Genomic DNA, 113,057 nt, shown 5'->3' with positions numbered 1-113,057 from the left:
GCCCAAGAACCCGGAGGATCTCACCGAACGGCAGGACACGGATCCCAGGGGCCAGCCCTACCGGTCATGGCAACTCAAGGAACTCCCCAGGACGCTCCCGCACCAACCCGTCGGACAAGCCGGGGCCGGGCTGGAACGATGGATCTTCCGGGCCTCCCACAGCCGCATCCCCGAGATCGTCGAACTATGCAGGGAGACCCGCAGACGCAAGGACGACATCCCCAAAACCATCAGACCCGGCCACTCCAACGCCAGGCCCGAGGCATTCAACAACAAGATCAAGGCCACCATCCGCATGGCCTACGGCTTCCGACACGTCGACGACCTCATCGCCATGATCAAACTCCGATGCAGCGGCCCACCCATCCACCTACCAACACCCATCCTCCAACCCACGAAAACAGCAGAAGGCTCATATTTTTGAATGGTTCTTGCGAAGATGTAGATCCGAAATCGTGGCTACAGCGGAAAGTGGCGTATCACGGAATTTGGGAGAGCGGGAAAATATGGCAGATAATGCTAACTGATTAACAGGTCAGATTGCCATGCCACGTCAAATATTACAGGTGCGGTGCAAACACCGACCTAGGGAACCCGCTTCCAATCATCCTTTCACGTAGCTTCCATAGCGAATCGACCTCCTCATCGGAAAGAGGGGCTCCTCGATTAAGTTTCGCGAACTTCGCCATCATGTCATCGTATATCAGATAGTGGCTTCTACCCCAGTCAATTATGGTGCCCCAGTTTTTTTATCCGGGATCGACAGAAGGAATTCCCTGTACGATGGTTCATGGACATCGGCCGATGAAGGCACGGATTCATCAGTAGGGACTTCACTGCTCCTAGAGGACAGGGAGCTCAAGGGGAATCCGGTCTTGACGCACAAGGAAACGAGATGGTTGAGTGAATTCACATTGATGGAATCATCACGTCCGTTGATCAAAGCCGTGAGTGAGGTTTCCGATTTGGGGCTTAGGAATGCCTTTCCGAGAGCGAAGTCGTAAAGGCGGCGGTAGGATTCGGTTGTGAGATTCCTCCAATCATGAATAAGATTCTCATCAGCGGCCGGCTGCTTTTCGCTTATGGCTTCATGCCGTGGCGTGGATGTGCTGGAGGATGTGGACGTTCTTCTGCGACTTGCATGTTTCGGTTTTTCCACGGCAAGTTCGACCGGATCGGCATCCAAACATGACGGATATCGCTTTAGTCCAGTCCAGCATTGATCCTTCTTCGCCCATTCGGACACGTTCTGGACTGGGCGTCGCGGATCATTGAGCACTTGGCTTGCCTGTTGTCCCGCTTTCAGCAAATCAAGCAACGATGCTGTCCTCACTTTGCAAAAGCGCCAACCATAAGGCGCGAATTGATGCATCGTGTTCAATGGCGGACAGCCGATACCGCACCTCGCCATCAGCCGCCCGCCATCGTTCGCCACCGCCGCAGCCACTCACCGCTCACCCGAGCAGGCCAAGCTCCTTGAGCTTGTTCTGGATGTCCACGACGGACGGCTCGACCTGGAACGACCCGTCGCCATAGAGCACGACTGGGATGTGCTTTTGGCCGCTGATCTCAACGGCACGGTCGGCCGCGCCCTCCTCCTGCTCGATGTCGTGCCACGTGTAGGCGGCGCCGAACCGGTCGAGCGCGTTCTTGGCACGGTGGCAGTCGCCGCACCATGTTGCACCATATACATCAATCGCCATGGGAACTCCCCTCTCGTCATATGCTCTACGGCACATCTCATGAAAGACATGCACCTTGCGACCTGCGATGAAGCTCGCAGCCGTCTCATACGATATCGTATCCGGCAATGCTTGGTGCCAGTTACCCTGTCAGCTGACAGCGGCTGTAGCTAGCTCCGGCTCTCCCCGCCCCCCCCCCGCCGGCACTCGGCGATGAACGCCGCGCAGATCATGATCACCTGCGCCACCAAGTTGAACCAGATGAGCACGCCGATGATGGCTGCGAACGGCGCCAGCATCGGGTTGCGCGACGCACCCGTCAACAGACGAGCGCCCAGCAGCTGCATCACCGCGACCGCCAGAGCCCCAAGCGCCGCCCCCACCAGCGTGAATTTGCCCGCGCGTATGTGCGCGACCACGCGCAGCAGCAGCATGAACAACGCGAAATTCAGCAACACGCCGGTAGCGAAACCGGTCGATTCCAGCAACAGCGCGCCCGGCAGCGAATCGTCGGCGATGCCAAGCGCCCGCAACACCAGTCTCATCAGGCCGCCAGAGACGACGCCCGCCGCGGTCGACAATATGAACAGTATCGCCACCATGATCGCAGCGGCCGTATCGCGCAATCGCGCCTTGACCACGTTCAGCTCCTGCGTGCAATCGTCGAACATGGTCGTCACTGCATTGCGCAGGGAATTCATCCAACCGGTGACCGTCCACCAGAACACCGCCAGCGTCACCAGACCGGTCCATGTCAGCGTATGCGAGATTCCACTCAGCATCGACGCGGAGAACAGCGAATCTGAAACGCTCGGAATCACCGTGCGCAGCATCGCGAGCAGCGTCTTCTGCATCTCCTCGCTCCCGGTCACCACCAGTCCGAGCGCGCTGACCACGATCCACACGCCGGCGAAGAACGCGAACAGTAGCCCATATGCCAGCCCGTTCGCCAGCAGCGGCCCGCGCCGCGACACATACCGGTCAATCACCCGCCCGGTCAGCGAGCGCCGCCACCATGCAACCAGCGAATCAATCGCCTCGCCTATCCTGTGCAGCCATTGCATGATTCGACTATACGCGGTCGCGCGACTGTCCACCACGACGGCGATAGTGGTGGCACACATGGGCATCGAGGTATAAGGGGGCACGCATCATGACAGAAAATCACGCAAACGACCAATCACCGCAGCCCGGCCAATCCAGCCAGCCCGCCCTTCCCACGCGACTCACCCCCGGCCAGCCCGCTCCTGATTTCACCCTGCCTGCGGTCAACCCGGACGGCAGTGAGACCTCCGTCACGCTGTCGCGGCTGCTGGCGCAGGGCAAGCGCGTGGTGCTGTACTTCTATCCGGCCGCGATGACGCCGGGCTGCACCACCGAGGCATGCGACTTCCGCGACAACATTGCCCGGCTCACCGCACTCGGTTTCACTGTGCTGGGCGTCTCCAAGGACCCAATCGACAAGCTGCAGCGTTTCCGCGAGCGCGACCACCTGTCGTTCCCGCTGCTGTCGGACGCGGACCTGACCGTGCATCGGCTTTACGGCGCGTACGGCGAAAAGAAGCTCTACGGGCGCACGCACATAGGCGTGATCCGCTCGACATTCGTCATCAGCGTGCCTGTTACAGGCGCAGCCGGCACGATAGAAATCGCCCGTTACAACGTCCGGGCAAAGGGTCATGTGGCTTCTTTGATGAAGGCTCTGCAATAGGCGCTCTCAGAACTCGCAGGTATAACGATTGACGCTCGAAAAAAGCCTTGTATCTGCGAGTTTTGAGAGCGCGATTATACGCGCATGGCCTCTTTGGCGGCCTCAACCTGTGCAGGACCGCCTTCGCCGGTGGCGATGAAGCGCCCGGAGGCCGGCACATAGTAGCGATCCGCCCGTTCGACGGCGAATTCCTTGAGCACCGGGAACATCGTCACGGCCTCGTCGTACCGCGTTTTCGCCTCGGACCCGTACCGGTCGGCGACCACATGCAGGTTCTCGTCGACGGTCATCGTGCCGAACGACTGCTGCCCCTGCGGCACGAACGCCATGCCTTTGCGGATGCGCTGGTTCGGCGCGGCCTTGGTGATGTCGTCGCCGTCGAAACCGCCTTCGGCTCCTGCAGTCCGACCTCACTGCACATCTTGACCACTACGTCACATAAGCAACACGCTGCGTCCATCCAGAATGTGAGATAACCGGGTACGCTGGTACTCATGGAACTTCACGTACTCGACCACCCGCTGGTGGAACACAAGCTCACCGTCCTGCGCGACAAAAACACCTCATCCGCCACTTTCCGCGAGCTCGTCACCGAACTCGTCATGCTCGAAGCCTACGAGGCGACCCGCAACCTCGACATCGTCGACAAGCCCGTCGAAACCCCCGTCGCCCCCATGGTCGGCAAGCACATCGCCAGTCCCGCCCCCATCATCGTTCCCGTCCTTCGCGCCGGACTCGGCATGCTCGACGGCATGACCAAAATGATCCCCACCGCCGAAGTCGGCTTCCTCGGCATGAAGCGTGACGAAGAGCACCCCACCCAGCAGATCACTTACGCCAACCGTCTCCCCGAAGACCTCACCGGCCGTCAGTGCTTCCTCATCGACCCCATGCTCGCCACCGGCGGCACCCTCGTCACCGCCACCCACTACCTCGCCGAGCGCGGTGCCAAAGACGTCACCGCCATCAACATCATCGCCGCCCCCGAAGGCATCCAATACGTCCAAGACCACATCGACCCCTCCATCGCCTTCAAGGTCGTCGTCTGCGCCGTCGATGAAAAACTCAACGAAAAGGCGTACATTGTGCCGGGGCTTGGCGACGCCGGCGACCGCCTCTACGGCGTCATTGATTGATGGAGCGTATACGGCCTTTCCTCAGCGCTCGACGTACGAAATACGCCTTCGGCTTCGAACGGCCGTATCCGCACACATCAACCAATGCCCTCGGTGGGGGATTGACTGGCGGAGCGTCAGCCAATCCCCCACCGAGGGACTCTGAGAGTCGCGGTATCGTCGTGCCGTGACTCTCGGAGCAGTACGACGGCGTATCTTCCGTAATCCTCCGGGCAGATAGAAAGCAGGATAATGCGTATTAGCGTCATTTGCGTCGGCAGGGTCAAAGAGCAGTATCTGCGCGACGCCATCGCCGAATACAGCAAACGGCTCGGCCGCTACTGCAAGCTCGACATCATCGAGGTTGCCGACGAGAAGACCCCCGAACATGCCAGCGAAGGCGTGGAACGGCAGATTCGTGCCAAGGAAGGCGGGCGCATCGCCAAGCACATCCGTCCCGACGCCTATGTGATCGCGCTGGCGATCGACGGCACGATGCTCTCCTCCGAAGGGCTCGCCGCGCACATCAACCAGCTCGGATTGCACGGCGAAAGCCACATACAGCTCATCATCGGCGGCTCGATCGGCCTGGACGACGCGATCCTGCGCCGCGCCGACTACAGGCTCAGCTTCTCGAAGATGACGTTCCCGCATCAGCTGATGCGCGTGATCCTACTGGAGCAGCTGTACCGCGCCTACAAAATCAACGCCGGCGAGCCATACCACAAGTAGGGCGGTGGCGGGCGGCTCACTCCACGGACTTGAGCGAGCTGACCGGATCGATGCGGTCGAGCACCGGATTGGTGAGCAGCTGCACGAGCAGCGCGAACGCCATCGTCGCCGCGGCGGCGATCACATAGCTGTACCAGTGCACGCTCACCTCGAAATACAACGCGGGCATGTTGAGCGCCGCCGTAAGCAGCCCGCCGACCGCGCGCCCGAGCGGCAGACCGACGACGATGCCCATGCCGGCCAGTATCAGCATCTCCTTGTTGACATACCGGTGCACCTCGCGGTCGTAGAAGCCCAGTACCTTCAGCGTGGCCATTTCCCGCACGCGCTCAGACACGTTCGTGTTCGCCAGCGTGAACAGCACGACGAGCGCCAGCCCGCCCGCGAGCGCGATGATGAGCGCCACGACGGCGCTCATCAGGTCGAACGAGAAGCTGCGCTCGAGATCGTCGGTGCTGGTGGCGCTCACGACCGACGGATCGCGTGCGAGCCGATCCGCGTACGCGATGTTCTGGTCGGCGGTTCCGTCCAGTGTGGCGATCACGGCGTTGCGCGTCACCGCCGTCGACACGCCGAATGTTTTCTTGTACAGACTTTCGCTGACATACACGTTCGAGCCGATGAGGTTTCGCGTCACCGCGGAGACCTTCACTTCGCCGTGACGCATACTGCCGTCGCGTAGCGTGACGGTGTCGCCGGCCTTGACGCCGAGCGAGTTCGCCGCGGATTGCGCGACGATTATGCCATCGCCCCCAAGCTGCAGCTTGCCGTGCCCGCCGCTCGCGGACCGCAGCGTAATCATGTCTCCGAGCGCCCCTGCTGAATCATCCGGCACGATCATGAGCTGAATCGTCTCGCCTGCGTCGCCCGCGTCCATCTCGCCGCTGTCGAGCCGCAGATCGAGCGAACGTTCCACGCGCCCGTCCTTGTCGAGCCGAGCGCGCATCGCATCGACGCTGTCGTCGCCGCTGACGACGAGCAGGTCGTAATGGTAGATGTCCTCGTACTGCTTGGGTCCGAGCGTGGCGACGGTGTCGTTGATGGCGAAGCCGCACACAATCAGCGCCGTGCAGCCCGCCACCCCGCCGACGGTCATCAACAGGCGGCTTTTGAAGCGGAATATGTTGCGCGCGGTGACCTTGTTGAGGAAGCTGAGCCGCCGCCACAGCGGGCGGATGCGTTCGAGCAAGATGCGTGCGCCGGCCTTCGGCGCTTTCGGCTGCATGAGTTGAGCCGGGCTTTGCCGCAGAGCCCCGGCGCAGGCGACGACCGTTGCGACGACCACGCCGACGACGAACAGCGCGATGCCTGCCGACCCGTACAGCCAATCGTATTCGAGCTGTATGCCGGGCACCGTGTACAGTCCCTCGATCACCAGCAGCAGGAACGACGGAATGCCGAGGAAGCCGACCATCAGTCCCAGTCCGCCGCCGATTAGGCAGGCGAGCGCGGCGAACAGCACGTATCGCATCGCGATGGCCGCGTTCCCGTAACCGAGCCCGGTGTAGGTGCCAATCAGACCGCGTTCCTCCTCGACCATGCGGGTCATCGCGGTCAGGCTCATCAGCACCGCAACAATCAGGAATACGACCGGGAAGGCGTAGCCGATTGATTCGATTGAGCTGATGTCGGATTTGAGCGAGCTGAAGCCGCCGATTGACGAGCGCGTCTGCACGTACCAGCGGGCTGCGGCGATGTCGTCGACGCGTTGCTGCTGCTTGGCGAACTGACTGTCGGCATCCTTGCGCTTGGCGTCAAGCTGGTCTTGCGCGTCCTTGAGCTGCCGTTCGCCGGTGTCCATCTGCTCTTCGCCGGCGGCTATCTGCTTGAGTCCGTCGCGGATCTGCTGGCGACCGCCGCGCAGCTGCTCGGTTTGCCGCTGCAAGGTGGCCGATTGCGCTTCGAGTTGGGCTATGGTGGCGTTGACCTGGCTCAGCTGGGATTGCAGTTGCGTGAGCTGTGCCGCGGATTCATCGGCTTTGGACCGTGCCTGTGTGGCGAGGTCGCGCGCGGCTTTCGCTGCCTTGCGCAATGGTTCGAGTACCGTCTCGGGCAGACCTTGCGCGCCGGCGACTGCCTGGTCTGCCGCGTCCGCGGCCTGCTCTGCGGCCCGCGCGCCCTGCGCGGCCAGGTCGTTCATCGTCTGCGCGGTGGCGATGCCCTGCTGCAGCTGCGATTGGCCCTGGCGGGCTTGGAGCAGTCCCACGTTGACCTGGTCTTTGCCGTCCTGCAGCTGCTCCGATTGGTCTTCGAGCTGTGTGAGCTGGTCTTCGAGGCTCTGCTTGGTGGTTTTCGCCTGCTCGCGCCGGGTTTTCAGCTCCTCCGTCTGCTCGGCGATCTGCATCTGCGCGTCGTCGAGCTGCCGGTAGGCGTCGGTCTTCGCCTGGTCGAGCTTCTTCTGCGCGGCGTCCACGAGAGTCTGCCGGCGTTCGTTCTGCTGCTTGGTCTGCACCGTGGCTTCGATGCGGTCGGCGACATCGCGGACCAGCGTGTCATAGTCGTCGCTGAACGCGTCCTCGTCGGTCGAGCCGCTCACGGTCAGGCTGATAGCGGTGTAGATGTCTCCTGTCACGCCGTCGCTCGGCGCGAAGAACGTGTAGTCGGACGCGAGCGAGTTGCGGAATGCCGTGGCGCCGCTGTATCCGTCCGGATTGCTCAGGTCCTTGGGGTCTATCACCGTGCCGGTGATGGTCAGTTCGGTCGGGAAGCTCGGCGCCGATTGCGATGCATCGGCTTGCTCGTCCGCCGGTTCCATGCCGTTCGCGCCGCTGTCGGCGGAGTCCGTATCCGAAACGGTCGATGTCGCAGTGCCGGTGTCAACCGGGGTGACGGTCAGCGAGTCGCCGACTGCCATGCCACTGTCGGCGAGGAACTTTTTGGTGACCGCGACCTCGCCAGCCTTGCTCGGAATGCGGCCGTCCTGTAGGTACGGCTGGTCGAGGCCATTCACGCCGATCTCGTTGATGGTGACGGTTTTGTCGGTGCCCTTGACGTCGGCTTCGACGCTCTGGCTGCGTTCCGGCTGCACGACATCGACTCCGCGGACCTGCTTCAAGGCCGCAACGTCATCATCGGTCAGGCCGTAAGTCGACAGCACTTGGATATCGTGCAACCGTTGCGCGTCGTAGAACCGGTTCGCGGCGCGGAACGTGTCACGACAACCGGCGTAGATGCCGGTCATCACCGCCACCCCAAGCAGCGAAATCACGGCGATGGACAGAAACCGTTTCCACCCGTGCAGCCACGAGCGCATCGTATCCTTGACGAACGCCCCCGACAGCGAGCGCCCACGAGACGGCCTGCCGCCCGTATCGGTGTCGGCCGCCAAGTCGTAGATTCCGGGAATCATCTCGGTGGGCACATCGGACGCGGGCGACCACCCGGCAGAATCACCGTCCACCTTCCGACCTTTGTTCCTATGCGCATGCCGTCCCATCACAGCACCTACCATTCGATGTCGGCGATCGGTGTCGGCGCGGGATTCACATCCTCGCCCACCACCTTGCCGGAGCGGAAGCGGACGACCTTGTGCGCCATCGGAGCGAGCGCGGAGTTGTGGGTGATGATGAGCACCGTCATGTTCTCGTCACGGCAGATGTCCTGCAGCAGTTGCAGGACCTCCTTGCCGGTCTCATAGTCGAGCGCGCCGGTCGGCTCGTCGCACAGCAGCAGCTTCGGCTTCTTGGCGATTGCGCGCGCAATGGACACGCGCTGCTGTTCGCCGCCGGACAGTTGCGCCGGGAAATTGCCCAGCCGGTCGCCCAGGCCGACCTTGTGCAGGGTGTCGGCCGGGTCGAAATGGTCGGGGCAGATCTGCGACGCGAGTTCGACGTTCTCCAATGCGGTCAGATTCGGCACGAGATTGTAGAACTGGAAGACGAATCCGATGTCCATCCGCCGGTAGGCTATGAGGTCGCGTTTGCGCAGTCCGGTGATGTCGCGGCCGCCGACGACCACGCGCCCGGAGGTGGCGGTGTCCATGCCGCCAAGGATGTTCAGCGCCGTGGTCTTGCCCGCGCCCGACTGCCCGAGGATCACCGTCAGTTCGCCTCGGTCGGCGGTGAAACTGGCCTCGTCCAGTGCGCGGATCGTGGTGCGCCCGGACGGGTATTCCTTGACCACGCGGTCGAACTCGATATACGCCATCATGCACCTCCCCGCACACGCAACAGATGTTATACTCAAGTAAAACAACACTATGTCGGTTTCGCAACCAACAGTCGGATTGCCGAATGTCGGGCAGGAATCCGCCGGCGCGAGGCCATACGAGGCAAGGACCAGCCATGGCCAAGGAACTGACCGAAAGCCGCCGCACCCGTTACACGCGGAGGGCGATGCAGGACGCGCTCATCGACCTGATGCGCGAACGGCCGCTCGGCAGCATCACCATCAAGGCGCTGTGCGAGCAGGCGGACGTCAACCGCTCCACGTTCTACGCGCACTACGACAGCATCGAGGAGCTGCTACACGACATCGAGGACGAAACGATGGCATGGGTCACGACCGCGCTCGACCAGCTGCTCATGCAGCCTGACGCGGCCGGCGTCGAGCACGTCATCGAGCACATCTGCCGCTATATCGCCGACAACCGCAACCATCTGCAGGTGCTGATGAGCCCTACCGCCGACCTGGATTTCCAGCAACAGCTGCTCGGCCTGATCTACAGCCGCCGTTCCGTCGCCGAACAGATGCAGCCCGCCTCCAGCGACCCGGCCGAAGCGCAGATGCGCATGCGGTTCGCCGTATCCGGCAGCATCGGACTGCTGCAGTACTGGCTCGCTACAGACCTCGCCGCCCCACCAGAAACCGTCGCCCACATCATCTTCACCATGGGCATGCCCGGCGCCCGGTGAGACAGACGATTCCGGCCTCGGCCCACCCGGAATCATACGGCCAGAGTGCTGCAGCGGCACTAGACGAATCGGAGATGCTGGTCACAAGGAATCGACGGGGCATGACATATTCTTCACACCGGCACAGATCCTTTGCATAATCGCGATTTAGTAAATCACGATTATGCAAACGTGATGCTAGGCGCTCAATCGCAGACATGTTGCGGCAAAATTGGGCTATCTGCATCTCAAGGGGTTGATGGCGCTCTTCCGGAACATCTATCTGCGTTTCGAGGGGTTGGTAGCCGAGTATAAACGCCCTCAAGACCGCATGATTCCAATGGCAATTGGTGCTCAATACTCCGGGTATCATGTTTTGGCAACCCCCTGAAACTCAGATAGATGTTCGGCGAACACGAAATCACCCCCTTGAAACGCAGATAGCCACGAAAAGTCGACGCCGCGACGATGAGGAAGGCTCAGACCGTGACCGTGGTGCCCACCGCGGCATGACGCACCCCGATGAGCCGATGCGGGAGACAAAACGGCGCACGGTGACGTCGACTCGTCAGCGGATGGCATAGAATGGCGGTCGTGCCGATATCGGCCTGCGTTGCGGCGGGTGCGGCGATCACGGCATCACGGCCCGGTCCCACCGGCGATGACGGCAATGTCGAAGACGGGCGCGAGCGGGTCAACGACGGGCAGACGGCCAATGCCGCGAGCAGTCGCCGGCGTGCGGCAACGATGGAGAGGAACCGATGAGCAAGAACACCATGCACGACGGCACGGCGACGGCCTCCCGCCCCGGCACCGGCAACACGCCGGCACCAGCGGCGTTGCGCAAATCGTTGAAGAACCGGCATGTCCAGCTGATCGCGCTGGGAGGGGCGATCGGCACCGGACTCTTCTATGGCTCCAGCGAGTCGATCGCGTTGGCAGGCCCGTCAATCCTGCTTGCCTATCTTGTGGGCGGGTTGGCTATCTTCATGATCGTGCGGGCGCTGGGCGAGATGTCGGTCGAAGACCCGAGGGCCGGTGCGTTCAGCTACTACGCGACCCGCTACTGGTCGAAGCGCACCGGCTTCGTGAGCGGCTGGAACTACTGGTTCAATTACATTCTGGTGTCGATGGTGGAGCTGAGCGTGGTCGGCTCGTTCGTCAACTACTGGTTTCCCGCGATTCCGCAATGGGTGTCGGCCGCGGTGTTTCTCGTCGTGATTGCGGCGATGAACCTGCTGGGGGTGAGCAAGTTCGGCGAGTTCGAATTCTGGTTCGCGATCATCAAGATCGTCGCGGTGATAGCGATGATCGTCGGCGGGCTCGCGGTACTGATTGCCGGACTGCCAACGGATTCCGGCGTCAAGGCGGGCTTCTCGAACTGGTTCGCGCTCGATGGCGGCGTACTCCCCCACGGCCTGCTGCAGCAAAGTGCCGACGGCCAATGGACCGGACTGTTGATGGCGTTGGTCGTGGTGATGTTCAGTTTCGGCGGCACCGAGCTCATCGGCATCACGGCCGGCGAGACCGAAGATCCGCGCAGAACCATTCCCCGCGCGACGAATGGCATCATCTGGCGCATCCTGGTGTTTTACATCGGCGCACTCGGCGTGATCATGGCCGTGGTGCCGTGGAACACGATCGACGGCACGACCAGCCCGTTCGTGCAGATCTTCGACTCGGTGGGCGTGCACGCGGCCGCCGGCATCCTCAACTTCGTGTGTCTGACCGCGGTGATGAGCGTGTACAACTCCGGCCTGTACGCCAACTCCCGCATGTTGTACTCGCTGGCCAGGCAGGGCAACGCGCCCGAAATCCTCGGCAAGCTCAACTTCCACGGCGTACCGGTTGTCGGGGTGCTCGCTTCCGCGGCCATCACCGCGCTGGCCGTGGTGGTCGTGTTCCTGTGGCCCGATTTCGCGTTCAATTATCTGATGTCGATCGCCACGATTGCTGGCGTTATCAACTGGTCGATGATCATGGTCACCGAGATTCATTTCCGTCGCCGTGTGGCGGCCGGAGACGGGCCCGGCGAGCTGGCCGGGCTCACCGGAGACGAGGCTCTGGGACGCATCCATTTCAAGCTGCCGTTCGCCCGCGTGATGCCGTATGTAGTGCTTGCATTCCTAGCATTCGTCGTGGTGCTCATGTGCTTCTCGTCCAGCTATCGCGTCGCCGTCATCGCCGGTGTGGTGTGGCTTGCGATTCTGCTGACCGCATACCAGGTCACGCAGACGCGCAAGACCGTCCGCCCTTAGTCGCGCACATCCCGCGGATGGAGCCATGGCCGCCGCACGCGCGAACAGAGCCGGAACGGCTCACGAGCGCACAGAGCCAGCCCACCATAATCCGACACGCCGAACACAAGTCACAACGAAGTCCCCGCAAACCTTGCGAGCCGCCATTTTCCTTGGTTTAGCGCGAGACCACCTTTCCAGGACCCGCGAATATCGCCGGAAGCCAGGCAAAGGCCTTACTTCTCGACCATGCTGACGCCGATAATGGTGTGCAGTGTCATCGCACTGGCACATGCACAACCAAGGAGGGCTCCATCATGTTCATTCCCCGGTACTACGAGAGTCTCGGCCATCTACATGTCGGCACGCAGCCGAACCGCGCGTATTACGTGCCCGCGTCCACGTCGATGGACACGGTCGGCGAGAATCGCGTGAATTCCGACCGTTTCATGCTGCTGAACGGCGACTGGGATTTCAAGTATTATGCGAGCATCTACGACTTGGACGCCGAGGTCTCCCGACTGCGCGCCGCCGGCCGCCCGGTGTTCTATGACGTGGATTTCGGCGGGGATGACGCACCGGAGAACGCCGATCCGCGCACTGCCGCCACGGGTGCGTTGGCGGCGGACGGCTTCACGACGACGCCGGTGCCGAGCGTGTGGCAGAACCATGGTTTCGACCGCCACCAGTACACGAATTTCGACTATCCGTTCCCGTTCGACCCGCCGTTCGTGCCGCAGGACAACCCGTGCGGCGTGTACCTGTGCGATTTCATGCATACGTCCGATCCTGACGCGCCCTGCACGTACCTGAATTTCGAGGGCGTGGATTCGGCGTTCTATGTGTGGGTGAACGGCGAGTTCGTCGGGTATTCGCAGGTGTCGCATTCGACCAGCGAGTTCGATGTGACCGACGTGCTGGAGGACGGCGTGAACACGCTGGCCGTGCTGGTGCTGAAGTGGTGCGACGGCAGCTATCAGGAGGATCAGGACAAGTTCCGCATGAGCGGCATCTTCCGTGACGTGTATCTGCTGGACCGTCCCGAGTATGCGATTCGTGACATGTTCGTGCATACGTCGATTTGGCGCAATGTCGATTCCGCGCTGGTTGAGGCCGGCATCAGCGATGACGAATATGATGCGTCGCCGGTCGATCACGCGACGGTCGACGTGGATTTCGCGTTCTTCGACGATGCGGATGTGCCGGTCAAGGTGCAGCTGTTCGATGAGGATGGCGAGCTGGTGGCAGAGACGGCCTCGGAGCCGATCGATGATCCGATGGCCGGGGACGAGGACGAAGTGACGGTCCGGACACAGCCCGACGCGAGCGAAGCCGACGACGCGGCCGGCACTGGCAGCGACGACACCGCCGCGGACGACGAAGAAGAAGGCGTCATCGAGTCGATCGACGACGTGGCCGCCATCGACGATGACTCCACGGACGCACAGGCCGCACTGCGCATCGCGTCGGTGACCGGCACGCTCGCCGGCGGCGCGAACGGCACCGGATTCACCGGAGACAGCGCGTTCGCCCCGACCGCGCACGCATCCCTGGCGGTCGACGACCCGCATCTGTGGACCGCCGAGACGCCGTACCTGTACACCATCGTGTACACCACCGCGAACGAGGTCATCACCGCGCTCGTCGGCATCCGCGAGGTCAGCGTGGATGGCAATGTGGTCAAGGTCAACGGCAAGCCGATCAAGCTCCACGGCGTCAACCGGCACGACAGCGACCCGGTGACCGGCCCGGTCATCAGCGAGGAGCAGCTCATGCGCGACCTCACGCTGATGAAGGAGCACAACGTCAACGCGATCCGCACCAGCCATTACCCGAACGCGCCGCACTTCTACGACCTGTACGACCGTCTCGGCTTCTACGTGGTGGCCGAGGCTGACAACGAGAGCCACGGCGCGATGCGCGGCGTGCATCCGGACGAGAGCGACGCGGCTGTCAACAAGCGCTGGAACCGGCCTATCGCCGACAACCCCGCGTGGATCGCGCCGACCGTTGACCGCGCGCAGCGCAGCGTGGAGCGCGACAAGAACCATGCGAGCATCATCTTCTGGTCGATGGGCAACGAGTGTGCGTACGGCTGTACGTTCGAGGCGGCGCTGCTGTGGACGCAGACCTTCGACCCGAGCCGCCTGACGCACTATGAGAGCGCCCGGTATGTGGATGAGGGACAGGAGTGCGATTACAGCTATCTTGACGTACACAGCCGCATGTACCCGTCCGTCGAGGAGATCGACCAGTACTTCTCCGAGGAGGGGCCGCGCACGCCGGACGGGCTGCGCGACGGCAGCAACGGCGATGACGGCGACAACGGCGTCAAGCCGTACGTGTTGTGCGAATTCTGCCATGCGATGGGCAACGGCCCGGGCGATCTGGAGGATTATTTCACGCGCATCCAGCGTTATGACGGCCTGGTCGGCGGCTTCATCTGGGAGTGGTGCGACCATGCGATCGACCGTGGCACGAACGCGGCCGGCGAGCGCGAGTACGCGTACGGCGGCGATTCGGGCGAGTACCCGCATTTCGGCAATTTCTGCATGGACGGCTTGGTGTACCCGGACCGCGCGCCGCATACCGGGCTGCTGGAGTTCAAGAACGTGTATCGGCCGGTGCGCGTGACCGGTTTCGACGCGGCCGCGGGCACGGTGACGCTGCACAATTACCTGGACTTCCTGGATGCCGCCGACGCGGTGTTCATGACGTTCGAGCTGCTGGTGGATGGCGTGGAGACCGCATGGGCTGCGTGGGAGAGCGACCCTGCGGCGGGCGCGGCGTTCCGGGAGGAGCATCCCGGCAATTACACGCCGTCGATGCCATCGATCGCGCCGCATGGTGACGCGGTCGTCGACGTACCGGCTGAGATCCTTGATGCCATACCCGAGGCCGGGAACGTGACGATGCTGGTGAAGTACTATCAGGCGACGGACACCGAGACACTGCCGATCGGCTTCGAGCTCGGCTTCGACGAGGTCGCCGTGCCGACCGCGGATCCGCGCAATCAGACGGTCGTCGCCGCGCTGGCCGATATCGCCGATGGCATCGGCTCGGATGACGATGTCGACGACGTTGCCGATGACGGCACCGATAGCGTAGAAGGCGCCGACGATGGGGCGAACGATGCCGCGGATGCCGGCTACGACGACGTGCTGGCAGACCCGCTGACCGTCATGCAGACCGATGCCTCGATCACCGTGGAAGGCTCGACGTTCCGGTATGTGCTCGACCGCCGTACCGGCCTGTTCTCGTCGATGTCGTTCGCGAACCGGTCGCTGCTTAACAGGCCGATGGAGCTGAACGTGTGGCGCGCTCCCACCGACAACGACCAGTACATCAAGGCCGATTGGATTCGCGCCCAGTATGACCGCGCTCAGGCGCGCGCGTACGAGGTCGGTGTACTGGTCGATGAGGATGACGTCATCGCCAAGCCCGAGTCGATTGAACTGCGTGCGGACGATGAGGATGCGCCGGTCGCCTCGTTTGGAGACGATGCGATCCTCGACGACGGCAACGTCGACGCCGGCGACGTGAGCGCCATAGCGACGTCCGAGGACGGCTCGGTGGTGGTCGACGGCCAGGTGACGATCCATGCGACGATGGCGCTGGTGGCGCCGATTGTGCAGCGCATCGCCGACATCGACGCCGGCTGGACCATCGCGCCCGACGGTTCGGTGGCGCTGCGCATGCATGTGATGCGCGACACCGATTTCCCGTTCCTGCCGCGTTTCGGCCTGCGCCTGTTCGTGCCGAAGCCGATGCGGCAGATCGCATATTGCGGTCTCGGCCCGAACGAAAGCTACATCGACAAGCGCCGGTCCAGCTATCATGGCGTGTTCTCCGGCACTCCCGAATCGCTGTTCGAGCCGTATATCAAGCCGCAGGAGAACGGCAACCATCACGACTGCGATTGGGCGAGCGTCGCCAGCGATGACGCCGAGCTGCTGGTGCTCCGTGCCGGTGACCACGCCTTCGACTTCCAGGCGCTGCCTTACACCCAGGAGGAGCTGACCGCCAAGGCCCACAACAGCGAGCTGAAACCGGCGGATTCGACGGTGGTATGCGTGGATTACATGCAGTCCGGCGTCGGGTCCAACAGCTGCGGTCCCAAGCTGCACGAGAAATACCGCCTCGACGACGCGGAGTTCGATTTCGATCTCGTCCTGCGCCCGCAGGCGCTCTGAGGCGTTGGGTACGGGTATCGGATCAGTCACATGATCCGATACCCGTACCCGTGCACGGCGGAAGCCCGCAATACCGTCACTGTGTGCGGGTTGCGTCACCGTGTGCGCCCTCTCTCAGTGGCGCAACTCGCAGAACCGTTGAAAAATAAGGGATTTACATGAGCGTCACTGTGTGCGAGGGCGCACAGAGTGACGCACCCCGCACACAGTGACGCGTTCCTCCATCCTCAGAGCAGCACCACACGCAGCATCTCCACCAGTTACATATCCACATTCGCTACATCACTGTGGATAACCGATAAGTTATACACTTATCCACAGATTTGAGGCGGCCGGTGGCGCACTGCAGATTATCATGCTTACATTCAATCCATGAATACGAATCAGCACACCCCTGTCAGCTCCAGCGCAACAGTCGCGAACAACTATCTTGCGCGCTCACTGCGCCAGCTGCAATCCACGACGTTCCTGCATTGCATGGAACACTCACGAAAAACCATCAACACCTCGCCACCGGTCTATACCGGTATGACCGCATTACGTCTGGCAGGCATAGAGACACCGCTATGTTCAAGATTTGAAGCCGTGAAGTTCCAAGTACTGTACGTTGGGGAGCCAACCAAGAGATCCGGACGGAAAGATACGTCCTACCTGAAATGCCCGCCATCGTTGACGGGCATCGCCCACCTCACATGGACTCACGACAACATCACCATCGTCTACACGCACCCGCTGATGACATGGGCACTGCTGGCGCCGTATCTCACGCAAATCGAGGTAATCGTTCTGGCGGATGCCATACTGCGCGCGTCATCAGGCTCCATGACGGTCGCCAATATCTCGCGGTTCCTTGATGGAGCAGACGCGTTCCCGGGCAGAAGGAAATGCATTGATGCCCTCGTTTTCCTCGATGCCGTGACTGACTCCACCATGGAATGCCGCTGCACTCTCGTGATGTTGCGACATGGATTGCCGCAGCCGGTCAAACACTGGAAGATACTCATTCCGGAGTTGGCTCACGAGGCGACAGTCGATATCGCATACCCCAAACAACGGGTCATCATCGAATACGATGGAGACGCGCATCGCCGCGACAAACGACAATACCGATGGGATGAACGCAAGAGGCAGGCTTTGCGGGCGATGGGATATACAGTCATCGTCGTCTTTGCCGATGATATATTGACCTCGCAGGGGCGGCGACGATTCGCGCAAAGGGTGGCGAAAGCCCTTGACACCACCTGCCGGAATAGACCACACCCGAAATTCCGGGCACTGCTGGCAGATGATCGTGCTGAGACGGCCCGTCAGCGGCAACGTAGGTACCGCGCCAGAGAACGCCGCAAAGGGCGCCGCGTATGAGTCGGGCATCGCGGAAGACGACAGCGAACGAGCCTCGGCGCTGATGCCACCAGCGTCGGATCCTGCAACTCGCACGTGATCATACGAAACATGCGAATCGTGCGACACAACCATGGTTATCGACCGTCACTGTGTGCGGATTGCGTCACTGTGCGCGACCTCTCTCAGTGACGCAATCTGCAGAACCGTTGAAAAATAAAGGGTTTACACAGGCGTCACTGTGTGCGAGGGCGCACACAGTGACGCAATTTGGTGTGATAGCAACCCTTGATACTATTAATGTGTTCGTAAGCACATTGCTTACGAACACATTAATAGGACCAGATAAACGAAAGGTCGGCGTCTTCGGCGATGAACGACGAAGACAACGACCTGAGTCATGCGGTAAGGCCTGGCTTTACAGCTCTACGGCCTTACGGCCTCACAGCTTCAGAAATCACTGCACCTGGGCGCGGGCGATCTTGCCGGTGAAGGAGTTGGCCTCGTCGGCGTCCTTCACGGCGTCCTTGTTCCAGGAGAACATGGCGCGCAGCTTCGGGCCGACGGTCTCGATGCGCACGTTGGAGTACTCCTCCTGCAGCGCCTTGAACTTCGGAGCGCCGGCGTCCTGGTCGTCGATGAACTCCTTGGCGAAGGAGCCGTCCTGGATGCGCTTGAGGTGGTACTGCATGCGCTCGCGGACGTGCTCGTCGATGCAGGTGTTGGTGTAGTCGCCGTACTGGGCGGTGTCGGAGCAGGACCAACGGGCCTTGTTCAGACCGCCTTCGTTCATGAGGTCGACGAGCATCTTCAGCTCGTGGCAGACCTCGAAGTAGGCGATCTCCGGCTGGTAACCGGCGTCGGTGAGGACTTCGAAGCCCATCTCGACGAGCTTGTTCACGCCACCCATCAGCACATTCTGCTCGCCGAACAGATCGGTCTCGGTCTCCTCGGTGAAGGTGGTCTTGATGGCGCCTGCACGCAGAGCGCCCAGAGCCTTGGCATAAGCCAGGGTGATGTCCCAAGCGTCGCCACGTGGATCCTGCTCCACGGCCACGACGACCGGGACGCCACGGCCGGCGGCGTACTCACGACGCACGATGTGGCCCGGGCCCTTCGGAGCGACCATGAACACCGGGTGATCCTCGGAAGGCTTGATGTAGCCGTAGTGGATGTTGAAGCCGTGGGCGAAGGCGACGGCCGCGCCCGGCTTGATGTTGGGCTCGATGTCGTTGGCCCAGATCGTGCGCTGGTACTGGTCGGGGGCCAGGATCATGATTACGTCGGCCTCGGCGGCGGCTTCCGGCACGGACTTGACTTCAAGGCCCTGCTCCTTGGCGAAGGCGACCGACTTGGAGGTCGGGCGCAGGCCGACGACCACGTCAACACCCGAATCGCGCAGGTTCAGCGCATGCGCGTGGCCCTGCGAGCCGTAACCGATGATCGCGACCTTCTTGCCTTCGAGCACGGAGAGGTCACCGTCGTTGTCATACCAGATTTGTGCAGCCATGTTTGGCACTCCTTTACTTGCGTACCGGCACTCTTGCCGGCACACGGTGTCGTTTGTGGTTGCGCATTATGCAGGAGCCTGCATTCCGCGCGTTTGGGGTCGGGCATGGGCCCGGTCGATCCAAGCGTTAAGGATTTTGTCCTTAGAACTGAGGACTATCCTACCGGTAACGCCGCCACAGCCCCCTCACCGTCCACAACGTGAACCATCTCACTATTGGAGTATGAACAGTTCAGGCGGGGAGCGGGTGACGCGGCGCAGGACGCGGCAATGTCGGCTTCGTTACCGGCCGCATCACCGGCAACGCAGAAGGCCGCCGCTCCCGAAGGAACGGGAACGGCGGCCTTGTTATGCACCGCTCTCAGTCAGTCTGCGACCGACTGGCGGCTCCCGCCAGCGGGAGCCGGAGCGGAGGCGATCACTGAACCTGGGTACGAGCGATCTTGCCGTTGAAGGACTCGGCTTCGTCCTGGTCCTTGGCCGGGCCGTTGTTCCAGGAGAACATGGCGCGCAGCTTCGGGCCGACGGTCTCAAGGTGCGGGTGGGAGAACTTCTCCTGCAGTTCCTTGAACTTCGGGGCGCCGGCAGCCTGGTCATCCATGAACTCCTTGGCGAAGGAGCCGTCCTGGATGCGCTTGAGCTGGTACTGCATGCGCTTCTTGGTCTCGTCGGTGATGACGGTGGAGGTGTAGTCGCCGTACTGGGCGGTGTCGGAGCAGGACCAACGGGCCTTGTTCAGACCACCCTCGTTGGCCAGGTCGACCAGCATCTTCAGCTCGTGGAACACCTCGAAGTAGGCAATCTCCGGCTGGTAGCCGGCCTCGGTCAGCACGTCGAAGCCGAGGTCGCACAGGTGGTTGATGCCGCCCATGAGGACGTCCTGCTCGCCGAACAGATCGGTCTCGGTCTCCTCGGTGAAGGTCGTCTTGATGGCGCCGGCGCGCAGGGCGCCCAGAGCCTTGGCGTAAGCCAGGCACAGCGGCCAGGTCTTGCCGTCCGGGTCCTGCTCGACGGCCACGACGACCGGGACGCCACGGCCGGCGGCGTACTCACGACGCACGATGTGGCCCGGGCCCTTCGGAGCGACCATGAACACCGGGTGATCCTCGGAAGGCTTGATGTAGCCGTAGTGGATGTTGAAGCCGTGAGCGAAGGCCAGGGCAGCGCCCGGCTTCAGGTTCGGCTCGACGTCCTTCTTGTACACGGCGGCCTGGTACTGATCGGGCAGCAGGATCATGACCACGTCGGCCTCGGCGACGGCCTCGCCGACCGGCTTGACCTCAAGGCCCTGCTCCTTGGCGAACTCGACGGACTTGGAGGTCGGGCGCAGGCCGACGACCACGTCAACGCCGGAGTCGCGCAGGTTCAGCGCATGCGCGTGGCCCTGGGAGCCGTAACCGAGGATGGCGACCTTCTTGCCATCGAACACGGACAGATCGGCGTCCTTCTCATACCAGATAGTTGCTGCCATAATAGGCACTCCTTTAATTGGATGTCTTGCCGCCGAACGCGCTCGCTTTCGACGGCCCTCTTGGTTGCAGACGGCTTCCACGCGGGATTGTGTCCCGCGCCAAAGTCATCCCCTCCTGTGGCTCAGTTCTAGTACCACTGGAGGCGACGTGGTTGCCCACGTCCAAATATTGAATGATTGTTTTTGTGTATTGTTGTTATTTTTTGGGAGTTCAAGCGCGGCCGGGCGGTACCCGACCATCGCCGTCACTTCGTAAAGTCGACGTCCTTGGTCTCCTTGCAGGTCGCCAACGCAATCAGGCAGCAGACGGCCATCACGGCAAGATACAGACCCACCGAATGCACGCCGAAGTTCTTCGACAGCCACGTAGCGATGGTCGGCACGAAAGCAGCGCCGACGATGGCGGCGAGGTTGTAGCCGATGCCGGAGCCGGAGTAACGCACGTTCGCGTCGAACAGCTCGGGCAGGAAGGCGCCGATCGGGCCGAAGGCGATGCCCATCAGGGCGAAGCCGAGGCACAGGAACACCATGGTGGCCGCGAAGTTCTTCTGACCGACCAGGCCGCTGTCCAGCAGGAACGGGAACAGCACGGCGAACACGACCAGCGCGCAGGACGAGAACATCAGCACGCGACGACGGCCGATCCGGTCGGCATACAGGCAGGAAAGCACGATGAACAGCGCGAACACGCAGATGGAGATCATCAGCATGAGCAGGTACTCCTGGTTGGTGAAGCCGAGGTCGCCGCCGCCTTCACGCTTGATCTTGGTGCCCCATGCGAGCGACCAGGTGGCGAGCGTGTAGAACAGCGTGTAGGTCACGGCCACGAGGAACGTCGCCTGCAGCACCTGCTTCCAGGACTTGCGGAACACCTCGGTCAGCGGGGACTTGACGACTTTCTTCTGCTCCTGGGCCATGCGGAAGATCGGGGTCTCCTCCATGTGGACTCGCACGACGAGGCCGATGATCACCAGCACGGCGGACAGCAGGAACGGCACACGCCAACCCCAGGCGCACATCGCATCGGTGTCATTGAACGACTCCAGCACGAAGTAGGTGCCGTTCGACAGGAAGAAGCCGATCGGGGCGCCGAGCTCCGGGAAGGAGCCGTACAGCGCACGCTTGTCTTCGGGCGCGTTCTCGGTGGCGACCAGCGCAGCACCGGACCATTCGCCGCCAAGGCCGATGCCTTGGATGAAACGCAGCAGACACAGTACCGCGACCGCGCCGACACCGACCTGACTGTAGGTCGGCAGGCAGCCGATGAGGAACGTGCTGACGCCCATAGTCATCAGCGAGACGACCAGCGTGGTCTTGCGGCCCATGCGGTCACCGAAGTGGCCGAAGATCAGGGATCCCAGCGGACGAGCGATGAACGCGATGGCGAAGGTCAGCAGGCTCATCAGCAGCGCGACGGTGGGGTTGTCCTTCGCGGAGAAGAAGATGTGCGGGAAGTAGTTCGCTGCGGCGGTGCCGTAGGCGTAGAAGTCGTAGAATTCGATGGCGGTTCCGACCATCGAGGCGGTGATCACGGTCTTGACCGAGTCACGGACCATCGCCTTTGCTTTTCCACCCACCGAAGTGGTGCCGTCAGCTGTCAGTGTGACTGCTGTCATTGTTAGCTCCTGTTACTGCACGCGGACGAGCCCGCGATTTTTTACTCTGTTCTCTCTCGTTTGCCGCTTTGCTGATCCGGTGACCTTGTGGGACGCATCAAAAAAAGCCCCGCGACTCGTGCAGGGCTATACGATTGGTTGCTCGCTGAGCCCTGCCTTCGTTGGCGGGGTTCCAAGCAGTGATGCCGAATCAGTCCGCCAGCGAAGACGGAATAATAATTCGTGCAGACAGCAGAACAACGTTAACAGTGGTTGCGTTAGCGGCGTTATCAGCAGCATATCCAGTCATCGCGGCGAACCTCCTTTCGGTATCGAACGTGTCTTTCGAGCTCTTTCGCGCTCGACTGTCTGACAACATAGGCGCGGGATTCCACGACAGCCATCAAAGGTTCACTATGTGGACGGCCGCGGCATAACAACATCGGCGGCGTCGGCACAACCTGTCTGCGTTCCGCCTGCATTACAGACAGACACATCGACGCCCCATCCCGCGAAAGTCCCATTTCAGCAGCAACGGATGGGACTAATCGCGGATAGGATGATGCCTCAATCCCAAACGAAGCGCGACAGCGGCCAATCCGGCCGGATTGCTAGCGCTTCATCGAAATCGTGACGACCGCGGACGCGAGCACACAGACGATGGCCGCCGGGAACAGCACCGAGAAACCGCCGGCGACGGCCACACCGACCGCGCCGATTATCGCGGCGAGCGCCAGACCGACGGAATTAGACAGGTTGAAGAACGCCAAATCATGGCCGGCCGAACGCGCATCCGGCAACGCGCCCATCGCAAGCAACTGGCCGAACGTATCGATCAGGCCGAACGCGAACCCTCCGATCAGGGCGAACAGCACCATGCTGACGGCGCTCGGCATGGTCATGGGCAAAGCCAACGCCACCGTGTACAGCACGCAGGACATGACCGACAGATACCGCGGATCCTCAATGTACTCACCCACCGGACCGGCGATGAACGCGGCACCCACGGAGCCGACGAGCGTCGCCAAGGCCATCGAGGCGATCAACGAGCACACCGGTACCGCGATCGGAGAGGAGTTGCCTTGCGTGAACCAATCCCGGAAGATCAGCGCCGATGCGATGAACCACAGGAACATGGTCGTCAGTCCGACACCAGCCGACACCAAGGAGCGCGAAGCGAACGCCTTCCAGAATTCGACGGCGTGCCGCGGCGCGCGGAACCGCTCCATCAGCATGTGCGCACTCATCGCCGTATGCGGCTGCTCCTCGCTCGACGGTTCCTTCGGCCACACCAGCACCGGCACGATGCCGGCCAGCAGGAACACCGCGGCGGCCGTGGCGAACGGCGTATACAGCCCGCCGAACACGACGCAGGCGACGCCGATCCACACGCCCAGCGCCTGGCCGACCATCTGGCCGATGCCACGCGCGCGCACGATGCGCGGACGGAACTTGTCGGGCACTCGCTCGCTGAACGCGGCCGCCATCGGCACGGTCAGCATCACATAACCGACCTGCACCAGACCCCACAGCAACGCGATGCCCACCACGTTCGAGCACAGTCCCAGCGCCAGCGTCATCACCGCGGAGACGACGCCTCCCGCGATGATCCACGGCGTGCGCCGGCCAGCGGCCACGCGCGTGCGATCGGACAGCGCGGAGACGACGGCCTCGGCAATCAGCGACACGACGACGCCCATGACAACAACCACGGCCAGATCAATGGCCCATGCCGACGCCACCCCGCCGTCGCCGACCATGCCAATGCGACTGACCAGGCTCTCGGAGAGTTTCTGGCCGCCACCGGAGAACGCCGCGCGGGAGGCAACCGCGCCGGAGACCCGCTGCCAGCTGACTTTCGCTATGACCGCAGGCAGCGCGAGCAGGTTCAATGCGGCCCATGGCACGATCGCCATGGTCGCGCCCACCGCGAAGCCCCACGACAGGCGGGTCACCTGACCGGGGTTCGGGCGCTGGCCGTCGGCGCTGACCACCGGGTCGCGCATGTCCACGTACGCCGAGCCCATGTCCGGGACCGCCGTGTCGACGGAGGCCGCGGCCGCCGCGGGAGATCCCTCCGAAGTCATCTGCGCGACCTGGGTCTCGGCTTGCGTCACGGACGCCTCGACCTTGCGCCGCGGCTGATGCACGGCCAAGCGGGCGACCGCGGACTTGTCTTCGGGGCTGAGCACCTTGTCGTAATCAGGCCGATCATCGATGCCGGGGCGAATGTACACGCTGCCCGGCAACGGCTTCGGAGCGGGGAATTCGTTCGGTTGCTGCTGATCATCGGTCATGATATCGGTTTACTTCTCTTCCCTTGTGCGCTCTCGTTACGGGTATACAACTATCGTAACGTTCGCATATTACACGACGACGCGGCACGGCCGATATGCCGGCCGCGTCGCGTGAGACTTTTGGGAGCGCGGGACTTGCGAGATTCGCCGCGCGGGCGGTAGATGCCGGCGAGGTCTTCTTCGGTGGCGCCGTTCGGGAATACGGAGCTCATGGTCAGGAACATCGGGTAGTACTCGGATTTCTCGCCGTTCTTCAGCACGTCCTGGAACTGCGCGGATTCCCAGCTCATGTGGTTGACAATCGCGTCGACGATGATGTCGTGGGACTTGCTGAGTTCGGCCACGTCATCCCAGGAGCCCAGGCGCGGGTCCACCTTGGTGTGGTCGATCGGATCAAAGCCGGCGTCGGCGCCGTCGAACGGCGTGAAGAACGGCAGGACGTGGACACCGTCGTACACCCCGGCGAAGCGGGTGCGCAGCACATCGGTGAGCGAGGCGATGGTGCCGTCGCCGAAGCGGTTGGCGTAGGTACCGCCTCCGGACTCGCTGGCGGAGGCGCGGCAATCAGCGCCGAGTGGTGTCGGCCTCGCGCAGGGAAACAGGGATTACGTCACCGGCGGAATCGACCGGGCGCCCCTCGATGGCATCCGTCATGCGGGCGACGGCCGTGCCGGCAAGCGCATCGAAGTCCTGGCATACGGCGGTCAGACGCAACCCTGCCATGTCGGTCAGATACGTGCCATCATAGGCGACGACCTGCACGTCCTGCGGCACACGCATGCCGCGGCGAAACACCTCCTGCACGCAGCAGGCGGCACCGATATCGGAACTGACTACGGCATCCACGTCGGTAAAACGGTCGAACAGTTCGCGCATGGCCGTCGCACAACCCTGAAAATCCGCCACTTCCCCGGCCTCGATGTACTCGCACCGAATGCCTGCACGCTGCAGTTCACGCTCCAGCGTCAGGTAATAGCGCACGGTCGGGGACGTGGTGTTCCCGGGCGATTCCGTCTGCCCCGCCTCGCCAGTCGGCGTCTGCGCCAGATCATGGAACTGCCTGCACGGGCCGCCTACCATCGCCACATGCCGGGAACCATTATGAATCAACAGGTCGGCGATCAGTCGCCCGCCCTGCTCGTGATCGGAGCCGACCGATGGGATGCCCTCGCCGAGATAACAGTCGAACCCCACGATGGGCCGACCGATCGAAGTCCAGTAATCCGGAGCGTGCTCGGTGTGCGCCGCCATCACGATGCCATCCATCATATGCCGGCGGAGCATGTCGACGTACTCGGCCTCGCCAGTACCCGAATCGGCCGTCGAGCACAGCATGGTACGCAGCCCCCGCTCCGACAGCTCTCGCTGCAGACCGGCCGCCAACGTGGCGAAGAACGGATGGCGGATGGTAGGCACGATGACGCCGACGGTGTTGGTGCGGTCATGGTACAGGTTGCGGGCGAGCTCGTTCGGCACATAATTGAGCGCACGCATGGCTTCGGCGACGCGCTCGCGCATGTCATCGGACACGCACCCGGCACCATTCACCACCAGCGACACCGTACTCAACGACACCCCGGCCTTTTTGGCCACATCACGCATCCCGACCATGCCCCCACTCCATCGTTTGCCGTCACAATATGACTGTTCGCCTAATTGTATACAGAACGACGCTCTCAAAACTTGCAGATACAAAAACAGAACCCCCCTATTTTCCAACAACATCATTTTGTATCTGCGAGTTTTGAGATCCACTCCAGCGCAGACGAGCTACCGCACCAGCGCGATCAGCCCCCAACCCAGCACCACACACACCACCGGCACCAGCACGGTCATCATGAAGTACACGGCGGCCGCGGCGTATTTGCCGCTGCGGGCGAGCGACACCATCTCGTTGATAGCCGTGGAAAACGTAGAGAAACCGCCGAGGAAGCCGGTGACGAACAGCAGGTACGACGAATGGTCGGCCGTCTGGTAGAAGTAGGCCGCGGCGGCCACGCCGGCGAAGAACGTGGCGAGCACGTTGATGATGAACGTGGACAGCGGGAACGCGCGGTTCCACCACCGTTGAATCGAGGTGTTCAGGACGAACCGCGTTACGGCGCCCAAGCCGCCGCACATACAGATCAGGGCAAACATGTCAGCGCACCTCCCCGGTTTCAGGATCAGGCCTGAGCGGAATTTCCGCGGTGATCGGATCCGGTTCGAACGACGGAAGGTGTTGTTCGTCGGATACTGGCATGTCTTGTACGCGGCCCGCAGCCGGTTCCGAACCGGCCTGACTGTCAACAGCCAAGTCTGCTCCGGACGGAGCGCCGGCGGCCTGCGACTCGCGCACCGCGCGAGCCACCACGTGCGCCTCGCGTTTTCGGCTCAGCGCAAGGCCCAGCATGGTGCCAAGCCACGCGATGATCAAACCGCAGATGAAGCTCAGCAGCGTGTAGGTCACGAATCCCACGATGTTCTCGGCGCGCAACGAGTTCAGGTCCTCGATCATCATCGCCGACAACGTGGAGAACCCGCCGCACATGCCCATGCCGACACCGCGGCTGACCAGCTGGCGGATGCGCTTGCGAATCCACGCCGCCTGCGACATGTACGTGCTCAGGGCGGCGAAGATGAAGCACGCCAGCATGTTCGCTATGAACGTGGCGGTGTGGAACGAATGAAGGAGACCACTTGGCGCGGCCGGATTCGGCAGGAGCAGCGAGAGCCCGTATCGTATCGCAGTGCCGAAGAACCCGCCGACGAACACCACCAAATACAGCATGCCATCGGCGAGGGGATTGAATTTCGCCTGCACGCGCTTGGCCGGGGCCAGTGGAATGGAAGGTGGTGCTACTGCGGCTGCCAGTCCGGTGGGCCGAGGCGCCGAGTATTCGATTTCGGAGGCGCTGATCTCTTGGGTCGATGGCGCCGGCTCGTCCGCGGCGAGGGCGTGAGCCTCGCTTGGAGTCGAGTCCGGCGCGGAAGTGTCGGCGACATCGGACCCGGCAGAGACGGATTCGATGTCCCCCGCGCCGGCGGCGTCGCCACCATCGGATTCGTCATGCGAGGAGGGCACGAACGGTACAGGCTGATTCATGATCTGAAACCCTTGTAGTGCGCGGATTCACTCTGTCCCGGCAGCCGTGGGTCGGCGAGAACGCCGAATGGCGACTAGTCGAGAAGCGAGTGGACGGAAATGATGTGGTCGCGCTGAGGACCGGTGCCGATCACGGAGATGCGGCAGTTACTCAGATCTTCAAGACGCTTGACGTACGCCTGGCAGGCGGCGGGCAGCTCGTCGAACTCGTGGACCTGCGAAATGTCCTCGGTCCAGCCGGGCATGGTCTCGTAAATCGGCTTGGCAGCAGAGAAGGCGGCCTGATCCGTCGGCATATCGTCGTAACGCTCGCCATCCACATCGTAGGCGACGCAGATCGGAATCTCCTTGAGACCGGTGAGCACGTCGAGCTTGGTGAGCACGAGGTCGGTCAGACCGTTGACCTGGCTGGCGTAGCGGTTCACGACCGCATCGAACCAGCCGCAGCGGCGCGGGCGGCCGGTGGTCACGCCGAACTCGTGGCCCTGCTGGCGAAGCCATTCGCCGGATTCGTCGAACAGCTCGGTGGGGAACGGGCCCTCGCCGACTCGGGTCACGTACGCCTTGGAGACGCCGACCACGCGGGTGATCTTGGTGGGGCCGACGCCGGTGCCGGTGCAGGCGCCGCCGGCGGTTGGGTTGGAGGAAGTGACGAACGGGTAAGTGCCATGATCCACGTCAAGCATCGTGGCCTGGGCGCCTTCGAACAGCACGGTCTTGCCCTCGTCGAGAGCCTTGTTCAGAATCAGGCCGGTGTTGGCGACGTACGGCTTGAGGCGTTCGCCGAGCTTGAGCAGCTCGTCAGTGGTCTGGTCCACGTCGATGGCGCGACGGTTGTACAGCTTGACCAGAATCTGGTTCTTCTGGTGCAGACTGGCTTCGACCTTGTCATGCAGGTGCTCGGCGTTGAACAGATCGTGCACGCGGATGCCGACGCGGTTGATCTTGTCGGCGTAGGCCGGGCCGATACCGCGGCCGGTGGTGCCGATCTTATGCTTGCCGAGGAAACGCTCGGTCACCTTGTCGAGCGTGCGATGGTAAGGCGCGATGACATGTGCAGCCTCGCTCACCAGCAGGCGGGAGCAGTCCACGCCGCGGCTTTCAAGACCATCAATCTCCTCGAACAGCACTTCCGGATCCACGACGACGCCGTTGCCGATCACGGGGGTGACGTTCGGGCTGATGATGCCGGAAGGCAGCAGGTGCAACGCATACATCTGGTCGCCGACCATCACGCTGTGGCCGGCATTGTTGCCGCCGTTGAAACGGGCCACATAGTCCACTTTGGTACCGATCAGATCGGTAGCCTTGCCTTTGCCTTCGTCGCCCCACTGAGCGCCGATCAACACGATTCCGGACATACTGCACCTCCGCATCCGCACGATTCCGCCGGGAACAGCCTACCGTATGCCCTCTACTGCGAAGGTAAGCGCTGGGGCGGGTGCGGTAACCGCCGCATTCGTTTTGTCAACGCCCATATCAACATGGGCGCGAACGGCTGCAACTTGCCGTCCTTGCCTTGTTGAAGTTCCTGCAGTCTCTCCCTGCACTTGCGTGGGAAATCCCGCTCCGACGCATTTTTTTCAAACCATTGGTAAAGGCCAACCAGCGCCATCGCACGTTCTTCTTTCAACCAGTGATAGTTAAGATTCAACCGCACATTGATATCATCGTTGACTTCCGGAATGGATGAACTCAGTGTAGCGTCAAATTTGCCGTAACTCAACGAATCGATGTGGTCTTTCCTCCTGGGATCAACGGTCAGCTTGCTGTTGCCTCGCAACGTATCACATGTCACCTTGGGGCCGCTGCTTTCCTCATCCTCCTTACGATGCGGGGCACGATGTCCGTCTCGGGCTGGCGCCTTTTCGTCTTTCTGATATTTTCCATCGCATACGGCAAACAGATTGCGATAATCCAGAGAGTAACGGTCAAGATCAGCCTGCGTAAATTGAGGGTAAGGCAGCTCCGCCTCCTTGCCATGTCGTCTTGCCTCTTCGTATCCCTCGTAGTCCTGATGACGAGGAATATAGTGCTCGTTATGCAGCTTCCGCGAGACGCCACTCACCGGCTGCACCGCTATACACCGCATGCAGTAAACGCACAGCCATCCCTGATCGGCGCCCAAACTATCCCACAAGTGGGGGATTAACTGAGATGCCTCTTGAAGCTGTCCCAGAGAGTCATAGCAAACCTCCACGCCATCAGTGTTTTTCAGCACACGCTTCGCCTTGGCAATCTCAATGCTCGGCGGATGCGCATTGTCTTTGTCCACGTACAGCATCAGTCCCTCACCTCCCCGGCATAGAAGAAATACGAGGAACGGGCACCGCTGAGATCAGGATTGTCAGCGCCTATCGTTCGCTCCAGCTCCCCCAATGTCTGTTTCGCCTCGGGGAACTCATCGGCATCCATCTGCCGGGAGAATCGGTCGAACAGATCCTGTACTTTCCGCGGCTTGTCCAGAGATCCCATCACATGGCGCAGAACCAGGCTCGCACTGCTGCCATATGTCTCGTTTTTTGGGGAAACCGCCTGATAGATTCCATCGTTCTTGTCATCCAACGTGATGACGCGCAACCTGTCCGATGCCACGGAGGAGATCACCATCGGCGCATGCGTGGTGACGATAAATTGGATTTGCGGGAACGACTTCATCAGCACGCCAAGAATGCAGGACTGCCATTTCGGGTGAAGATGCAAGTCGACCTCATCGATAAGCACCACGCCGGGCGTCCAATCAATCACGGAATCGCCCATGAACGGGTTCAGCGCCGCAATCCGCCATGCGATGTCGGACACGAGTCCCACCACGCCGCGGTATCCGTCGCTCAAGGTCCACAGCGGCATGCTCTCCAAGCGCACTCCATCGGAATCCGTGTAGCTCAGTCGCAAACCATCATCGAAATCATATTCGAGCCGGGCCTCAGTCGCATGCCCATTCTCGCGCAGAAGCGTCTCCAAGCACCGTTCAACGGTCTTGCATACTGCGCGGTAGGTAGGTACGTCATACCCTTTCAGAGACCGGTCATATTGCTTGCGCCACCAAGCATCCATCTGCCTGTAATTCAGACTGGATTGAAGACATCTATCATATCCGCGAAAACGATTTTTGAAAGCGGATGCTCTTGCCTTTCCCGTCATTCTGCCGTGCAGTCCCAATCGATCCGTGCCATAGTAGGCCAGTAGCGGAAGCACCGCATCTGGATCCATTTGAACCAGCTTCTGATACATCTCTGACAAACTGCATATCTCAGACGCCTTGGAAAATGTGGTGCTCCCGTTCGCACTGTTCAGTTCCCGTCGCCATTCGATAGGAACAGCAATCGGATTCCCTCGTTCCTGCACTGTTCTCCACTGCACCGGCTGCGCGATGTCCGCTTGCGCATAGATACTGACGGGAAACTGCTCTTGGATATCGGTTTCCCCGTATTGTGAATAATATTTGCGGCGCGCATCGCTCCCTTGAATCCGCAATCCGGAAACCTCTGGAAACGCTTTCAGGAACGTGCCCAACGCCACGGCGGCGGCATCCAGCACCGCGGTCTTTCCGGCACCGTTTTCGCCGACCAATACGGTCATCTGCCTGTCGAAGTCAACGGTCAGCCCTGGAACCATGCTATCTGAATGTCCGCCGTTGCTGTTGGCATCGGCACTGAATCGGCCCCCAAACTTCCGATAGTTCGTCATGGACAGCCTTCTCAGCCACATCATGCTCTGTGCTTGATTATCCATCATCGTCCCCTTTGCCGGTCAATATTCAGCCATCATATCGGAAGACCGTAACTCGACAGCTGCGGTTGCATCTACCGCGGCGACCGACGTCACTTCAGGGCTTTGCCGGCGGAACCGAGCTGCTTGCAGGCCTCCACGACGCGGGCCGCCATCGCGCTCTCGGCCTCGCGGCCCCAGGAGCGCGGATCGTACAGCTTCTTCTCGCCGACCTCGCCGTCCACCTTGAGCACGGCATCGTAGTTCGAGAACACATGATCGGCGATCGCACGGGTGAACGCGTACTGCGTGTCCGTATCGATGTTCATCTTGACGACGCCGTACCGCACCGCCTCGGCGATCTCTTCCGGGCGAGAGCCCGAACCGCCGTGGAACACCAGAGCGAACGGCTTGCCGTTCGGAAAATCGACGGCCCCGGCGGCGGACGCGATACGTCCGTCCACCACGGCCTGAGCCGCCTCGCGCTGGATGTCGCCCAACAGTTCCGGGTGCAACTTGACCACGCCGGGCTTGTAGCTGCCGTGAACGTTGCCGAACGTGAACGCGGCCATGTACCGGCCGCGCTCTCCCAAGCCGAGACGCTGGGCGACCTTCACGCCATCGGCCGGCGTGGAATACAGTTTTTCGTTGATTTCGGCGCTATGACCGTCCTCTTCGCCGCCGACCGCGCCGATTTCGATTTCCAGGATCGTGCGCGCGGCGACGGACTTGTCGAGCAGCTGTTCGGCGATGGTGAGGTTTTCGTCCAGCGGAACCGTCGAACCGTCCCACATGTGGGACTGGAACATCGGCTCGCGGCCGTGCGCCACCTCATCGGCCTCCATGTCCAGCAGGGGACGCACCCAACCGTCCAGATACTGCTTGGCGCAATGGTCTGTGTGCAACGCGACGGTGATATGCGGGTAGCGCTTCGCCACCTCATGCGCGAACGCCGCGAACGCCAACGACCCGGTCACGCGGTCGTTCACGCCCTGACCGGAAAAATACGCGGCGCCGCCCACTGAAACCTGGATGATGCCATCCGACTCGGCATCGGCAAAACCCTGCAGCGCAGCGTTCAGCGTTTGGGAGCTCGTCACATTGATCGCCGGGTAGGCATATCCGCCGCGGCGCGCAGCGTCCAGCATTTCAGCGTATCGTTCGGCAGTTGCAATCGTCATACCTGCATTATCCCGCGACCATGCAACATTTGGCACCACCGCTACTCCGGCCGGAGCCGCCGGGCGGAATCCATCGCCTCCGCACGCCGCGGCCCGTTCCTCACCTTTCTCCCATCTTCACCTCCGTAAAATTAGGACGTGACAAAAGAACCGCAGTACATTGAAGAGCTGTCGTTTGGGGACAGTGTGCGCCGGGCGGGGAAGACGCGCGGGAACGAATATGGCGAGTACGATGCCGGCCCCGATAACGGGCGGCGCGGCAGGGGACGGCATCGGCTGATTGCATTCGTCGCCATTCTGGTGATATTGGCGTTGGCCGGCGGCAGTGTCGGTGGCTGGTGGATGTGGGACCGGCATTGGCGGCAGATACCGATCACGGTAAACGGCACTTCCATGAAAGTCAGCGTCGACATGACGTTGGGACGACTGCTGCGCGACAATGGCGATTTCGACGCGCATCCGGGCAATCTGGTCGACGTGGCCGGCGACATGATCGAGAAGCATGCCGGCAAACCGATCGTCGTCAGCATCAACGGCGCTGCCGTGCGCCGGGATGCAATCGACAGCACGACGATCCCGCAGGATGGCATGGTGATGGTGACGTCAGGCGAGGATGTGACCGAAGACCATACCGTGAGCAAGGAGACCGTGCCGCACGGCGAAAGCATCGACATCGCAGGTGGCTCGATACAGATACTCAAGCAGGCCGGGAAAGACGGCGTGCACGAATACTGGGTCGGGAAACGTTCCGGCAAGCATGTGGACAAAGGCGTCACCGTCGAGCCGCAGGACACGATCGTCGTGCCGTTGAACCCGCGTCCGGAGGGGAAGAAGGTCATCGCGCTGACGTTCGACGACGGGCCGAGCAAATACAGCGGCCCGATCCTGGACATCCTCAAGGAGAAGGGCGTCAAGGCCACGTTCTTCGACGTGGGCGAGGAGTGCCTGTCGTTCCCGGACGCCGAGAAACGCATGCTGGAGGAGGGACATCAGGTGGCGAGCCATTCCAACACGCATCCGGACATGCCGACACTCAGCCGCGACGCGTTGCGCGCTGAAATCATCGCCGGGTTTTCGAACATGAAGAAGGCGTCCGGGCATGTAACGAAAGTGCTAAGGGCGCCATACGGGGCGTTCGGCAAGAAGCAGTGGCAGGAGACGTCCGACCTGATCGACATGAATGTGCTGTGGGATATCGATACGCTCGATTGGAAGCGTCCCGGAGCCAAGGCGATTCATGATGCCGTGATGACGGGCGCGCATAACGGGGCGATCGTGCTGATGCACGACGGCGGCGGCGACCGTTCGCAGGACGTCGAGGCGCTTCCCGGCATCATCGACGATCTCAAGAAGCAGGGGTACGAGTTCGTCACCATCGAGCAGCTGATTAAGATGGCCGGCGACGCGGGAGATACGGGGGGACGCGGGTAACTGAGCCCCCCTGCTGGAGCTGGCACGTGTAGCTATCTGATAGGTGGAAAACCACCCTCAGTCTCGCTGACGCGAGCCAGCTCCCGCCAGCGGGAGCGGAAAGTGGCGGAGCGGATGACGGGAGTCGAACCCGCAAAAGGGAAACCCGACAGCCCTACTCCCGTGCAGATTACGCGGCCTCCGCCGTATCGTCTGCCCACATTTTGCCCACACTCTCACGCAGCAGCATCTCGCCCATGCGCTCGCCGAGCTTGTCCAGATCAGCCTCGAACAGATCCGCGTAGGTGTCGAGCGTCATCGCCGCGCTCTTGTGCCCGATCTGTCTTTGCACGGCCTTGACGTTGGCTCCTGAGCTGACCATGAGGCTCACCGCCGTGTGCCGCAGATCATGCAGGGTCAAGTGCCCGCTGATGCCGGCGCGCCGGAGCGCGGACGCGAGCCATCCGTCGCCGCTGGACGCCGCGCCGAACTCCTTGAGATACACGCCCGGACGGCCGGGAGCCTCGAAGAGCAGGTCGTCCGGTCTGCGCCCCTCGCAGCGGTCGTGCATGATCCGGTCGAGGACGGCCGGGTACATGATGCTACGTCCCTCGTGGGTCTTGGTGTCCCCCGGAGTGACCTTGCCGCCGACCATGGGGGCGCTCACGTCAACCATGATCCGATGCCGGTCGAGGTCGACGTCGCGCACGCGCAGGGGCACGAGCTCGCCCCAGCGCATGCCGCACAGTCCAAGTGTGAGGATGATGTCGCGACGCCAGCCGCATTCACCGGCCAGCGAGTACAGCTGGGGCGCGGTGAGGTACACATGCCTTTTGGTCTTCTTGCGCGGCAGCTCCACCCCGCGCGCATGATTCGCGTGGATCATGCCGTCTCGCACGGCGTTGTCGAGGATCCCGGCGAGGATGCCGTATGCCCTCAATGTGACGCTGGCGCTGCGCTGCGGCGCTATGTCAGTAACCCATTTCTGCACATCGTTTCTGGTCACCATGCCGATGGGCACGTCTCCCCATGCGGGCTTGACCCAGACGCGCCATGAGTCCTCCAGGTCGTCCATGTAGCTCGGTTTGACTCGTGTGCGCTTCGCATCCAACCACGCGCCGGCCAGCTCCCCCACGGTGGTCTTCGCGTCCTGCGGGTCGATGTACGCTCCCCTCGCTTTGGCTATCGTGACATGCTCCGCCGCCCAGTTCACGGCATCGGATTTGCGTTTGAAGCCACGCTTGTCGGTTTGCGTGCCGTCGGGCTTGCGATACCTCACGCGCCATCGTGTCTCGCCTTTGCTGGTATTGTATCTGGTGACGTTCGCCATCTGATGACCTTTCTTCATGTCCTGTTAAGGTTGTCCGGTTACGATTGGTGCACCTACAAAACGGTGCGGGAGGAATGATGAGCCAAGAGAATATCCATGCGAACGATGCCGGTTCTCAAATGCAACTTGCCGCCGACGGTCGTGGCGTTGATGTCAGGCAAAGCCCCGAAGCGGATACCCTGTATGTGCGTTATGACGGTGAGGCCCTGCGTTCCCACGAGATGGATGTGAAACAGCTCGCACCCGCACTGCTGTCCCTCGCCAAAGCATTCGACATCATGCAGAAAGACGTGGCTCCCGAGGCTCGCGTGCATCTCAACGCACAGGCGACCCGTGAGGGATCCTTCACCATTGACCTGCTGCTCCATTTCGTCAACGAGGCAGAGGGATTGTTGACCGGTAATGGCGTGACCGCGATAGTCAACGCATCCGGCCTGATGGCTATATATTTCGGGGCTGTAAAGCTCGCCAAGAAATTCGCCGCCCATTTCAAGCCGACGACGGTGGAAGATGCCGGCAAGGACGAGAACGGGCTCGACCTCCTGGATATGACTTTCCCGGACGGTTCGAGAATGCGTGAGTTGAAGGCTTCTGCGGAGGCGTTGAAGAACCCGGAGCTTATCAAGGCCATCAAAGGCGTGATCGCCCCGACGTTGGACGACGGTGTCGATCTCGTGCAATTCCAGTCCGGAGTGCATGACGAGACTGTGAACACGGAGGAAGCCGACGCTATCTCCCATTACGATCCCGAGGAGAAGGAGCGTACCGAGGATACCGTGGAAATCGTCATCCAGGCGTTGGACGTGTCCTTCCGCGAGAACGGAAAATGGCGCATCACCGATGGCATCAAGACGCAGTTCGTCACCTTGGCGGACGAGCAGTTTAAGAAGCGTGTGCTCGACGGTGAGGAGGCCATGCGCGCCAACGACATTTATCGCGTGGACATGCGTGTGGAAAAGGCGTTGGACGAGAATAACCGGCTCACGACACGGTATGTGTCCATCGACAAGGTTCACGAGCATCGCGGTGTTGGCGAACAGCCGACGTTGTTCTAGCATTTTCGGGTATGCTTCGCCCCGTGTAGGATGAAAGGCGAAGCGTCCTCCTTTCTTGAACTAGCTGGATCTTCAACCGCCCTATCGGTGTGTAAGACCGATAGGGCATTTTTTATTGTTTGGTGGTTTTGACGGTGATGGTGGTGCCGAGCGCGGTGGTCTCCCAGCTCACGCCGTTGGCTTCGCTGTAGGTGAAGTTCTTGGTGGCGTCCTGCGAGGCGAGCAGGGATTGAGCCATAGTTTCGGTGTCGCCCTGGCTGATCCACTTCCAGTCGCCGGCCTTGGTCGGGGCCTGATAGGTGCCCTTCCAGTAGAGGCTCTTGGTGTTGGTGCCGATCCAGTTGACCTCGATGGTGTCGCCGCTGATGGTGGCCTCCATGTATGAGTTCGGGTCGTTGGAGTTGGTTTGCTTCCACGTGCCGGTCAGGTCGGCCGGCTGGGGCTTGGGCTCCTCCTTCTTGGTCTCGGTCTTTGACGTGCCGTCCGTTTTGGCCGGCGCGTCTGAAGCCGTGTCGTTTCCTCCACAGGCGGTCAGTCCGGCGAGCAGTATCATCGCCGCAAGCAATGCTATTGACTTCTTCATTGTTTTCTTCTTTCTCTATACGGCCACACTGTCGTGCAGCATTTCCTTGTAATCTTCCACGACCTGTACGGTCACGTCGAGCGCTTGGGCGATGAGATAGCTATCCCCTTCGTACATGCGTTCGGCGATCGCGTATTCGGTCGGGTTGATGAGTCGGAGCGCGGTTTCACGCCGGGCTCTCCTCTCGGCTTTTGACCCGTTCGGGTCGCAGCCTCGATCGTGGTATCTCGCATGCACGAGCTCATGGGCGAGCGTGCAACGCCGGGCGAAGTCGGGTAGCGTCTCGTCGATGATGATGAGACGATTGGGGTCGTAGTAGCAGCCGGCGAGATCGCTGCCTAGTGAACGCTCGCGGACGTCGACACCCAGTAGTTCGGCTTCCCCTAGCAAATCAGCGTAGGTCGTCGTTTTCATTCACCTCCGGTTTTTCTATATGGTGGTGCTCTTCGGCTTCGAGTTTTCGCACGGTAGGATGTGAGTTGAAGAGTTCCATCTGGCGACGTGCGATCTCGTTGAGTTTGAGCATCCGTTCCCGGATGGACTTGCCGTCCCGAATCATTTCGGCGTTAAGGTTTTCGAGGTTGGACAGCACGAGGTTTTGCGTGATACTGGCGTAGTCGCGCATATTGCCTTTTGCGTTCGGGTTGGCGTCTCTCCATTGTCTTGCGGTTCGGCCGAATACGGCGATGTTGAGTACGTCCCCTTCCTGTGCGTATCTGATTCGTTGGTCGTTGCGGGACAGATGTGGAGGCATCATGTCCTTGATCGCATCGGTGTGGACGCGGTAGTTCATGGCGGCGAACAATCGCTTTTCGTTCCATTCGGCGTTGAGGCGACTGGATTCGTCCTTCTTGAGTCGCTTGTATTCCTGGAATACGTAGAGTCGGAATTCGGGACTGATCCATGCGGCGAAGTCGAGGGCGAGGTCCACGTGAGCGAATGTGCCGCCATTGCGCCCGCGGCGGGATTGGATGCCGATGGCGTTGGTTGCCGTTATCCATCGGCTTGGCGTCATGGTGAAGGCGTTGCGTCCGGCCTCACCCATAAACGTGTCGAATTCGACACGTTTAAAATCCGGGTTGTTGAGCTTTTCCCAGATGCCCAACAGCGCGATGGTGTCTTTCAGACGCATCCAATTGCCGATTGCGAATCGCGGGTCGCCTTCCGGTCCGACCTTTTCGCGCGCCAGATCGGTGAGCGAAATGTAGTCGTTTTCGTCCCCGTTGCCGCGTATCGCGACGTCGAGCCCGTTGATGCTCAGTGTTTCCTGCACGGTTTTCTTGAGTGAGGCCATTGGTCCTGTCCTTATTCTCGAGGGGTGTTCGCTTCGTCCCGCTTGTGCGGATCGATGCTTGCGGCCACGTCGAAATCATCAGGATTGGCGGCGATTCGGTCAGCCACCTCATCGGCGGTGCGTTCAGCTCGGGCCCGCGCGGCTTTAGCAATCACCTCGTCCAAAACATTTGACGGCTTGACATTAAAGCCTAGGCATAAGTCGATGAATTCCTGCAAGGTTGGAGTACCGTTCGTCTTGTTGAACAGGTCCCCGACGCGGGTATGTTTCATCCCGAGCCTTGCCGCGAGAACACGCAACGATGGGTTGCCCTCGTCGGCCTTCTTCTCTGCGAAGAAGTCAATCATTGCGACATCTATATCGCTCCATATTCTCGCTGTTCTTGCCATGCCTCAATGTTAAATGTCCGAATTTTGCGACACGCCGTAAATTCATACTTGACAGATGTCCGCAAATTCGTACACTGTTAAGCATGACCGTAAATTCAAACAGAATCGCTGAGATGGCAGTCGATGGACTGAGGCGCGAGGCTCGCGCAGCCGAGGTGCCTCAGGCGGACATCGGGCAGGTCATTGGAAAGTCGAGGCAAACCGTGAATGTCAAGTTCCGCTCTGGAGACATGCGCCTCACGGAGTTCGTCAACATCGCGCAATCCCTAGGGATTTCTCCCCACAAAGTTCTTGAGCGTGCGGAAAAAAACGCCGCGCTCGCCGATAAGAAAGTGGCGTGATGACACGGCTCACCGACAACGACGGCCGAGAGTTCACGGTCACGCGCACCCCGCAAGTGGAGTCGGCCGGCTACCCGTGCCTCTTCGCGGTCACCCTCGACGGGCACACGGCGGTCAGGGTCACCAAGGGCGGCTTGCAATCCATCAAGCAGGAGATCAACCGCGCCCTGCGCGAGACAAGGGAGGCGTCCAATGAGAGCCGATGACCTTCACGGCCAGCATATCAAGCCCCGTCGGGCGGCGGGGTCCGGTACAGCGATGGGGGCACCCGTTGCCGGCCCCGGTGTTCGCCCCGCCACCCGACGTTTCCTCGACCGTTATCCGGTGCTCTGTCTGCTGGCATCCTGCACGGCGGGTCTCGCGCTCGTCATCGCGGCGCTCGCGTGGATCCTCTCGCATGACGGGTGCTCCCGCCCGATTGGGGCGGTCGTGGCGGTGCTGCTGCTCGCCGTGAGCGGGGTGTGCGCTTTCGCGCCGCTGCTGATGCTCGCCGCGAGCGATGCCCCGTGGCTGTTCCCGGAGGACTCCGAGCGCGAATAGGTCTTGGCCGGGCGTCGTTTCTTCTTCATCTTCCGACGCGCGGCCGGCGACAAAGGTCAGTCGTTAAAACCAAATAACCATAACTGAAGAGTTCTCAAACCGGTGTCGCGCCGGGACCCCTGCGGGGTCGAACCTATCCGGCGCGGCATCATGGGGCGGCGCAGGTAGCCCCCGGACGAGATCACGCGGGTCATGACGCGGGGCAAAGGCCGGGACCCGGTTCGATTCCGGGCCGTCCACGAAACCACAAGGTTTCAGCCGAAAAAAAAGGACGGTCCCCGCTGGCACGGGGACCGCCCGAAAGGAATACCCAAGAGAAAGGATACGTCGTGAGTGCAACGGTTTCAAACGCGCTGTCGGGACTGGTCACGGTCAGGCAGCTCGCCGAGCATACCGGCTACAGCCGTTCGACGGTCTACAAGTGGAGTTCCGGGGAGCGTCCCAGCCCCTATCCGGAGCCGGTTCGGAAGAACGGCCGCGTCATCGGCTGGCGGCGCGAGGACGTGGAGGCCGCCGACAAGGCCAACAAGTACAGCCGCGCCGACTGGCTCTACGGGCGAAAAGCCGCCTGAGATCCCCGCAGGCGATACGGGAGACCCAAGCCCCGCACAGGGGCGGGGACGGCTGCAAGTGGCCCCCGAGCCGAGATCGCGCGGTGTCATGTACGCGCGGCAAAGGCCGGGACGTGGTGCGATTCCCCGGCCGTCCACCACCGACAAAGACGAACGGCATGCCCCGAGAGGGGCGGAAAGGAGAAACAGTGAAGGACGACAAGGACGACGGATGGGACCGCCGGGAGGAGGGCGAAAGCCTGTTCGAATGGCCCCTCGACAGCACCGGCATGCACATGGGCGCCGGCCAGCTGCTCGACAGCCTCCTCGACACCATCACCCGGCTCAACCGCAACAGGGCATGGCCCCTGACCATCCTGCCCCCGCGCCCCGGCGACGTGATCGTCGACCGCGGCCGGCGCACGATATCGGCCATCTGCCTGTGGAAACGCAAACCCGACACCACCAAGGAGACGAAATGACACCGGAATTGCCACCCATCCGCACGTTCACCGCCCGTGAACTGTGCGACATCGCGCTGCTGGCCGACGCGCTCACCCCCGCCGACCCCACGGGCGCGGCGTCGGACAGGGAGCGCGCCGAACTCAAGGGACGGCTCGGCCACGCCCTGCAGCAGACCGGACTCGAACTCCACGCGCACAACCCATCCCCGACCCGAGGCGAGGCGGCGACGGCCGCGAGGCTGCGGGCCCTCGCCCTGGCCGCGTACGCGGGTCTCGCGCGCATCGAATACGACGCGCTGGCCGCCGGCATGAAGGACATCCACGCGATCGCCGTGGACGGCAAGGCCACGCTCGCCCGGCTCGCGGAGGCGCTCGACGGGACGGAGGCGTGATGGCCGGAGAGACCCTGGTGACCGTCATCGGCAACCTGACCGCCGACCCCGAACTGCGCGCCACCGCGCAGGGCCCGCAGGTGTGCGGCTTCACCATCGCGTCCACCACGCGCACGTGGGACCGGCAGACCGGCCGCTACGAGGACGGCGACACCCTGTTCATGCGCTGCAGCGCGTGGCGCGACCTCGCCGAACACTGCGCCTCCACGCTCGCCAAGGGCATGCGCGTCATCGCGCGCGGACGCCTGCGCCAACGCTCCTGGCAGGCGCAGGACGGCACGAGCCGCACCATGACCGAGATGACCGTCGACGAGATCGGCCCGAGCCTGCGCTACGCGAACGCGCAGGTGCGGCGCACGACATCCGGCGCCGGCCACGGCACGGGAGCCACCTACGGCGACCCCAACCGACCCGCCTACACCGGAGCCGCGCCCGGTGCCGGGCAGGCCGCGGCCGCCACCGACCCGTGGGCCGGCGACGGCTACGGGCAGGACGGCACGGAACCCGAATTCTAGAAAGGAGCACACGATGACAAAGAAGAACACCGGCAGTGTGCAGGAAGCGCTCATCCCCGACGAGATCACCCCGCTCATGCTGCTCGCCCTGACGCCCAAGGCGAGCCGCATGAAGGACGCGGCCGCCGCGTTCCGCCTCGCCGCCAGCAGGATGCTCGACATCGCCACCAAGGGCGAGTACATCGCCAAATACAAGAACATCGACCCCGTCACCGACGCCCTGTACGACGCCATCGACCTCGCGCAGCACATCTTCGACGCCGCCAACGCGGTCGACGACCTCATCAACTACCCCGTCGAGGCGCGCGAGCGCGTGGTGCGCGCCGACATCGAGCGCAGCCTGGCGGACCCGTGGCGCGACCTGCCCACCACCGGCGGCGGGCCCGACCCGGGCGTGGACCCGGACACCGGCGAGATCGGGGAGGACTGAGATGGGCAAGCGCAAGCACGGCAGGCAGCGGCTCGACCACGAGCGCCGTCTGGCACGCAAGACACGACACCCCCGGCGCAGGCCGGGCACGACCAAGGAGCAGTGACCCGCACCAGTGAGCATCACCATCACGGACATCCCCGTCAACGACCTCATCTCCAACCCCCACAACCCGCGCTCCGGCGTGGGCGACGTGCGGGAGCTGGCCGACAGCATCCGCGCCCAGGGGCTGCAGCAGCAGCTCGTGGTCACCCCCGACCACAAGGCAGGCGGCCGCGACATCTACCGCGTGGTCATCGGCCACCGGCGCCTGGCCGCGTGCCGGCTCGCCCGTCTGGAGCGCGTGCCGTGCGTCATACGCGACATGGACGAGCGGACGGAACGCGAGCTGATGCTGGTGGAGAACTGCCAGCGCCGCGACCTGACGCCCATGGAGGAGGCCGACGGCTATCAGGGGCTCCTCGACCTGGGCGCCGACGTGGGCGAGCTGGCCGGCAAGACCGACCGCTCCGAATCGTTCGTGCGCGGACGGCTGCGCCTGGCGCGCATCCCCGGTCAGGTGCGCGACGCGGCCGCGGACTCGTTCGCGCAACTGTCGCTCTCCCAGCTCGACGACCTGGCCGGGCTGGAGGGGCATCCCGGCATGCAGGCCGAACTCGCGGCCAAGGCCGGCACCACCGACTGGAACTGGACGCGCGACATGCTCGCGCGACGGCTGAGCGACGAGGCATGGCGGACCGAGGCACGCTCCGCGCTGGCCGGTCTTGGCGTGGACATCGACGACACTGAAGGCCCGGCGTACACGCCGCCCGACGGATGCCTGTACGCCACCAGATGGGGCGAAGGCAATCCGGACGCGCTCGCGCGATGGCTGGAATCATGGATCGCCGGGCACCCGCAGGCGGAGCCGATAGCGCGCTTTACCGGCCGGACGCTGGTCCTGTTCACCCGCATGAGCGCCCTGCAGCGGGCCGAACGCGACGCGGCCGCCGAACGGCGGGAACGGGACATGGCCCGGATGAGAGCCGACCATGAGCGGCGCGTGGAATTCGACCGGGCGGCGGCACGGCTGCGCCGCGACTGGATCCGCGCCCACGCCACGCGATTCAACGGCGGACAGCTGCGCCGGGCCATCACCGGCCTGGGACTGCTCGCCCTGACCGGCGCCGGCCAATGGACCGGACTGGTCGGCGGCGCGCAATGGGACAATCCCGACCGGGTCCTCAAGGCGTACGGCGAGCTCACGGCCACGCCCCTGCCCGGGGACGCCGGCCGCGCCGCCATGCTCGCCGAGCTGCGCCGCCGCGGCGACGCGGAAGGCGCCGCGAACCGCGAGCTCCTGCTCGTCCTGTGCGCCCAATGCGAGGCGTTCACCGACCCCGCCACATGGGAGGACGGGGACGAGCTCGACATGGCCCGCGCCTACTACGCGGCGCTCGAGACCCTGGGCTACCCCGTGTCCGACGCCGAGAGGCGGGCTCTCGACGGCAAGTACGCGCACGTGGAGGACGAGTCATGACATGGACGTCCATCGACGACGGGCTCAACCACAACCCGCAGACCCGGCCGGGCGCGGTCGGCAACACGGCGCTCGGCCTGTGGGTGCGCCTGTGCGTGTTCACGGCCGAGCAGATGCGCTACCCCGCGTTCGACGGCGCGTTCGACCTCGCCACGGTGCGCGACCTCAGGGGCACCAGACGGCAGGTCGACGAGCTGCTGGACGCGGGCATGATCGAGGACGCCGCGCGCCCGGGACGCTGGATCGTGGTCGAGGCGGCGACCCTCATGAAGTTCACCGGCGCGAACGGCGAGCTCAGGGCCAAGCGGGCCGCGGCCGGACGCGCCGGAGGCCTCGCCTCCGCACGCAGCCGACGAAGCAAGACCGAAGCAAGTGCTTCAAGCAAACCCGAAGCAAATGCTCCGCAGCAAAACGAAGCAGACGATTCAAGCAAACCTGAAGCAAATGGTTCAAGCAAAACCGAAGCAAGTGCTTCAAGCAAACCTGAAGCAAGTGCTTCGCAGCAAAACGAAGCAACCGGCCATACCATACCTAACCCTTCCCTTACCACCCCCAACCCCTCCGCGACCAAAACCGGGCCGGACGCCACGGCCGGGCACCAGTCCGACACCACGCCCGACACCCGGGCCGCGACCATGGCCGACGCCGAGGCGCGCATCCGCGCCGACCCCCTCCAGGCCATCGCCGGCGCATACCCCAAGCCCGGGCCCATGGGCAAGCCCGCCTACCGGGAGCGCGCCAGGAAGGCCCTCGGCCAGGCGCTGACCGACGCCACGCCCGAAACCCTCTACGGCGCCGCCCTCGCCTACGCCAAAGCCGTCGACAACGGCGACATGCCGCTGCGCTACGCGCCCCTGCTCGCCAACTGGCTCACGGGCGAATGGCGCTCATGGACGCCCCAAGACCGGCCACGGGACCACGAATGGCGCGGCATCACCAGCCAATGGATGCGCGACCAGATCCACCGGCAATCCCCGGGACTGCCCATCACCGACAGCCTCGAACAGGCGTTCTGGGCCAGCGTCAAAAGCGGCACCCCCGCCCTCGACGCCATCCGCGACCTGACCGCCCAGACCACCAAGGAGCCACGACCATGAGCCAGCCCGACGAACGAACCCGACGGCTCGTCCAACGCCGCGACGCCTGGAAATGCGCCAGATGCGGGCGTGACGCCGGCACCCACTGGAGCGGCGACAGCATCCACCACCGACGCCCCAGAAGCCACCCATGGCCCGGACTGCACCAGCCAGCCAACCTCCTGCTGCTGTGCGGCAGCGGCACCACCGGCTGCCACGGATGGGTCCACGCCCACCCGGCACCCGCCTACCGGCTCGGCTACCTCGTCCACGCCTGGGACGACCCCACGACCATCCCCGTCCACTACCACACAGGCGGCTGGCAGCTGCTCGACCAGGACGGCGGACGCCGCCCGTGCCAGCCGCCAGACACCACACCCCAGCCCACGCCAAACCCACCGAAAGGAACCCGACAATGACCAGCCACACCAAACCCCACATGCTCCTGTGGGTCGACACCGAAACCACCGGCCTCGACCCGGACCGCTGCGACCTGCTCGAGATCGCCTGCACCATCACCGACATGAGGGCCGAACAGTCGTTCGACCAGCATCACGCCGTCATCCACCCCGACCACGGCATCGCCATCACCCATGCGGACGACCTGACCGCCCTGCGCATGCACCTGGCCAACGGACTGCTCGAAGCCAGCCTCGACAGCGAGCTCGACTACCGGCAAGCCGGACTCGACCTCGCCGAATACCTCAACGACGCCGCCCGACGCTACACCCTCCACCCCGCAGGCACCAACCCCCGCTTCGACCTGCGGCAGATCATAGCCCACCTCGACCCCGCAACCGGCCTCGACATCCTCCAACCGCTCTCATACCGCCACCTCGACCTGACCGCCCTGCGCCTGACCGCCCAGGCCCAAGGAGACGACCCCTACACGGCCGGCCACGACACCGACCACCGCGCCACCACCTGCATCCAACGCGACCTCGCCGAATACCGCGAGCGCCTCGCTCACCTCGGGGAGACGCAACGATGAGCGGTCTGGTCGAGCCGGTGGACGGTGATGACGCGGAGTTCACGCGCCTGGCGCGCCTCGGCCGTCTGAGGGTCACGTATGCGTGCGAGTGCTGCCGCCGACGGTTCCCGGTGCTGGAGCGCGACGGCTGCTGTCCGGCGTGCCACCGCCGGCTAATCGCGGCCGGCGGAGTGCCCGGGACCGTGCGCATCCTGCCGAAGGGGGCTCCGGCCCCGGTGAGCGTGCGGGGCATGAGCGAGTACTGCGGCAACGGGCACAAGTGGCGTCCCGAGACGACGCGCTGGCGGTACCGCGACCGGGGAGGCCGGCACGGGAGGGGCTGGGAGCGCGACTGCCTGCTGTGCAAGCAGAAAAGCGACGGATTCGCGCGCATGGGCAGGAACGTGAAGGGCCGCAACGTCACCATCACCATCACCAAAACCGGCACCCACTGGAACAGCGGCACGCCCGGGGGAAAGGAGCAGTGATGCCGGACACCACAGCGAAGATCTACACGCGCGACCAGCTGCACGCCGCCCTGCACGCCGTATTGGACGACCAGCCCACGGACATGAACGGAGACCCGATCATCGGCATGGACGACATCGACCACATCGCCGACCGCATATACGACGAGGCCGGCACCGAAACCGACATCAGCCCACTACTGGAGGAGGAACCATGAACCTGCAGGACATCATCACCCGGGCGCTCGCCGACGGAGCCCAGGTCACCATCAGCATCACACCCAAGACGTGGACCGAAGACACCCAGGAGGAAACGGAATCATGAAAAAACTCGCCGCAATCACCCTCACCACACTCACAATACTGGCGCTCGCCGGCTGCGGGGCAGCCGGCACGCCGCAGGATCCGCAGCCGGTCTACGCCGAGCCTGCCGACCAATTCCCCTCATGGAGGACCTACCAACTCCCGGACGGGCGCCGGGTCAGCTGCATCCGCATCTACGGCGGTATCTCGTGCGACTGGAATCACACGGACGGCGCGGACAAGGTGGAGGACTGATCATGGCCGTCACGAAAAGCAAGGCGGAGATGGTCGTCACGTGGCACGAGCGCGGCGTCGACATCGAGACAACATGCAGGATGCTCGGCGTCACCCCGCAGGAGGCGAGCGCGATCATCCGCCAGCACGCCGCGGAGCGGGAGCGTCGGGAGCGGGCGGAGCGCATGCGCCCGAAATTCATCGAACCGCCCATGTTCTAGGCGCCTTTATACGCCTTTATATGCCCGTATACGTCTGCAGAAGGAGCGTAAAAATGGATCGGAACTGCCAGAACTGCGATAAGCCGGCCGAAGCGCCGTGGACGTTGTGCAAGACGTGCCGGCGCGAGTACGCGCGGCTGCTGCACCGGCTGCGCGTCAACCTGCACCTCCTCCAGGCGGTCGCTCGCCGAGAATACAGGCTCTCGGAGCCGGGAGCCGGAGGACGACCGCAGGGAGGGGACGCGCCCGCGCCCATCAACCTCCACGCGCAGGACATGCTCGACCAGACCGAGGACGGCCTGCAGGACATGTGGAACGAGACCGGCGTGGAAAGCCGTCCGAGATGGCAGACCCTGCTCAGGGACGCTCCACGACGACTGCCCGACCTATGCCGCGCCAGCCGCTCGGGACATTGGCTGACATGGCTCACCCACGCCTGCGAGCGCATCGAACCGCTCATCGACCGCAGGCCGCGCTCGCGCAGGATCGTCGGCATGTGCCCCGAATGCGGACGCGAAGTCCTCGCCGCGAAGGGCGAGACGCTGAGACTCTGCAAATGCGGGGCCGTCATCGACGTGGCCGAGCTGCGCGAGCAGAGCCGCGACAAGGCCGAGGCAATCCATCTCACGAAGACACCTGCGGGCATGAGCGAATGGCTGCGTGAGAACTACGGATACGAGGTCAGCCGCAAAGTAATCATCATGTGGATACGCCGTGGCAAACTCCCCAGCAGCAAGCCAGTGGAAGACGGATACTACGAATTCAGCATCAGGGAGATAGTCAGCATGGCAATGGCATATTCCAGCCGGCAGTAGGCTGTTGCCACCCCGTGGTATACTCCGTATCAAGATAAGTGCGAAAGCCTCTGGGACATACATCTCAGGGGCTTTACTCATACCCACCTATGCGCGTAGCTCAGCCGGTAGAGCGGCGGTCTCCAAAACCGCAGGTCGTTGGATCGAAGCCAACCGCGCATGCCACGGCTTGCGTACCGCAGAGGACCAGCCGGCCATGCCGAGACAGCACGGCGACCCGCAAACACGACAACCGGTCCGCGAATTAGAATCTCGCCCAAGCCACCAAACACACAGGATGGGAACATGAGCAACAAGGCAGGCTCAGGCCGATACCAAAATGGAGCAGCCCGCCGCAAATGCAAGGCCAGACACATCGCAGCCGAAGGACCAATACCGATCTGCCCGCTGTGCGGCAAACCCATAGACCTCACACTCAAAACACCACACCCACTCAGCTGCGAACTCGATGAGATCATCCCATACAGCCGAGGCGGATCACCAACCAGCTATGACAACACACAACTCACACACAGAATCTGCAATCAAAGAAAAAGCAACAAAATAATCGCCAACACCACAGGCCACCAAAACACAAAAAAACAACCACAAAACACCATCCCAATCAGCCGCCAATGGTAACCGGGGGCCATACCCTCCCCCTCCCATGCAAGGCTCCCCACAGAACACAGCGCCCGCATCCCCCCGCAACCCGCGTGGAGTATCGTACGTTTGGCCGCTGGGGTGTCTGCGAGCGCCCGTGGAAGCCGTTCCGGCATGGTTTTGATGTTTTTGCCCCGTTGTTTTCCGAGGCTGTTACGTTTGATTTTACGCAGTTTTGATATGTCACGAAATTAGTGTTGCGAATCGTTGGAATATATGCTATAGTAATAGCTATGGTCAACCAATGTAGGAATTGCGGCCACTTCTTCCAACCCACACCTAACCCTAGGCGTCCGAGACTGTTTTGCTCGGACAGATGCCGCAAGGCGTGGAGCCGCAAACATCAGATACCCCAAGCGCTCAGGGCATTGCGCCGTTGGGTGCGGGCCGATGGTAAGCGTCCGATTATGTGCGATGGGTCGCCGGCCAGTTCGACGGACTCAAGTACCTGGGCGTCATATTCGGAGGTCATGCGCTCGAAGGCCGGTGACGGTTATGGCATAATGCTCGGCGATGGGCTTGCGTGCTGGGATTTCGACCATGTTGATTTGACCAGTCCGCCCGCGAAGGCGATGGAGCTGCTGCCGGATGCGATCTATGCGGAGGTTTCGACCAGCGGACATGGGCTGCATGTGTTCGTGCGGTCGTCGGAGGCGAGCTTCCGGCGTGCCGGTGCCGAGTTTTATTCGCATTCGCGGTTTATTCGCATGACGGGAAGGAGGTGGCCGAAGTGACCACGGTTATTCGTAATCAGGGCACGAGTCTCGCGGTGCGTGAGAAGCTGGCCGCTGATGGCAGGCCCGTGTTGTTGGCGTTTTCGTGCGGCAAGGATTCCATAGCCGCGTGGCTGGCGATGCGGGATATGGGCATCGAGGTCGTTCCCGCGTATCTCTACTATGTGCCCGGTTTGAGGTTCGTGGACGAGGAGCTTGATTATTTCGAGCAGAAGTTCCAGACCCGAATCAAAAGGTATCCGCACCCGTCGCTGTACCGTTGGCTGAACAATGCGGTGTTCCAGGCTCCCGAACGTCTGCGCTACATCGAGGCGGCGCGTTTGCCTGAGCCGTCGTATGAGCAGATGTGGGATTTCATCCGCGCCGACGTGGGCTTGGATAAGAGCACGTGGTGCGCGGATGGCGTGCGTGCGGCCGATTCGATTCAGCGTCGTGGCGCGTTCGTCCAGTACGGGTACTGGCGGCGCAATCTCAAGAAGGTCTCTCCTATCGGGGATTGGCTCAAGGGCGAGGTGCTGGACTGCATCAGCGGGCATCATATCGAGCTGCCGTGTGATTATGCGTGGTTCGGGCGTTCTTTCGATGGCATCGACAAGCGTTTCACCAAGGTGCTCAAGGACAAGGCACCGGACGATTACGCGACGCTGCTTGAATGGTTTCCCTTGTTGGAGGTGGATCATGTCAGGTGATTTCCGATTCGACTTTTCTAAGAAGTCCAAGGGCAAGAAGGCTGTGAAGCCGGTGCCGGAAAATCTGGACGAGAACGCGAAGGAGTACCGGGAGCGCGCCCGTGCGGAGCGCAAGCGTTTCGTGGATGCGACCGACACCGAGTTCTGGCTGTGCCTGTGTTTCCCCTCCCCCGCCGAGATGGCGCGGTGGCGTGAACGGTTTGGCTTCGGCGAAAACCACCGGATCTATGCGTACCGTGATATCGAGAAGCTACTCGCCCCGTACAAGCCGGCCAAGTCGTCCGCCGTGGCGTTCGGTGCCGGCGTCGGCTTCGGTGGTGGTCTCGGGTTCGCGGAGAAGACGCCTGACCCGCTCGCCGATGTCAAGTACTCCGATGATCTGGAGAAGGATTGTCTCGCCGAGTTCGCCGCCCTGCACAGGGCGCTGGTTTCGGCTTGCAGTCCCAGGAAGCTCGTGGAGCCGACCAATTCCGAATACTGGTTCGCCATCGCGTTCCCGTTGCGAGACGACAAGGATTCTTTCCTTGCCGAGTATGGTCTTCGCAAACTCGGAGATAAATACCTCGATGGTATGGCCGTAGCTCGGAAGCTGGGAGGTGAGTTATGAGGCGAGTCCGTTATGCGAGCACCAACGATATCCGCTATACGGGGTATGGGCGTCGCTCTTCCGGTTCATCCGGTGGCGGTGTGTCCGCCCTGCGTGTGAGTGCGTCCCGTTCCGCGTCGCGATCGAGCGGATCGTGAACCGGTAAACAATATTTTTTTCGTTCAAGCCGTCCCTATGTGGCGGCTTTTTCATTGGGAGGTTCTCATGCGACGCGGCTCTTCTTCGGCTTCCCGCTCGTCCAGCAGCGGGAGCGGCGGCAACTCATCCCGCTCACGCTCGAAGGGCTCAACGCTTTCCGGCGTCGGCTTCTCGAAAGAGCGAATATCCCAATACCGCAAACAGGGCTTATCCGACGAACGTATATCGAAGCTATGGCAGGATACCCTCAAGATGCGCGCGTTGATGAAGAAACGCAAGGAACAGGGAGTCAACGATCTTGAAGCCGGCGTTTCTCAGTCATGGAAGAACGCCCAGGCACGCCGAGACCGGGCGTTCGACAAGCGGTTCAACGACGAATGGAACAGATACCGCAGTGCAGGCTGGAAACGGTAGATCCCGATTTTTCTTGTCCGCATCGTTACTGGAAAGGAGGTGGATCGTGCGTAACCTGTTCCAGCGCGCCGGCAATGCGGTGCGTAATGTGGCCGGTCGTATCCGCAGCGCTTTTTCTCGCGGCGGCTCGCGTTCCTCAGGCTCCTGATTTTCCCGATGGAGGTGGTTGTCATGCGTCCGAGATACGTGCAGGGCGAGTTTGATTTCTCTCGTGCCGCCGGTTCCGCTCGCGCGAGTCGCTCCAGCGGCTCCTAGACATTGATTCGAGGTGATCCAGTTGGCCAAGACCACGATAACGCAGCCACAGTTGCCTGACGGCATCGAGTGGCCGGAGGCGACCGTGCGATGGTGGGAGCATTTGGCTTCCACCCCCGGAGCGGACTCGTGGACGGAGGCCGACTGGGACAACCTCATGAACGCCGCACTGATCCACGCGGACATCTGGGGTTCCGGCAATTTCGCCAGCGTGCCCATACTGAACAAGCTGCTGCAGGATTACGGCATCACACCAGCCGCACGCAGCCAGATCATGCCGGCGAAAGCCCAGAAGCAGGAGCGGCATACGCCGCTCGATGAGATAGCCGAACGACGGAAGCTGAGGGTGATTCAGGGTGGCAAGGCGAAGAGGCGTACAGGAACCTAGCTTCGCTCTGGTTCCCAAGCACGCGCAGTCCGAGGGAGGCGAGGCGTGCGCGCTCGCAGCCGGCTACGACATGAAGCCGGATAAGTGGCAGCGCATCGTGCTCGAGGGGTGGCTCGCCACGGATTCGAAGCTGCAATGGGCGGCGTCGGATTGCGGGTGCGCGGTGCCGCGCCAGAACGGCAAGAACGCGATTCTCGAGTTCACGGAGCTTTATCTCTCCGCGATCATCGGCATGAAGATCCTGCATACGGCGCATGAGGTGAAGACCTGCCGCAAGCATTTCCTGCGCATGAAATACTACTTCGAGAACGCGCGCAAGTTCCCCGAACTGTCGGAACTGGTCACCTACATTCGGGCCACGAACGGCCAGGAGGCCATCGTGTTGAAGAACGGTGGCAGCATTGAGTTCATCGCCCGTTCGAAAAGTTCGGGCCGTGGTTTCACGGTGGACGTGCTGGTGTGCGACGAGGCGCAGGAGCTGACCGACGAGCAGATGGAGGCCATACAGCCCGCCATCTCGTCGGCACCCTCGGGCAACCCGTTGACCATCTACACGGGAACGCCGACACCGCCGACCTCGCCGGGAACGGTGTTCGCGCGCATGCGCCGCAACGCGCATCGTGACAAGCCGCCGAAGAACCTGTGCTGGTTCGAATGGGCGGCGACCGAGATCGGCGACGTGCACGACCAGCAACGCTGGTACCAATACAATCCATCGCTCGGCACCCGACTGCTGAAGAGCGTGGTCGTTTCCGAATCGGAGAAGATGACCCCTGACGGTTTCGCCCGCGAACGTCTCGGCTGGTGGAACGATCAGGCCGGCGCGCTGTCCGATATCGATGTTGACGAGTGGGCCAAGTGCAAGACCGACAACCCTTGCATGGACGGCTACAACTCGTATGCGGTCAAGTTCAGCGCGGACGGCGCGAACGTCACCCTCGTGGCGTGCGTGCGCCCGCCACGCAAGTCGGGTGAATTGCCGCACGTGGAGGTCATAGCCTCGCGCAGCATGCGCGGCGGCACCGGCTGGCTGGCCGACTGGCTGACCGCCGAGAAGGACGGTGCGGAACGGTGGCGCAACGCCATCGGCATCATCATCGACGGGCGCGTGGGAGCGCCCACCCTGGTCAACAGCCTCATCGACAAGGGCGTGTCCAAAAGAGTGATCGTGGTGCCGCGCCCTTCCGACGTGGCGGACGCTTGTTCGATGCTCGAACAGGCCGTGAACGACCATGAGCTTACCCATTTCGGCCAGCCTCTGCTTGACGAGGCGGTGGGTCATGCGAAGCATAGGAAAATCGGCGACGGGTTCGGCTACGAGCCGTCCATGGAGAACGTCGATGTGAGTCCCGTGGAAGCGGTGGCTCTCGCGTATTGGAACGTCAAGACTTCCAAGCGTCATCCGGGAAGAAGAGCGAAGGCGGTGGCATTCTGATGCAGATTCCCAGTCTTGAAAACGTGCAGGTCGATAATCTGCCCGACGAGTGCCGAGAACCGTGGGATTTGATGATACGTCAATGGTCCCAGAAGCTCGAACGTAACCTGTTGCGCACCAAATACTACGACGGGCGAAACGAGCTTAAGAATCTGTCCATCGCTGTGCCGGACAGCATGGCGGGGATAAGCGAGGTCGTGGGCTGGCCGCAGAAATCGGTGGACGCTTTGGCCGACCGCATCGTGTTCGATGGTTTCGTCGGAGTCGGCGACGACAGCCGCGATCCGTTGGGTTTGGATTCGATTCTTTCAGACAACGACTTCGACGTGGAATTGCCGCAGGCCATCCGCAGCGCGCTCACTCACTCATGCTCGTTCCTGAATGTACGCAGCGCGGAACCGGAAGACGGTCTGCGTTCCAAGGTGTCCGTGTCGTTCCGCAGCGCGCTCTATGAGACCGGCCTGTGGGATTACGCCCGTCGCGGCCTGTCGGCGGCGTTGTCGATAACCGATATCGACCGCTCCCAGTACGCGCAGGCGAACACCATCGTGCCTTCCGAACTCATGCTCTACATGCCCGGCTACACGATTCGTATACGCCGCACGCAATCAGGCCGCTATCATGCGGACGCTCCCCGGAACACGTACATGGATCATGTGCCCGTTTACCTGATCCCCTACCATCAGGACCTGAACCGCCCCTTTGGCCGCTCGCGCATCAGCCGCGAGGTCATGAGTATCACCGACACTGCGGTGCGCACCATGCTGCGCATGGAGGTAAGCGCCGAATTCTATTCGAGCCCGCAACGCTACCTCATCGGCGCGGACGAGCCGCCCGAGGACAAGAACGGCAAGAAGCTGACCGGCTGGGAAGCCACCATCTCGAAGATGCTCAACATCAGCCTCAACGAGGACGGCCAGGCACCCGCCATCGGCCAGTTCACGCAGATGACCATGCAGCCGCACACCGACATGCTTCGCGCACTCGCGGCACGCATGAGCGGCGCGACCGGCGTGCCGCTCAGCCAGTTCGGCGTCATGACGGATTCCGGCCCTTCCTCGTCCGAAGCGATCATGGCGGCGGAAAGCGAACTTGTCATCGAGGCGAAGAACGCCTGCCGCGCCATCGGAGTGCAACTACGCAAGGCCGCGAGGGACATCGCCATACTCAACGGCACCAGCGAGGACAGCGACGAGCTCGACCGCTTGCAGGTCAACTGGCGTGACCCCGAACGCCCATCGCAGGCCGCGCTCTCCGATGCCATCGTGAAGCAGGTGACGGCCATGCCGTGGCTCGCCAACTCCGACGTTATTCTGGAGAAGCTCGGCTACACGGATTCCGACATCACACGCCTGTTGGTCGACAAGCGCAAGGCCGAGACCCGCAGCGTGCTTGACTCCCTCGTGAACGGAGGCAACAAGGATGACGGACAACCGGCAACTGGACCAGCTGCAAGCCAGCCAAGCCAGAGCGGTGGAACTGGCGCGCCGCGATCTGGCGAAACTGTGGGGGACGCTGCAACAGCTCAGTCCTGAATGGCAACGTGACATGCTGCTCGACTACGTGCCGCAACTGGTCGCCAAATACGGCGACCTCGCGGCACAGGCCGCCTACGAATGGTATATGCGCGTCCGTGGCGAATCGGTGCCCGAATCATGGGAGTACGACCTGTCCGACTCGTTTCCCGGCGACGGCATCGACAAGACGATACGCTGGCAGGCCGGCCACCTGTGGACCGACCCGCAGACCATGCAGGCGTATCTTGTCGGTGCGATGCAACGCTGGGTCATGTATTCGGGGCGCGAAACCATCGCCCGCCTGTGCGAGCACGACCCGTCCGAACCCCGGTACGCGCGCGTGCCGAGAGGCGCGAAGACGTGCGCGTTCTGCACGATGCTCTGCTCGCGCGGCTGGGTGTACCGCAGCGAGAAGACCGCAAAATACGCCAAAGGCTCGTTCAGCCTGTTTCACGACGACTGCGACTGCCAGATAGTCCCCGAATGGGACAGGGACCAAGCTCACATCGAGGGCTATGACCCCGACCGCATGTACTCGGAATACATGCACGCCCGTAGCCTCATCGAGAACGGCGGCCTGGACGACGACACCTATCGGATGATAAAGGCCACCACAAAAGGCAATCCCGACAATCCCAACGACCCGAACACGATCACCTATGTGATGCGCCGACTCTACCCCGACCGTTACAAGGACGGCTACGGGGTGCCACGACCGTCGCACTCGAACTGAGATTTTCCCCAACCACCCGCACGGGTGGTTTTTTATGCCCGAAACGGGCCCAACCCACTAGGAGGAACCATGACCGAAGAGGCCAACGGCAACCAGCAGGCGGCATCGACCGAGAACGGAGCGAAGCCGCCCGAAATCGATTACGAGGCCAAATACAGGGAGGCCGTCGCCCATTCCCGCGAATGGGAGAAACGCGCCAAGGACAACAAGGCAGCCGCCGACGAACTGCAACAGCTCAAGGAGGCCCAACTGTCCGAAGCCGAAAAGACCGCCAAGCACATCAAAGAGCTTGAAGCCAAGAACGCCGCCTACGAGGCGGAAAAACAGCAGAACGAATGGAAGACGCAGGTCTCCAAGGAAACCGGCGTGCCCATCGCACTGCTCCATGGCTCCACGCTCGAAGAGATGCAGGCCAACGGCAAGGCGCTCGCCGACTACATCGCCGAGAAGACCAAGCCGAAGGTGCTCGCCTCCTCCGAATCCAACCAGCCGCCCGCACCATCCGGCTCCTCCGGCGACTGGATCCGTGACCAGTTCCTTGAACAAAAGCAGAAATAACCTCCCCACTCCATAGAAAGAAGGTATGACGATGGTTTCCAACGTGAACTCCATCATCACCAGCGGCGACCTCGGCGGCGGACTCATCCCCACCGAATACGCCACCCAGATTATCCAAGACGCCCCCAAGTCGAGCGTATCCCTGACCCGCATGCGTCAGATTCGCATGAGCACCCGCACGCGCACGCAGCCGGTGCTTGACTCCAAGCCGATCGCCTACTGGGTGGGCGGCGATACCGGCCTCAAGCAGACCACGAAGATGAAATGGTCTGGCCTGAGCATCACGGCCGAGGAACTTGCGGCCATCGTGCCCATCCCGGAGGCCGTCATCGCGGATTCCGGCATCCCAATCTGGCCGGAGGTCATGCCGCGTCTGGCTTCCGCGCTCGGCTACAAGCTGGACCAGGCGACCCTTTTCGGCGTGGACAAGCCGTCCAGCTTCCCTGACGGCATCATCCCGCAGGCCATCGCGGCGCACAACATGCTCACCCAGGGCAAGGACCTCGCCAAGGACGTTGCCAGCATGGGTCAGAAGCTCGCCGAACAGGGCTTCGCCATGAACGGCTTCGCCAGCAAGCCGGGCCTGAACTGGGAACTTATCGGCCTGCGCAACGCCAACGGCAGCCCGATCTACGTGCCCTCGCTCGCCTCCGGCGCGCCGTCCACCCTCTACGGCTTCGGCCTCAACGAGGTAGACAACGGCGCGTGGGATACCACCAAGGCCGTGCTGCTCGGAGCAGACTGGTCGAACTTCGTGGTCGGCATCCGTCAGGACATCACCTACAAGATGCTTGACCAGTCGGTTATCTCTGACGATAACGGCAAGGTGATTCTGAACCTCGCGCAGCAGGATTGCGTCGCCATGCGCGTCGTGTTCCGCGTCGGCTTCCAGATCGCCAACCCCATCAACGACGTGCAGCCCGACAAGACGAAGCGCTTCCCGGCGTACGTCATCACGCCGGCATCGACGTCCAACGGAGCGTGATGGCCATGGGACTGAACAAGCAGATACAGTTCGTGCGTCAACCGAAGCCGACTGACGGCGAGATTATCGCTCAGGTGGCCGTTTTTGACGGGGACGGCAATCCGGTCGATGTCGGCGGCGTCCCTCCCACCGCCGACACGCTTGCCGGCGCCACCAACACCGGCAAGGCGGTGCTCAAAGCCACGGATGCAGCCGACGCGCGCAAGGCCATTGGCGCGGGAACGTCCAGCTTCAGTGGAAGCTACAACGACCTGTCGAACAAGCCGACGATTCCGCCCGCCTACACGCTGCCCGCCGCCACGGCTGAGGCGTTGGGTGGCGTCAAGAAAGGTGCCGCGATCCCGGATCTCGCGAGCGGCGCGGATGCGGCGACCATCGCCACGAAGGTCAACAGCATCCTCGCCCAGTTGCGCGCGATCGGTGTCATCGCCGTCTGACGTGGGGAGGTGCGTTATGGCCGACGAAACGGAAGAAAACCCATTCGCCACCCACACGGAATTGTCCAAACGCTGGAAGCAGATGCCGGACGACCCGGATTATGTTGACCAGCGTCTGGCCGATGCATCGCAGTTCATTCGCGAACAGTGCCCCGATTGGCGGAACATATCGCGGGCGACGCTTGAACGCATCGCCTGCGAGCTCGCCAAGGATGTGATCTCGTCCGACATGCAGACCGAGGGCGCCGGTTTCGATACGACCGGTGCCAGCAATCTCAGTCTCACGGCGGGCGATTTCACCCAGTCGATGACCTTCTCGAATCCTCGCGGCGAATTCTATCTGTCCAAGGGACAGAAGAAGGCGCTTGGGCTCACCGGCCAACGCTTCTACAGCATCGACCTGTCGAACGGGGAGGCGTCATGAGGGGCGAGACCGTGAAAGTGGTGCGCTGCACGCCCACTGGCGAGACCGACCCGGGCGGCTCGCCCGTCACGAAGGACGATATCGAATCGGTGGGCAACGTGCTCGTCTCGCCGGGTGCCATGTCGAATGCAACCGATTCGCTGCGCCCTGACGGAGTGACCGTGGCGTTCACGTGCCTGTTCCCGCGCAGCTACGCATACCGGAGCCTGCGCGGGGCGAGCATACGCATCGACGAGCATGACTACAAGGTGATCGGAGACCCGAGGCCATTAGACGGCGGCATGAAGCCGACCGCCTGGAACCTCAAGGTCGAAGTCACGGATTCGAAGGGCTGATGTCCAATACCGTGAGACTCGATTATTCGGCGTTCCTCGCTTACCGCCAAAACGAGGGCGCACGCATTGTCAAGGCCGAAGCCGACAAAATCGCGGGACGCGCCAACTCCACCGCCATGCGTGCCGTGCATGTGTCCGCCGGAGAGGATCACGTTCCGCGTTACGAGGCAAGCGTGCGCACCGGCCCCAAAGGTGCCACGGCGAACGTCTATCCGGCCAACCACGCGGCCCACGTCGACAACGCATTGCACAACACGCTTGCCAAAGCAGTGGGAGGTGGCGGCTGATGGCCGTGAACGCGGAGAAACTCGTCATGGACTGGCTCAACGCGGACCCGACGATCAAGGCCGAATATCCGGCGATGTTCGACGTGCCCGCCGGATCGTCGGCCACGCATCCGATGCCGTTCGTCACCGTCGAACAGGTCGGAGGCACGGACGAACCGTTTCGCAGCCTGCCGCTTATCGCGGTGCAGGTGTGGGGCGAGTCGCGCTGGCTGGTCTCCGAGGCTGCGGCGAAACTCATACTCCCCCGGCTCAAACGTATCGTCGAACTGCCCGAGGTCGCCGATATCGACATCACCGGGCGCACGCATTTCCCCATGCCCGACGGGCGGCCCCGTTACCAAATCATTCTCCAGTTGATTATCAAATCAGACGATTAGAAAGGCTGTAAATCATGGTTGATTCCACAACCAACGATTCCACCATGGTGTCGTTGGGCAAGTTCAAGGTCGGCGGCTACGCCTACTGGGCACCCGCCGGCACCACACTGCCCACCGACTCCGCCACCGCATTGCCCTCCGCGTACAAGCTGCTCGGCTACCTGTCCGAGGACGGCCTGACCAACACGACCGACACCGACGCCACCGAGATCAAGGACGCGAACGGTACCACCGTGATGAAGATCATCACCAGCTACGCCGAGTCCTACCAGTTCGCCCTGCTCGAAGTGCTGCGAGCCGAGTCCGCGAAGCTCCGCTATAACTCGGACGCGGTCACCGGCACCGACAAGAGCATGACCATCAAACACCAGATGCCCTCCGACGAGGACTTCGTGCTCGTGTTCGAAATCGCGATGAGCGGCGACGTCAAGGACCGTCTCGTGATCGGCAACGCGACCCGCGCCGAGTTCGGCGACCGTCAGGTGCATGCCGGCGACCCGCAGGTGTACGACATCACCGTCTCCGCCAACGACATGGGCTCCGGCGTCACCGCCATCGAATACGTCGGCATCGCCGCGTCCCGTAGCGTGGCCGTCACCGAGGCCCTGGTCGGCAAGGTCATTGATCCGGTCAACGGCGACGAGACCGCCGAAACCGGCGAAGGGACCCCGGCCGCCGAATAACGGTTCTTCCCGCGTCATGCGTTCGACGACTTCCCCGCGACGCGGGAACCCTCATTTTTTCAACCCTCGAAGTCGTCCATGGTTTTTTGGAGAAGTCATTATGTCACGAAACCGTCATCATCGTTACGGTAATACCGCCAGCAACAACGTCCCCGGCAACCGTCCGCAGGATCACAGGCCCGCGCAGGGCAAGCCACGCACCGTCACCGTCAAGGGCATCTCCCTGACCATCGACCCGAAGGTGCTGGACGATTGGGAGTTCGTGGAATCTCTCTATGACCTTCAGGCCGACCCGAAGGGCAACGCCTTGCAGATCATCCCGTTCCTGCGCCGACTTCTCGGCGACTCATACGGCAAGGCCAAGAACGAATTACGAGGCGCTGACGGTCGTATCGACGGCGAAACCATGGGAGCCTTCCTGAACGAACTGTTCGAGGAGATGAGCAAGGCTTTCCCAAACTCCTGACGCTCGTATACCTGCTCGTCCGCTGCCCCGACCAGCTGGCGGCGGACATGAGGCGCGTATATGGGCTCGGCATCTACGAGCTGGACCCGTTGGAGACGGCCGCGTTTGCCGCGAACCTGCCCGCCGGCTCCCTTATCTGGCAGAAGCTGGACGCCCCGGCCGCGTGGACGCTTGACCAGTATCTGATGACCACGCTGATCGACCAGATGAACATGTGGATGTGGGGCAACGCCGACCCGAAGAAACGCGGCCCACAACCCGAACCGCTGCCACGACCCGGCAACGGAAGCGGCCATGCCGTCGCGAACCCCTCCAAGCCGGAGGACTCCGGGGAAGCCACGCGCAGGACGCGCACCATCAAGCCCATGGCCCTGACCATCGAACAGCTCGACGCGTTCATGAGCCGCGACTTCACGGACGTATAGAGAGGAATGGTCATGGCATACCAGCTGGCTCAGGCGTACGTGCAGATCGTGCCCAGCATGAAGGGCGTAGGCAAGGCCATCGAGAACGCGTTCGACGGGCCGTCGAAATCCACCGGGCAGAAGGCCGGCCAGAGCATCGGCTCGGGCCTCTCCGGCGGTTTCGCGGCGAAGGTGGGCGCGGTCGCCGGCATCGCCTCCACCGTGTTCTCCAAGGTAGCCTCGGTGGTCACGGGAAGCCTGAACTCCGCGATCTCGCGCGCCGACCAGATGAACAACTTCCCGAAGGTCATGAAGAACCTCGGCTACAGTTCCGAGGACGCGGCCGCCTCCATCAAGAAGATCTCGAGCGCGCTCGACGGCCTGCCCACCACCAGTTCGGCGATGACGGGCATGGTGCAGCAGCTCGCCCCATTGACCAGCAATCTGGATCAGGCCACGAACATCGCCCTCGCGTTCAACAACGCGATGCTTGCGGGCGGCGCTTCGACCATGGAGCAGGAGAACGCGCTCACCCAGTACACGCAGATGCTGAGCGCCGGCAAGGTCGATATGCAGGCATGGCGTTCGATTCAGGCCGCGATGCCCGGCCAGCTCAATCAGGTCGCCGAGGCCATGCTGGGCGCAGGGAAAAACTCAAACGACCTGTATGAGGCCATGAAAAACGGGTCAATCAGTTTCGATGATTTCAACAAGAAGGTCATGGAACTGAACCAGAACGGTTTCGGCAAATACGCCTCGTTCGCGCAGCAGGCCAAGGACGCGACGCAGGGCATCGGCACCGCCATGGAGAACGTCAAGAACCGTGTAGCCAAGGCCGTGCAGAAGGTCGTGGAAGCGGTCGGCGTGGAGAACATCGCCGGCGCGATCAACGGTTTCTCGAGCCAGTTCGGCAAGGTGGGAGACGCCGCCGCGAGCATGGTCACCGGCGTGAAGAACTGGCTCGGACAGCTCTGGCAGGCGCTGAAGGACAACGGGGCGTTGTTCACGTTCAAAAGCCTGTGGGACGGACTCAGGGACGCGATCATGGGCGTCGTCAACATGGTCATCGACTGGGCGCACATGATTCCCCCAGACGGTCTCGCCAACGGCATCAAACTCGTCGCCGACACGCTCGACTGGTTCGTCCAGCACGGCAAGGAACTCGCGCCCATCATCATCGGCATCGGCACAGCGTTCGCCGCAGTCAAGGGCTATCAGGCGCTCAACAGCGGTCTACAGGCGCTCACCGGAACCATGAACACGGTGACGACCGCCGCCAAGGGCGTCAGCAACGGCATCATGCTCATGATGGACTTGGGCGGCCCGGTCGCCATGCTCAAACAGATGGCCGGAGGGCTGAGCCTCGTCAAGACCGCACAGACCGCATGGAGCACGGCCACGAAGATGGCGACCGCCGTGCAGGGCGCGTTCAACGCCGTCATAGCCGCAAACCCCATCGGCGCGATCGTCGTCGGCGTCGCGGCCTTCGTGGCCGCGCTTGTCTGGTTCTGCACACAGACCGAGGTAGGCCGCAAGGTGTGGGCGGCGTTCACGTCGTTCATCTCCTCCGCATGGCAGAAAGCGGTCGATTTCGTCACCAATCTCGGCCAGAACATCGCCAACTTCTTCACGCAGACGCTTCCTAACGCGTTCCAGTCGGTCATTCAATGGTTCCAGCAACTGCCTTCCGCGATCGGGACGGCGTTGTCGAACCTGATTACGTCGATTGGCACGTGGGCGGTGAGCTTCGGCCAGTCGGCGTTGCAGGCGGGACAGCAGTTCGTCTCGAACATAGCGAACTTCCTCACGAATCTTCCGGCGACGATAGCCTACTGGCTCGCCTATGGCATCACGTTCGTGGTGCTGTGGGCCGCGCAGCTCGGCTCTCAGGCGATTTCTGCGGGCCAGCAGTTTCTCGCGAACCTCGGCACGTTCTTTGTGCAACTGCCGGGCAATATCTGGAACTGGCTGACCTCCACGGTTGCGTCGGTGGCGAGCTGGGCCGCGCAGATGGGTGCCAACGCGCTTTCCGCAGGCTCCCGGTTCCTCAGCAACGTGGGCACGTTCATCTCCCAGCTTCCGGCGAACGTCGGCTCGTGGCTGAGCGGGGCCGTAAGCGCCGCAGCCAGCTTCGTCGGCCGGATGGCGTCGAACGCGGTCAACGCCGGCTCCCGGTTCCTCTCGTCCATCGGCTCCTACATCTCGCAGGTGCCCGGACGCATCGGTGCCGGGCTTTCCGGCGCGATAAGCGCGGTCGGCTCGTTCGCCAGCAGCATGGCATCCGGCGCGCTTCGCGCGGGCCAGCAGTTCCTGAGCAATCTGGTCAACACGCTTGCATCCATACCGGGACGCATGGTGTCCATCGGCTCGCAGATCGTGCATGGCATTATCAGCGGCATCACGGGCAGCATCGGCAAAGTTGGCAGCGCCATTCTCGGCGGCGTGAAAGATGCCATCTCCGGCGTGAAGAACTTTCTCGGCATCCACTCGCCGTCACGCTTGTTCCGCGACCAGATAGGTCGGAACATCGGTCTCGGTCTCGCCCAGGGCATCAGCAACAGCCAAGCCGCCGTCATGTCCAGCATGAACGGCATGGCCTCGGACATCGCCTCCACACGGTTCACGACTCCCGATGTAGCCACCGGCTACGGTCTGAGCCCGACCAGAGCCTCCGTCTCGACTGGCGGCGAACCGTTATCTGGCGAACTGCTCGGCGAACTCCTGTCGGAACTGCGCGCGCTGCACGCGGATATGCCACTGATTATGGAGAAACTCGGCATCGAAGTCGATGGTCGTGAACTCGGAAGGGTGATACGAAATGCGATCGCTTAGTTATGTGTGCGCCTCGACCGGTGAGACGATCCCACTGGAAGGGCCCGATATCTGGGCTCAGACGGCGGAGGGGCTGCGCGGCCGCGAATGGTCGTACACCCTCGGATACCGGAGTCTAACCGGAGTAAGTCGCACGGCGCGCGAGGCCGAGCTTGACCTAACCTATGTCCGCTGCCCCGAGAAGGTGGATTCGACTCGCCGCCTGTTCGACGCGGACGTGGCCGCCGGAACGCCCGGCACGTTCGACGCGGACGGGTGGACGACTCGCGCCTACGTGGTCAAGGCGGAACCGCAGACCATCACGCCCACGATGGTCGAGACGCAGCTTACCGTCGTGCTCCTGGACGGCGTGTGGCGGAGGGAGACCACCACGCATCACGATCCGCGAACCGACGCCGGCAGCGGACTTGACTACCCGCACGACTATCCGCACGACTACGGCGGCATGAGCATTCTGGACACCGTGGCCAACACGAGCGGCATGCCGCAGCCGATACGCCTCACGATCTTCGGCCCATGCGTCAACCCGTACGTCATCATCGGCCCCAACCGGTACGAGGTCGACGCGACCATTCCGGCCAGCAGCAGACTCGAAATCGACGGCACCGCTGACGCCAGGACCGTCATCATGATCTCCGACACCGGCCTGCGCACGAACCTCTTCGCCAAGGCCGTGCGCGGCACCGGACGCGGATCCGGCACCTACATCTTCGAACCGCTTCCCCCCGGCACGAGCACGATCAGCTGGGCTGGCGGATTCGAATTCGACCTGACCGCCATCGAAGAGAGGAGCGAACCGCCATGGACCTGATCGTCACCGACACGAATGGCACGCCGTCCGGCTCGTACGCCTCATGGACGCTCGACCTGGCATACGGGTCGGGGGAGAACGACTTCGAACTCCAATGCCCGGCACGCCTGAAACCAGGCTGCCGATGGTGGGTCGACGGGACAGGCTGGGGCGGCATCGTCGACGACGTGAAGACCAGCGTCACCGGCGGCGAGGGCGAGCTCACCTACCACGGTCGCGACTGGCACGGCCTGCTCGCCTCGAAGATCCTCGAACCCGACAAGGGCAAGGACTACCTGACCGTGAGCGGCACGATCGGCACGCTCCTGCGCACCGTCATCTCCCGTATCGGGCTGCAGGACATCATCACCGTCACGGAAGGCGCGTCCAAAAACGCAAACTGGCGGTTCGACCGGTACTGCGACGCGTGGAGCGGCCTGTCCAAGATGCTGCGCGCATCAGGACTGCGGCTGCGCATCACCGCAGCGCAGAACGGCGTGACAGTCGACGCGCCGCCGATCACGGCCGCCGGCGACCTCATCGACTCCGACCTCATCGACTTCGACGCGACACTCGCCTCGCATCCGATCAATCACCTGATCTGCCTCGGCAAAGGCGAACTCAAGGACAGGATCGTCGTCCATTGGTACGCCGACCAGAAAGGCACGCTCAGCCACACGCAGACCATCAAAGGCGCGGACGAGCGCGCAAGCGTCTACGAGCTCAGCAACGCCGACGCCGCCGAACTCGAGACCAAAGGCAAGACAAAGCTCCAGGAGCTGCGAGATACAGGCAGCATCGACGTGGACGTTACCGGCGGCATCGACCTCGACGTTACCGGCGGCATCGACCTCGACGTGGGCGACACCGTGACCGGCCGCGACAACACCACCGGCATCAGGGTCACCGCCGAGATCACCAAGAAGATCATCAAAGTCAAGGACGGCATCCCGACCGTAACCTACGAGGCGACCACCGCGTCCACGGAATCGACCGGCGAGACCGGCGGCGGTGGATCAAGCTCCGGAGACGGCCACGCCTACTACGCCGGCAGCGGCCTCACCCTCTCCAACTGGACGTTCAGCGCCGATGTGACCGCCGCAGACCTCGAAACGGTCCGCAGAACCGCCACCGAAGCCAACAAGGCCGCAAGCGACGCCGCGGCCGAAATCGGAGGCGCCAGAGACCTCGCCAAACAGGCCGGCGTAAAAGCCGACACGGCCACCACCACGGCGCAGAACGCGTTGGCCGCGGCGCAGGCGCGAATCTTGGACATCACTGCGTCGGCTCCAGTCACAGTGACCCGCAACGACGAGACGGCTGCCATCACCGTCGCACAGGCCACATCATCGGCGGACGGGCTCATGGCCGCCGCAGACAAGAAGAAGCTCGACGGCATCCAGTCCGCCGCGAACAAGTACACGCTGCCAGTGGCATCCACCGCCACCCTCGGCGGCGTCAAACCCGATGGCAGGACCATCACCGTCGGACCGGACGGCACCATCACCGCACAATCCAGCGCGACAGAGGCATCCTTCCTCGCCGCACACCCGATCGGCTCGCTCTACTGGTGCGTCGCCGGCAACCCCAACGACCATGGCGGCACATGGAAGGAAATCCACACCATCATCGGCGGACACGTCTGGCAAAGACTCGCCTGAAAGGAACAGCATGGCAAAAACCACGAACATCACCAAATACACATGCGACCGCTGCCACGACAGCGCATACCTCACCGAAGGGGATCCGCGCACGTCGAGCGACTGGCACCAGATCAAACACACCACCGCGGACGGAGTGACGCAGGAGGCGCTGGCATGCACCTCATGCCAGCAGGAATTCAAGAAACTCGCCGCCACGCAGGACGCGGCCTACACGGCATGGCTTACCAAGGGAAAGGGCTGACATGACCACCACGCTCATCACAGGCAAGGGCGGCACACCGCACATCACCAGCGGCGACATGGGCGCCATGCAGGCCGGGGTCATCGGCAACGGCAGCTACCTGCTGCAGGGCAGCGACGGCACTTTCCCCACGGTGACCATGCAGGATGCGAATCACGCGCTGATCCCCGTCCTCAACCTCGTGGTCGAAGGACGATACGCGCGCGTCACCGAGGCCGAGACCGCGACCATCGAAAGCGGCATGAGCGGCCAGAACCGCAACGACCTCGTCTGCCTCAAATACACACGGAACAGCCAGAACATCGAGACCGCCGCCATCGCCGTGCTCAAAGGCACGCCAAACACCGGTACGGCCGCCGACCCGACCGTCCCGTCGGGCAGCATCCACTCGGCCTCCGACACGGCGTGGATCCCGATCGCCCGCATCCCGATCAGCGGGATCACGCCCGGCACGCCGGTCATGCTCATCAAACAGCTGCCTCCCATGTCGAAACTGTGGGATTCCGTAACCCTCACGAAACCAAACGATAACTGGGACGTGGATTATCGCACCGCGTTTGTCGGCGGGATGTTGATCGTCGCGTTTCATGCCATTCGAGTCAACACGGACTGGACTGCCCCGAGGATATGGGATACGTCCAAGCTTTTCAGGCTTCCGACTGGATTGGAGGCCGCGTTCGAGGTGCATTGCGCCACGGTGTCCAATTCGAGCGTGGGGCTTCATGGCGTCGAGGTGCAGACCGCTGGCAACGAGATCAGCCTTCGCTCGGCCGCGAAGATGACGCTCGGCAAAGGCGGTTGGGTCGAGGGCTGCATCACGGTACCGCTTGATCGTTGATTAGACGACCGGATAGCAGAGCGAGCCTACACAACCCTGATTGCTGCCGGCGCGGATGACCGTGAAGCCCTTCGCATTGTACAGGGTTACGGAAAGCTATTCAGCAGGTCAATATGAGTTTCTGCCATGCCTTCTGCATGTCCTTGAGGACGCTCAGATCGGGCTTGAGGTAATACCGTGCGGTGGTTTGGATGTCGGAGTGTCCGAGCTGTCGCGCGACCACGCTGATGTCGGTTCCGGCCTTGATAGCCAACGTGCCGAACGTGTGGCGTAGGTTGCGCGGAGCGTCTGCGGATACGCGGACGGCGAACTGCCGGGCATGCTCGACGAAATCGGCCTGCCTTTGGTGTTCGCCGCCACCGACCACCCGTATTAACCAATACCAACGCACCGTGGGATTCCACCACCACACACAGAGAGGATCGCCAATGCGACATCCCGTCAGAGAGGAGCCACATGGCTGACGACATCATCACCAGCGTCGTCGCCGGCCTCCTCATCGCCGCCATCAGCGCCATAGCCGCCGGCCTCTGGCACCAACTCAAAAACCTGCGCTCGCAGATCGCCGACGAGGAGACCCGAAGGGCGGAGCATGAGCAGCTGATGGCCGACATGAGGCGCGGCTGCGAACACGAAAAACTCGTCGACGAGGCGCTGCGCACGCTTCTGCTGTGCAAGCTCGAACAGCAGCAGGACACGATGGTGCACGACCACCACGGCGTCGCCGACAATGACTTCAAACTCCGCGCCCAACGTGTCTACGACGCCTATCACGGATTGGGCGGCAACGGCCACGGCACCCAGATCAACAACGATATCCAGAATGCGCCCATTGCGCCCCGGCTGGGAGGAAAGCCATCATGAGCATCACCATCAACGGCGTCAAGCCCGGCACGGCCACATTGACCATCCGGGCTGGCACCCAGTCGGTTGATGCGCCCGTCACCGTGCGGGAGAACCTGCGGCGGTGGCTTCCGATGCCGGCCACGATGTTCGGCGTCACCTACGCGGACGCGCGATTGCGCGTCCGACTCTGTAAAACCAACCAAAGCCCCACACCCGTGGGGCTTCTTCTGTAAGGAGAACCATTATGGCAAACACCACCGGCGTGGCCGACCACAAGGCCACCGGCCCGGCGATTCCCGGCCTGACCGTGGAACGCACCAAGGCGATCATCCTGCTCATCGTCCAATTATTCAGCGTCGCGCAGACCGGCCTGAGCATCGCCGGCATCAGCCAGCTCCCGTTCACCACCGATCAGGTGAGCACGGCGATCACCGGCGTCATCGCCGTCATCGCATCCGTGTACGCGTGGTGGCGCAACAACAACCTGACCGGTGCCGCAGTGCAGGGACAGCAGCTCACCAACGCGATCAAAGCCAACATCATCGCCACCGCCACCGACGCCACGACCGGGACAGCTCAGGCGGCCTACGCGGTGTCCGACTCCAGGGGAGCCGACGCGACCGCTGACGTGGCACCCATCGAGGAGGTGTCCTATGGCGACGGCGAGTGAAGTCCTGCGCATCGCGGCGGGCGAAATCGGCTATTCCCGTTGGACCGACCCGCAGCCGGGCACGAAGTACGGGCGCTGGTACGCCCAATCCCACGGCTCATACTATGGCGCGTCGGGCGTCCCGTTCTGCGCGATGTTCGTCAGCTGGGTCATGAGCCGTGCCGGCCAAGCGTTCCCGGGACTGCCCGCCGCCTACGTGCCATACGTGCTCAGCGCGGGACGCTCCCGCGCGGTCACCACGCGCAGCGCCAAACCCGGCGACATCGTGATATTCAACTGGGACGGCGGCGTGGTGGACCACATCGGCTTCGTGGAAGCCAACCACGGCTCGTACATCCAGACCATCGAAGGCAACACCAACAACGGGCGCGTAGCACGCCGCACCCGCGCATGGAACACCATCGCCGCCATCCTGCGCCCCGCCTACAACGGCGGCGCCACGTCGTCCGGCGGCGGCACGGGCCGGCTCACGGTAGACGGCTCCTGCGGGCCGGCCACCATCCGCCGCTGGCAGCAGGTCATGGGCACCAGCGTGGACGGCATCATCAGCGGCCAGTACAGGCCGGACGGCCGGACATGGGGCCGACCCGCGCTCGTGGACTCGTGCGTGCGCTACGGTGGCGGCGGCTCCAACCTCATCCGCGCCGTCCAACGCAAGCTCAGCCTCACCGCGGACGGGCTCCTCGGCCCCGCCACCATCCGCGCCCTGCAGAAACACCTCGGCGTCGCCCAGGACTCATGGTTCGGCCCCGGCACCGCACGCGCACTCCAAAGCCGCCTCAACACCGGCAGATTCTAAACACAAGCGCCCCTCGACTCCTATGCATGGAGCCGAGGGGCGCTTCTGCATATCTGCGTCAGAGGCGGGACTCGAACTCGTCGATCGTCATCTCGAGCGCGTCCGCCACTCTTCTGGCCGTGCCGAGCGCCATGAGCCTCGGGTCGCGCACGCCCCTGACCCACTCGTTGACCCGCTGTCTGGTAAGTCCGGCGGCGCGCGCGATCTGCGACTGCCGCATCCCCCGTTCATCCAGCATATCCGCGAACGTCATCCGTTCCGCCTCCCCGCCAGGTATCCGAGCGTCCCGGCGCACAGCGCCAGCACGCCTGCCGGTATCGAGTGTCCGGACAGCCCGGCGGCGAACGCGCCGAGCGCCATGACCAGCGAGCATAATCCCAGTCTGTCGTTCATGATGTCCCATGCGATAGGATGGGAGCCGGGCCTTCCGGATAGTTGGGATATTCGGAAGGCCCTTTCCTCACCGCCTGCGCCGCCTCCGTGGCGGCCTGCGCGGTTCGGGCTTCCGGTGGAGGGCAATCACCACCGTGGCTATGGGTGCTATGACCGCCCCGAGCCCGGCGAGAAATTCGCCCGCCGCCTTCAGCAGCTCCGTGACCTGTTGCATGTTCACCTCCTTTCCTTGCCAACTCCTCCATTGTAACCCAAACGGGTTACAATGTCAAGCCGGAGGAACCCCGACACACCGTATCCACACCATTCTCGGCACCCTATTTTTGCCCACATTTTGCCCACATTTTCACGGAAAAACGAGGAAAAACAGTGAAAAACAGTGTTAAACAGAAAAGCCGCTCACCCCTACTCGCACAAGGGAAAACGGCGGTTTTGCAACGATGCGAAATGGAGCGGATGACGGGAGTCGAACCCGCCTTTAAAGCTTGGGAAGCTTTCGTTCTACCGATGAACTACATCCGCAGTGCTTTTTGTGCACAAGTCGTCAGTGTATCACATGACGGCGATGCCCGCGAGCCTTGCGCAACGAAGCTAGTACAAGTAATGCGGTCTGCTGCCGCCGCCGATGCCGGAATTGCGCATCTCCTGCGACATCTGCATGAGCCGGCTGATGCGCTCGTCGGTAGGTGGGTGCGTGGAGAACAGCTTCGAGAATCCGCGCGCGGAGAACGGGTTGGCGATCATCATGGATGACACCGACTGCGTGCCCGCGGTTTTCGGCATCGGATTGGTCTGAGCACCGTAGGAGATCTTGTTCAGGGCGGAGGCGAGCGCTTCGGGGTCGCCGGTCAGGCGGCTGCCGTCCTCGTCGGCGTCGAATTCGCGGGTGCGGGAGATGGCCATCTGGATCAGAGAGGCGCCGATCGGCACGAGAATCGCGCTCAACAGCGCGCCGATCAGACCGAAGACGCCGGAGGAGTTGTCACGGTCGTTGCTGCGACCGCCGCCAAAATACATGAGCGAGTATCCCAGATACGTGATGATGGTCGCCAGTGCGGAGGCTATGGCGGAGGTGAGGATGTCGTGGTTGTACACGTGCATGAGCTCGTGGCCGAGGACGCCGCGAATCTCGCGCTCGTTGAGTATGTTGAGGATGCCTTGCGTGCAGCATACGGCTGCATGGCGCTCGTTGCGGCCCGTTGCGAATGCGTTGGGGCTCATGGTCGGGGCGACGTAGATGCGAGGCATCGGCTTGCCGGCCTTGGCGCTGAGTTCGCGCACGATGCGGTACAGTGCGGGAGCTTCCTGCTCGGTGACCGCGCGGGCGCCCATCGAGGCGATGGCAAGTTTGTCGGAGAACCAGTACGTGCTGAACGTGGAGACCAGACCGATGACGATATATACGCCCAGCGTGCCGCGGCCACCGCCGGTGGCCCACCAGATCAACATGACGATGGCCCACATCAACGCAAAGAGCAGCGTCGTTTTCAGGCCGTTGAAGTGGCCGCGCACATGCAATTTACCGTCCATAGCCCACACACTAAATTCACTGTCTGACAGTTGGCTGGATATGCGCCTTGAGCACAATGAAATGATTCCGGAGGCACGGGATGATACAAGTACGGGCAAAAACAAGCCGCCGCCCGCAATGTCACGCGGGAGGCGGCTTGATCGATGTATACGAGTCGCGCTACAGGTCGCTCAGGCGTGAGCAAGCTCACGCATCTGATCCGGCTCGACGACCTTCTTGTGCTCGCGGCCTTCCTTCGCGCCCTCGGAGCGTTCGAAGGCGTCGACCTTCTTCCAACCGGCGAAGTCAATCGGCTTGACACCGCGCTCGGCGAGCAGGCGGTCGATGGACTCGGGGTCGCGGTCGACGGCCACACGGCCGCCTTCGGCCGCCTTGGCGAGGTCTTCCAGCATGTTGGTGACGATCATCAACGCGTCGGACTTGGTGGAGCCGATCAGGCCGACCGGCCCGCGCTTGGCCCACCCGGTGGCATACAGGCGTTCGCGCACGTCACCGCCGGCGGCCTCGGTGGTGATGCGGCCATCGCCGTTCGCGTTGGCCAGGTGGGCGCCCTTCTCGTCATAGGTGATGCCGGGCGCTTCGGCGGGCTTGTAGCCGATTGCGTGGTACACGGCCTCGACCGGGTAGTCTTCGAATTCGCCGGTGCGGTGCATCTTGCCGTCGGCGCCGGTCTCGGTCTTCTCCACGCGGATGCCCGCGACCTTGCCGTCCTTGCCGAGGATCTCGGTGGGAGCGGAGTTGAAGTGCACGTAATACTTGCGATTTGCGGGGTTGCCCTCGTAATCGACGTCGCCGTCGTCTTCCATGTCTTCGGCCATCTCGCGGATGGTGAACAGCTCCTCGACCATCTGGCGCGTCAGCTTGTCCTTGCCGGCCTCTTCGATCGTGTCGTCATCCAGCTCGAAGTCGTCCTCGTTGATGATGAGCTGCACGCCGGGCAGCTTCTCCATCTCACGCAGTTCCTGCACGCTGAACTTGGCCTGGGCGACGCCACGGCGGATGAACAGATGCAGCACCTTGGCCTTGTTGCCCTGGATGCCTTCGTAGACGTTGTCGGGGATGTCGGTCTTGGCCTTGAGGTCGTCGGCGTTGCGCATGAGCTCGCGCGCGACGTCCATCGCCACGTTGCCGCCACCGATCACGGCGACGTTCTCGGCCGAAAGTGGCCATTCGCGCGCACCCGTGGGGTATCCGTCATACCATTCGACGAACTTGGCGGCGCCGTACACGCCGTCGAGGTCGGCGCCCGGCAGGTTCAGCGGTTTGTCCTTGACGGCGCCGGTGGCGAACAGCACGGCGTCGTAACGAGCCAGCAGGTCGTCCAGGGTCACGTCCTTGCCGAATTCCACGTCGCAGTAGAGGTGGATGTCGGGGTTGTCGAGCGTCTTCTCCAGCGCGGATGCGATGAATTTGATGCTCGGATGGTCGGGGGCCACACCGTAACGGACCAGGCCGAACGGGACCGGCAGCTTCTCGAACAGGTCGATGCGGGCCTTGGTGCCCAGACCCAGCTCCTCGCCGAGCTTCTTCAGCTGGCGCAGGAAGATGTCGGAGGAGTAGACGCCGGCGGGACCGGCGCCGATCACGGCGATACGAAGTTCATTGTTCTCAGATTCAGTCACGCGTTATAGGTTATCGCAAGCCACCGAATCACGGAAGGGGGCAACGGCGGGATTCCCCGGCATTGCCCCACTTCTGTCGAATGTCACATTCGTTCTCGCCCGATCGTCCGGCGACGGGCGCGGCCGGTCGATCACGACCGGCCCAGCTGCGCCCGTCGACCACGGCCCGTCAGTCACGGTCAAGCAGCGCGGTGAGCGCCCAGAGGATGCTTACCACGTCGATAGCTTCCTGCAGAAAAGCGCCGACCACGACGGGAATCAAGTTGAACGCCGCCGCAACCATGCCGATCAGGGCCAGCGCGAGACCGGCCAGCACGGCTTGCAGCATCACACGCTTGGTGCGGCGGGCGATGGCGATGGCCCGTGGAACGGCGGCGATGTCGTCGTTCATGATCACCACCTGCGCGGACTCCGAGGCCGCAGTCGACGTGCCGTCCGTCATGGCCATGCCGATATCGGCGGCGGCCAACACGGGCGCGTCGTTCACGCCGTCGCCGACCATCATCGTCACGCCGCGCGATGGCGTCACGGTCGCGGTCGTGACAGCGGTGACCTTATCTTCGGGGAACAATTCCGCATGCACGTCGTCGATGCCGACCTCACTGGCGATGATGGCGGCGGAGGATCGCTTGTCTCCCGTCAGCATGGACAGCTTGGCGACGCCGAGACCGCGCAGGCTCGCGAGCGCCGACTTGGCGTTCGCGCGCGGCACGTCACGCAGGACGATCCGGGCGATGAGATGACCGTCGACCGACACGTACGAGGCCATTTCATCCGGCGCGAGCATGCCGAAACGGGTACGGATCTCGTCCGCAAGCCGCCCCTCACCTTGTTTTCCGGACCGCCGGTCTCCATCAGTCGTAGCCCGGCCCGGGACGATCCGCTCAACCGGCAGGAACCCATCTTCGCTTGAGGCCGCGAAAGACAGTCTGCCTACGCGCACCTTATGCCCATTCACTTCGCCGGAGATGCCTTTCCCGGCGTCTTCATCAATGTGCTTGACGACCGGATAATCGCGCCCATGACCAGGCCAGTCCGCATCGGGCTGCGGGCATAGCCGCTGCCCCTCCTCGAACCGCCGATGCAGCCGGGACAGAGCTTCCGTGCCGGCCTTCGCGATGCCTTTGGCGAGGATGTGCACGGAATAGGTCTCGACCACGCCCGCCATCATCAGTACGTGGTCCTCATTGAGGTGAGTGCCGGCGCCGGGCAGCATCTCGACGCGGGTCACCTGCGGCTGCTTCACGGTCAGCGTGCCGGTCTTGTCGAAGAACACGTGCGTGACGCGGCCGAGGTTCTCCAGCACGTCCTGTGTCTTGATCAGGATTCCCGACTTGGCTAGTCGGCCGGTTCCCGCCACATACGCGACGGGGGCGGCGATCAGCAACGGGCAAGGAGTCGCCAGCACCAGCACCTGAGCGAAGCGCGTCGGCACGCCGGACACCAACCATGCCACGGCCGCGATCGCCAGTGCGAGCACCGTGAACGGCACTGCCAGCACATCGGCGGTCTTCACCACCGCCGGGCGGGAATCCTGCGCGGCCGCGACGAGCGCGAGGATGCGCTGGTATTGCGAGTCGCTGGCGGCTTCGGTGGCACGCATGGTCAGCGTGGTCGAGCCGTTCACCGCGCCGGACATGACGCGGGCGCCCGCGAACACTCCACGCGGCACCGGCTCACCGTTGATGTTGCTCAGGTCGAGCGTGGCGGATCCGGACAACAGCTCGCCATCCACCGGCACGGTTTCACCGGGCAGCACAATCAGCACATCGCCGGGGGTGACGGATTCCACGGCAACGGTGTCATAGTGGGAAGTCGCAGCGTCGGACGACCCGCTGGCGGTGGAAGACGGCAGAGCGGCGACCTTGCGGAAGCCGTCGCACCGGTCGTCGGAGCTGCCGTCGCCGGTGTTGACACCAGCGACGCCCACGCCGGGCCATCGCACGACGTGCGCGGTCTGGGGCGCGGCCGTCATCAGCGCGGTCAGGCTGCTTTCGGCCTTGGATTGGGCGTATTCCTCGATGGCTTCGCCGGACGAGATCATCAGCACCACGGCCCAGCTCGCCCAGTATTCCTGCACGGCGACCGTGGCGGCGATCGCCACGACAGCCAGCAGATCCACACCGACCCGGCCATGCCGCAAATCGTCGATCATGCCGCGCACGGTGTCGATGATCGTGTACGCCACCACGATGATGACAATCCACTGGCCCACGCCGGGATTGCCCAGTACAGGAATATCCGCCGCTCCCCACGGGCGCCATGACGGGCACACGGCAAGCGGAATGACCGTGAGCACGGCAATCGGCAACAGCGGCACTTGAACACACAGATGACTGCAAAGATAGATGAACTTACGCATCGTGTCTCCTTACGCTCGTATACGGACCATCCGTCATCCCAGCAACAAGCGCGGAATCACGAACGGCATGCGACCCACGCCTTGTTAACCCATCGGCAGCACTGCCTAAAACGGCGAGGGCAGGCGATACACGGCGTAAAAAGATTATTCGATATTCAATTGTTCGTTCGATTATGTTGCGCGGCGGCACATGCCATCCACGTCTTCGACTAACTCTAGCAACAACTGCGAAAGGACACGCCAACGTCACGCGGGAACATGGCCGCAGACACAAGTGGAGGGACCGGCGCAAGCGCACCGGCCCCTCCATCATCGAGCCATGTCAACTGCCGGGCAATGTCAGCCGTCAGGCAGCGTCAGCGGCTTCGGGAGCGGAATTTACCACAGGCCGAACGGATCGGAGAACCCGCCGTTGCCGTAGTCGTTGTTGCCGTACCCGTTGCTGTTGTTGCTGTTGCCGTTGTTGCCGTTGCCATTGCCGTTACCGTTCTGGCCGTTGCCATTCTGGTTGTTCTGGTTGTTCTGGTTGTTCTGGTTGTTGTTCGAGTTCGAGCTGCCGGAGCCGTTCACCGCGGACTCCTCCTTGTCGAGCGTCACCTCGACGTCCATGGTCTTGCCGCCGCGCACGATGGTCAACGTCACCTTGTCGTTGAGCGCCGACGCACGTACATAGCCGAGCAGCGAATACGTGCTGCTCACCGCGTTGCCGTCGTACGCCACGATGACGTCGCCCACCTTCAGGCCGGCCTTGTCGGCGGGGCTGCCGGACACCACGGCGGAGCCGGAGGTTCCCGCGGTGACCTTGGCGCCGGCGCGGGTCACGCCGTCCGCCTCGACCGTGCCGGTGGTGATTGTCACGCCGAGGGCCACGTGCTTGACCTTGCCGTCCTTGATGATCTCGTTGGCCACGCGCTTGACGAGGTTCGACGGAATCGCGAAGCCGATGCCGATGGAGCCGGCGGAATCACTGGAGGTCGCGGTGGAGGCGATCGACGAGTTGATGCCAATCACCTGGCCGGCGGCGTTGAACGTCGGGCCGCCCGAGTTGCCGGGGTTGATGGCCGCGTCGATCTGCACCGCGTTGGTGACGATGTCGGAGCCGGAGTCATCGGTCACGGTGACCGGGCGGTTCAGCGCGGACACGATGCCGGTGGTGGCGGTGTCGTCATAGCCCAGCGGGTTGCCGATGGCCATGACGTCCTCGCCGACGGCGAGCTTGTCGGAGTCAGCGAATTCCACAGCCTTCAGGTCGCTCGGCGGGTTGTCGAGCTTGATGACCGCCAGGTCGGTGGTGGTGTCGGTGCCGACCACCTGAGCGGTGTACATCTGCCCGTTGGACAGCGTCACCTGAATCTGCTGGGCGCCGGAGATCACGTGGTTGTTGGTGACGATGTAGCCCTTGGCGCTCACGATCGCGCCCGACCCCTTGGCGGTGCCGTTGCTCAGCGCCGCCTGAATCGACACGACGGAGCCGGAGACCTCGCTCGCCACGGTCTTCCAGTCGGCGGCCTCGCCCGTCTTGGCGGTGGCGCTGCCGGTACCGGACTTGTTCGACTGGACGTTGGTCAGCGATGTCGTCGTCGGCGTGCTCACCCAACCATAGGTGAGCGCGAAGTATCCAACGCCGAGGCACAGCGCCGCGGCCACCAGGGCGGCCACCACTGCGGTCACGATGTGGCTGGCCGCGGAGCTTCCGCCGCGAGACGCGTTGCCGCCGTCTTCCGGCTGAGCCATGCCCTGATCCTGGCCGCCGTTCGGGCCTTGCGGGCCGAACGGGAAACCGTAGGGCGTGTTGCCGTTCTGGCGATTCTGCTGTGAGGCGTCGTCCGTCGGGCGCGTCATGAACGGGTTGCCGTTGAAGAACGGGTTGCCGCCGTTGCCCGTGTTCTGATTCTGCTGCTGGGTCGGCTGCGGCTGCTGGGGCGCCGGCTGAGTCGGAGTCGGGCCGTAGGCGCCGTACTCCGGTGCCGGGCGGTACAGCGGCTGCGTCGGCTGCGGCTGCAGCGGCTGAGTCGGTTCGGAAGCCTGGGCCTGCTCTGAGGTCGGCGCGACAGGCGCCAACGGCTGGGTCGGACGGGTATCCTGCGCTTCGGGCTGTGGCTGCTGCGCGTCGTCGTTCTGCGCGGGCGCTTCCTGCGGCGCGCCCAGCGGCTCCTGGGCGAATTGCTGATCCTGCGCATCCGAGGTCGTCGGAGCGTGCTGCTGCAGGTTGTCGTTCTGCGGCTGCTCAGGCTGGCCGCCGTTATCGGCGGGCCAGTATCCATTGTTGTTGTCAGCCATGTTGTCTCCTTCAGTATTCGTAAGTATCAGCAGGCGGGTTGGGTCTCGTATCTGTGAGCCAGCGCGCCGCCAAGCTCTACGTAAGAGTAAAGATACCTGCTCTGGATGTTTCCTGAACGTTGATTGGAAGGAGAGAATGAATTACCTACCGTTATCATGAAGCAGGCCGTCGGCCTTGTTTCGTGCGACATTTCCGACCGGTCAGCAGCAAAACGATTCTTCTGAAACCCGCGGATATCCCGTCCGAAAAGCGGACGCATCAGCCGGACAGCTTGAGACAACGATACGCCACGAACCGCCGGGAAAGCCAGAAACAGACTTTCCGAGTGCCGTCCCCGCCTTCCCGGCCATCGCCTAGAGTAATCGTATGACGAGTTTTCTGGAGCACCCGCGCGGCGCGGCCGATGGCAGGCCCGGCGACCGCAGCGCATTCTTTTTCGAAACCCTTACGCAACTGCCCGATTCAGCTGACGGCAAAGGCCGTGGCGGACGCCGTTACGGCCGCACCGGCATCATCCACACGCCGCACGGCGACATCCGCACGCCGGCCTTCGTGCCGGTCGCCACGCAGGCGGCAATGAAGGCCGTCCTGCCGGAGACCATGCGCGAGCTGGGGGCGCAATGTCTGCTGTCCAACGCGTTTCATCTGTTCGAGCGCCCTGGCCAGGATGTGCTCGACGCGGCCGGCGGACTCGCGCGATTCATGAACTGGGACGGGCCGACGTTCACCGATTCCGGCGGATTCCAGGTGCTGTCGCTGGGAGCCGGATTCAAGAAGACGCTGGCGATGGACGTGACCGGCATGAAATCGGACGACGTGATCGCGGCGGGCAAGGAACGACTGGCGTTCGTCGACGAGGATGGGGTGACATTCAAATCGCCGCTCAACGGCGACCGTCATCGTTTCTCCGCGGAAATCTCGATGGGCATCCAGCATAAAATCGGCGCGGACATCATGTTCGCGTTCGACGAATTGACGACGCTGATGAACACGCGCTCGTATCAGGAAGCCTCGGTGGAACGCACCTACCGTTGGGCGCAGCGTTGCGTGGCCGAGCACCAGCGGCTGACCGAGGAGCGGCTGGGCAAACCGTACCAGGCACTGTACGGCGTGGTGCAGGGCGCGAACTATGAGGACCTGCGCAGGCATGCGGCCGAGCAGATCGCCTCGCTGGACTTCGACGGCGTGGGCATCGGCGGCGCGATCGAGAAGCGTATCATCGCAGACACGTGCGCGTGGATCTGCGACGCGATGCCGGAAAGCCGGCCACGGCACGTGCTGGGTATCGCCTCGGTCGACGACATCTTCGCATGTGTGGAGAATGGCGGCGACACGTTCGATTGCGTTGCACCCGCGAGGTGCGCGCGCAACGGGGCGATTTTCACGCGCGACGGGCGCTACAACGTCAAGCGCGCCCAGCACAAGTTCGATTTCGGCCCGCTTGAGGAGGGGTGCGACTGCTACACGTGCCAGCATTACACGCGCGCATATGTGGACCACTTGCTGCGCGCCCGCGAATTCAATGGGTTCACGTTGGCGACGATCCACAACGAGCGTTTCTTCGTAAAGCTGCTGGACGATATTCGTGCCTCGATTGACGGCGGTTACTTCGACGAATTCCGCGACGAGTCGCTTGCCCGCTTCTATGCGAACGGGCCGCGCGGGTGAGGTGAGGGAGCGCTGCGACGGGTGCTTGCGGCGGCGTCACCGCAGCAATCACCGCAGCACCCGCCGCGACAATCATTACGGCGCCCCACCGCGACACGCCGAATTGCATTATCCACGTATCGCTGGTAAGTTATCTCTTTGTCTGCGAGTGTGGCGGAATGGTAGACGCGCTGTCTTCAGGTGGCAGTGAGTGTATGCTCGTGGGGGTTCAACTCCCCCCACTCGCACGTATGGAGAATCCCCGGAAAACGTTGGAACGCCAACGCTCCGGGGTTTTCTCATATATGCCGGATACCGGGTTTTAGGGACTAGACGTGGTGTTTTAGACTTTGGTTTCTGGTCGGTTTGGTCCCGTTTGACGTGGGTGTGGGATTCGTCCCGGTCGGCCCCGGTGCCGTGTCCGGGTCCTCCGTCGTCGCCGTTGTCGTCGCGCGAAACCAACTGATTGCGAGATCAATCGGATCACGTGATAACCGGCCATTACTACAAAGAGCCCCCCACTCGCTCCCGTAAATTACGGGTTGAAATCGCCGTTCTGGGCAATTCCCCGTGCAAAAATGCCGCTTTCGGGCCCGAAAACGGCGATTTCGCACGGGGAATCACGGATTTCGGCTATTTCAACCCGTAAGTTGCATCATATGAGCGCCTTGATCAGCCAACCGTGGCGGCCGTCGTCGTAGAGTTCGTCGGTGAGTTGATATCCACGCCGCTCGTAGAACTTGTAGTGGTCGTTCTCCGAATGTACCGCGGCGATGGTTCCTCCACTGTGCGCAATACGGCGTTCAGCGTCGGCCAGCAGTTGGGAGCCGATACCGCGGCCTTGCGCGTCGGGCAGCACGGCGAGACGCGCGATCACGTACCTTCCCGGCTGATCGGAATGGTCGGGATCCGCATAGAATCGGCATGTCGCCACGGTTCGATTCCCGTCGAACGCCAGCAGATGCACGGCCACGGCATCCCACTCGTCGAATTCAGGCCGCCAGTCACGCTCGCGGATGAACACCTGCTCGCGTATCGCACGAGCCGTTTCAGGTAGATGGTCGTAGGCTTCGATTTTACCGGTCATGGGCGCCAGTGTAGCGCGTGTCATACGTCGTGCCGCGCCCGGCATCGCGTGGACGCCTACCGTCACAGCCGGCCGGCCCACTCCCGGAGCAGACGAATCACCGCTTCGGGCTGGTCGATGTGCGCGTTGTGGCCGGCATCATCCAGCGTGACGAACGTGGCGTCGGGATAATGCGACAACAGGGCCCGTTGATCTTCAAAACCAACGATCTGATCCCGTCGTCCGGTGACGAACAGGGTCGGCTCGGCATAAGTGCCGAATACGCGCTCCGGGTTGTCATTCAGCCAATAACGGGCGTCCAATCTGGCGCAGGCGTCACGGTCGCACAGACGGATGCCCGGCAAAATATATGACTGATAGCGGCGCCACGCGGCGAATGACTGGTTGATGCCCATGGTTACGAAATCGAACGTCTGATCCTGAGGCAGCGCGTGTATCAGCGTCGGATTCGGCTCGGTGATCACATGCTCGGCGACATGACGACGAGTGCGCCGCGGATCCACCACCGAGGCGATCAATGCCAGCCCGCGAACCCGCGATGACTCGCGAGCCACCATCTCACGGGCGAGTGCACCGCCCATCGAATTGCCGACCAGCGCGAACGGCTCCCCCGCGCCGACCAGATCGTCGATGGCGGACTGCAGCCAGTCGGCCATCTCCGGCAGACCGCACGCGCGTGCCGGCAGTGCCGGAGTACGGCCGAACCCCGGCAAATCCAGATATATGCGCTTCAGCGACCGCGACGCGGCAGCGCCCGACTCCGGGCACAAGAATGCCTCATCCAGCAGCATCAGCGAACGGTGGTCCACGCCCATGCCATGCACGAACACCACGGGCAACCCGTCACCCTCGGTCACTGCATATGCCTGCGGTTGAGTCATCACACGGTCCTTTCCACCGGTATCATCCGTCGCGCTTCGCGGCGCAACGCTTTACGATACCGTCGCCGTGCGATGTTTCGCCGAACGCCGGTGCCGGCACACAAGCCGCCGCCGGCACAGTTCAGCCGCGGCGGGCGAGTTGCACGGCGGTGCCGGACGCGGTGACCATCAGCATGCCGTTGTCGGCGCCAAGCACCTCGTAGTCGATGTCCACACCGACCACGGCGTGCGCACCCATTGCCTCGGCCCGCTGCTGCATCTCAAGAATCGCCTCGTTGCGCGCCTTCATCAGCTCCTCTTCATAGCCCTGGCTGCGTCCGCCGAACATGTTGCGCAGGCCGGCGCCGATATCCTTGAACATGTTGACGCCGGAAATCACTTCACCGAACACGATGCCCTGATAGCTATTGATGACGTAACCGTCGACCGACGGCGTGGTGGTGACGAGAATCATGATATGACCGCCTTTGGTTTGACTGCGATTGACATCTTCAGTCTAGCGTCGAACAGGTGAATCGTCCCGTCCTGTAGGTGGGCAGGATGGGAATTGATATAGGGATGTTTTTTCGAGGACCGGCGCAAACTGGCCGGCGGGAGCGGTACCGTCGCGTCCTGGCGCACCGAGTTCGGCGAGCCCATCAAGCACTGCGATGGAGGCCGGATCGTCGGAACCATCATCGACGACGATGACGCAATCGGGACGAATCGTCTGGGCGAGCGCAGATTCGACTGCTTCACGGATGAGCGCTCCCTGATTGCAGCTGGTGATCACCACCGTGACGGCAGAGGGCGCGGCGGGCTTCAATGCTGCTTCCATAATCGCAATTCCAACAAGCGAGGCGAGAGTAGAGTGGAAGCGCGAGATATCCAGCGACAGACAGGATCAGTCATGATCAGCGCAGACGCCATCACATCGAGAACGTTCACCACAGTGCGGTTCAAGGAAGGGTATAGCACCAGAGAGGTCGACGACTTCCTTGACGAAATCGTCGACCGCATGGCGACCGGCGACCACTCGCTCGCAAGGCGCATCAAGGAGAAGACCTTCAGCAATGTGCGTTTCAGAGGGGGATACGACATCGACGAAGTCGACGATTTTCTCGATGAGGTGGCCAGAGGACTGGAAGGTGACGCGGGCGCGAGCACGGGCGCGAGCACAGCCAGCGCAGCCGCAGCGATTCCGGATCCGCATGAGACCGTCGCACCGGAGCCGGGCACGAGCTACACGAGCGACGCGAATCTTGCGGCCCCTTCGTCCGACAGCGACGCGGCGCAGCTGTCATGGTGACGGTTGTGCTGGCGTCTCGCTGAAGGGTCGCGGGCAGCCGACCTCCAACCGCGGCGCCGCGGTCATACTTGCTGGTGGTGGTATTTGCCGAGCGGTTTGTGCCAAACTTTCAGTAGCTGAAACTTCCGACAGCAATTGCAATCACTTCACATGCCACTCATGACACCCGTCCGCACAATCGCATTATCAAACGCCGCCGTTGTATCCTGGGTAACCATGGACTCTCATGCCAAGATCATCAACGTTGTGGGTGCGGCGATCGTACGCGATGGAGCGGTGTTATGCGCGCAACGCGGACCGGGAAAATCTCTCGCCGGATATTGGGAATTCCCCGGCGGGAAAATAGAGCCTTACGAGACGGCTCGTCAGGCATTGCATCGGGAGATCGAAGAAGAACTGCTCTGTGAGATCGAGGTCGCCGATGAGGTGTGCACCAGCGAGTACGCCTACGACTTCGGCACGGTCCGACTCATCACATTCATTTGTCACCTAATCGACGGCATGCCACGGCTGACCGAGCACACGGACATCCGTTGGCTGGATCCTTCCGCAATGCCACAGCTGAATTGGGCTCCGGTCGACCGTACGGCCGTCGGCATCATCGCAGGCATGCGCTTCCTCACCCAGACAACGTCGGGCACCTCCGAGGAACCGAGCCGGCCATGAATACGCGAGAATCACTCAACCCGCAGTCAGACCTCAAAACCGATGCCACGCATTCCGTGCTGGAAAGCGTCATATCCGGACTGATCGAACCCCGGCAGGACGCCCCCGAAAGCTATAAGCCAACGCTGATTTCGAACCGCCCAGGCGACCTCACCATGCATGATGAAATCAGCGATGCGCTCACGAACAGCGATTCCTTCGACATCTCCGTCGCCTTCGTCTCTCCTGATGCCATACTCAGTTTGTTCGAGGACTTCCGCAGTCATCATGCCAATGCGCCCGAGCAGGTCAGCAGACTGATCACGTCGACGAAGAATCATTTCAACGACCCACGCGCTTTCTGGGAACTGCTTCACCTACAGCGGACGGCAGGCGTGGACGTCCGCGTGTGGGCAGGCTCCGACTCTTCAGTATCAGTCGCTCAAGGGCAGCCGTTCCATCCCAAAGGATACGTATTCTCGCGCCGCATGCGCAACGGCACCCCGTACTACGACCTGTTTGTCGGCAGTTCGAATCTTACCGGCGCCGCATTGAACACTCAACGCGAATGGAATCTCAAGGTCTCATCCCTCGCCAATGGCGAACTGGTCGCGCAGGTGCGAGATGAAATCGACTCACAGATCGCCGATTCCAAGCCGCTCACCGAGGAATGGATCAAACAGTATGAGGAGGATTTCAAGAAGTACGCGCCGCCACGGCGCGACATTCTGAAGTCCCTCGAAGGCCGTGAGATCCAGCCGAACGCCATGCAGAAAGAAGCCCTCGCGAGCCTGAAGAAACTACGCGAGCAAGGGGAGCATCGCGCGATCATCGTGTCGGCCACGGGAACAGGCAAAACCTATCTTTCCGCGTTCGACGTGCGTGAGTACCGGCCCCGGCGCATGCTGTACATCGCCCAGCAGCAAATGATCCTCAAAGCGGCGATGAAATCCTACCAAAAAGTGCTCGGTTGTCCGCAATCCGAGCTGGGACTGTATACCGGCACCAGCAAACAACAGGATCGGCGCTACGTGTTCGCCACGGTGCAGACCATGCGTCAGCCGGAGGCACTGGCGCAATTCGCCTCTGACGAGTTCGACTACGTTCTTGTCGACGAAGTTCATCATGCGGGCGCCGAAGGGTATCAGCGCGTCATCGACCATTTCAGGGACGCCGACTTCATGCTGGGCATGACCGCCACACCGGAACGCACCGATGGCATCAACATCTTCGAGTTGTTCGGCCACAACATCGCCTATGAGATCCGGCTGCAGAAGGCTCTGGACGAAAACATGCTCTGCCCGTTCCATTATTACGGCGTCGCAGAATATCTCGGTTCCGACGAGGACCCGGACCAGGACATGCACCGCCTCGATGTTTCACAGGGGCTCGACGCGAAGGAGTCGAAACAGCTCAAATACGAGATCGGGCAGCTCGCCACCGAGCAGCGCGTGCGCTATATCATCGACAAGCTGCAGGAATACGGGCAATTCGGGATCCCCGTCACCGGGCTGGTGTTCTGCAGCAGGCAGGAGGAGGCGCACGAGCTGTCCCGCTTGTTCAACGAGCATTGGAACCAGCAAGCGGAACGCCCCTATCGCACGGCAGCGGTGACCAGCAAAGACGTCAACGGCAAGCCGTTATCGCAGGAAAAACGCGACGAATACGTCCGGCGGCTCACCGACGGCGAACTCGACTACCTGTTCACCGTCGACATGTTCAACGAGGGCGTCGATATCCCCGCCGTCAACCAGATCGTGATGCTGCGCAGCACAGAGTCCAGCATCATATTCACCCAGCAGCTTGGCCGCGGACTGCGCAAGTTCCCGTACAAGGACAGCGTCGTGGTCATCGATTTCATCGGCAACTACAACAACAACTACCTGATCCCCGTGGCCCTGTACGGCAACACCGGTGACCGCGACCGCGCGCGCAAGAACCTGCAGCGCAAATCGATCGGGTTGTCCTCCATAAGCTTCGACCCGATCGCCAAGGAACGCGTGCTGGAATCACTGGACACCGCCGACTGGTCCGAAATGAAGAAGCTATCGGAACAATACCGGCAGGTGCGATACGAGCTCGGACGCATTCCGATGCTCATGGATATCTACGCCTACGATCCTTCCTTGCCGTATACATTGGCCACGAAGCGCAGCAACTACCTCGATTTCGTGCGATCGCGCGAGAAGAGCCTCGGCGGCGGCAAGAACCACGAGACAACATTTGAGGATCAGCTGGACCCGGTAACCGACACCGAAGACGCGGTCCTCAAGATGGCCACGGAATTGCTGCTGCCCGGGCTGCGCCCTCATGAGTTGGCCATCCTCGAACGGCTGTGTCGGCTTGCCGAAGAGCGCCTGGATGACGAGACTCCTGTCAGCTGGAACGCATCCGCGCCAATCAGTCGAGATGCGCTGCTTGATGCGATCTGTGCGGACTTCCCACAGGCTGATCTCTCGGATGCGCAGTTCGACTCCGCTATCAGCGTGCTTGACTACTCATACTTCACCGGACCGAATCGCAAACGTTTCGGGAACCTGCCACTGGTGGAGACGCTGGCCGACGATGATCAGGGCGAACCGGCCTATCGTTTAAGCTCCGGCTTCGTCAACATGCTCGCCGAAAATCGCACGTTCCGCATCTTTCTCGCAGACACGCTGCGCACCGGTTTGGCCAATTGCCGAGACCTGTTCCAGGAGGCGCAGAGCCGGCGACGCGCTTTTGACCATGCGTTCCTGTATGAGCGCAAATACTCCATGGCCGACGTCATGCGGCTGTGCGGATGGAAAAAGGAGAACACGCCTCAGAACGTAGGCGGGTACCTGCTCGACAAAGACACCAACACCATGCCCATCTTCGTGAAGTACGCGGCCAGCCAATACGAAGACGAGTTCCTGAACGCACAGGAGATGAAGTACTTCAGCAAGAACGGGCGCACCCCGCAATCTCCCGAATTCCAGTGGGCGCTGAGCGGTGTGGGACCGGACTGGGGCCGTACGCATTTCGTTCCGCTGTTCGTCATGCGCAAGGCGGAAGAGGCCGACGGCAAATACTATTACGTCGGGCACGTCGCCGCGTTTGACAATCCGACGCTCACCACCAAGCCGAACGCGGCCGGAGACGGTACGGTGAAGGTCACGCTCTCCACACTGAGACTTGCGCGGCCGCTGGATCCTGAGCTGTACCGGCACCTTGTCGGGTGAGAGATTGCGCAGATGAGCGCTGTCAGAAGGCTATCTGCGTTTCGAGGGGGCGATTCGGTTTGATCCGAACATCTATCTGCGTTTCGAGGGGTTGGTGGCCAAGTATAAGCGCCCCCAAAACCGCATGATTCCAATGGCGATTGGCGCTCAATACCCCGGGCATCGCGTTTTGGCAACCCCTCGAAACGTAGATAGACGTTTGGCGAACACGAAATCAACCCCCTGAAACGCAGATGGCTGCCCCTTCCCGCGAAAAGTCTGCCCGTTCGTATGAGGTTTGGCGGCGATTCGCGGCAACCGCGCCTTCACAATGTGCGATATACCTGATTCGCCTTCGAAGGAGCCGACGATGAGAGAATCTACGCTCATCACCAAGAGCAGCATCCGACGCGCGTCGCCACAGCTGCGCCTGCGCACAGGATTGGCGTGGGGCATCGCAGTGGCAGTGGACGCTTGGCTAGTATGGCTCAAATGGTGGTGCCTGCCGAACACCATCCGCGAAATCATCAGAATGTTCCCCGAAGCCGCATTTCTGCATGATCCGGCGATGCTGTGGCAATTCGTCGCTGCATCATGCCTGTAAGTCGTCGTTATCGCATCGTTGTATCTCGCCGTCGCAAGAATCCCGGCGCGCTGGGTGCCATGGCTGCGTATCGCGACGCTCGCCGCGTTCGCGGCGATCTGCATCGGTTCCAACGCCCTGGTGATCGCCCACGGCTTCGGCACTCCGGGATTCGTGTATTCTCTGGGATTGGCTGCGGCGGCCAGTCTCATCGCGACCGTTGCGCTAGTCCATGGCCAATGGCGGCAATGGCTGGCGCGGAGGAAAAGGCGCGCAACGGCTCTCTGAACGGCTATTCGCCATCCACCGCAGGCAACCAGTCACCGTAGCCTTCCGCCTCCATGCGCGAGCGCGGCACGAAGCGCAGCGCGGCGGAGTTCATGCAGTACCGCAAACCGCCCCGATTGGCTGGCCCATCGTCAAACACGTGCCCGAGGTGGATCTGCGTGTCGGCCGTCCGCACCTCGATGCGGTCGCGCCCCGGGATGCGATGATCCGCGTGCTCGGTCAACAGCTCGTCCGCGATCGGCTTGGAGAACGCCGGCCAACCGCAGCCGGAATCGAATTTGTCGCGCGATGAGAACAACGGCTCGCCGCTGACCACATCCACGTAGATGCCCGGCTCGAACTCCTCGTCGTAGGCGTTGACGAACGGCCGCTCGGTGGCCGCGCACTGCGTGACCGCGAACTGTTCGAGCGTCAGGTCCCAGATCTTTTCCACATACTTCTGCCGCCGTTTCACGTTCGCGATGGCGGCCAGCGGAATATGGCAGAAGCCTCCCGGATTGGCGATCAGATAATCCTGATGGTGCGCCTCGGCCGGGTAGAAGCTGCGCAGCGGCTCGACCAAGACCGCCGGGCGGGCGGGCTGCCGATCAACCAGCTGCTCCAGCGCGGCGATATACACGGATTGCTGCGTCGCGTCCGTGAAGAACATGCCAGTGCGGTACTGCCGCCCACTGTCCTCGCCCTGACGGTCCACCGAGAACGGGTCAATGACCTCCAAGAACAGCAGCGTGAGCGTTCGCAGCGTCACCTGCGCTGGGTCGAACACAACTTTCACGGTCTCCGCGGCGTCGGTGACGCCCGCACACACCTGCTCATAGGAGGGTGATTCGACCTTCGACTGCGCGTAACCGACCGTGGTGTCGGTGACACCGTCGACGTTCTGGAAGTAGCGTTCCAGCCCCCAAAAGCATCCGCCCGCGAAATAGGCCGTCTGCATGGACGGGCCGTCCGCCGCGGCCGGGTTGCGCCGGGAGTTGTTTGTTGTATCGTGATTGTTCTGCTCGCTCATGCGTCTCACCATACCTGATTTTTCTTTGCGTTGCGTTCACTCACAGCACCGTCGATTGGCGGCGTTTCGCTCGTCTGTAGGCCAGCCGCCGATGTCACCGCTCAGATGCGCGTGCTGCGCTTTACGACTTTGGTCGCGTATAGGGAAAGGATCACGGCGATCAGAAGCGAAAACCACGCCTCCCAGCCGGATGTGGTCGCCCGCGCGGCGAGCAGACCGATAAGCGTGGTCACCACGGAAAGCCACATCAGTGCCATGAACGGCCGGGATTTGGACGTGTCCGCTCCGGCCCGGCGGCCGAGCCATCCGCCGATCAGATACAGCACGCAATTGCCCGCGAACACCAGGCCGAGCGTGAACCATGCCACGCGCAGGCCGATGCGCCACCCGCCGATCACTTGCACGGAAGCCGCGGGATCAAGGCCGGACAGTGACGCGAGCGCACTGATCGCCATCAGCAGCTGGACGACCGCGTAGACCATGACGATCCGTCCTACGGTGGTCAGCGTGCTGTCTCCGCGTGTGAAACGGGAGGATTCGGTGGACTCGGAGGATGATTCGGCTGGGGTCTTCGCTGCCGGCTGATTCGAGACGTCATTCACGTTTCCATCATAGCCTTCGCGGAGAACCGCGTCCGCGCCTCATGTGCCGCGGTTGCATCGCACCCGGATCATCCGCCGTCATCCTATTTTCTCGACGGTTCCACCCCACTGCTTCTGGAGCTTGTCAATGATGGTCCTGTAGCTGAACACCGACCATTTCTTGCCACTCAACAGCCGCCAGTCTCCCTTGGAGACGGTGCTGTTCGCTTGCTCGTCAAACATCTCGGCGATTTTGTATCGCAAAGGCGCGCGGTACATGTCGGCAGCGAATTCGTTATCGAACGTGACGTAGGCGATGCGCGGCTTGAGGCATATCTCGACGTCCGTCACACCCGGATACCCTTGCGATGAGAGTTCCGACCAGCCGGACTCGCAGTAGATGCCAGCCTCCTCAACTGATTGTTGCATGTTCTGCGCACTCTGAGCAGGTGACTTGTCGGGCGATGACGGCTTGACGATGCCGTCCTTGAACAGGTTGGAGATCAGCAGCGCGGCTACGGTCAGCATGATTGCGAATACGACGGCGACGATGGCTCCGCCTGCGGTTCCGCGCACGCTCACTCGGTTGCCGCGTCGGGAAGCCACGCGAGCCATGACGATCAGTATGATGGCGACGACGATCAGCACCGCCGCGCCGATTGCCAGGCTGCGCACGGATACCGCTGTCAGCTTCGCGATTGCATGGGGTGCGACGGCCCGAACCAGTGCGAGGCCGCCCACGATGAGCGCGATTACGGCGACAACAGTGGCGAGGATCCGCGGAACGCGACCCGGATGCCCCTGCCCGGCCTGATAACGTCGCCCCGAACCGGCCTTATACGATGACTCATGCATGGCAGCCCCCGTTCTATGCATTTGGATGCTCACCTATCACACTATCCGCACATCCCGCGACGCCTGGCCTGGCGGGCGAAACGTGGTTTTGCGTTCTTAAGTGCGCGCCAAAACGACGACCATGCGCACATAGGAACGCAAATCGCCCTGTTTACGTTCCTATGTGCGCGGACTTGTCGTCTCGGCGCGCACTTAAGAACGCAAACAGTCGGTGAAGCGCGTCGCACGCAAGAGAGACCGTATGTCGGCATGCGGGCCACGCGTGCTAGCGCACGAGGAACACCATGACAATGATCATCACAAAGCCGACGAAATCCGTGGGCGTGAACACCGCCCCGGCCCACAGCACGGCGGATATCGTCGCGGCGATCGGCTCGCTGGTACCCAGCATTGTGCCGCGCATCGAGCCGATACGCATCACGCCGGCCAGGAACAGCCAATATGCGCCGAACGTGCCTCCGACAACGGTGAACACCATCAGCAGCATGCCGAACCAATCCAGCTGCGGCGCGCTGGCCCACGGGCGGACGAACGGCGTCAGCACCAAACCGGATATGACGAACATGATGCCGTTGACCGCAAGATTGCCCCATCGCGCTACCAGCTTGGCCGGCAGAATCGACAGCGCCGCCGTACACGCCGCGTCGGCGAGGCCCCATAGCAATCCGACCAGTGGCAGCTTCAGCGTGGAAAGATCTCCTCCGGTGGCGATCAGCACCGTACCGGTAAACGCCAACGCCACGCCGATGCTCTCGCGCAGCCCCGGCCAGCGGCGCCCGCGTATGCACACATACGCCAGCACGAACAGCAGGTTCAACGTCTGCAATACGGTCGCGGTGCCGGAGTTCGTCCAGTCGATCGCGGACAGATACGAGACCTGCACGAACAGCACGCAGGTCAGCGCGGCGAGCAGCAGCATCGGGTAGGAGCGTCGGTCGCGCACCGCACCTGCCAATAGTTTCGGCGTACGCACACCGGCACAGGCCAGGAACAACGCGCCGGCCGCGAGCTCGCGCACGCAGGCGATCCACAGCGGGTCGGCGTGATAGTCGGCCATCAGCAATTTCGACACTGTGGCGTTGATGCCCCACAGCACACCGCCAAGCAGCACCAGCACGGCGCCCAGCAGCATGGCTTTCGGCGTACGCTCGAATAATGATGCAGTCTCGGGCGCCGACTCGGCGGCCGGCGTTTTCGACTGTTTCACGATATGTTTCACGGCATGTTTCACGACATCTTTCATTGCGGACTCATCCGGTCGGCATCCGTCACAAACCATCAGAACGTCGGCATCTCAGATGAGCCGAAGAAGCCCAGAATCCGCTCCAGATACGGCCCAAGAACGGCATTGGGCATGCTGAAAATCTCATGCAGCGAGTTCTCGATGCGTACCACACGCACATTCCCTCCATCGGAGTTGACCTCCTGCGCGAACCGGTTCTGCGGCTCGTTGAGCACCCACACGTCGCGCCCGGCCTGGAACAGCAGCACCGGCGTCTCGACATTGTCGCACGCCTCCGGCCGCTGCACGGCACGCGACAGTCGCAGCGCCTGCCGCACCCACGCGAATGTCGCCGCGTACGTCCGCTGATGCGGGTCGTCGATGCGCTGCTGTTGGAACCAGCGCACGCGGGCCTCGCTCGCGCCCTCGTAATCGGCCATATCCAGCTCCGGCGTGAACTCACTCTGCCCGAACACCATGTGCCGTCCCAGCCCGAGCCGGCACATCGCGCCGGCAAGCACCGACGCCAGCCAGTTCGGCATACCGGTCACCGGCGCGATCATCGGGCACGACAGCACGGCCTTGTCGAACAGCGTCGGATGCGTCTCCAGCACACTCGCCCCGATGCCGCCGCCCATCGAATGGCAGTACAGGTTCAGCGGACGGCCATCCGCGTAATCCTTGCCCACCGTCTCCGCGAATTTCGCCAGATCGGCCACATACCGCCGCCAATCATCAATCCACACTAGGGACGAATTGTCGACGTCACGCGCGGAATACCCATGTCCGCGGTGCTCGAACACGCACACCGAGTACCCTGCGAGCAGGAAGTACCACACCATCTCCGCATATTTCGCGGCGAACTCCGTGAACCCGTGGGAGATCACCACGGCACCGCGGAATGTGGCGGCGGCGCCGTCCTCGCCCAACCGGTCGAATTTCGCCGCGTCGTAACACACGTAATGCAGTTTGCCCGCACGCTGCAGCGGCGGCAGACCGTCGTCGTCCGCCGGCGCCATCCAGCCTTCGGACCGGCATGTGGCAAGCGCGGGCAGCACCATCTCGCGCATCTCGTCTGCATAGCGGTTCTCGTCGATAAGCTTCACTTGCATAGCCTCCACTGTACCGCCTTTCACGCCGGCGACGGGCGGGGAAACGACCGGCTTCGTCCGGCGTCACGGCCGGGCGGCCGGACGGCCGGCAACCGGCGGCTACCGGCCGCCGCACCCGCGCGGCCAGCCCACCGCTCGCCCGCCGACTCACGTCACATGACCTTGGTGGATTCGAGATTGCGGATGATCCAATCATTCAACCGCATCACCGGCTTGCGCAGCACCAGGCCGAGTAGCAGCACCGGCAGGATGAACAGCGCCAGCTTGCCCATCGACACCCAGTATTCGTTGCCGAACGACCCCGCCATCGCCGAATGCATCGCATCGACCCCGTACGGGAACAACAGCCACTTGCAGATCGTCTGGAAGAACGGCGGCAACGTCTCGATCGGGAAGGTACCGCCCGAGCCGGCCACCTGCATGACCAGCAGCACCACGGCGATGGCCTTGCCGATGTCGCCGAACGACACGGTCAGCGTGTAGATCAGCAGCGAGAACACCAGCGCGCACAGCCAGCCGACCATCAGGAACTGCAGCGGATGCTCGCACTGCACGCCGAGGAAGAACATGTCGCCCAGGCATACCAGCGTGCCCTGCAGCAGCGCCATCGCGCCGAAAATGGCGTATCGCCCGAAATACTCCTGATACGGGTGCAGGCCGAACCGTCGCGCGTTGCCGGGCGACTCGGGGCGTGGCTTGCGCAGCACGTCGAGCATCGCGCCCGGCCCTGCGGTCCGTCCGGCGATCACGGCATCCTTCACGCCCATCGTCTCGCCCATCGGCAGCGTTTCGCCGAGGCCGAGCACCTTCGCCTTCTCGCGGTCGGACACCGACACCTTCATCATGGCGACGAGGATGATCGCGCCCACCCAGATCGACAGCACGGTATAGAACGGCGTCATGGCGGAACCATAGTTGGCGACCGGGTACAGCGCGATGCGGTTCACTGAGACCGGGGCGGACAGCAGCGTGGCGATCGAATCGGGGTCGGTTGACGTGATCTGCGAGAGATCGGGCATGCCGCTGCCTCCGACGACCGCCGTCAGCTGCTTGTTGAGCGAGTCGAGTTTCTCGGCCGAGGCGTTCAGGGTGGTCGCCGCGTCGCCCAACGAGGATTGCACGTCGGACAGGCTGCCGGTGATGTCGCCGGACAGGCCGGACATGCTGGTGGCGGTGGCGGCCAGTCCGTCGATGACGCTCCCCGACTGCTTGACGACATCACTCATCGACTTGCCCAGCTCGTCGAGCTGCGGCTTGATCGTGGTGTCGTACGTGTTCGCCATGTCGGTGATCGACTGCTTCGCGGCGGCTATCTGCTTCTTCAGGGATTTGCGCGTGTCGTCCGCACTGGCGGTGCCGTCGGTGATTTTCTTGGAGGCGTCGCCGATGCTGTCGGCGACCTTCTGCAGACTGTTCTGCGTGTTCTGCGCCTGCTGAGCCGCGTTGTTGAGCGCGTCCTTGACCGCCTGCAGGTGCGCGGCGTCGGCCAGCGAGCGCAGCGCCTCCGCGTATGTGCCGAATGTGTCGGCCTGCGATTGGATGTTGCGCTGCAGCGTGGTGAGCTTGTCGGTAATCTGGGAGGATTGGGAGCCCATGTCGGAGAACGCGGTGTCCACCTGCTTGCTGATCGTGTCGTAGGCTCCCGCGGCGTCGGACAGCGACGAGCTCATGCTCGTCGAGACGCCGGCTAGGGCCTCGTCCAGGCTTTTCACGCCGGCCGTGCCCTGTTTCAGCGCTTTCTTCGCGTCCGACGCGCTGGATCCGGTCGAGCCGAGCAGACGGTCGGTGGAGCTGATGATTTTGCCTGTCGCGCCCATCAGGCTTGCGTAGGAGTCGGCCTGTGACGCGGCAGACTTCAGCTGCGACGAAATCGACGAAATGTGTTTCGTGGCGTTGGATACGTACTCGCTCATTTGCGGGCTTTGCGCGAATTTCAGCAGGCTGGATACCAGGTCGAGGGCAACCTGCGCGAGGGTCTTCGCGAAGGTCTGGTCGATGGTCGTGGCGACCGTGGACGCGCCCTGATCGGTGATGTGCGGCGCGATCGGGTTGATTTTCTCGTTGAGGTAGTACTCCAGTTCGGCGTGCTTCATTTCCGGCGAGAACAGCGTCATCATGTCGGCGCTGAACTGCTTGGGGATGATCAGCGCCGCGTAGTATTCGCCAGAATGCACGCCGTCGATCGCGGTGTCGCGGTCGACGAACTGCCAGTCGAGGTCATGGTTGGCGCGCAGCGAGCTGACGACGGTCTCGCCGATGTTGACACGCACCGGGATCAGGTCGGATTTGTATCCGCTGTCGACGTTCGCCACGGCCACTTTCAACGATTTGGTGTTGCCGTACGGGTCCCAGCTGGCGGCGATGTTGTACCAGGCGTACAGCGCCGGCACGATGATCAGTCCCATGGCCACGATGATCGCGATGACGTTGCGCGTGGCGTGGCAGACGTCGCGCGTGAAGATCCTCCAGATGTTTTTCATCGCGTCTCGTCCTCCTGCCCGGCGAACGGCATCTGCCCTGCGGGCGGTATCTGCTCGGTGGTCTCCCCGGCACTCTCCTCATTGCCGTTATTGCCGCCTTCGGCATCGTCATTGCCTGAAATCGGTTGCGCCGGCCAGTCAAGGCCGTCGAGTTCACCGAGCTCCCCGATGTCACCGTCGCCGGCGGCCCCGGCATCACCGTCGTCCCGAGCCGCCTTGGAGACGGCCGCATGCCTGCGCGGCGACCTCCCGGACGTGCGGAACGTCAGGTGCCGGTGCGTGTATCCACGCAGCACGGCGTCGCGGAACGCGTCCGCGCTCATGGCGCTGACGCCCAGCTGCCGCGCGTACCGGTCCCGCATGTATTCGACCACGATCAGGAAGGCATCGATGATGATTATCGACAGGATCCACGTCGTCAGCATCGCCACCTTGTTTGGGATGACGAACAGCAGGATGAGGAACACGAACGGCAGCACGATCAGCAGGGCCAGCCCGGCGCGGATCAGCCGCGGATAGCGCCCGAAGAACCGTTTCGCGCGACGGCGGATCACCTTGCGAAGCTCTTCGGTGTTCGAGAACTCGTTCAGGATCGAAGAGAAGCTCACCGACTCGTTGACCATCGCGTTGTGCTCGGTCATCATCAGGTCGGTTTCGGCCAGCCGCCGGTCGAACAGCGCGTTCAGGTTCAGCGCGTACCGGCGCACAACCAGCCCGATGAACAGCGCGACGGGCAGGTACAGGAACAGATGCAGCATGTCGATCCAGTAATGGTTGCCGTAGAGTCCCGCTATCGGGCCACGCATCGCGTTGATGCCGTACGTGAACGGCAGCCACGGGTGCAGCTCCCGGAAGAAGTCCGGCATCATCTCAATCGGGTACAGGCCCGACGCGCCCGGAATCTGGACGATCACCAGTATCACGGCGACCGCCTTGCCGATATGCCGGAACGCGACCGCGAGCGCATAGATGATGTTGATGTACACGAACGAGCAGAACAGACCGGCGAGGACGAACAGCACCGGACGCTGGCATTGGATGCCGAGCACCAGATCGCCGATCATGACGATCAGGGCCTGGAGGAATCCGACGACCACGAACAGCAGCCACCGCCCGAGATACGCCTGCGACGCGGTCACGTCGCCGAGCCGCTCGCGGTCGACCTCTAGCTTGTAGATGGCGATGAGCACGAAGCCGCCGACCCACAGCGCCAGGTTCGTGTAGAACGGGGTGACCGCGGAGCCGTAGTTGTCCATCGGGTAGACGCTTTTGGTGGACAGTTTGACCGGTGTGCCCATGAATTCGCCGAAGCTGTCGCCGTCGATGTTCAGGGCCTGCTCGATTTTTTGGTATGTGGCCGAACTGCCGAGCGCGGCGATGTCGGTGCGCACGCCGCTGACGCTGTCGGTGAGGTCGGCGAGCGATTTCTGCGTGCCGGCCACGGTGGTTTTCGCCTGGCTCAGCGTGTCGGACAGCTCGTCAAACAGGCTGTCGGACTGGCCGAGCGTGGATGACAGCGATGACAGCGTGCCGTCGATTGTGCCGCTGAGCGTGGCGAAGTTGCTCAATCCCGCGGTCAGGTTCGGGGTGACGGTTCCGGTGAGCGTCGTGCGTGCGCGGTTGAGTATGCCAATGCCGCTGCCGGTGGCGGTGCTGGTGATGTCCGAAAGGCTGGTGGCCGCGCTCTTGCCGGAGCTGATGAACTGTGACGTGTCCTTGTGGAAGGCGTCGAGTTGGCCCTGCTGGGTGTTCACGGTCTTGTCGAGCGCGTCTATCTGCTGCCAGATCTGCTTGCCGATGGCGGTGTCGCGGCCGATGCCGGCCTTGTTCATCGCGTCCTTGAGGTCGCTGGACAGCGTAGCCGCGCCGTCGATCGGCTTCTGCAGAGCGTTGGTGATGTCGTCGATGCTGCCTTGTGCGGTGTTGAAGGCGCTGAGCGCGTCTCCCGCCGCGTTGTTCACGCTGATGCCGATGCCGGACAGCTGCACGGATCCGTTGTCGAACGCGCCCGCAAGCGACGACGAGAACGATTGGGCGCTGCCCTGCACCTGCGTGAGCAGTCTCTGTGACTGTTTCGCGGCTTTCTGCGCGGATGAGATCTGACGTTTCAGCGAGGCGACGGTGGACTTGGCCTGTTTGATGCCCTTTTCCGCATCGTCGAACGTGCCGCCCATGCGCCCGAGCGATGAGTCGATGTCGTTCAGCTGCTCGATGAGGCCGTTGAGGTCGTTGACGACGCTGGTGCGCGTGCCGTCGGCGGACTGGCTGAGCTTGCCGCCCTCCTTCGTCATCGTTTGGACGAGTGTCTTGCTGACGGTGGAGACGAATGTCGCATTGATCTGGGAGTCGATGGTCGTGGCGCCCGTATCGGTGATTTTCGGCGCGATGGCGTTCTTTTTCTCGTTGACGTAGTAGATGATGTTCGGCTTGTCGGAAGAGCCGGTGATCGAATTGATCAGGCTTTCGCTGAAGTCCTTCGGCAGTACGATCGCCGCGTAGTATTCGCCGGACTGCACGCCTTCCACGGCCTTGTCGGCGCTGACGAACGTCCAGCCGAGCCGGTCGTTCTTCTTGAGCTGGCTGACGACCTGCTTGCCCGCGTCGAGCCGCCCGACCAGATCTGATGCAGTGCCCTTGTCTTCATTGGCGACGGCGACCTGGAGGTTGCCGGTCGACGAATACGGGTCCCAGTTGGCGAGGATGTTGAACCATGCATACAGAGAGGGGATGATGGCCACGCCCAGCGTCACCACCACCGCGACCGGGTTGCGCAGGATGCGCATGAGGTCGCGCGTGAATATTCGCCAAATCGTACGCACCAAACCCCTCGTTTCGTATCTTCCGCCCGATCATGCTCAGTGAGAGTATATCCCCAGCCGTAAGAGCTGGATTCGCCCACAGCGCACCGCCGAGGCCATATGTGGACACGAACCGCCCATATGTCGAACGCGATATCGGACATACTGTGCACAAGCGCCGCCGATGTCGCATTTGCCGCGTTTCGGGGCGGAATGCCGTTCCATTCCGCCCCGAAACGGGCGACCGGTCACAGGTCGAGGGCATCGCGCAGGAAGTCGCGCTGCAGCGTCAGCAGGTTCTCCGCGACGACCGGGTCATTGGTCATATGCGTGATTCCGGTCAGCGGCAGGAAGGTGTGCGGACGGCCGGCGGCCATCAGCGCCTGACTGAGGCGCAGGCTGTGCGCGATGGTCACGTTGTCGTCGGCGAAGCCATGAATCAGCATCAGCGGGCGGGCGAGCTTCGGCGCGTCGGCGATGATGCTGTTGCGCTCGTACGCCGCCGGGTCGAGCCCGAGGTAGCGCTCGGTGTAATGCGTGTCGTACAGTGTCCAATCGGTGGGCGGGGCGCCGGCGCATGCCGCCTTGACCACGTCCGGGGCGTCCAACACCGCGAGCGCCGACAGGAAACCGCCGTACGACCAGCCGATCATGCACACCTTGTCGAGGTCCGGGGCGGGGATGCGCGACGCGTCGCCGTCCTGCGCGGCGCCGCGGTTCAGCTCCTCGACGGCCTGGGCCAACGCATGCACCGCCTCCACCTGGTCGGCAAGCGTGACGTCCTTCATGTTCTCGAAGATCTCACGGTCCCATCGCGGCCCGCGGCCTGTGGTGCCGCGGCCATCGGCGGTGACGACCAGGAAGCCCTGGTCGGCCCACCACTGCGCGTCCCAGTAGTACGCCTGGTTGAACACGACCTGCTGGAATCCGGGGCCGCCGTACGGCTTGAGCAGCACCGGCAGCTTGTCGGCCTTCGCGTACGGGCTATCGGCGCTCGGCGCGATGATGGCCGTGTACAGGCGGTGCTCGCCGAGCCGGGCGAAGCGCACGTTCGGCGCGAAACCGGGTTCGGCGGCATGGTTGTCGATCGGGCAGACGAGCGTGCTCATCGCGGCGGAGCCATCGCCATCGTTTTCCGGCGCGGCTCCCCCGTCGACCGGGCGTATCGTGAAGGAGTGCGACATCACGGATTTCGCCGAGTCCATGTCGCGCCCGGAGATCACCAGGCCCTCGCCGCACCGGCTGGCCGACCAGGAGCCGGGCCGTGCGGTCATCGGCAGCACATTGCCATCATAATCGAAGCTCACCACGTCGAAGCTGCGGGCGTCATGGCCGTCGGCGTCGCCTCGCCACGGGCTCAGTCCGTCGGGCGCCTCGTATCCGTCCAGTTCCGGGGTGCGCTGCACGACCGCCAGCACGTCCTCATCGGTGACGTCGAGCACCTCTCGCACCTGCCAGCCGGCGGGCGTGAACGGGCGGCCGTCCACCGTCAGCCGGTTGGTGTCGGCGTCCATGTCGTTGAGCGCGCAGACCAGGCGTCCGTCCGGCGTGAAGGCCGGCGTGCCCTGGATGATGTCGAGCCACTGGTCGTTGGCATGCTCCTCCAGCACGGTCGTGGAGCCGACCGGCGCCGAGCCCGCAGAGGCCTCGGAGCCGAGATGCACCGAGAGCACCTGGTCACGCGTCTGTCGGCGGTTCTGCACCAGCAGCAATGGCTCATGGCCGGCAGACCAGTGCACCACGGCGACATATTCATAGTCCTTGCGGTTCCAGGAGATCTGCTGGATGCCCAGTCCCGCATACTCGTCGTGCCCGTCGTACGCGAGCTCCGCCAGCGTCAGGCGCACATCGGCGTTGCTGGTGAGCGCACGCGCGTATCGACGGCCGGAGGCCGGCGTCTGCGGGTTCGCCGGGTCGCTGATGTACCACATCGGCTCAGGTGCCGCGTTGAACGTCTCGAAGATGATGTGACGGGAGTCCGGCCCCCACCAGAAGCCGTCGTAACGGTCCATCTCCTCGCCGGCGACGAATTCGGCCAGACCGATCTTCCACGTGTTCTCGTCGGCGTCATCGTCCGGATACACGCTCCACAGCGTGCTGAGCTTGTCGGCGGAGGGGTCGTAGGGGGCGCCCGAATCCTCGTCGCCGCAGCGGTGGCCGTGCGCGTGCGGCGCCGGCTGGCCGTCGCAATCGTCGTCGGTGGCGTCATCATGACGACCGTCAGACGGCCACTGCGGCGCGATGTCGACCAGCATCAGATGTTCGCCGGTCGTGTACGCCACATGCCTGCCGTCCGGCGATATGCGCGGATTAAGCACCGGTGTGGCACCCTCTCCTGCGGCGATGCCATCCGCCGCCAGCATACGGGTGCGACCGCTGCCGTCTTCGGCGATCTCGGTCAGGAACAGCTGACCGTTGATCGTGAAGACCACACGGCGGCCAGCCGCATCCACCGAATACGAGACAATGCCCGAGCCGCCTTCACGGGCGCGCTCGCGACGGGCCTTCTCCTCGGCGGGCACGTCCTCGTCATCAGCGTCCGCAAGCAGCACACGCGGGTCGGCCAGCAGCATCTCCCGATGTGTGCCGTCCGCGTCGAACACGCTCAGCCACAGCGAGGTCACCAGGTCCTCAGGGCCGTCGGAACGCAGGAACAGCGCGCGGGAACCGTCGCCAATCGCGGTCGCGGAGCGCGGGGCGCCGCAGGAGAACCGCAGCGTCTGCGCCTTGCGGCGGGGAAAATCGCCGATTGCATCATGAAGAGTCGTCATATCGTTCATGCCCACCACGGTAGCCACCGCACTGGGCAAACCACGCCGGCAGCCCTCCCCCTTGCCTCCCCCATGATCGCCCCGCGGGCCGGCGCATCAGGCGGACGGCATCGGTCCAAATAGGTCTCACGCCCCACAACGCCGTGTCAGAAGTGGAAATTTTGCGCTCAAACAGGCTTTTTCCTCAGAAATCACAATTGACTTCCCCACTGACGTATAGGATGGGTAAGGATATAGAAAGGGATCACCATGAGCGTTCTCGACCGTTTTGAGAAAAGTGTAGAAGGCGCGGTCAACGGAGTCTTTTCCAAGTTCGGCTCCAAAGACCTGAAGCCTGTCGACCTTTCCAGCGCCCTGGAGCGCGAGATCGACGCCGAAGCCATGCCGGTCGGCCGCGACCGCACGGTAGCCCCGAACGAATACCGTTTCAAGCTCAGCACGGCCGACTTCGATCGCATCGAACAGTGGGGCAGCGAAGTGCTCGCCAACGAGCTGGCGGACAACCTCACGCAATACGCCAAGAGCCAGCATTATGCGTTCGTCGGCCCCGTGATGGTCATCTTCGAGGAGGACCTCGACCTGCCCAAGGGCAGCTTCAACCTGAGCTCCGAATCCGTGCAGGGCAACGCGGTCCCCGTGACCACCACCGACCAGGCCGAGGACCATCCGATGCTTGACATCAACGGCAACCCCTACCTGCTCACCGAGAGCAAGACGGTGATCGGCCGCGGCTCCGGCTGCGACATCGTCATCGACGATCCCGGCATCTCCCGCAAGCACCTGGAAATTGACCTGACCCCCAACGGCGTCATCGCGCGCGATCTGGGCTCGACCAACGGCACGTACGTCGAAGGCCATCAGGTGCCGGCCGCGACGCTGCTGGACGGCAATACCATCACCATCGGCCGCACCCGCATCCTGTTCTGGGCTTCCTCACGAGAGCAGGAGTGACCCCGAGCCAGGAGTCGACTTTCCGTTATGACCGAACTGACATTTGCGATCCTCAAGTATGGATTCCTGATCCTGCTGTGGGTCTTTGTCTGGCTTGCGGTGCGATCGCTGCACAAAGACATCGAAGCGTTCAGCCCGCAGCCGTCGCGGGCCCGACGCCGCCGAGACAAGCGCGCGATGAAATCCTCTGACGGCCCGGCACCGTCCGGCCCGGCCGCCGCACAGACCGCGCCCGTTACGCCGCCGCGCCAAAGCCAGCAGCGCACGCCGCAATCCGGTCCCACACTGCTGGTCATCATCGATGGCCCGAAGGCCGGCGCCTCCGTGCCGCTGACCAGCGAATCCATCACGCTGGGACGCGCCGCGTCCAACACCGTGGTGCTCGACGACGAATTCGTCTCCTCGCATCACGCCCGCATATATAAGGATCCCGCCTCCGGTCAATGGGCGATCGAGGATTTGGGAAGCACCAACGGCACCATCGTCAACCAGCAGCGGCTGAACATGCCCATGCTGCTGCCCCCGCGCATGCCGGTGCGCATTGGCGCCACCACCTTCGAATTGAGGTGACGGCTCATGCCAAATTCCGTTGCATCACAGACCTTGTTCCTGTACTCGACCACGGTGTCCGACGTCGGCACCGTGCGCTCCAACAACCAGGATTCCGCGTTCGCCGGGGAGCACCTCATCGCGATCTGCGACGGCATGGGTGGCCATGCCGGCGGCGACACCGCCTCGACCATCGCCATCCGTTCACTCGCCCACATCGAGCACGATGACGTCAACGGCGACGTGAGCACCGTCGCCCGGATGATGGAAACGTCCGTCATGGCCGCGCACGACGCGATCGTCGGCAAGGCGAAGCGCGAGCGCAAGCTCGCCGGCATGGGCACCACGGTGACCGCCGTGGCGCTGGTCGCGGGCTACTGGGTGCTCGCGCACATCGGCGACTCGCGCGCGTACCTGCTGCGCGACGGTCGCCTGACCCGCATGACGCAGGACCACAGCTACGTTCAGCATCTCATCGACACAGGCCGCATCAGCCCCGCGGAGGCGCGCAACCATCCGCAGCGCAACGTCGTCATGCGCGTGCTCGGCGACTTCGACATCGATCCGCACCCCGACATCGCCATTCGGGCCGCCCATCCAACCGACCGTTGGATGCTGTGCTCCGACGGCCTGTGCGGCGTGCTGGAGGATTCCACCATCGAGCAGACGCTCACCGCCTACTCCGATCAGGAGGAATGCGCCCAGCAGCTGGTTTCGATGGCCTTGAAGGCCGGCAGCACCGACAACGTGACCGCGGTCATCGCCGACGCCACGCTGGCTCTCGACGCGGATGCCTTCGACCTGCCCCACCAGACCCCACTGGTCGCCGGAGCGGCGAGCGCCAGCCTGGAGCCCATCGCAGACATCCTCAACGAGCCTGTCGCCACCGCGCCCATGCTGCGCGACGCGAACGCATCGCCAGCGCAACGCGCCGCCGCGCTGATACAGAGCCAGCCCGCCTCGCAGCCGTCGCCGCGCGTCGCGCAGCCGTCGGCCGTGCGCGAGGAGAACGGCGAACGCGCCAACCCCGACACCGGCGAGATACCGGTCATCCAGAAGCGTGACGGCCATGTCACCGACGATCCCAACGATCCCGACGTCGCCAAGGCCATCCATCACGAGCGGCAGACGCAGCGCAAGGAGACGCGCAAGCGCGGCCGCCGCAATCGTCTGATCGCAATCCTCATCGTGATCGCCGCGCTCGCGCTTGCCACGGGCGGCGCTTTCGGCGCCTACCGCTGGAGCCAGACGAAATACTTCATCGGCAACGCAGACGGCGTGGTGGCCGTGTACCAAGGCGTGAACACCAACGTGTTCGGCCTGGCGCTGTCGCACGAGGTCAAGCGCACGAACATCGACATCGACTCGCTGCCGCAGGCGTGGCGCGACCAGCTGCAGGACGGCATCACCTTCAACAGCTATGACGAGGCCATCCAGCACGTGCAGGTCATCCGTCAGGAGAAAAGCAACTTCAACGACAATTCCAACACGTCCAAGTCGTCCGGCGACGCGGGCAACGGCACGTCCGACTCATCTGACTCATCCGACTCATCCGGGTCGAACGGCACGGACGGCGACTCAAGCGCCGGCAGCAGCCAAACCGACGGCGGCACTGCGGATGGCACCGCGGGCGATACCGGCACGGACGCATCGTCCACCGGCACAGACGGCGGTGACGCCCAATGATCCCCATACGTCTCCGTCAGGCGTCGCTGCTGCTGTTCGCCATGCTGATCAGCGTCGTCGCCTTCTACCAGATGTTCCTGCGCGTCTACGGCCACTTCCCCGCCAACTACATCGGCCTGCTGGCCGTGGTCGGCGCGCTGTTCCTCGTGCTGTGGGGACTGCTGCTGCGGTTCAAGCCGTACGCCAGCCAGGCGATTCTGCCATGCGTGCTGATGCTGACCGCGATCGGCGTGGTGATGATCGCGCGCATCGACAAGTCCGGTAATTCCTCGGTCGGCTCAAGGCAGCTGATCTGGTTGTGCATAGCCCTGACGCTGTGCGGCATCCTCGTGGCGGTCATGCGCGACTATCGTGTGCTGCGCAAATACTCGTACGTGAACATGGTGATAGGCCTGATACTGCTGCTGTCGCCCATGATCCCCGGTCTGGGGCGCAACATCAACGGCGCCAAGATCTGGATCCGCATCGGCGGATATTCGCTGCAGCCCGCCGAATTCGCCAAGCTGTTCCTCGCGTTCTTCTTCGCCGCCTACCTGTTCGACCACCGCGACCAGCTCGCCGTGGGAGGCAAGAAGGTGCTGGGACTCCAGCTGCCCCGCATCAAGGACCTCGGTCCGATCATCATGGTGTGGCTGATCTCGATGGGCGTGCTCATCATGCAGCGCGATCTGGGCACGTCGCTGATGTTCTTCGCGATGTTCGTCGCGATGCTGTACGCGGCCACCGGGCGCAGAAGCTGGATCGTCATCGGCTTCATCGCGTTCGCCGTAGGCGCGGTCGCCGCGGCCAGCGTGTTCAGCCACGTCGGCCAGCGCGTGGACTCATGGCTGCACCCGTTCAGCGACGAGCAGTACAACCGCATAGGCGGCTCGTGGCAGCTGGTCACGGGCATCTTCGGCATGGCCTCCGGCGGCATGACCGGCACCGGCCTGGGTCACGGGCAGCCGGGGCTGACCACGTTCGCGAATTCCGACTTCATCTATTCGTCGGTCGGCGAGGAGCTGGGCTTGACCGGTCTGATGGCCGTTCTGGTGCTGTACCTGCTGATCATCGCGTCCGGGTTCATCACCGCCATGAAGATCAAGGACGGGTTCGGCAAGCTGCTGGCCTCCGGACTGGTGTTCACGATGGCCTTCCAGGTATTCACCGTGGTCGGCGGCATCACGCTGGTAATCCCGCTGACCGGCATGACCATGCCGTACATGGCCGCCGGCGGCTCATCGCTGATCGCGAACTATCTGCTCGCCGCGCTGCTGATGATCATCTCGAACGCGGCGAACCGCCCGGAGCCGGACACACTGTCCGACACGTTCCAATACGAGGCGCTGGCGGTGCTGCGTGACCGCGAGCTGAAGGAACGCACTGACAAGGAGTCCGCACCCGAACGCGAACCGCAGGCCGAGCGGCCACCGGAACCCCGCCACGCGGCGGCGAACAACCAGACCACGGAAATCATCGAGGCAGGTGCGCGATGAACAAATACCTCAGGCAGCTGTTCACCGCCGTCATCGCCTTGTTCGTGGTACTCGGCATGTCCACCACGATCATCACCGCCATCCGCGCCAACTCGCTGAGCTCCGACCCGCGCAACGCAAGGGCGCTGTATCAGGAATACGGCGCTCCCCGAGGCGCCATACTCGCGTCCGACGGGACGATCCTCGCGCAGTCGACCCCGGTCAACGACGTGTTCTCATACCAGCGTTCCTACACGAACGGGCCGGTGTACGCCCCGGTGACCGGCTTCTTCTCGGTCACCCAGCGCGGCGACCGCGGCATCGAATCATCCCGCAACAAGCTGCTGAGCGGCAAGGCGGACGCGCTGTTCTGGGATCAGCTGAAATCGCTATTCACCGGCGTCGAGAACAAGGGCGCGTCCATCGAGACGTCCATCAATCCCAAGCTGCAGCAGCTCGCCTACCAGCAACTCGGCAGCAACGACGGCGCCGCAGTGGTCATCGAGGTCAAGACCGGCCGCATCCTGACCCTGGCGAGTGCCCCCAGCTACGATCCGAACGCTCTCGCCACGCACGACACGAAGAAAGCCACCGCGAACTATTCGAAACTCGCCGCGCAGGCCAACAGCCCGATGATCAACCGCGCGGCCTCGCAGCTGTACCCGCCCGGATCCACGTTCAAGACCATCGTCGCCGCGACGGCGCTGGAATCCGGCGACTACGACACCGATACTCAGATTCCCGCCGGAGCGAGCTATACGCTGCCCGGAACCTCGACGAACCTGACTAACACCACCGCCGCGGCGAACGGCATCGACGGCAAGATCACGCTGCAGGACGCGCTGACATACTCGTCCAACACCGCGTTCGCCCAGCTCGGCGTGAAACTCGGCCAGGACAAGATCGCCGAGCAGGCGAAGAAGCTCGGCTACGGAAGCTCGATCACCATCGACGGCACCTCGTCGTCCGGGCGCCCGATGAAGTCCGTCGCCGCCAAGTTCCCCGACACGCTGTCCGACGACAAGGTGGCGCTGGCGTCCATCGGCCAGGGCGACGTGCTGTCCACGCCATTGCAGAACGCGATGGTCGCCGCGGCCATCGCGAACGACGGCAAGCTCATGAGGCCGACGCTGGTGGACCGCGTGCGGGCCAGCGACCTGAGTACGCTGTCCGAAGCCACGCCCGAAGTGATGTCCACCGCGTTCAGCTCCAGCACGGCGTCCAAGCTCAACCAGATGATGCAGTCGGTGGTCGAGCATGACGCGCCCAGCCTGCAGCTGAGCGGCATCAAGGTCGCGGCGAAGACCGGAACCGCGCAGATCGGCAGCTCCAACCAGACCAACGACGCATGGGTTATCGGGTTCGCCCCCGCCGACAACCCGAAGATCGCGGTCTCCGTTGTTATCCATAATGTCAATCAGTACGGTGTGGAAGCCGCCGGACCGATCATGCGTTCACTGATGGAGGAGGCCCTGAAACAATGAAACTCGTCGAAGGACAACTCATCCACCGCCGTTACCGCCTGGATCGCCGACTGGCGCAGGGCGGCATGGGAGAGGTGTGGAAAGGCCACGACATCCAGCTCAACCGTCCCGTCGCCATCAAGGCGCTGCGCGACGATCAGGGCAACGTCGAGGCCAAGCTGCACCGTCTGCGGGCGGAAGCGCACAATTCCGCCAATCTGGCGCACCCCAACATCGCCGCGCTGTTCGAGTATTACGAGCACGATAGCATCGGCTTCCTCATCATGGAGTACGTGCCCAGCGACTCGCTGGCCGACATCTACCGCGACCGTGGCACGCTGCCCGCGACGGAACTGTTGCCGATACTGATCCAGACCGCGCGCGGCCTGTTCGTGGCGCACAGCCACGGCGTGATCCACCGCGACGTCAAGCCGGCCAACATCATGGTCTCCACTACGGGCGAGGTGAAAATCACCGATTTCGGCGTCTCCTACTCCACGAACCAGGAGCAGATCACGCAGGATGGCATGGTCGTCGGCACCGCGCAGTACATCTCCCCCGAGCAGGCGCAAGGCAAACAGGCCACGCCGCAATCCGACATCTACTCGCTGGGCGTCGTCGCGTACGAGGGGCTGTGCGGGCATCGGCCGTTCACCGGCACCACACCGGTCGACATCGCCGCCGCACACGTCAACGACCCGGTGCCCCCGCTGCCGGATTCCATAGATGTGCAGCTTCGGCAGTTCGTCATGTCGATGCTGTCCAAGGATCCGCTTGACCGTCCGAAGGACGCGCTGACCGTTTCGCGCACGCTGTCGCGCATAGAACGACGTCTGCTCGATCAGGAGACCGCGCAGATGGATGAGACCATCATGGGACTTGGCGGGCGCATGCCCCGCCGCGTATCCAGCACACCGCACACGGCGACGCTGATCACCATGAACCGTAACCAATTTGGCGGGCATACGGCGACGACCGACCCGAAGAATCGAGAGGAATAGCTATGAGCAGCAATATGCCGGCATCGCTGGCGAACGGCCGCTATCAGCTCGGCCAACTTGTAGGGCGTGGAGGCATGGCCGAAGTGCGCGTGGCATTGGACACGCGCCTGGGACGTACGGTGGCGATCAAGATCATGCGCGCCGACCTGGCCAACGACAAGATCTTCCTGTCCCGATTCCGCCGCGAAGCGCACTCCGTGGCGCAGATGAACAACCCGAACATCGTCAACATCTACGACTCCGGCGAGGAGACCGTAATGACCGACAGCGGCGGCACGGAGCGGCTGCCGTACCTGGTGATGGAGTTCGTCAAGGGCCAGACGCTGCGTGACGTGATCAAGGCGAACGGCCCGCTCAGCCAGCGAGACGCCGAACAGGTGATGCTCGGCGTGCTCAACGCGCTCGAATACTCGCATCACATGGGCATCGTCCACCGCGACATCAAGCCCGGCAACATCATGATCTCCGAGCAGGGCGTGGTCAAGGTCATGGACTTCGGCATCGCCCGCGCGCTCGACGACTCCGCTGCGACGATGACCCAGTCCCAGGGCGTGGTCGGCACCGCGCAGTACCTCTCGCCCGAGCAGGCCCGCGGCGAGACCGTCGACATGCGCTCCGACCTGTACTCGGCCGGCTGCGTGCTGTATGAGATGCTCACCGGCCGTCCGCCGTTCACCGGCGACTCGGCTGTGGCGATCGCCTATCAGCACGTGTCGGAGGTGGCGACGCCGCCCAGCACGCTCGTGCCCGGCCTGCCGCGCATGTGGGATTCGATCTGCGCGAAGGCGATGGCGAAGGACCGGCAGAACCGTTACGCGACGGCGGCCGAATTCAAGAACGATATCCTGACGTTCATGAACGGCGGCGTGCCGGTCGCGGCGGCGTTCAACCCGCTGACCGATCTGGCCAACGTGAAGGCCCGCAAGGCCGCGGAGCAGCAGGACGGCGGCGCTACCGTGCCGATGAGTGCTGTCGGCGCGGGTCAGCCCACGCAGGCGTACAACCCGGCGACCGGCCAGTTCGAGATGGTGTCTCCGGCGCAGAACCCGAACGAGGCCCTGGCAGTCAAGTCTCGCGCCGAGCAACGCGCGGAGGCGGCCAGGCAGAAGCGCAAGAAGAAGATCATCATCGCGTCGATCATCAGCGGCGTGGTGCTGCTGGCGATCATCTTCGGCGTGATCTACACCATGAGCCGCAAATCCGCCACGGAGATGGGCACCGTGCCCACCATCACGGCGACGATGACCAAGGCGCAGGCGAAGGAGAAGGTCACCTCGGCCGGGTTCAACTTCGTGGAGATGCAGGATTCGGATTCCGGTGAACCCGCCGGCACGTTCACCAAGCAGTCCCCCGAGGGCGACACTCAGGCCGTCAAAGGCTCGGACGTGAAGGTCTGGTTCTCCGTAGGCCCCAAGTCGGTGACCGTGCCCGACCTGAGCGACTATACCCAGGAGGATGCGCGCAACGCGCTGGAGAAACGGGGCTTCAAGGTGTCGTCCGTCACGAAGACCGCCGACAGCGCCACCATCGAGAAGGACAAGGTCGTGAGCACCGACCCGGCCTCCGGCACGTCGCAGCCCAAGGGCACGACGATCACGCTGTACATCTCCTCGGGCATGACCAAGGTGCCGGACGGTCTGGTCGGCCAGCCCAAGGACACGGTGCTGGACAAGCTCTCGTCCATGAAGTTCCTGCCGGTCGTCGAGCAGGAGGCCTCGGACAAGGTGGAGAAGGGCTCGGTGACGCGAGTCAGCCCCGGTTCCGGAGAACTGGTGCTGCAGGGCTCGCAGATCACGGTCTACGTGTCCACCGGCAAGCCGCAGGTCAGCGTACCCAATCTCCTCGGCAACACGATCGCCGGGGCCAAGGCCACGCTGGGCAGCGACTTCACGCTGAAGGTCACCGGCGACGCGACCGATGATGCGGTCATCGAGACGCAGGATCCCGCAGCCGGCACGCAGGTCGACAAGGGCAGCACCATCTCAGTCACCGTCAAGAAGCCCACCACCGAGGATCCCGGCAACAACGGCAACAACGGCAACGGCGGCACGACGACAGGCGGGGACTGAACCGCCGGGAATGGCCGTGATTGCCATTATGGTGTGACCGATCGGCCGCCTGACGGCCGGTAAGCGCAACCGGCAATCGCGGCGGGTCGATCGGCCAGACGGGCGGCCCAGCCGCGCGGTCTACACACATCGGCCCAGAACACATGATGGCCCGTGGCATTCCTCATGCCACGGGCCATCATCGTTGTCATGCGCGTCACGCGTCACGCGCGACGCCACACACACGTGCGTGTCAGCGGTTGACCTTGGGCTGCAGACCGATGGACTTGGCCACGGCGTTGGTCTGCCCGCAGACGGCGAGCCAGTTGGCGAGCAGCCGGTAGCCGTCCTGCGTCATCACCGATTCGGGATGGAACTGCACCGCATACATCGGCAACGACCGGTGCTTGATGCCCTGAACGATATGGTCATCCTTCGTCCACGCCGTCACGACCAGGTCATCGGGCACGGTGTCGGGCTCGACGGCCAGCGAATGATATCGGGTCGCGGTCATCGGATTGGCAACGCCGGCGAAGATCTCATCATCGATATGCTCTACGAGACTGGTTTTGCCGTGCATGATGGTGGGCGCGTGGCTGACCGTGCAGCCGAACACCTCGGCGAGCGCCTGCAGGCCGAGGCACACACCGAACATGGGCTTGCCGAGCTTGGCACATAGCCGAATAACGTCCTCGCTGGCCCCAGAATCCGCCGGAGCGCCCGGACCGGGGGAAATAAGCACACCGTCATATTCGTCCAGCACAGAGGCATCTGAGGGGTCTATTGCGTCGTTGCGCACCACATCGACCGTCGCTCCCAAGGTTTTCAGATATCCAACGATGGTGTATACGAACGAATCGTAATTGTCCACCACCACAATGCGTGCCGAATCCGTCATGACGCTCCTCGTCTCGTTCTGATTATGGGATGGCGCCGGCGAGCGCCGACCGCCATCCCATACGTTCCCATTATCGCCGCCAACCGGCCATGCCGCTAATCGACCGCGTAATTCGACATGCTTTGCAGGATGGGGATGTGGCTTGCCGCCCATGGGCACGCCCACTGAATCAGCGCCACGCTGACGATGAACAGCAGCAGTATCAGCAGCGCCCACCTGATTACCAGCGGACCGGGCTGGTGACGCAGCAGCCATCCGTAGATGCTCGCGTCCGGACGGCGGCGCTTGCCGGCGCGAATCTCGCGCAGCACCGGGTACCGCCAGGCCACCAGGGCCGCGATGTACAGCACCAGGTACGCCACCAGCGCCCACAGCACGATGGGCTGCAGCGTGCCCAGCTTGGACACGAACGACCGGCTCGTGTTGCTGCTGGAGAACGCCACCTTCGCCGAGTTCGACGACGTGGCGAGCTCCTGCGGCACGCCATCCGAGACCTTGGCCCAATAGCTCAGCTCACCGTAGCTGATCCAACGATGCGTGGCCGTGGTGTATTTCGGCTCGCACGTGGTCAGTGTGATCATGCGCTTGCTGGGAGGCGTGTTGAGATCCTCCGGGTTAGCGGCGATGACCTCGGAGTGCTCCGGGGTGACGATCTTGTGTGTCGTGTACTTGTACACGTACCAGTAGTCCTTGGTACGCACGATGATCGCGTCGCCCTCCTGCAGCAGGTCGACGTCTCCCAGCGGTCGACCGTAGCCGTTGCGGTGGCCGGCGACCGCGAAATTGCCGACTGAACCGGGCATCTGCGTGGACGGATAATGTCCCAGACCGTGCAGCGACAATTCGGCCTCGTCCGTGCCTTCGACCACGTTACGCACCCACCCCTGGCCGAACCGGGGCACGTACACCTGCGCGATGAGCTCGCCATCGCTTGCGCTCGTCGGCTGGACCGGCACGTCGCCGCTTTGCGCCTTGGCGACCTTCGAGCTGTCGCCGCCGGCCGGATCGGACCATGACGCCGACTGGCGGGTCTCGACCTGCGTGTGCTCGGACTGGACGCCGGTCCACCACATCTGCCATACCACGTACAGCGCGCAGACGGCCGCCAGCGTCATCAGCACCTCGCCGAGGATCCCCAGCACCGACCACAGAACGCTGCGCTTGGCCGCCGGCTGCGCGAGGCCGCGCCGGGCGTTCGGATCGGGCATCGGCACCGGAGGCAGCGCCATGGTCACTTCCCCGGCGTACTCCGGTTCAGCAGGGGCAGGCGCCTCGAAATCCTGAAAATCGCCTTGAATCTGTTGAGAGTTGCGCGAATGCTTCATTCCTCGCTCCCGTCCTTGACCACGGACGCATACCGCAACGGCTGCAGCGTCGCCGCAGACTGCCCGAACACGAGATCGTCCTTTTTTTCCACTTTCCAGCCCAATCCGAATGCGCTGACATACTCTTTATACAACTTGACCGCGTTCGAGTCGTCCAAAGCCCGAATCATGGCATCTGCGGGGCCGATCGCCGACACGGTGAACGGCGGCGAGTATTTCTTGCCCTGTAATAGAAGCACATTCCCTTGGCAGATCACTGCGGAATTGAACAACACGCGCTGGTCCATGATCATCATCGACTCCGCGCCGCCCGCCCACAGGGCGTTGACAACAGCCTCCACGTCCTCCTGATGCACGACGTAATCGTTGATGTTCGCGGCCGAGCCCGAACTGTCCACCATGTTCTCCCACAACGGGGAGTCGTTCAGGGTCACGGTGATGCCGGGACCGTGCACCGCCGGCAGTATGGTGCCGGAGCCCGCGTCCTCGGTGTCGCTGGGCTTGGGGTCGCTCGTGCCCGAGGGCTGCTCGGAGGAGCCACTGTTGTTGGCGAAATCCTTCAGCGTGTTGATCTGCGCGCTCAGGTCGGTGATGTCCTTCTGCAGCTGGTCGACATGCTCCACGCGCTGCTCCACCAGGTCCGCCGTGTCGGAAGTGACCGTTGCCGTGCGGTTCACGCGCACGTTCGTCACCAGCAGATACCCGGAAAAAGCCACGATCAGGCACACCGCGAAGCCGCCGAGCCACGTGCGCCGGGCGGCGTGCCTGCTGGTGTGTCTGGCCATGATTCCTCCCAGTGTGTTCAACTTTCGAGTGTAACCGCTATTATGATTTTTTAGCCTATTGAATGGAGACTACGCTTATGGCTGACACAGAGCTGCACGAAACCGACTCGGAAGACCAGAAGGACTGGCAGGCCGAGACCGACGCCGACGTCAAGGACACGGACACCAACGAGACCGACGCCAACGAGACCGACGAGGCCGATGACGATTACGGCGTCTCCATGGACAAGGTGCAGGCGGTGCTCAACGCCACCGCCGACAAGTCAGAGATGACCCCGCAGATGCAGCGCATGATGTCGCGGCAGGCGGAGAACACGCGCCGCGTCGAGGAGACCATCAAGGGCACCAAGTCGAACCCGCGCTGGTTCGTCCCGCTGTTCTGCGCGCTGATGATCATCGGCCTGATCTGGGCCGTGGTCTACTACCTGTCGCCGAACGGCACGTGGCCGATCCCGGGTATCGGTGCTTGGAACCTGGCAATCGCCTTCGCGATCATTATGGTCGGATTCATCATGACGATGTGGTGGCGCTGAGCGGCGAGATCCCCTCGCGGCAGCCAGCTCCATATCGACGGTAAGCGACGTTACGGTTTGGCGGTGGCGCGGCACCATGCTGCGCCACCGCCAAACTGTGTTGTTGTCATACCCTTTTCGCGGTTTCACTGCTTCACGGTGCGGACGATGACATGACGGCCATCGACGGACGTCGTGCCGAACAGATACACATCGCCGCCGTCTGCCAGCTTGAGTTTCCTGCGCAGCTGGACAGCGGTCAACGGGAAGTTGCGCACTGCGATATTCGCCCTGTCGACGCCCGCTAGAGCCCGTTTCAGCTCTTTTTTGCCCATACCCGCGATGGTTTCAATGACAAATCCCCGGCCGGGAAACTGCGGCGCCGGCGTGCCCGATATCAGCAGGTGGCTGTTCGGACCGATCTGGCGCATACCATAATGGTCCTCCAGCAGCGCGAAACAGCCGCCCTTCATCAGCGAAGCGTTCGGCTCGTACAGATACCTGGGCTGTTCCGGAGCGGCGTGTGGCGGCTCTGCAGACCCGCCCTGACTGCCTTTTTCTCCTGCGGCGGCGAGGACCACACCGTCAGAATCCGCGCCGGTCTTCATGTCATGGACGTATCCGAATACGTCGCCATCGTTGACGCAGATCACGCGTATGGCGTCGTGCGAACCGCGGTCGAGCACCAGCAGCAGTTCCTTGCATTCGTTGCCTGTGGAGACGATATGCACTTCGCCGACCGAACCGTTGAAGTCCGCAACCGTCTTTCGCCAATCCAGCATCGGAGACAGCTTGACCATGACGTGCGGCGAAACGGCCAGCAGACGGTCTTTCAGCGCGAGTACGTCCGGCGTGCAGTCGGCGATGGCATAGGTTCGGCCGCCATGCGCGTCACGTCGCGCGGGGTCGAGGTAGATCAGCGCGATGGGAACGGCTGTAGCTGAATCGACTGCGGCCGAGTCTGCGGAGGCGGCGCGGGAATCAACG

113 protein-coding genes, 3 tRNA genes and 1 pseudogene (2 of these 117 running past the window's edge) are annotated in these 113,057 nt (G+C 62.9%); 70 read left to right on the top strand and 47 right to left on the bottom strand.

Annotation, left to right across the window (positions count from 1 at the left end; translation table 11 throughout):
- Positions 1 to 424 carry the 3' portion of a transposase gene (locus MMB49_RS01090; RefSeq protein ID WP_047271388.1) on the top strand. It extends 317 nt beyond the left edge of the window, so only the last 424 of its 741 coding nucleotides appear in the window; its start codon lies off the left edge, out of view; the stop codon is at positions 422 to 424.
- Between the two features lie 306 nt (positions 425 to 730).
- On the opposite strand, the gene MMB49_RS01085 is transcribed toward MMB49_RS01090, so the two are convergent.
- The 3 genes from MMB49_RS01085 to MMB49_RS01075 all read right to left on the bottom strand — a co-directional run bounded on the left by MMB49_RS01085 (position 731) and on the right by MMB49_RS01075 (position 2,671).
- A complete protein-coding gene (locus MMB49_RS01085) occupies positions 731 to 1,447 on the bottom strand; it encodes a hypothetical protein (RefSeq protein ID WP_133239690.1) in 717 nt (238 codons plus the stop codon).
- Positions 1,448 to 1,454: 7 nt separating this feature from the next.
- A complete protein-coding gene (locus MMB49_RS01080) occupies positions 1,455 to 1,703 on the bottom strand; it encodes a mycoredoxin (protein ID WP_003818132.1) in 249 nt (82 codons plus the stop codon).
- A gap of 149 nt (positions 1,704 to 1,852) precedes the next feature.
- Positions 1,853 to 2,671: a YihY/virulence factor BrkB family protein gene (locus MMB49_RS01075; protein ID WP_198647529.1), complete on the bottom strand. Its 819-nt coding sequence runs from the start codon at positions 2,669 to 2,671 to the stop codon at positions 1,853 to 1,855.
- A gap of 164 nt (positions 2,672 to 2,835) precedes the next feature.
- Here MMB49_RS01075 and MMB49_RS01070 point away from each other — a divergent pair, with 164 nt between their 5' ends.
- Positions 2,836 to 3,393 (top strand): peroxiredoxin, encoded by a 558-nt coding sequence (locus tag MMB49_RS01070; protein WP_047271386.1) that lies wholly within the window; start codon positions 2,836 to 2,838, stop codon positions 3,391 to 3,393.
- A 74-nt stretch (positions 3,394 to 3,467) separates the two neighbouring features.
- Here MMB49_RS01070 and MMB49_RS01065 read toward each other — a convergent pair whose 3' ends face one another.
- Positions 3,468 to 3,722, bottom strand: coding sequence for an ABC transporter (locus MMB49_RS01065; protein WP_047271384.1), 255 nt, complete (start codon positions 3,720 to 3,722; stop codon positions 3,468 to 3,470).
- 165 nt (positions 3,723 to 3,887) lie between these two features.
- Here MMB49_RS01065 and upp point away from each other — a divergent pair, with 165 nt between their 5' ends.
- Both upp and rlmH read left to right on the top strand, forming a co-directional pair.
- Positions 3,888 to 4,529, top strand: coding sequence for a uracil phosphoribosyltransferase (gene upp, locus MMB49_RS01060; RefSeq protein WP_047271382.1), 642 nt, complete (start codon positions 3,888 to 3,890; stop codon positions 4,527 to 4,529).
- A 231-nt stretch (positions 4,530 to 4,760) separates the two neighbouring features.
- Positions 4,761 to 5,240: a 23S rRNA (pseudouridine(1915)-N(3))-methyltransferase RlmH gene (rlmH, locus tag MMB49_RS01055; protein ID WP_003811533.1), complete on the top strand. Its 480-nt coding sequence runs from the start codon at positions 4,761 to 4,763 to the stop codon at positions 5,238 to 5,240.
- Positions 5,241 to 5,256: 16 nt separating this feature from the next.
- Here the strand turns inward: rlmH and MMB49_RS01050 are convergent, their stop codons facing one another.
- Positions 5,257 to 8,676, bottom strand: coding sequence for an FtsX family ABC transporter permease (locus MMB49_RS01050; RefSeq protein ID WP_047271380.1), 3,420 nt, complete (start codon positions 8,674 to 8,676; stop codon positions 5,257 to 5,259).
- A gap of 8 nt (positions 8,677 to 8,684) precedes the next feature.
- Positions 8,685 to 9,386, bottom strand: coding sequence for an ABC transporter ATP-binding protein (locus MMB49_RS01045; protein ID WP_047271975.1), 702 nt, complete (start codon positions 9,384 to 9,386; stop codon positions 8,685 to 8,687).
- 137 nt (positions 9,387 to 9,523) lie between these two features.
- Between MMB49_RS01045 and MMB49_RS01040 the strand changes: the two genes are divergently transcribed.
- The 4 genes from MMB49_RS01040 (at position 9,524) to MMB49_RS01025 (ending at position 17,864) form a co-directional block, all read left to right on the top strand.
- Entirely contained in the window at positions 9,524 to 10,093 is a 570-nt protein-coding gene (locus MMB49_RS01040) for a TetR/AcrR family transcriptional regulator (protein ID WP_003818483.1), read from the top strand.
- A 740-nt stretch (positions 10,094 to 10,833) separates the two neighbouring features.
- Positions 10,834 to 12,330: an amino acid permease gene (locus MMB49_RS01035; RefSeq protein WP_047271378.1), complete on the top strand. Its 1,497-nt coding sequence runs from the start codon at positions 10,834 to 10,836 to the stop codon at positions 12,328 to 12,330.
- Between the two features lie 296 nt (positions 12,331 to 12,626).
- Positions 12,627 to 16,502 carry a glycoside hydrolase family 2 TIM barrel-domain containing protein gene (locus tag MMB49_RS01030; protein WP_047271375.1) on the top strand — a complete coding sequence of 1,292 codons (3,876 nt, stop codon included), beginning with the start codon at positions 12,627 to 12,629 and terminating at the stop codon, positions 16,500 to 16,502.
- A 372-nt stretch (positions 16,503 to 16,874) separates the two neighbouring features.
- Complete coding sequence (locus MMB49_RS01025; protein WP_047271372.1) at positions 16,875 to 17,864, top strand: DUF559 domain-containing protein; 990 nt, start codon at positions 16,875 to 16,877, stop codon at positions 17,862 to 17,864.
- Positions 17,865 to 18,300: 436 nt separating this feature from the next.
- Here the strand turns inward: MMB49_RS01025 and ilvC (MMB49_RS01020) are convergent, their stop codons facing one another.
- From ilvC (MMB49_RS01020) to fbaA, 12 genes and pseudogenes are all read right to left on the bottom strand, one after another.
- Complete coding sequence (gene ilvC / locus MMB49_RS01020; RefSeq protein WP_047271370.1) at positions 18,301 to 19,353, bottom strand: ketol-acid reductoisomerase; 1,053 nt, start codon at positions 19,351 to 19,353, stop codon at positions 18,301 to 18,303.
- A 418-nt stretch (positions 19,354 to 19,771) separates the two neighbouring features.
- Complete coding sequence (ilvC, locus tag MMB49_RS01015) at positions 19,772 to 20,824, bottom strand: ketol-acid reductoisomerase (protein ID WP_003811512.1); 1,053 nt, start codon at positions 20,822 to 20,824, stop codon at positions 19,772 to 19,774.
- 245 nt (positions 20,825 to 21,069) lie between these two features.
- Positions 21,070 to 22,440: an MFS transporter gene (locus MMB49_RS01010; protein ID WP_047271369.1), complete on the bottom strand. Its 1,371-nt coding sequence runs from the start codon at positions 22,438 to 22,440 to the stop codon at positions 21,070 to 21,072.
- Positions 22,441 to 23,030: 590 nt separating this feature from the next.
- Positions 23,031 to 24,716, bottom strand: coding sequence for an MFS transporter (locus tag MMB49_RS01005; RefSeq protein ID WP_047271368.1), 1,686 nt, complete (start codon positions 24,714 to 24,716; stop codon positions 23,031 to 23,033).
- A 149-nt stretch (positions 24,717 to 24,865) separates the two neighbouring features.
- Positions 24,866 to 25,216 (bottom strand): annotated as a pseudogene (locus MMB49_RS01000) (alpha-amylase family glycosyl hydrolase); the annotation flags it as partial.
- Between the two features lie 64 nt (positions 25,217 to 25,280).
- Positions 25,281 to 26,327: a LacI family DNA-binding transcriptional regulator gene (locus MMB49_RS00995; RefSeq protein WP_047271364.1), complete on the bottom strand. Its 1,047-nt coding sequence runs from the start codon at positions 26,325 to 26,327 to the stop codon at positions 25,281 to 25,283.
- 159 nt (positions 26,328 to 26,486) lie between these two features.
- The gene (locus MMB49_RS00990; RefSeq protein ID WP_013389414.1) at positions 26,487 to 26,855 is read right to left on the bottom strand and encodes a fluoride efflux transporter FluC; all 369 of its coding nucleotides are present in this window, start codon (positions 26,853 to 26,855) and stop codon (positions 26,487 to 26,489) included.
- Between the two features lies 1 nt (position 26,856).
- Positions 26,857 to 27,801, bottom strand: coding sequence for a fluoride efflux transporter FluC (locus MMB49_RS00985; protein WP_047271363.1), 945 nt, complete (start codon positions 27,799 to 27,801; stop codon positions 26,857 to 26,859).
- 74 nt (positions 27,802 to 27,875) lie between these two features.
- Positions 27,876 to 29,162, bottom strand: coding sequence for an adenylosuccinate synthase (locus MMB49_RS00980; RefSeq protein ID WP_003811495.1), 1,287 nt, complete (start codon positions 29,160 to 29,162; stop codon positions 27,876 to 27,878).
- Positions 29,163 to 29,215: 53 nt separating this feature from the next.
- Entirely contained in the window at positions 29,216 to 30,085 is an 870-nt protein-coding gene (locus MMB49_RS00975; RefSeq protein WP_047271361.1) for a hypothetical protein, read from the bottom strand.
- Positions 30,085 to 31,539: an AAA family ATPase gene (locus MMB49_RS00970; protein ID WP_047271359.1), complete on the bottom strand. Its 1,455-nt coding sequence runs from the start codon at positions 31,537 to 31,539 to the stop codon at positions 30,085 to 30,087. The genes MMB49_RS00975 and MMB49_RS00970 overlap by 1 nt, the downstream gene beginning before the upstream one ends.
- An 86-nt stretch (positions 31,540 to 31,625) precedes the next feature.
- Positions 31,626 to 32,693: a class II fructose-bisphosphate aldolase gene (gene fbaA, locus MMB49_RS00965; RefSeq protein ID WP_047271357.1), complete on the bottom strand. Its 1,068-nt coding sequence runs from the start codon at positions 32,691 to 32,693 to the stop codon at positions 31,626 to 31,628.
- 138 nt (positions 32,694 to 32,831) lie between these two features.
- Here fbaA and MMB49_RS00960 point away from each other — a divergent pair, with 138 nt between their 5' ends.
- Positions 32,832 to 34,124, top strand: a complete 1,293-nt coding sequence (locus MMB49_RS00960) for a polysaccharide deacetylase family protein (protein WP_047271355.1) — start codon at positions 32,832 to 32,834, stop codon at positions 34,122 to 34,124.
- A gap of 169 nt (positions 34,125 to 34,293) precedes the next feature.
- On the opposite strand, the gene MMB49_RS00955 is transcribed toward MMB49_RS00960, so the two are convergent.
- Entirely contained in the window at positions 34,294 to 35,433 is a 1,140-nt protein-coding gene (locus tag MMB49_RS00955; RefSeq protein ID WP_047271350.1) for a tyrosine-type recombinase/integrase, read from the bottom strand.
- Between the two features lie 77 nt (positions 35,434 to 35,510).
- On the opposite strand from MMB49_RS00955, the gene MMB49_RS00950 reads away from it, so the two are divergent.
- Positions 35,511 to 36,488, top strand: coding sequence for a hypothetical protein (locus MMB49_RS00950; protein ID WP_229940910.1), 978 nt, complete (start codon positions 35,511 to 35,513; stop codon positions 36,486 to 36,488).
- A gap of 112 nt (positions 36,489 to 36,600) precedes the next feature.
- On the opposite strand, the gene MMB49_RS00945 is transcribed toward MMB49_RS00950, so the two are convergent.
- Genes MMB49_RS00945 through MMB49_RS00930 form a run of 4 tightly spaced genes read right to left on the bottom strand, consistent with a single transcriptional unit; the run spans position 36,601 to position 38,712 of the window.
- The gene (locus tag MMB49_RS00945; protein WP_047271348.1) at positions 36,601 to 37,071 is read right to left on the bottom strand and encodes a hypothetical protein; all 471 of its coding nucleotides are present in this window, start codon (positions 37,069 to 37,071) and stop codon (positions 36,601 to 36,603) included.
- A 15-nt stretch (positions 37,072 to 37,086) separates the two neighbouring features.
- Positions 37,087 to 37,485, bottom strand: coding sequence for an ImmA/IrrE family metallo-endopeptidase (locus tag MMB49_RS00940; protein ID WP_047271346.1), 399 nt, complete (start codon positions 37,483 to 37,485; stop codon positions 37,087 to 37,089).
- The gene (locus MMB49_RS00935) at positions 37,463 to 38,365 is read right to left on the bottom strand and encodes a KilA-N domain-containing protein (RefSeq protein ID WP_047271344.1); all 903 of its coding nucleotides are present in this window, start codon (positions 38,363 to 38,365) and stop codon (positions 37,463 to 37,465) included. Before MMB49_RS00935 ends, MMB49_RS00940 begins: the two co-directional genes overlap by 23 nt.
- An 11-nt stretch (positions 38,366 to 38,376) precedes the next feature.
- Complete coding sequence (locus MMB49_RS00930) at positions 38,377 to 38,712, bottom strand: hypothetical protein (protein WP_047271343.1); 336 nt, start codon at positions 38,710 to 38,712, stop codon at positions 38,377 to 38,379.
- A 155-nt stretch (positions 38,713 to 38,867) separates the two neighbouring features.
- Between MMB49_RS00930 and MMB49_RS00925 the strand changes: the two genes are divergently transcribed.
- The 41 genes from MMB49_RS00925 to MMB49_RS00725 all read left to right on the top strand — a co-directional run bounded on the left by MMB49_RS00925 (position 38,868) and on the right by MMB49_RS00725 (position 66,465).
- Positions 38,868 to 39,095, top strand: a complete 228-nt coding sequence (locus MMB49_RS00925) for a hypothetical protein (protein ID WP_047297658.1) — start codon at positions 38,868 to 38,870, stop codon at positions 39,093 to 39,095.
- Entirely contained in the window at positions 39,095 to 39,301 is a 207-nt protein-coding gene (locus MMB49_RS00920; protein ID WP_047271339.1) for a hypothetical protein, read from the top strand. Before MMB49_RS00925 ends, MMB49_RS00920 begins: the two co-directional genes overlap by 1 nt.
- The gene (locus MMB49_RS00915; RefSeq protein ID WP_047297657.1) at positions 39,288 to 39,635 is read left to right on the top strand and encodes a hypothetical protein; all 348 of its coding nucleotides are present in this window, start codon (positions 39,288 to 39,290) and stop codon (positions 39,633 to 39,635) included. Before MMB49_RS00920 ends, MMB49_RS00915 begins: the two co-directional genes overlap by 14 nt.
- A gap of 329 nt (positions 39,636 to 39,964) precedes the next feature.
- Positions 39,965 to 40,207, top strand: coding sequence for a helix-turn-helix transcriptional regulator (locus MMB49_RS00910; protein ID WP_047271335.1), 243 nt, complete (start codon positions 39,965 to 39,967; stop codon positions 40,205 to 40,207).
- 188 nt (positions 40,208 to 40,395) lie between these two features.
- The gene (locus tag MMB49_RS00905) at positions 40,396 to 40,668 is read left to right on the top strand and encodes a hypothetical protein (RefSeq protein WP_047271333.1); all 273 of its coding nucleotides are present in this window, start codon (positions 40,396 to 40,398) and stop codon (positions 40,666 to 40,668) included.
- 8 nt (positions 40,669 to 40,676) lie between these two features.
- Positions 40,677 to 41,042, top strand: coding sequence for a hypothetical protein (locus tag MMB49_RS00900; RefSeq protein ID WP_133239686.1), 366 nt, complete (start codon positions 40,677 to 40,679; stop codon positions 41,040 to 41,042).
- Complete coding sequence (locus MMB49_RS00895) at positions 41,042 to 41,557, top strand: single-stranded DNA-binding protein (protein ID WP_047271329.1); 516 nt, start codon at positions 41,042 to 41,044, stop codon at positions 41,555 to 41,557. The genes MMB49_RS00900 and MMB49_RS00895 overlap by 1 nt, the downstream gene beginning before the upstream one ends.
- Positions 41,558 to 41,570: 13 nt before the next feature.
- Entirely contained in the window at positions 41,571 to 41,987 is a 417-nt protein-coding gene (locus MMB49_RS00890; protein WP_047271327.1) for a hypothetical protein, read from the top strand.
- Between the two features lie 115 nt (positions 41,988 to 42,102).
- A complete protein-coding gene (locus tag MMB49_RS00885) occupies positions 42,103 to 43,506 on the top strand; it encodes a ParB/RepB/Spo0J family partition protein (RefSeq protein WP_047271325.1) in 1,404 nt (467 codons plus the stop codon).
- Entirely contained in the window at positions 43,503 to 44,603 is a 1,101-nt protein-coding gene (locus MMB49_RS00880; RefSeq protein WP_052773306.1) for a hypothetical protein, read from the top strand. The genes MMB49_RS00885 and MMB49_RS00880 overlap by 4 nt, the downstream gene beginning before the upstream one ends.
- 394 nt (positions 44,604 to 44,997) lie before the next feature.
- Positions 44,998 to 45,573, top strand: coding sequence for an exonuclease domain-containing protein (locus MMB49_RS00875; protein WP_047297656.1), 576 nt, complete (start codon positions 44,998 to 45,000; stop codon positions 45,571 to 45,573).
- Entirely contained in the window at positions 45,570 to 46,040 is a 471-nt protein-coding gene (locus MMB49_RS00870) for a hypothetical protein (protein ID WP_047271321.1), read from the top strand. The genes MMB49_RS00875 and MMB49_RS00870 overlap by 4 nt, the downstream gene beginning before the upstream one ends.
- A complete protein-coding gene (locus tag MMB49_RS00865; RefSeq protein WP_047271319.1) occupies positions 46,040 to 46,237 on the top strand; it encodes a hypothetical protein in 198 nt (65 codons plus the stop codon). The genes MMB49_RS00870 and MMB49_RS00865 overlap by 1 nt, the downstream gene beginning before the upstream one ends.
- Before the next feature lie 103 nt (positions 46,238 to 46,340).
- Positions 46,341 to 46,577 (top strand): hypothetical protein, encoded by a 237-nt coding sequence (locus MMB49_RS00860; RefSeq protein ID WP_047271317.1) that lies wholly within the window; start codon positions 46,341 to 46,343, stop codon positions 46,575 to 46,577.
- Between the two features lie 2 nt (positions 46,578 to 46,579).
- Positions 46,580 to 46,777, top strand: coding sequence for a hypothetical protein (locus MMB49_RS00855; protein WP_047271316.1), 198 nt, complete (start codon positions 46,580 to 46,582; stop codon positions 46,775 to 46,777).
- A gap of 53 nt (positions 46,778 to 46,830) precedes the next feature.
- Positions 46,831 to 47,592, top strand: coding sequence for a hypothetical protein (locus MMB49_RS00850; protein WP_047271314.1), 762 nt, complete (start codon positions 46,831 to 46,833; stop codon positions 47,590 to 47,592).
- 89 nt (positions 47,593 to 47,681) lie between these two features.
- A tRNA-Trp gene (locus tag MMB49_RS00845) sits at positions 47,682 to 47,757 on the top strand.
- Between the two features lie 120 nt (positions 47,758 to 47,877).
- Positions 47,878 to 48,213, top strand: coding sequence for an HNH endonuclease (locus tag MMB49_RS00840; protein WP_077424013.1), 336 nt, complete (start codon positions 47,878 to 47,880; stop codon positions 48,211 to 48,213).
- A gap of 254 nt (positions 48,214 to 48,467) precedes the next feature.
- The gene (locus tag MMB49_RS00835) at positions 48,468 to 48,968 is read left to right on the top strand and encodes a bifunctional DNA primase/polymerase (protein WP_047271312.1); all 501 of its coding nucleotides are present in this window, start codon (positions 48,468 to 48,470) and stop codon (positions 48,966 to 48,968) included.
- Positions 48,965 to 49,657, top strand: a complete 693-nt coding sequence (locus MMB49_RS00830; protein WP_052773459.1) for a hypothetical protein — start codon at positions 48,965 to 48,967, stop codon at positions 49,655 to 49,657. The genes MMB49_RS00835 and MMB49_RS00830 overlap by 4 nt, the downstream gene beginning before the upstream one ends.
- Positions 49,647 to 50,264 (top strand): hypothetical protein, encoded by a 618-nt coding sequence (locus tag MMB49_RS00825; protein ID WP_052773304.1) that lies wholly within the window; start codon positions 49,647 to 49,649, stop codon positions 50,262 to 50,264. The genes MMB49_RS00830 and MMB49_RS00825 overlap by 11 nt, the downstream gene beginning before the upstream one ends.
- Before the next feature lie 204 nt (positions 50,265 to 50,468).
- Positions 50,469 to 50,816, top strand: a complete 348-nt coding sequence (locus MMB49_RS00820) for a hypothetical protein (protein ID WP_127052671.1) — start codon at positions 50,469 to 50,471, stop codon at positions 50,814 to 50,816.
- Positions 50,817 to 51,084: 268 nt separating this feature from the next.
- Positions 51,085 to 51,459, top strand: a complete 375-nt coding sequence (locus MMB49_RS00815) for a hypothetical protein (protein WP_052773303.1) — start codon at positions 51,085 to 51,087, stop codon at positions 51,457 to 51,459.
- A complete protein-coding gene (locus MMB49_RS00810) occupies positions 51,428 to 52,894 on the top strand; it encodes a terminase (protein WP_047271310.1) in 1,467 nt (488 codons plus the stop codon). Before MMB49_RS00815 ends, MMB49_RS00810 begins: the two co-directional genes overlap by 32 nt.
- Complete coding sequence (locus tag MMB49_RS00805) at positions 52,894 to 54,429, top strand: phage portal protein (RefSeq protein ID WP_052773302.1); 1,536 nt, start codon at positions 52,894 to 52,896, stop codon at positions 54,427 to 54,429. Before MMB49_RS00810 ends, MMB49_RS00805 begins: the two co-directional genes overlap by 1 nt.
- The gene (locus MMB49_RS00800) at positions 54,368 to 55,144 is read left to right on the top strand and encodes a hypothetical protein (protein WP_133240406.1); all 777 of its coding nucleotides are present in this window, start codon (positions 54,368 to 54,370) and stop codon (positions 55,142 to 55,144) included. Before MMB49_RS00805 ends, MMB49_RS00800 begins: the two co-directional genes overlap by 62 nt.
- Positions 55,145 to 55,213: 69 nt before the next feature.
- Positions 55,214 to 55,702 (top strand): helicase, encoded by a 489-nt coding sequence (locus MMB49_RS00795; RefSeq protein WP_047271309.1) that lies wholly within the window; start codon positions 55,214 to 55,216, stop codon positions 55,700 to 55,702.
- Between the two features lie 31 nt (positions 55,703 to 55,733).
- On the top strand, positions 55,734 to 56,687 hold the full coding sequence (locus MMB49_RS00790; protein ID WP_047271955.1) for a phage major capsid protein: 954 nt from the start codon (positions 55,734 to 55,736) through the stop codon (positions 56,685 to 56,687).
- Positions 56,687 to 57,124: a head fiber protein gene (locus tag MMB49_RS00785; RefSeq protein ID WP_082247844.1), complete on the top strand. Its 438-nt coding sequence runs from the start codon at positions 56,687 to 56,689 to the stop codon at positions 57,122 to 57,124. Before MMB49_RS00790 ends, MMB49_RS00785 begins: the two co-directional genes overlap by 1 nt.
- 16 nt (positions 57,125 to 57,140) lie before the next feature.
- On the top strand, positions 57,141 to 57,548 hold the full coding sequence (locus MMB49_RS00780; RefSeq protein ID WP_052773299.1) for a hypothetical protein: 408 nt from the start codon (positions 57,141 to 57,143) through the stop codon (positions 57,546 to 57,548).
- On the top strand, positions 57,545 to 57,883 hold the full coding sequence (locus MMB49_RS00775; protein WP_047271307.1) for a hypothetical protein: 339 nt from the start codon (positions 57,545 to 57,547) through the stop codon (positions 57,881 to 57,883). Before MMB49_RS00780 ends, MMB49_RS00775 begins: the two co-directional genes overlap by 4 nt.
- Positions 57,883 to 58,170 carry a hypothetical protein gene (locus tag MMB49_RS00770; RefSeq protein WP_047271305.1) on the top strand — a complete coding sequence of 96 codons (288 nt, stop codon included), beginning with the start codon at positions 57,883 to 57,885 and terminating at the stop codon, positions 58,168 to 58,170. Before MMB49_RS00775 ends, MMB49_RS00770 begins: the two co-directional genes overlap by 1 nt.
- A gap of 26 nt (positions 58,171 to 58,196) precedes the next feature.
- On the top strand, positions 58,197 to 58,547 hold the full coding sequence (locus MMB49_RS00765; RefSeq protein ID WP_229940909.1) for a hypothetical protein: 351 nt from the start codon (positions 58,197 to 58,199) through the stop codon (positions 58,545 to 58,547).
- 14 nt (positions 58,548 to 58,561) lie between these two features.
- Positions 58,562 to 59,230 (top strand): hypothetical protein, encoded by a 669-nt coding sequence (locus MMB49_RS00760; RefSeq protein WP_229940908.1) that lies wholly within the window; start codon positions 58,562 to 58,564, stop codon positions 59,228 to 59,230.
- A gap of 100 nt (positions 59,231 to 59,330) precedes the next feature.
- A complete protein-coding gene (locus tag MMB49_RS00755; RefSeq protein ID WP_047271301.1) occupies positions 59,331 to 59,696 on the top strand; it encodes a hypothetical protein in 366 nt (121 codons plus the stop codon).
- Positions 59,697 to 59,743: 47 nt separating this feature from the next.
- A complete protein-coding gene (locus MMB49_RS00750) occupies positions 59,744 to 60,121 on the top strand; it encodes a hypothetical protein (RefSeq protein ID WP_082247843.1) in 378 nt (125 codons plus the stop codon).
- A 12-nt stretch (positions 60,122 to 60,133) separates the two neighbouring features.
- Positions 60,134 to 62,932 carry a tape measure protein gene (locus MMB49_RS00745; RefSeq protein ID WP_052773297.1) on the top strand — a complete coding sequence of 933 codons (2,799 nt, stop codon included), beginning with the start codon at positions 60,134 to 60,136 and terminating at the stop codon, positions 62,930 to 62,932.
- Positions 62,919 to 63,743, top strand: a complete 825-nt coding sequence (locus MMB49_RS00740; protein ID WP_047297655.1) for a hypothetical protein — start codon at positions 62,919 to 62,921, stop codon at positions 63,741 to 63,743. The genes MMB49_RS00745 and MMB49_RS00740 overlap by 14 nt, the downstream gene beginning before the upstream one ends.
- A complete protein-coding gene (locus MMB49_RS00735) occupies positions 63,734 to 65,383 on the top strand; it encodes a Gp37-like protein (RefSeq protein WP_047271945.1) in 1,650 nt (549 codons plus the stop codon). Before MMB49_RS00740 ends, MMB49_RS00735 begins: the two co-directional genes overlap by 10 nt.
- Before the next feature lie 10 nt (positions 65,384 to 65,393).
- A complete protein-coding gene (locus MMB49_RS00730) occupies positions 65,394 to 65,627 on the top strand; it encodes a hypothetical protein (protein ID WP_047271298.1) in 234 nt (77 codons plus the stop codon).
- Between the two features lies 1 nt (position 65,628).
- Positions 65,629 to 66,465 (top strand): hypothetical protein, encoded by an 837-nt coding sequence (locus tag MMB49_RS00725; protein WP_047271296.1) that lies wholly within the window; start codon positions 65,629 to 65,631, stop codon positions 66,463 to 66,465.
- A 100-nt stretch (positions 66,466 to 66,565) separates the two neighbouring features.
- Here the strand turns inward: MMB49_RS00725 and MMB49_RS00720 are convergent, their stop codons facing one another.
- On the bottom strand, positions 66,566 to 66,832 hold the full coding sequence (locus tag MMB49_RS00720) for a tyrosine-type recombinase/integrase (protein ID WP_041775314.1): 267 nt from the start codon (positions 66,830 to 66,832) through the stop codon (positions 66,566 to 66,568).
- 89 nt (positions 66,833 to 66,921) lie between these two features.
- Between MMB49_RS00720 and MMB49_RS00715 the strand changes: the two genes are divergently transcribed.
- The 4 genes from MMB49_RS00715 to MMB49_RS00700 are packed head-to-tail and all read left to right on the top strand — an operon-like array spanning position 66,922 to position 68,780.
- On the top strand, positions 66,922 to 67,329 hold the full coding sequence (locus tag MMB49_RS00715; protein ID WP_047284901.1) for a hypothetical protein: 408 nt from the start codon (positions 66,922 to 66,924) through the stop codon (positions 67,327 to 67,329).
- Positions 67,326 to 67,544 (top strand): hypothetical protein, encoded by a 219-nt coding sequence (locus MMB49_RS00710; protein WP_047271294.1) that lies wholly within the window; start codon positions 67,326 to 67,328, stop codon positions 67,542 to 67,544. The genes MMB49_RS00715 and MMB49_RS00710 overlap by 4 nt, the downstream gene beginning before the upstream one ends.
- Before the next feature lie 11 nt (positions 67,545 to 67,555).
- Entirely contained in the window at positions 67,556 to 67,981 is a 426-nt protein-coding gene (locus tag MMB49_RS00705; RefSeq protein ID WP_003813084.1) for a phage holin, read from the top strand.
- The gene (locus MMB49_RS00700; RefSeq protein WP_047271292.1) at positions 67,965 to 68,780 is read left to right on the top strand and encodes a CHAP domain-containing protein; all 816 of its coding nucleotides are present in this window, start codon (positions 67,965 to 67,967) and stop codon (positions 68,778 to 68,780) included. The genes MMB49_RS00705 and MMB49_RS00700 overlap by 17 nt, the downstream gene beginning before the upstream one ends.
- A gap of 58 nt (positions 68,781 to 68,838) precedes the next feature.
- Here the strand turns inward: MMB49_RS00700 and MMB49_RS00695 are convergent, their stop codons facing one another.
- The 7 genes from MMB49_RS00695 to MMB49_RS00665 all read right to left on the bottom strand — a co-directional run bounded on the left by MMB49_RS00695 (position 68,839) and on the right by MMB49_RS00665 (position 76,968).
- Positions 68,839 to 69,033: a helix-turn-helix domain-containing protein gene (locus MMB49_RS00695; RefSeq protein ID WP_003816677.1), complete on the bottom strand. Its 195-nt coding sequence runs from the start codon at positions 69,031 to 69,033 to the stop codon at positions 68,839 to 68,841.
- Positions 69,030 to 69,173, bottom strand: coding sequence for a hypothetical protein (locus MMB49_RS00690; protein ID WP_017143391.1), 144 nt, complete (start codon positions 69,171 to 69,173; stop codon positions 69,030 to 69,032). The genes MMB49_RS00695 and MMB49_RS00690 overlap by 4 nt, the downstream gene beginning before the upstream one ends.
- 448 nt (positions 69,174 to 69,621) lie before the next feature.
- A tRNA-Gly gene (locus MMB49_RS00685) sits at positions 69,622 to 69,695 on the bottom strand.
- Positions 69,696 to 69,764: 69 nt separating this feature from the next.
- On the bottom strand, positions 69,765 to 70,703 hold the full coding sequence (gene htpX / locus MMB49_RS00680) for a zinc metalloprotease HtpX (protein ID WP_047271290.1): 939 nt from the start codon (positions 70,701 to 70,703) through the stop codon (positions 69,765 to 69,767).
- Between the two features lie 171 nt (positions 70,704 to 70,874).
- Positions 70,875 to 72,326 (bottom strand): FAD-dependent oxidoreductase, encoded by a 1,452-nt coding sequence (locus MMB49_RS00675; protein ID WP_047271288.1) that lies wholly within the window; start codon positions 72,324 to 72,326, stop codon positions 70,875 to 70,877.
- 169 nt (positions 72,327 to 72,495) lie between these two features.
- A complete protein-coding gene (locus MMB49_RS00670; protein ID WP_047271287.1) occupies positions 72,496 to 74,688 on the bottom strand; it encodes a heavy metal translocating P-type ATPase in 2,193 nt (730 codons plus the stop codon).
- Between the two features lie 378 nt (positions 74,689 to 75,066).
- Positions 75,067 to 76,968, bottom strand: a complete 1,902-nt coding sequence (locus MMB49_RS00665; RefSeq protein WP_047271284.1) for a trypsin-like peptidase domain-containing protein — start codon at positions 76,966 to 76,968, stop codon at positions 75,067 to 75,069.
- 367 nt (positions 76,969 to 77,335) lie between these two features.
- Between MMB49_RS00665 and tgt the strand changes: the two genes are divergently transcribed.
- Both tgt and MMB49_RS00655 read left to right on the top strand, forming a co-directional pair.
- A complete protein-coding gene (gene tgt / locus MMB49_RS00660) occupies positions 77,336 to 78,637 on the top strand; it encodes a tRNA guanosine(34) transglycosylase Tgt (protein WP_013389403.1) in 1,302 nt (433 codons plus the stop codon).
- Positions 78,638 to 78,781: 144 nt separating this feature from the next.
- A tRNA-Leu gene (locus tag MMB49_RS00655) sits at positions 78,782 to 78,864 on the top strand.
- A 407-nt stretch (positions 78,865 to 79,271) separates the two neighbouring features.
- Here the strand turns inward: MMB49_RS00655 and MMB49_RS00650 are convergent.
- From MMB49_RS00650 to MMB49_RS00635, 4 genes are all read right to left on the bottom strand, one after another.
- Positions 79,272 to 79,703 carry a GNAT family N-acetyltransferase gene (locus MMB49_RS00650; RefSeq protein ID WP_003816136.1) on the bottom strand — a complete coding sequence of 144 codons (432 nt, stop codon included), beginning with the start codon at positions 79,701 to 79,703 and terminating at the stop codon, positions 79,272 to 79,274.
- Positions 79,704 to 79,765: 62 nt separating this feature from the next.
- Positions 79,766 to 80,584, bottom strand: coding sequence for an alpha/beta fold hydrolase (locus MMB49_RS00645; protein ID WP_047271282.1), 819 nt, complete (start codon positions 80,582 to 80,584; stop codon positions 79,766 to 79,768).
- Positions 80,585 to 80,705: 121 nt separating this feature from the next.
- A complete protein-coding gene (locus MMB49_RS00640) occupies positions 80,706 to 81,038 on the bottom strand; it encodes a putative heavy metal-binding protein (protein ID WP_003811449.1) in 333 nt (110 codons plus the stop codon).
- A 42-nt stretch (positions 81,039 to 81,080) separates the two neighbouring features.
- Positions 81,081 to 81,401: a glycosyltransferase family A protein gene (locus tag MMB49_RS00635; RefSeq protein ID WP_080959301.1), complete on the bottom strand. Its 321-nt coding sequence runs from the start codon at positions 81,399 to 81,401 to the stop codon at positions 81,081 to 81,083.
- Between the two features lie 72 nt (positions 81,402 to 81,473).
- Between MMB49_RS00635 and MMB49_RS00630 the strand changes: the two genes are divergently transcribed.
- From MMB49_RS00630 to MMB49_RS00610, 5 genes are all read left to right on the top strand, one after another.
- Positions 81,474 to 81,872, top strand: coding sequence for a DivIVA domain-containing protein (locus MMB49_RS00630; RefSeq protein WP_047271280.1), 399 nt, complete (start codon positions 81,474 to 81,476; stop codon positions 81,870 to 81,872).
- A gap of 216 nt (positions 81,873 to 82,088) precedes the next feature.
- Positions 82,089 to 82,538: a (deoxy)nucleoside triphosphate pyrophosphohydrolase gene (locus tag MMB49_RS00625; protein ID WP_003811442.1), complete on the top strand. Its 450-nt coding sequence runs from the start codon at positions 82,089 to 82,091 to the stop codon at positions 82,536 to 82,538.
- The gene (locus tag MMB49_RS00620; protein WP_047271278.1) at positions 82,535 to 85,720 is read left to right on the top strand and encodes a DEAD/DEAH box helicase; all 3,186 of its coding nucleotides are present in this window, start codon (positions 82,535 to 82,537) and stop codon (positions 85,718 to 85,720) included. The genes MMB49_RS00625 and MMB49_RS00620 overlap by 4 nt, the downstream gene beginning before the upstream one ends.
- 349 nt (positions 85,721 to 86,069) lie before the next feature.
- Complete coding sequence (locus tag MMB49_RS00615; protein WP_229940907.1) at positions 86,070 to 86,303, top strand: hypothetical protein; 234 nt, start codon at positions 86,070 to 86,072, stop codon at positions 86,301 to 86,303.
- 54 nt (positions 86,304 to 86,357) lie between these two features.
- Entirely contained in the window at positions 86,358 to 86,570 is a 213-nt protein-coding gene (locus tag MMB49_RS00610) for a hypothetical protein (protein ID WP_232782755.1), read from the top strand.
- 4 nt (positions 86,571 to 86,574) lie between these two features.
- Here MMB49_RS00610 and msrB read toward each other — a convergent pair whose 3' ends face one another.
- From msrB to MMB49_RS00570, 8 genes are all read right to left on the bottom strand, one after another.
- Positions 86,575 to 87,579, bottom strand: a complete 1,005-nt coding sequence (gene msrB / locus MMB49_RS00605) for a peptide-methionine (R)-S-oxide reductase MsrB (protein WP_047271942.1) — start codon at positions 87,577 to 87,579, stop codon at positions 86,575 to 86,577.
- Between the two features lie 101 nt (positions 87,580 to 87,680).
- Positions 87,681 to 88,181: a hypothetical protein gene (locus tag MMB49_RS00600; RefSeq protein WP_047271276.1), complete on the bottom strand. Its 501-nt coding sequence runs from the start codon at positions 88,179 to 88,181 to the stop codon at positions 87,681 to 87,683.
- A gap of 78 nt (positions 88,182 to 88,259) precedes the next feature.
- On the bottom strand, positions 88,260 to 89,015 hold the full coding sequence (locus MMB49_RS00595; protein WP_047271275.1) for a DUF1109 domain-containing protein: 756 nt from the start codon (positions 89,013 to 89,015) through the stop codon (positions 88,260 to 88,262).
- A 265-nt stretch (positions 89,016 to 89,280) separates the two neighbouring features.
- Positions 89,281 to 90,258 carry a DMT family transporter gene (locus MMB49_RS00590; protein ID WP_047271274.1) on the bottom strand — a complete coding sequence of 326 codons (978 nt, stop codon included), beginning with the start codon at positions 90,256 to 90,258 and terminating at the stop codon, positions 89,281 to 89,283.
- A 35-nt stretch (positions 90,259 to 90,293) separates the two neighbouring features.
- On the bottom strand, positions 90,294 to 91,349 hold the full coding sequence (locus MMB49_RS00585) for an alpha/beta fold hydrolase (RefSeq protein WP_003816148.1): 1,056 nt from the start codon (positions 91,347 to 91,349) through the stop codon (positions 90,294 to 90,296).
- 152 nt (positions 91,350 to 91,501) lie between these two features.
- Positions 91,502 to 93,829, bottom strand: a complete 2,328-nt coding sequence (locus MMB49_RS00580; protein WP_047271272.1) for a YhgE/Pip domain-containing protein — start codon at positions 93,827 to 93,829, stop codon at positions 91,502 to 91,504.
- Positions 93,826 to 96,648 (bottom strand): YhgE/Pip domain-containing protein, encoded by a 2,823-nt coding sequence (locus MMB49_RS00575; protein WP_047271940.1) that lies wholly within the window; start codon positions 96,646 to 96,648, stop codon positions 93,826 to 93,828. Before MMB49_RS00575 ends, MMB49_RS00580 begins: the two co-directional genes overlap by 4 nt.
- Before the next feature lie 227 nt (positions 96,649 to 96,875).
- Positions 96,876 to 99,407, bottom strand: coding sequence for a S9 family peptidase (locus tag MMB49_RS00570; RefSeq protein WP_047271939.1), 2,532 nt, complete (start codon positions 99,405 to 99,407; stop codon positions 96,876 to 96,878).
- A 240-nt stretch (positions 99,408 to 99,647) separates the two neighbouring features.
- Here MMB49_RS00570 and MMB49_RS00565 point away from each other — a divergent pair, with 240 nt between their 5' ends.
- Genes MMB49_RS00565 through pknB form a run of 7 tightly spaced genes read left to right on the top strand, consistent with a single transcriptional unit; the run spans position 99,648 to position 108,571 of the window.
- Positions 99,648 to 100,349: an FhaA domain-containing protein gene (locus MMB49_RS00565; protein ID WP_003811419.1), complete on the top strand. Its 702-nt coding sequence runs from the start codon at positions 99,648 to 99,650 to the stop codon at positions 100,347 to 100,349.
- Between the two features lie 27 nt (positions 100,350 to 100,376).
- Entirely contained in the window at positions 100,377 to 100,919 is a 543-nt protein-coding gene (locus MMB49_RS00560; protein WP_003811415.1) for an FHA domain-containing protein, read from the top strand.
- 6 nt (positions 100,920 to 100,925) lie between these two features.
- Entirely contained in the window at positions 100,926 to 102,584 is a 1,659-nt protein-coding gene (locus MMB49_RS00555) for a protein phosphatase 2C domain-containing protein (RefSeq protein WP_047271270.1), read from the top strand.
- Entirely contained in the window at positions 102,581 to 104,059 is a 1,479-nt protein-coding gene (locus tag MMB49_RS00550; protein WP_003811411.1) for an FtsW/RodA/SpoVE family cell cycle protein, read from the top strand. Before MMB49_RS00555 ends, MMB49_RS00550 begins: the two co-directional genes overlap by 4 nt.
- On the top strand, positions 104,056 to 105,522 hold the full coding sequence (locus MMB49_RS00545; protein WP_003820732.1) for a peptidoglycan D,D-transpeptidase FtsI family protein: 1,467 nt from the start codon (positions 104,056 to 104,058) through the stop codon (positions 105,520 to 105,522). Before MMB49_RS00550 ends, MMB49_RS00545 begins: the two co-directional genes overlap by 4 nt.
- Complete coding sequence (locus MMB49_RS00540; RefSeq protein ID WP_003816154.1) at positions 105,519 to 106,502, top strand: serine/threonine-protein kinase; 984 nt, start codon at positions 105,519 to 105,521, stop codon at positions 106,500 to 106,502. The genes MMB49_RS00545 and MMB49_RS00540 overlap by 4 nt, the downstream gene beginning before the upstream one ends.
- 2 nt (positions 106,503 to 106,504) lie before the next feature.
- The gene (pknB, locus tag MMB49_RS00535; protein ID WP_047271268.1) at positions 106,505 to 108,571 is read left to right on the top strand and encodes a Stk1 family PASTA domain-containing Ser/Thr kinase; all 2,067 of its coding nucleotides are present in this window, start codon (positions 106,505 to 106,507) and stop codon (positions 108,569 to 108,571) included.
- Positions 108,572 to 108,803: 232 nt separating this feature from the next.
- Here the strand turns inward: pknB and MMB49_RS00530 are convergent, their stop codons facing one another.
- The 3 genes from MMB49_RS00530 to MMB49_RS00520 all read right to left on the bottom strand — a co-directional run bounded on the left by MMB49_RS00530 (position 108,804) and on the right by MMB49_RS00520 (position 111,558).
- Positions 108,804 to 109,448, bottom strand: a complete 645-nt coding sequence (locus MMB49_RS00530) for an anthranilate synthase component II (protein ID WP_003811402.1) — start codon at positions 109,446 to 109,448, stop codon at positions 108,804 to 108,806.
- 95 nt (positions 109,449 to 109,543) lie between these two features.
- Positions 109,544 to 110,773, bottom strand: a complete 1,230-nt coding sequence (locus MMB49_RS00525) for a class E sortase (protein WP_047271266.1) — start codon at positions 110,771 to 110,773, stop codon at positions 109,544 to 109,546.
- Positions 110,770 to 111,558: a DUF881 domain-containing protein gene (locus MMB49_RS00520; RefSeq protein ID WP_003816156.1), complete on the bottom strand. Its 789-nt coding sequence runs from the start codon at positions 111,556 to 111,558 to the stop codon at positions 110,770 to 110,772. The genes MMB49_RS00525 and MMB49_RS00520 overlap by 4 nt, the downstream gene beginning before the upstream one ends.
- A 77-nt stretch (positions 111,559 to 111,635) precedes the next feature.
- Here MMB49_RS00520 and crgA point away from each other — a divergent pair, with 77 nt between their 5' ends.
- Positions 111,636 to 112,091: a cell division protein CrgA gene (crgA, locus tag MMB49_RS00515; RefSeq protein WP_003816157.1), complete on the top strand. Its 456-nt coding sequence runs from the start codon at positions 111,636 to 111,638 to the stop codon at positions 112,089 to 112,091.
- 125 nt (positions 112,092 to 112,216) lie between these two features.
- Here the strand turns inward: crgA and MMB49_RS00510 are convergent, their stop codons facing one another.
- Positions 112,217 to 113,057 carry the 3' portion of a class I SAM-dependent methyltransferase gene (locus MMB49_RS00510; protein ID WP_229029079.1) on the bottom strand. The gene runs 461 nt beyond the window's last position, so the window shows 841 of its 1,302 coding nt (coding positions 462-1,302); its start codon lies beyond the right edge, outside the window; the stop codon is at positions 112,217 to 112,219.

This window comes from Bifidobacterium sp. SKU, from assembly GCF_026016405.1.
Lineage (GTDB): Bacteria > Actinomycetota > Actinomycetes > Actinomycetales > Bifidobacteriaceae > Bifidobacterium > Bifidobacterium bifidum.
The sequence above is the reverse complement of the archived record's forward strand: the minus strand, read 5'-3'. Positions and strand labels throughout refer to the sequence as shown.

What these genes read in the sequence shown, in the direction of transcription:
- MMB49_RS00560 (WP_003811415.1), top strand. Translation starts at nt 100,377, where the DNA reads ATGACCGAACTGACATTTGCGATCCTCAAGTATGGATTCCTGATCCTG.
- MMB49_RS00790 (WP_047271955.1), top strand. Translation starts at nt 55,734, where the DNA reads ATGGTTTCCAACGTGAACTCCATCATCACCAGCGGCGACCTCGGCGGC.
- MMB49_RS00985 (WP_047271363.1), bottom strand. Translation starts at nt 27,801, where the DNA reads ATGAATCAGCCTGTACCGTTCGTGCCCTCCTCGCATGACGAATCCGAT.
- MMB49_RS00990 (WP_013389414.1), bottom strand. Translation starts at nt 26,855, where the DNA reads ATGTTTGCCCTGATCTGTATGTGCGGCGGCTTGGGCGCCGTAACGCGG.
- MMB49_RS00995 (WP_047271364.1), bottom strand. Translation starts at nt 26,327, where the DNA reads ATGGTCGGGATGCGTGATGTGGCCAAAAAGGCCGGGGTGTCGTTGAGT.
- MMB49_RS00550 (WP_003811411.1), top strand. Translation starts at nt 102,581, where the DNA reads ATGATCCCCATACGTCTCCGTCAGGCGTCGCTGCTGCTGTTCGCCATG.
- MMB49_RS00855 (WP_047271316.1), top strand. Translation starts at nt 46,580, where the DNA reads ATGGCCGTCACGAAAAGCAAGGCGGAGATGGTCGTCACGTGGCACGAG.
- MMB49_RS00545 (WP_003820732.1), top strand. Translation starts at nt 104,056, where the DNA reads ATGAACAAATACCTCAGGCAGCTGTTCACCGCCGTCATCGCCTTGTTC.
- MMB49_RS00645 (WP_047271282.1), bottom strand. Translation starts at nt 80,584, where the DNA reads ATGACTCAACCGCAGGCATATGCAGTGACCGAGGGTGACGGGTTGCCC.
- MMB49_RS00795 (WP_047271309.1), top strand. Translation starts at nt 55,214, where the DNA reads ATGACCGAAGAGGCCAACGGCAACCAGCAGGCGGCATCGACCGAGAAC.
- MMB49_RS01025 (WP_047271372.1), top strand. Translation starts at nt 16,875, where the DNA reads ATGAATACGAATCAGCACACCCCTGTCAGCTCCAGCGCAACAGTCGCG.
- MMB49_RS00670 (WP_047271287.1), bottom strand. Translation starts at nt 74,688, where the DNA reads ATGCGTAAGTTCATCTATCTTTGCAGTCATCTGTGTGTTCAAGTGCCG.
- MMB49_RS00565 (WP_003811419.1), top strand. Translation starts at nt 99,648, where the DNA reads ATGAGCGTTCTCGACCGTTTTGAGAAAAGTGTAGAAGGCGCGGTCAAC.
- tgt (WP_013389403.1), top strand. Translation starts at nt 77,336, where the DNA reads ATGACGAGTTTTCTGGAGCACCCGCGCGGCGCGGCCGATGGCAGGCCC.
- ilvC (WP_003811512.1), bottom strand. Translation starts at nt 20,824, where the DNA reads ATGGCAGCAACTATCTGGTATGAGAAGGACGCCGATCTGTCCGTGTTC.
- MMB49_RS00895 (WP_047271329.1), top strand. Translation starts at nt 41,042, where the DNA reads ATGGCCGGAGAGACCCTGGTGACCGTCATCGGCAACCTGACCGCCGAC.
- MMB49_RS00740 (WP_047297655.1), top strand. Translation starts at nt 62,919, where the DNA reads ATGCGATCGCTTAGTTATGTGTGCGCCTCGACCGGTGAGACGATCCCA.
- MMB49_RS00690 (WP_017143391.1), bottom strand. Translation starts at nt 69,173, where the DNA reads ATGAACGACAGACTGGGATTATGCTCGCTGGTCATGGCGCTCGGCGCG.
- MMB49_RS00980 (WP_003811495.1), bottom strand. Translation starts at nt 29,162, where the DNA reads ATGTCCGGAATCGTGTTGATCGGCGCTCAGTGGGGCGACGAAGGCAAA.
- MMB49_RS00825 (WP_052773304.1), top strand. Translation starts at nt 49,647, where the DNA reads ATGTCAGGTGATTTCCGATTCGACTTTTCTAAGAAGTCCAAGGGCAAG.
- MMB49_RS01035 (WP_047271378.1), top strand. Translation starts at nt 10,834, where the DNA reads ATGAGCAAGAACACCATGCACGACGGCACGGCGACGGCCTCCCGCCCC.
- MMB49_RS00915 (WP_047297657.1), top strand. Translation starts at nt 39,288, where the DNA reads ATGAGAGCCGATGACCTTCACGGCCAGCATATCAAGCCCCGTCGGGCG.
- rlmH (WP_003811533.1), top strand. Translation starts at nt 4,761, where the DNA reads ATGCGTATTAGCGTCATTTGCGTCGGCAGGGTCAAAGAGCAGTATCTG.
- MMB49_RS00955 (WP_047271350.1), bottom strand. Translation starts at nt 35,433, where the DNA reads ATGGCGAACGTCACCAGATACAATACCAGCAAAGGCGAGACACGATGG.
- MMB49_RS00725 (WP_047271296.1), top strand. Translation starts at nt 65,629, where the DNA reads ATGACCACCACGCTCATCACAGGCAAGGGCGGCACACCGCACATCACC.
- MMB49_RS00620 (WP_047271278.1), top strand. Translation starts at nt 82,535, where the DNA reads ATGAATACGCGAGAATCACTCAACCCGCAGTCAGACCTCAAAACCGAT.
- MMB49_RS00625 (WP_003811442.1), top strand. Translation starts at nt 82,089, where the DNA reads ATGGACTCTCATGCCAAGATCATCAACGTTGTGGGTGCGGCGATCGTA.
- MMB49_RS00750 (WP_082247843.1), top strand. Translation starts at nt 59,744, where the DNA reads ATGAGGCGCGTATATGGGCTCGGCATCTACGAGCTGGACCCGTTGGAG.
- MMB49_RS00630 (WP_047271280.1), top strand. Translation starts at nt 81,474, where the DNA reads ATGATCAGCGCAGACGCCATCACATCGAGAACGTTCACCACAGTGCGG.
- MMB49_RS00555 (WP_047271270.1), top strand. Translation starts at nt 100,926, where the DNA reads ATGCCAAATTCCGTTGCATCACAGACCTTGTTCCTGTACTCGACCACG.
- MMB49_RS00755 (WP_047271301.1), top strand. Translation starts at nt 59,331, where the DNA reads ATGTCACGAAACCGTCATCATCGTTACGGTAATACCGCCAGCAACAAC.
- MMB49_RS00745 (WP_052773297.1), top strand. Translation starts at nt 60,134, where the DNA reads ATGGCATACCAGCTGGCTCAGGCGTACGTGCAGATCGTGCCCAGCATG.
- MMB49_RS00585 (WP_003816148.1), bottom strand. Translation starts at nt 91,349, where the DNA reads ATGCAAGTGAAGCTTATCGACGAGAACCGCTATGCAGACGAGATGCGC.
- MMB49_RS00865 (WP_047271319.1), top strand. Translation starts at nt 46,040, where the DNA reads ATGCCGGACACCACAGCGAAGATCTACACGCGCGACCAGCTGCACGCC.
- MMB49_RS00735 (WP_047271945.1), top strand. Translation starts at nt 63,734, where the DNA reads ATGGACCTGATCGTCACCGACACGAATGGCACGCCGTCCGGCTCGTAC.
- MMB49_RS00975 (WP_047271361.1), bottom strand. Translation starts at nt 30,085, where the DNA reads ATGCTGTACGTGGACAAAGACAATGCGCATCCGCCGAGCATTGAGATT.
- MMB49_RS00930 (WP_047271343.1), bottom strand. Translation starts at nt 38,712, where the DNA reads ATGATTGACTTCTTCGCAGAGAAGAAGGCCGACGAGGGCAACCCATCG.
- crgA (WP_003816157.1), top strand. Translation starts at nt 111,636, where the DNA reads ATGGCTGACACAGAGCTGCACGAAACCGACTCGGAAGACCAGAAGGAC.
- MMB49_RS00835 (WP_047271312.1), top strand. Translation starts at nt 48,468, where the DNA reads ATGGTCAACCAATGTAGGAATTGCGGCCACTTCTTCCAACCCACACCT.
- upp (WP_047271382.1), top strand. Translation starts at nt 3,888, where the DNA reads ATGGAACTTCACGTACTCGACCACCCGCTGGTGGAACACAAGCTCACC.
- MMB49_RS00540 (WP_003816154.1), top strand. Translation starts at nt 105,519, where the DNA reads ATGAAACTCGTCGAAGGACAACTCATCCACCGCCGTTACCGCCTGGAT.
- MMB49_RS00580 (WP_047271272.1), bottom strand. Translation starts at nt 93,829, where the DNA reads ATGAAAAACATCTGGAGGATCTTCACGCGCGACGTCTGCCACGCCACG.
- MMB49_RS01030 (WP_047271375.1), top strand. Translation starts at nt 12,627, where the DNA reads ATGTTCATTCCCCGGTACTACGAGAGTCTCGGCCATCTACATGTCGGC.
- fbaA (WP_047271357.1), bottom strand. Translation starts at nt 32,693, where the DNA reads ATGACGATTGCAACTGCCGAACGATACGCTGAAATGCTGGACGCTGCG.
- MMB49_RS00775 (WP_047271307.1), top strand. Translation starts at nt 57,545, where the DNA reads ATGAGGGGCGAGACCGTGAAAGTGGTGCGCTGCACGCCCACTGGCGAG.
- MMB49_RS00595 (WP_047271275.1), bottom strand. Translation starts at nt 89,015, where the DNA reads ATGCATGAGTCATCGTATAAGGCCGGTTCGGGGCGACGTTATCAGGCC.
- htpX (WP_047271290.1), bottom strand. Translation starts at nt 70,703, where the DNA reads ATGGACGGTAAATTGCATGTGCGCGGCCACTTCAACGGCCTGAAAACG.
- MMB49_RS00765 (WP_229940909.1), top strand. Translation starts at nt 58,197, where the DNA reads ATGGACTGGCTCAACGCGGACCCGACGATCAAGGCCGAATATCCGGCG.
- MMB49_RS00665 (WP_047271284.1), bottom strand. Translation starts at nt 76,968, where the DNA reads ATGGCTGACAACAACAATGGATACTGGCCCGCCGATAACGGCGGCCAG.
- MMB49_RS01010 (WP_047271369.1), bottom strand. Translation starts at nt 22,440, where the DNA reads ATGACAGCAGTCACACTGACAGCTGACGGCACCACTTCGGTGGGTGGA.
- MMB49_RS01040 (WP_003818483.1), top strand. Translation starts at nt 9,524, where the DNA reads ATGGCCAAGGAACTGACCGAAAGCCGCCGCACCCGTTACACGCGGAGG.
- MMB49_RS00705 (WP_003813084.1), top strand. Translation starts at nt 67,556, where the DNA reads ATGGCAAACACCACCGGCGTGGCCGACCACAAGGCCACCGGCCCGGCG.
- MMB49_RS01065 (WP_047271384.1), bottom strand. Translation starts at nt 3,722, where the DNA reads ATGGCGTTCGTGCCGCAGGGGCAGCAGTCGTTCGGCACGATGACCGTC.
- MMB49_RS00635 (WP_080959301.1), bottom strand. Translation starts at nt 81,401, where the DNA reads ATGGAAGCAGCATTGAAGCCCGCCGCGCCCTCTGCCGTCACGGTGGTG.
- MMB49_RS00525 (WP_047271266.1), bottom strand. Translation starts at nt 110,773, where the DNA reads ATGAAGCATTCGCGCAACTCTCAACAGATTCAAGGCGATTTTCAGGAT.
- MMB49_RS00640 (WP_003811449.1), bottom strand. Translation starts at nt 81,038, where the DNA reads ATGATTCTCGTCACCACCACGCCGTCGGTCGACGGTTACGTCATCAAT.
- MMB49_RS00880 (WP_052773306.1), top strand. Translation starts at nt 43,503, where the DNA reads ATGACATGGACGTCCATCGACGACGGGCTCAACCACAACCCGCAGACC.
- MMB49_RS00950 (WP_229940910.1), top strand. Translation starts at nt 35,511, where the DNA reads ATGAGCCAAGAGAATATCCATGCGAACGATGCCGGTTCTCAAATGCAA.
- MMB49_RS00650 (WP_003816136.1), bottom strand. Translation starts at nt 79,703, where the DNA reads ATGACCGGTAAAATCGAAGCCTACGACCATCTACCTGAAACGGCTCGT.
- MMB49_RS00970 (WP_047271359.1), bottom strand. Translation starts at nt 31,539, where the DNA reads ATGATGGATAATCAAGCACAGAGCATGATGTGGCTGAGAAGGCTGTCC.
- msrB (WP_047271942.1), bottom strand. Translation starts at nt 87,579, where the DNA reads ATGAGCGAGCAGAACAATCACGATACAACAAACAACTCCCGGCGCAAC.
- MMB49_RS00770 (WP_047271305.1), top strand. Translation starts at nt 57,883, where the DNA reads ATGTCCAATACCGTGAGACTCGATTATTCGGCGTTCCTCGCTTACCGC.
- MMB49_RS00710 (WP_047271294.1), top strand. Translation starts at nt 67,326, where the DNA reads ATGAGCATCACCATCAACGGCGTCAAGCCCGGCACGGCCACATTGACC.
- MMB49_RS00785 (WP_082247844.1), top strand. Translation starts at nt 56,687, where the DNA reads ATGGCCATGGGACTGAACAAGCAGATACAGTTCGTGCGTCAACCGAAG.
- MMB49_RS00925 (WP_047297658.1), top strand. Translation starts at nt 38,868, where the DNA reads ATGGCAGTCGATGGACTGAGGCGCGAGGCTCGCGCAGCCGAGGTGCCT.
- MMB49_RS00875 (WP_047297656.1), top strand. Translation starts at nt 44,998, where the DNA reads ATGACCAGCCACACCAAACCCCACATGCTCCTGTGGGTCGACACCGAA.
- MMB49_RS00890 (WP_047271327.1), top strand. Translation starts at nt 41,571, where the DNA reads ATGACAAAGAAGAACACCGGCAGTGTGCAGGAAGCGCTCATCCCCGAC.
- MMB49_RS00860 (WP_047271317.1), top strand. Translation starts at nt 46,341, where the DNA reads ATGAAAAAACTCGCCGCAATCACCCTCACCACACTCACAATACTGGCG.
- MMB49_RS00945 (WP_047271348.1), bottom strand. Translation starts at nt 37,071, where the DNA reads ATGAAGAAGTCAATAGCATTGCTTGCGGCGATGATACTGCTCGCCGGA.
- MMB49_RS00520 (WP_003816156.1), bottom strand. Translation starts at nt 111,558, where the DNA reads ATGGCCAGACACACCAGCAGGCACGCCGCCCGGCGCACGTGGCTCGGC.
- MMB49_RS00920 (WP_047271339.1), top strand. Translation starts at nt 39,095, where the DNA reads ATGACACGGCTCACCGACAACGACGGCCGAGAGTTCACGGTCACGCGC.
- pknB (WP_047271268.1), top strand. Translation starts at nt 106,505, where the DNA reads ATGAGCAGCAATATGCCGGCATCGCTGGCGAACGGCCGCTATCAGCTC.
- MMB49_RS00615 (WP_229940907.1), top strand. Translation starts at nt 86,070, where the DNA reads ATGAGAGAATCTACGCTCATCACCAAGAGCAGCATCCGACGCGCGTCG.
- ilvC (WP_047271370.1), bottom strand. Translation starts at nt 19,353, where the DNA reads ATGGCTGCACAAATCTGGTATGACAACGACGGTGACCTCTCCGTGCTC.
- MMB49_RS00700 (WP_047271292.1), top strand. Translation starts at nt 67,965, where the DNA reads ATGGCGACGGCGAGTGAAGTCCTGCGCATCGCGGCGGGCGAAATCGGC.
- MMB49_RS00715 (WP_047284901.1), top strand. Translation starts at nt 66,922, where the DNA reads ATGGCTGACGACATCATCACCAGCGTCGTCGCCGGCCTCCTCATCGCC.
- MMB49_RS01005 (WP_047271368.1), bottom strand. Translation starts at nt 24,716, where the DNA reads ATGACCGATGATCAGCAGCAACCGAACGAATTCCCCGCTCCGAAGCCG.
- MMB49_RS00760 (WP_229940908.1), top strand. Translation starts at nt 58,562, where the DNA reads ATGGTTGATTCCACAACCAACGATTCCACCATGGTGTCGTTGGGCAAG.
- MMB49_RS00805 (WP_052773302.1), top strand. Translation starts at nt 52,894, where the DNA reads ATGCAGATTCCCAGTCTTGAAAACGTGCAGGTCGATAATCTGCCCGAC.
- MMB49_RS01070 (WP_047271386.1), top strand. Translation starts at nt 2,836, where the DNA reads ATGACAGAAAATCACGCAAACGACCAATCACCGCAGCCCGGCCAATCC.
- MMB49_RS01045 (WP_047271975.1), bottom strand. Translation starts at nt 9,386, where the DNA reads ATGGCGTATATCGAGTTCGACCGCGTGGTCAAGGAATACCCGTCCGGG.
- MMB49_RS00870 (WP_047271321.1), top strand. Translation starts at nt 45,570, where the DNA reads ATGAGCGGTCTGGTCGAGCCGGTGGACGGTGATGACGCGGAGTTCACG.
- MMB49_RS01080 (WP_003818132.1), bottom strand. Translation starts at nt 1,703, where the DNA reads ATGGCGATTGATGTATATGGTGCAACATGGTGCGGCGACTGCCACCGT.
- MMB49_RS00570 (WP_047271939.1), bottom strand. Translation starts at nt 99,407, where the DNA reads ATGAACGATATGACGACTCTTCATGATGCAATCGGCGATTTTCCCCGC.
- MMB49_RS00840 (WP_077424013.1), top strand. Translation starts at nt 47,878, where the DNA reads ATGAGCAACAAGGCAGGCTCAGGCCGATACCAAAATGGAGCAGCCCGC.
- MMB49_RS00820 (WP_127052671.1), top strand. Translation starts at nt 50,469, where the DNA reads ATGCGACGCGGCTCTTCTTCGGCTTCCCGCTCGTCCAGCAGCGGGAGC.
- MMB49_RS00780 (WP_052773299.1), top strand. Translation starts at nt 57,141, where the DNA reads ATGGCCGACGAAACGGAAGAAAACCCATTCGCCACCCACACGGAATTG.
- MMB49_RS00730 (WP_047271298.1), top strand. Translation starts at nt 65,394, where the DNA reads ATGGCAAAAACCACGAACATCACCAAATACACATGCGACCGCTGCCAC.
- MMB49_RS00935 (WP_047271344.1), bottom strand. Translation starts at nt 38,365, where the DNA reads ATGGCCTCACTCAAGAAAACCGTGCAGGAAACACTGAGCATCAACGGG.
- MMB49_RS01050 (WP_047271380.1), bottom strand. Translation starts at nt 8,676, where the DNA reads ATGGGACGGCATGCGCATAGGAACAAAGGTCGGAAGGTGGACGGTGAT.
- MMB49_RS00590 (WP_047271274.1), bottom strand. Translation starts at nt 90,258, where the DNA reads ATGAAAGATGTCGTGAAACATGCCGTGAAACATATCGTGAAACAGTCG.
- MMB49_RS00940 (WP_047271346.1), bottom strand. Translation starts at nt 37,485, where the DNA reads ATGAAAACGACGACCTACGCTGATTTGCTAGGGGAAGCCGAACTACTG.
- MMB49_RS00530 (WP_003811402.1), bottom strand. Translation starts at nt 109,448, where the DNA reads ATGACGGATTCGGCACGCATTGTGGTGGTGGACAATTACGATTCGTTC.
- MMB49_RS00850 (WP_047271314.1), top strand. Translation starts at nt 46,831, where the DNA reads ATGGATCGGAACTGCCAGAACTGCGATAAGCCGGCCGAAGCGCCGTGG.
- MMB49_RS00695 (WP_003816677.1), bottom strand. Translation starts at nt 69,033, where the DNA reads ATGACGTTCGCGGATATGCTGGATGAACGGGGGATGCGGCAGTCGCAG.